Genomic DNA, 113,686 nt, shown 5'->3' with positions numbered 1-113,686 from the left:
GGGTATCCTGAGCAATCCCCAGACCCCCGTTGGCGATTTGTCTCCTGAGCAACGGCAAGCCTTGGCCTATACGGCGGTGTTGTTGGCGGATGACTTGTTGGCGGCTCTCGGCGCTCAGTAGAGGGGTTCTTAAGATTGCAGCGGGGTTATCCTCTCTGGTTGAGGTTTAGGCCGCAGGGGGGGTCACAGATGCTGCTACATAACAAGGATCCCTGCTTGAGCCCATCCATGAACCCCCTCACCCCCGGCCCCTCTCCCACCCTCACCCCCAGCCTCTCTCCCTGAGGGATCCCCTCACCCCCAGCCCCTCTCCCTGAGGGATCCCCTCACCCCCAGCCCCTCTCCCTGAGGGAGAGGGGAGTTAGAGCGGCGCGTTGGCGACAGCGTTGCGGAGCAATAACGAGGTAACCAACCGTTCCATCGCCATTGGACTGGATTGAATGACCATAAAACAGAAAACATGTCAAAGCTTGACGAAATTGTAAGGAGCGGTGAAGTTGTTGTAGCGAATGCGCAGCCGCCCCTGAAAGGTCTGGTCTAGCTCCTCCACTTTTTGGGCAAAAGCCGGCTCATCTTCCCAGTTGATCAAAAATGAGCCGTTGTAGGCCATGTTCTCCGTGAGCAGATCGCCTTCCACGCGGTCGCTGGCCAGGGGGCTGAGGGCCGCCGTGAAGGTTTGGGCGATGCGCTGACGCCGCTGCTCCAAAAGCTGCTCCAGAGCCCGTCCGATCTCGACTACCGCATCCAGACCCAAAGGGGCGCCGACCATCTCGTCCCGCCGGGCTTTCAGGGCGGGGTTTTCCTCCAGCCCCAATTGGAGCTCTTGCTGGGGATCCCAGAAGACCTTTACCCCCACCTCCCGTTTGCCCTCTAGGCGCTGCAGCAGGGTCAGCAGATCGGCCAGGCGCGGTTTGACCAGATCCTGCTCCACCTGATCCCAACTGCTCACCACCAGGCCAAATTGCAACGGCAGCAGGGCGCGGTGTCCCTCGTTCATCACGGTTTCTAGGACGGCTTCGTGGGCCAGCAGATTGGCCCGGCTGGCCAAGTAGCGCTCCTGGCGGGCCTGGGAATAGAGAAAGGCCAAAGATCCCAGCACGTGAACCCCCACCGGCTGCTTGTCCAGACCCACCACATTCAGGTGGCGCGGGCCGGGGGCAGCAACGATCCCGTAGAGATAGAGGGCGCTATTGGGATTTGCCGTTGCCATGGCTGCGGGCATCTCCGATCAACCAGGTGAGGTTGGACTCTTCCGTGTCGATGGCATTGCCATCGGAGGAAATGCAGTAGCGACCCATCACCATCTGGTGGCGCAGCGTCACTCCTGCGGCGATTTGGGTGTAGTTAAAGATGAGGCTGCCATCCAGCGTACACCCTTCGTTCAACACACAGCCGTAGCCAATGGCCGTGGGGCCGATGAGCTTTACCCCATCCGCCAGGTAGGTGCTGGCCCCGATGTACACCGGTGGCTCAATGTGGATGCGATCCCAGTTGGCGCGGATGTTGATCCCTGTCCAGACGCCGGGCCGAATCTGGATCCCGGGCACCTTGACGCCTTTGATCTCGCCGCGCAGCACCTTCTGTACTGCCAGCCAGTAGTCATGGGTACGGCCAATGTCCACCCACTGGAAGTCGGCCTTGAGGCCGTAGAAGGGGGCGCCGGCTTTCACCAAGGCGGGGAAGAGATCGCTGCCGATGTCATAGGGGCAGCCGGGGGGGATGTAGTCCAGGACTTCTGGCTCGAACACGTAGATGCCGGTGTTGATGGTGTTGCTGAGGGCCTCTTCCTGCCTGGGCTTTTCTTGGAAGGCGGTGACCCGGCCCGTCTCATCAGTTACCACCACTCCGTAGCTGGAGACTTGGCTGGGATCCACCTCTCGCAACACCACCGTGGCCAATGCCCCCTTAGATTTGTGAAAGTTGACCACCTGGGTTAGGTTGAGGTCGATTAGCGCATCGCCGCAGAGCACCACGAAGGTGCTGTCAAAAAAGCCGGAGAAATCCTGGATCTTGCGCATGCCACCGGCGGATCCCAGGGGTTCGGCCACCGGCTGGCCGTTCTCGAAGTGGCCCTCGAAGGAAAAGCCGATGTGTACTCCCCATTGCTGGCCATCGCGAAAGTAGTCTTCGATCTGGTGAGCGAGGTGGCTGGTGTTGATCATGATCTGGTCGAAGCCATGTTCCCGCAGCAGCTCCACCAAGAACTCCATGACCGGCTTGTGCAGAATCGGGATCATCGGCTTGGGCATCATGTAGGTGATGGGCCGTACCCGTGTCCCTTTGCCGGCTGCCAGGATCATGGCTTTCATGCCGTCCTCTCTCCTCCGGGTTCATCGTGTTTTTATCATCCCAGGATCTGCGTTCTGGAAAACATCTGCCGAGTCTACCTCGCCGGCAAGAGGTCAGTTCCCTACAATTGAGGACGCAGGATCCCTGGTATCCACTTTCCTTCTTTAACTAAGCAGCATTCCCACTGCCCTTGTCCTTTTGCCAGAAGGGATCCCTAAGTGCCTATGTTGACAGCCACCAGCCCTCGGCCAGCTCCGAAGCCCAATACCCCGACGATCACCGTTGCTCTGGCCAAGGGAGCCTTGTTGGCCGACGCTATCCGCTGCTTGCAACAGGTGGGGATCGATTTCAGTCGCTTTTTGGATCCCGGCAACCGCCTGCTGCGGATTGAATCGCCCACCCAGCTCAACGGGCAACGCTACGAGGCGCTGCTGGTGCGCAACCACGACGTGCCGGTGTACGTGGAATACGGACAGGCCGAACTGGGCATCGTCGGCTACGACATCTTGCGAGAGCGCTATGCCGGCAGCGAAGCGCGGGTGGCCCACCTGCTGGACCTGAAGTTCGGCTACTGTCGCATGTCGGTGGCCCTGCCCCAAGATAGTCCCTACACCTCGGCGGCCCAGTTGCCTCCCCATGCCCGCGTGGCTTCCAAGTTTGTCGGCTGCGCCCGCGAGTATTTTGACCGGTTGGATTTGCCGGTGGAAATTATCTCCCTCTACGGCTCGGTGGAACTGGCTCCCCTCACCGGCATGGCCGATGCCATTGTGGACTTGGTGGCCACCGGACGCACCCTGAGGGAAAACGGCCTGGTGGAACGGGACTGCCTTTTCGAGAGCACCGCCCGCCTGATCGCCCATCCCACCAGCTACCGCGTCAACCAACAGCCCATCGGCGAGCTGGTAAACCAGATTCGGGAGCGCTGGCTGGGATCCCTGGGCCCGTTCTGAGGTGGCCGCGAAAGGGTCTCACCCCTTTCTGGCCATCTGGCCGACTTTCCCTAGAGGGTGGGCAACTGGACTTGACCAAGAAACTTCTGCGGGCTCAGCCAAAGAGGGGATCCCTATTGCGTACAATAGGGGCATTCGGGCTTATTTTCCCCAGCAGCATTGAGATTAAAACAGGTTTTTCGAGGTTGCTTATGCGGTACCGTCCACTACTCGCCATCCTGTTGGCGCTCTGTTTGAGCGTCTTTGCCCTGCCGGCGGCGGCTGCCAAGGCCCCGCTGACCTACGACCAGATCCGCAACACCGGCAAGGCCGCCATTTGCCCTTCCGTCTCCGACAATGCCCGCGGCCGCATCGAGGTGCCCAAGGGGGGATCCCTGAAGCTGACCGATGTCTGCTTCCAGCCGGTGCAGATTGAAATCGAAGAGGAAAAGCGGAACGGGGAAAAAGAGTTTATCAAAGCCAAAAACATCATGATCTCGGCGGCCACGCTGGGGCCGATTAAGGCCGAGGTCACCCCCAAAGACGGCGCGCTGGAGTTCAAAGTGGTGGATGGGATCACCTTTCAGCCGACCACCGGTCAGTTGCCCCGCCGCGAGCGGGTGCCGTTTCTGTTCAGCGTGAAGGACTTGGTCGCCACCGCCCAGGGAGCCGCCATCGACCCTTCGACCGACTTTGAAGGCGAGTTCTTGGTGCCCGGCTACCACAGCAGCACCTTCCTCGACCCGCGTGGGCGCGGCTCCAACGCCGGCTACGACACAGCCGTGGGGCTGCAGGCGGCCAAGGACGACTTCGCCACCAACCGCAAGGTGGACGAGGTTTCGCAGGGGAAAATGTCGCTGCGCATTGCCCGCGTGGATCCCAGCACGGGAGAGATGGCCGGCTCGTTTGTCAGCATTCAGCCTTCCAGTACCGAGCAAGGGGCGATGGAACCCCACACCGTCCGCGTCCAGGGCTTGTTCTACGCCCGTCTGGCGCAGGAGTCTTGAAGAGAGCCAATTTTGGGCTTGAGAGGGGCAGGGATCCGGTCGATTCCTGCCCATTCTTGTTGATACTCTGTCTGTCTCGGTTTGCCCGTTGGGGAAGGGGGCAGTGATGGCGGGATCCCACAGCGTTTGTTTTGATCGGGCTGCCGACTTTTACGATGCCACCCGCAGCTTTCCTCCGGCTGTAGAGGAAGAGATCGCCGATGCCATCTTGGCGGCAGTGGGAGCCACTCCTGAGACCCATTTTCTTGAGGTGGGCATTGGGACGGGACGGATTGCGCTGCCGCTGATTCGGCGCGGCTGCCCTTACACAGGAATCGATATTTCCGAACGCATGCTGGCGGTTTTACGGCGCAAAATTGAACAAAGCCTGGGCCAGATGCCGCCGCAGGTGCATCTGCAGATGGCCGATGCCACCCAGTTGCCTTATGGGGATCGCTGTTTCGATGTGGTGATCACCGTGCATGTGTTGCACCTCATCCGCGAGTGGCAACAGGCAATCGCCGAGATCCGGCGCGTGCTCAAGCCAAGTGGGGTCTATCTCTACGGCTACGGCGAGCGGGTGACGAGTGCCCGCCACTCCTTTGAGCTGCGATGGGCCCAAATTCTGGCGGAGCTGGGATTTGAGCCACAACAGGTGGGGGCCAATGCCGAGCAGGTGGAGGCGTTTTTGTGGGCTCAAGGGGCCCATGGGCAGCAGGTAACGGCGGCAGAGTGGCAGACGACCTTCACTGCCCAAGCCTTGTTTGAGCAATACGCCCAGCGCTGCTACAGCAGCTCCTGGTCGGTCCCAGAAGCGATCTTTCAGGCGGCCATCGCCCGCTTGCAAGCCTGGTTTCAAGATACCTATCCCAACCCCAATGCGGTGCTGCTGGGGGAGAGCCGGTTCCAAATGCTGCTGGCCCGCTATCCCACCGATGGCCACCGATCCTAACCCCAACAGCCCGATCAGATCTCCCAAGCGCAGATCTGGGAAAGCCACCACGCTGGCTGCCAGGATCCCCACCACCCAAGCACCCACTTGGCCGATCTGCACCAGCAACAACTGCAGAGAAGGGCTGGAGATCCACCGATTGGCTGCGGATCCCAGCAGGCGCCGCACGGCCCGAACGCCATAGCGGGTGGCCCAGAGGATCACTGCAGCAATCAAGAAGCCCGGCAACAGCTCGATGCCTCGCCCCACCATCTCCAAAAGACTGCGGTTGATGGTTTGAAGTAGTTCGTTCATATCTTTGCCCTTGCTCCGCTATCGACCACGATGAACGCCAGATCACTCTATAACACCGTTGAACTGCGGCGGGAACACTCAATTAGGACTCAGGGAGGCCCTCTGGGGGTTCCTCCTCAGCTAGTATCCGCCACCGCTGAGGTTCTGCTGCGCTTGCTACCCTGAACAGAGCCACTCTGCCGCAAGATGAAGTTCAGGGTAACGAGGGCAGCATGGCCAACTACGACTGGATTGTCATCGGCGGCGGGATCACCGGAGCGGCCTTGAGCTACGAGCTGGCCCGTCAAGGGGGATCCGTTCTCCTCATAGAGAAGGAAGCGCTGCCGCCCAGTGCCACGCGCTACAGCTACGGTGGCCTGGCCCATTGGGCGGGGAAAACCCCCCTGCTCAAAGCTTTGGGGGAAGAAGGGATCCAACGCTACCGCATCCTGTCAGAGGAGCTGGAGGCGGATATTCACTTTCGCGAGCTGGATCTGCTCCTGCCGATTGCCCCTGGCCACCAGCTAGAAGCTGTCGAAGCAGATCTGGCCGACTGTCGCATCCCACCCCGGCGGATTTCTGTAGAGACGGCCTGTGAGCTGGAGCCCCTCTTGCATCCGGCGGCCCTAGAGGGTGTGCTCTGGGCCCGGCATGGCCACATTCACCCCTGGCTGACGACGCTGGCTTTTCAGAAGGCTTTCCACCGCCTGGGCGGATCCCTGCTCTTGCAAACCGTGACGGGCCTGCGGCGACAGGGGCAGCACATTACGGGCGTGGAGACCGATACAAGCTTCTATGGCGCAGCCCAGGTGGTGGTGTGCGCCGGCGGCTGGACGCGGGCTCTGTTGCGCCAGGCCGGGATCCGGGCCCCTATCTACTTCACCCACGCCGAATCCCTCGAGCTGAAGCCTGCAGAGGTGCGGTTGAGAAGCATCGTCATGAGCGCGCCCGTGCGGCGTTTGGAGCTGGAGCGGCAAGCGGCCCACCCCGACCGGGATCCCTTTTGGGATGAGCCGGGGCAGGAGCTCTGCCCGCCGATTTTGGATGTCGGGATCCTGCAATTTGTGGACGGCAGCATTCGCCTGGGCCAGATCAGCCGGGTGCTGACGGATCCCATGGCCGAGGTGGATGCCGCTGCCAGCGAAGCCCAGATCCGGGAACAGGCCGGTCGCTACCTGCCCCAGGTGGCCCGCCTGCCCGGGCGGTGGTATCACTGCTTGGTGGCCTTCAGCGCCGATCACCAGCCTCTGGTCGGATCCCTGCCCGGCTGGGAAGGCCTGCAACTGTTTTCCGGCTTCAGCAACCCTTTGGCCATCGTGCCAGCCCTGGCCCGTCGTTTCGCCCAACAGGCTTATGGACAAGTGGACGAATGGATCCCTGCTCTGTCTCCGGGGCGGTTTGTCCAGGTTTTGAGTTGAATACCTCACCTGTCGATTGTCAATGGCCATCGCCGAACAGCTCTGAGATACGGCTATCCCATCTGCCGCATAATGGAAGCCGGGGATTTTCCGCGTCGGACATGATGCTCAACAGTGTGCCCAGTGCCATCGATCTCAGCCAAAAGCGCATCTTGCTCACGGGGGGCAGCGGCTTTTTGGGCAAACATGTGCTGCAGCAGTTGCAAGTGCTGGGGGTGAAGCCGGAGCAGGTGCGGATCCCGCGCTCCCGCACCCACGACCTGCGCCGCTGGGAAGTCTGCCAAGAGGTGGTGCAGGGGCAAGATATCGTCATCCATTTGGCGGCCCACGTGGGCGGCATCGGCCTCAACCAGGCCAAGCCGGCGGAGCTTTTCTACGACAACCTGATCATGGGATCCCAGCTCATCCACGCCGCCTATCTAGCTGGGGTGGAGAAGTTTGTCTGCGTGGGCACCATCTGCGCCTATCCCAAGTTCACCCCCGTCCCCTTCAAGGAAGAAGATCTCTGGAACGGCTACCCGGAGGAGACCAACGCCCCCTACGGCATCGCCAAGAAAGCCCTGCTGGTGCAACTGCAGGCCTACCGGCAGCAATATGGCTTCAACGGCATCTACCTCCTGCCGGTGAACCTCTACGGCCCCATGGACAACTTCGATCCGGAAAGCTCCCACGTGATCCCGGCCTTGATCCGCAAGGTCCACGAGGCGCAGCAGCGGGGCCAGAACTACGTCGAGGTGTGGGGAGATGGCAGCCCCACCCGCGAGTTTTTCTACGCCGAAGATGCCGCCCGCGGCATTCTCCTGGCCACCCAGCTCTACAACAGCTCCGAGCCCCTGAACCTGGGCACCGGCGAGGAGATCTCCATCCGAGATCTGATTGCCCTCATCTGCGAGCTGATGGAGTTTCGGGGCGAGATCCGCTGGCAAACGGACAAGCCCAACGGCCAGCCGCGCCGCTGCCTGGACATCTCCAAGGCCCGCGAGAGGATTGGTTTTGTGGCCAAGGTGGGGCTGCGGGAGGGGCTGCAGCGCACCATCGATTGGTACCGCCGCCACGCGCCAGCCGGCTAGGCGACAACCTGGCTCTCCAGACGGCCATCTTCCATGTGCAGCACCCGGTCGGCGATGTCGAGGATGCGGTTGTCGTGGGTCACCATCAGGATGGTGCAGCCCTGCTCCCGCGCCAACTTCTCCATCAGGGTCACCACCTCGCGGCCCGACTTGCTGTCCAGGGCTGCCGTCGGCTCATCCGCCAGCACCAATTTGGGGTGGCTGACCAGGGCCCGCGCGATGGCCACCCGCTGCTTCTGCCCACCCGAAAGTTGTTCGGGGTAGTAGTGGACGCGATCCTCGAGACCCACCGCCGCCAGCATCGCTTCCGCCCGCTCTTGGGCTTCCTGGGCGGAAAGGCCGTTGTGCAGCTCCAGAGCCATACGCACATTTTGGGCTGCCGTCAGGGAGCGCAGCAGGTTGTGGGCCTGGAAGATGTACCCCACCTGGCGGCGGATCTGGATGAGGGTGTTGGGCTGGGCGCCCCGCAGCTCCTGCCCCAACACCCGCAAGCTGCCCTCCTGCACCGAGCGCAAAGCTCCCAGGAGCGTGAGCAGCGTGGTCTTGCCGGAGCCGGAGGGGCCGGTCAACAACACGATCTCCCCCGGCTGCAAAACGAAGTTGATGTCAAAAAGCACTTGCTTGCGCAGGGATCCCTCGCCGAAGTAGTGGTTCACCCCTTCGGCTTTGACCACCGGCTCAACGGCATTTTGGGTGGAGGCGAGGGCGGCTTGATCGAGAAGGGAAGGCAGCATAGAGAGCTCAAAATCTCAAACAACTTGGGTTGACAACTTATCGTGGGCCATCATGGGAACTGCCGCGATTGAACCATCCAGAAACCTTTGGCCGGAGATCATTGAAAGGATCCCAGAAGTTTTTGGGCAGTTGAGTTCAAGCCATTCAACAATCCATTTCCTCTCCCCCATGCAACGCCTTGCCAAAACTTTAGAAAATATCGGCGGGATCGGCTGCCCGCAGGCGCCGCACGGCAATAGCTCCTGAGATAAAGCACATACTCACCGCCAGGAGCAGCACCAGCACCGCCCGGTTGAAGGTCATGGCAATTGGCAGCAACGTGGCATTGGCCGTCAAATCGTAGAGCAAAACCGCCAGGGCAAAAGCGGGAATATATCCCAGACCGGCCAGCAAAATAGCTTCTTGAAACACCACCCCCAGCAAGTAAGTATCCGTGTAGCCCATGGCCTTAAGGGTGGCATATTCCGCCAGGTGATCCGACACATCGGTGTAGAGGATCTGATAGACAATCACAATGCCGACGATGAAACCCATGGCCACCCCCAGGCCGAAAATAAAGCCGATGGCCGTGCCCTCCTCCCAGTAGCTTTGCTCCATATCGATAAACTCTGCCCGCGACAGCACCCGCACATCCTCCGGCAGCAAAGCCCGCATCTGCTGCACCAACGGCTGGGGATCCACCCCCGGCTGCAGTTGCACCACACCGATATCCACGAGGCCGCGCTCCCGCTGGGGAAAAATGCGCAGGAAGTTGAGGTCGCTGGTGAGGATGGTGCCGTCGGCGCCAAAGGTAGCCCCCATCTCAAACAGACCCCCCACCTGGACGCGGCGGTTCCCCACCTCGGTAAAGACCTCTCGACCGGACTCAAACCATTCCGGGATGGGGCCAAACTCGCTGCGGGAGCGGCGGTCGAAGAGCACCACGTCCGCCTTCTTGATCTCCTCCAACTTGTCGGGGGTCAGCTCCGGCAACTCCAGCAGGTCGGCAGAGGGATCCACCCCCACCACAAAGATGCTGCGGGTGCGGCGGGTCTGGGGGTTTTTCCAGAGGGCAAAGCCTACATAGACGGGCGAGATGGCCCGTACCCCCTCAAAGCCCAGTGCCTGGTACAGCCGCCGCTGGGAAAAGGTGTTCATGGCAATGAGGGCGTTGGACTGGGGGCTGACCAGGAAGATCTCCCCCTTGAGGGCGACATGGAAGCGGATGGCGCTCTCCAGCAGGCTGTCTTGGAAGCCCAACTGCATAAACATAAGGATGCAGGCAAAGGCAATGCCCGCCAGGGCCACCAGCAGGCGGATCTTCTCCCGCGTCAACTGCAGCCAGGCCAACGGGATGCGGCGCCCGATAAACGCTACGCTGAACAGGCCGGACATCGTCCCCCCCCTACCCCTCGACCTCGATGGCCACATCCACTTGCAGGTTGGTCAGGCCAGCCACGCGGGCGCTGCTTTCCGGATCCAGGCGGATATACACCTCCACCACACGGGCATCTACATCGGCGGCGGGGTCGGTGTTGAGCACGTCTTTCTTGCCGATTTGCAGGCCCAGGCGCTCGACCCGGCCCTGCAACGTTTCTGGCAGCGCGCGGTTGCTGATGGTGGCCCGTTGTCCGGGCCGCACCCGCAGGATGTCGGTTTCGTAGACCTCCGCCACCACCATCATCTGGTCGGTGTTGCCCAGCTCGAGGATCCCTTTGTCGGCAGCGATAACTTCCCCAGGATGGGTATGGATCTTGAGCACCTGGCCGGCCCGGGGGGCGCGGATGAGGGTGCGCTCCAGGCGGGCTTCGGCCAGCTCCAGGTTGCGGGCCAGGGATCCCAGTTGCACTTGCGCTTGGGCCCGCCTCAGCCCTGCTTCAGCGGCTTGCACCTGGGCTTGGGCGTTGCGCAGATCCCGCTCGCGGGCCAGGCGCAGTTGATCCAGAGTGGCCTCAGCGGCCCGCAAGTCCTCCTGCCGTTGCCGCACCAGCAGAGCCTTCTGGTCGAGCTCCTGCTGGGAGATAGCCCCCTCCTGCCACAGGGTCTGAAAGCGAGCCAGGTTGGCCTCAGCATCGGCCAGCTCCGCCCGAAGGCGCTCCACCACCGCCTCTTGGGATCGGATCTGCAACTGTTGCGGTTCGTCTAGACGGTTGAGGCGGGTGCGCGCCTCTTCAACTTGGGCTTGGCCAAAGCGGGTCTCGGCCTCTAGTCGGGCGCGGGCTTCTTGCAGTTGGGCGGCAGCATACTCCCGCTCCGCCAGGCGCTCGCCATAGTTTTCCAGTCGCGCCAGCACTTGGCCTGCCACCACGCGATCCCCTTCAGCCACCAACATCTCGCCCACCCGCTCCCCAGGGGGGCCGGCCACCTGCACCACTTCTCCTTCCGGCTCCAGGCGCCCCAGGGCGCCAATACGGGGGGGCAGCCGGATTTCCACTGTCGCCTCAGCATTTTCTGAGATGGACTGAGTGGCTGCCTGCCGACTCAGGCCCAGCCAGGCTAGGCTGGCACAGCCCAGCAGCGCAGCTCCCGCCGTCCACCAGAGCACCCGCCGATTCATTAGTTCCCCACTCGCTTTGGTTCCGTAGTTGGGCACCGCAAACGTGCAAACGGTTGCTGTGTCGCCAATTCTTTAATAAATGTAAATTTTGCGAGCTGAGGATGTCCAGGTTTTTCCTGGGTGCTTGCTTTTGTTTTTTTTCCTAAATCTGGGTTGATCTGTCGGCCTTCGGCAGCCCTCAGGGGCAAAAGCTACCTAGCCGTAGGAATTCCTGATATGATCTGCCCTGTTTGGTGCCTCTCTGCAGGTGCCGATTTTTTGGGTGTGGTGGCAAGGAGTGAGGTGGAGTTGCGATGGTGGAGACAATTGGAGGAGGGGATCCCGTCACGCCGTCGCCGGTTCATTCTCAGCCTTTGCTCCCGCATCGGGATCCCTTCAATCCCCTTCTTTCCACTTATCACTTTGTGGGCATCGGTGGGGTGGGGATGTCGGCTCTGGCCTACATTTTGGCCAAGCAGGGGTTTCGCGTTTCCGGCTCAGATATTGCCGCCAATGGCCGTACCCGTCGCCTGGAAGCCTTGGGGGTACGCTTTATTCAGGGCCACACTCTAGAGGGTTTGGCCGGGGATCCCCAGGTGGTCTATTCCAGCGCCATCCGCCCCAGCAACCCGGAATTGGCAGCGGCTCTAGACAAGGGACTAAAGGTTTGGCATCGAGCTGATTTACTGGCCGCCTTGTTTAACCATCGCCCCAGCATCGGCGTGGCGGGCACCCACGGCAAGACCACTACTAGCAGTATGATTGGCTACATGCTGCTGGCGGCGGGCTGGGATCCCACCTTGATTATCGGTGGGGAGATGGATGCCTGGGATGGCAACGCCCGTCTGGGCCAGGGGGAATATTGGGTGGCGGAGGTGGATGAGTCGGATGGATCCCTGGTGCGGCTTTACCCCAAGATTGGCGTGATCACCAACATCGAGCTGGATCACCCCGATCATTACGCCAATCTGGAGCAGGTAATCCGGGCCTTTCAGCAGTACGGGCAGCAGAGCCAAACCCTGGTGGCTTGCCTAGATTGCCCCAACGTGGCCACCCACCTGGCGGTGGACATTGGCTACAGCCTGGCCGGCCATCCCCAAGCCCAGTACCAGGCGCGCGAGATCGTCTATGCCGCGGACTTTACCTCCGCCGAGATCTGGGAGAGGGGATCCCTCCTCGGCCAGCTCCGCCTGCAGGTACTGGGATCCCACAACCTCAGCAACGCTTTGGCCGCCGTTGCCGTCGGGCGGCAGTTGGGCTTGGAGTTCCCCGTGATTGCCTCTGCTCTGGCCCAGTTTCGGGGGGTGCAGCGCCGCTTTGAAGCCAAGGGCGAGGTGGGCGGGGTCACCTTTATCGACGACTATGCCCACCATCCCAGCGAGGTTCGCGCCACGCTGCGGGCGGCCCATCTGCAGCAGCGGCGGGTGGTGGCGGTGTTTCAGCCCCATCGCCACAGCCGCTTGGCCGCCTTGTTCCAAGATTTTGCCCGCTGCTTCGAGAATGCAGATGTGGTGGTGATCGTGCCCACCTATGGGGCCGGAGAAGCGTCCCCTGAGGGCTCCGATAGCTTGCGGTTAGCCGTAGCGGTGGCGGAGCACCATCCCCAGGTGCGCTACGTGTCCTCTTTGCCGCAATTGCCGCAGATGTTGGCCTCTGTTTTGCAGCCTGGAGATCTCGCTATTTTTTTGGGCGCAGGTGATCTCAATCAGCAGATAGCCGCTACGATGCGGGCCTATGCGGCTCGGGTGGGGGAACAGCCTCTGGCAGACTTGGGGGAGAAATTGCCGGGGCAAGCGGAGAATGGGATCGGGGAGATGGGGGCTTCTGAGGTATTGGCATCATGACTACAGCTCCCTGCGTGCCCAATACCTCCAGCGTTGCCCGACTCTCTGGACGGATGCAAGCGGCGATCCCGTTGGCCCCTCTGACCAGCTTCCGGGTGGGCGGCAAGGCGGAGTGGTATTGCGAGCCGCACAACAATCTGGAGCTGCAGCAATGTTTGGCCTGGGCGCGGGCGCAAGGGATCCCTGTCACCCTGTTGGGGGCGGGCAGCAACCTGCTCATCAGCGATGCTGGCCTGCCGGGGCTGGTGATCCACACCCGGCGTTTGCGCGGGATGCAACTGTTGGAGGGGGGGAGGATCTGGGCCGCTGCCGGAGAACCTTTGGTTAACCTGGCGCGGGCAGCCGCCAAGCGGGGCTGGAGCGGCTTGGAATGGGCCATCGGGATCCCGGGCACGCTGGGGGGAGCAGTGGTGATGAATGCCGGCGCCCACGGACGCGCCATGGCGGACGTGTTGGTGGAAGTGCAGATTTTGGATGAAGAGCAGGAGCCCTGCCGCTTAGAACCTGTCGATCTGCAATTTGGCTACCGCCGCTCTCGCCTGCAGGACTTGCCCTGGACGGTGACGGGGGCAACGCTGCAGTTACTCCCAGGCCGGGATCCGGCCCAGGTGCAGTGGGAAACCCAGCGCAACCTCAACCAGCGCCTCAGCTCTCAGCCCTATCATCTGCCCAGTTGTGGCAGCGTCTTTCGCAACCCCGAAACTTATCCTGCCGGCTGGTTAATTGAGCAGACCGGTCTAAAGGGCTACCGGATTGGTGGGGCCCAGATCTCCGAGCGCCATGCCAATTTCATCCTCAACTGTGGCCAGGCCAGCGCCAACGACATCTACCGTCTGATTTGCTTGGCCCAAGAAAAGGTTTATCAACGATGGTCGATACTTCTGGAGCCAGAAGTGCGCATCCTGGGATCTTTTGACGATCCTTTGATGAGCTAATTTGGCCTGCTCCGTTTGTTTCTTTGATGATTTGATGATTCTGGTCTTACACTGTTCTCACCAGTCCTTGATGGATCCTCGTTGATTACTTTGCGTCGGCTTATGAGTCAGGATATGGCTACTTTACGTCGTTTAATTCGACGGCTCAATCAGTCCCACACCACCGCAGAAGAACGCCGCTATTTGGTGGAGATCGGCAGTTTGGCTGCCTTGCTCAGCGGGGAAGAAGCGGCTGCCTTGGCTCAGGATCCCACACAGCTCAGCGCCGAGCAGCACTATCGCATTTGGGATTGGGTGCGTCGCTGGGAACGGGAACACCGCCACGAAGACCTGGACTGGGATCCTACTTCAGACCGGCACAACGACTAAAACTCGAAAGGACTCCGCCCGCTACGGGATCCCGGATAGGATCTTAGGACAGAAGCCATCTCCCCAGTCTTACGTCACATGGCTTTATGAAAACCCAGAGACAATGTCTGGCCCTGCACCTGGGAGAATGGCACGGCCTGTTTTGCGAGTATCGACCCACCGCCCACGGCTGGGAACTCGTGGGCCAAAAGCGCAGCCTCATCACCTTTGAGGCTTTGGATTTGGGTGCGATCCGCCAAACCAATGCCTACTACCCCCTAGAGGGATCCCCTACCCCAGAAAGCCGCCAGAGCTGGGTCTATGAGGATTTCTCGCCCGGCTTGCGCTTTTTTCCCGATGGCTCCTTTTCCAACGGGCGGCTGCAACTGGCGCCATTTGGCGATTTTGCCGTCGAGCAGGGCTTCCTCTGGGGGGATCGCAAGGCGCGGCTGGTGCAACAGTGGGATCCCCAGGGCCGATTGGTGGGGGTGACCGTCATCTTGGAGCGGCGCGGCCAAGCGCTGGATCTTGCTGCCGACTTTCCCTCACTTACCAAAGCGCAACTGGGCCTGGCCCTGCAAGGGCGATGGCGGGGGATCGCCCAGAGCTTTTCTGCAGTTGATAGCCTGCCCAGCGAAACTGAAGTTCAGTTTTGGGGGGAAGAGGAAACAGGGATCCGGGCTCCCTTGCCGGGGGGGCTGTGGATTGGCGGGCCGGATCCCTTGCCCATCCCCACCCTGCATCGGGATCGCCGCTTTTCCGTCAGCCTAGGCTGGTTTCCGGAAGGGCCGGAAGGCCGCCACCTGCTGCGCCTGGTGCGGGACTACGACGAGGGCGGCGCCTGGCAACGGGTTACGCTGATCCGGCTGGAACGGGATCCTGGGTGAGAAAGGTGCAAACCTGGGCAAACACCGTCTCCCGCTCACAGTCCAACGTGAGAATGTGGTCGGAGTGCTCCAGCCAATGCAGGCTCTTCTGGGCGGATCCCAGTTCTTGATAAAGCCACGCTGCTTGTTCAGGATCCACCACCGTATCTTGGCGCGGCTGCAGGATGAGGGTGGGAACCTGGACACTGGCCACCTCCCCCTTGACCCGCTCGATGAGCTCAAGGGCGCTGCGCACTGCCGTCAGATGGAAGCTGCGAAAATAGGCCACTTTTTCTGCCAGCGCGCGGGCATCGCCATCCCGAATCGCTAGGCGGAAGCGAGGGACATCTTCCAAGAGCCAGCCCAGGCTGTTGAGGTACTGCTCTGGGCGAAAGAGATAGTACCAGTGGTGGCGAATGGCAAAAAACGGCGCCAGCAGCACCAATTTGTGGACAGGATGGGCAAAGGCCAGGTGCAGCGCCAACAGGCAGCCGGTGGAAAACCCCACCAGCGAAACACGCGGGTACTCCTGCCGCAGGGCTAGGTAATGTTCCAAAACCCGCCCGTACCAGTCGGTCCAGCGGGAAGGGGGCATGCGGGGTGCTGGACGCTCGTGGCCAGGGTAGTTAAACCCCTGCACCGTCAGGCCGGCTGCCAGCAACCGCTCCGCCAGCCACTGCAACTCGTAGACGCCACCCCCCAACCCATGGAGCAGCAGGCAGGCGTGCTCCCTTGATCCCCGCCACAGAAAAGGCTCGTTGCTCAGCATCAAAACCTCGTGTCAAGACTTGACCCAGGTCAGGACAGGATCCCTTTTTAACCCAGGGCAATGTCCAGCAGCAGCATCACCACAAACCCACTGAGAACGCCAAAGGTGCCCTCCCGCTCCAACCCCCGCCGGTGCGACTCGGGGATGATCTCATCTGAGATCACAAACAACATCGCCCCGGCGGCAAAGGCCATGCCCCAGGGCAGCAGGGACTGCGCCAGAGAAACCACTGTCGCTCCCACGATGCCGCCGATGGGCTCCACCAGCCCGGTCAGCAGAGCGATGGCAAAAGCAAATAGCCGCGAGTACCCCTGGCCTGCCAGCGACAAGGCCACCACCAGCCCTTCCGGCATGTTCTGCAGGCCGATCCCCAGTGCCAGCACCAGCCCATCGCCGACTTGGCCGGTGGCAAACCCCACCCCCACCGCCAGGCCTTCTGGGAAGTTGTGCAGGGCAATGGCGATGATAAAAAGCCAGATCCGCTTTAGATGGGCGCGGTTCTCCCCTTCGATCCCTTTAAAGAAGTGCTCGTGGGGAAGAAACTGGTGGGCACTCTCCAGGAAGATCGCCCCCAGCAACAGGCCCGCCACCATCACCACGGCCGCCCCCAACTGGGAATATCCCAGTGCCAGCGCCGCCTCGGTGCCCGGCACCAGCAGCGAAAACGAGGTGGCGGCCAACATCACCCCACCCCCAAACCCCAGCAGGATCCCTTGCACCCTCTCCGAGAGTGAGGGGAGAAACAGCGCCGGCAAAGCCCCCAGCCCCGTCGCCAAGCCAGCCACCAAGCTGGCCAGGGATCCCGTTGCAATAGGATGCACAAGCCACTCTCCGTCAAGGACAAACGCCTCTCGATTCTCCCCTTTTTCCAGCGGGCTGGGAAATTCCCAAAAGAACTTCCCTTCTACCCGCTTCTTTTTCTCGACAGCGGCTCCGGTTAACGGAAACACCACTCAATTCACTGGAGGAAAGTAGCTGGGGGTGGAGCCTGCACAGTTACTATCCCTGTAAAAACGGCAGTGGCCTTGGCACCAGCCGGCACCTACTCCTACCCCAACTCCCCAGTCACGTTGAACAGCACGCAGGCGGCTCCTGTTCAGGCCGGGCCTGTTACTTGGACAGTGGTGGTGAACTAGTCCTTCAAAAGCAGCTCGGCAATTTGAATGGCGTTGAGGGCTGCTCCTTTGCGGATCTGATCCCCGCACAGCCACAGCTCTAGGGCTTTGGGCTCGGAGATGTCCTGGCGGAGGCGGCCCACGGCCACTTCGTCTTTGCCGGCTACATCAATGGGCATGGGGAAGCGGTTGCGTTCCCAATCTTCGATGAGCACCACCCCAGGAGCCTGGGCCAGAATTTGTCGGGCCTTTTCCACCGGGAAGGGCTGCTCGAACTCCAGGTTGAGGGCCTCGGCATGGGTGCGCAGCACCGGTACCCGCACGCAGGTAGCCGTCAGCCGTAGGTGGGGGGATCCCATAATTTTGCGGGATTCGTTGACCATCTTCATCTCTTCCTGGCAGTAGCCGTTTTCTTGCAGGGGGCTGTTGTGGAGGAAGAGGTTGAAGGCAATGGGATAGGGGAACACCTGCGGCTGCAACGGTTGGCCTTGCAGGTAGGCGCGGGTTTGCTCCTCTAGCTCCACCATGGCGCGGGCCCCGGCCCCGCTAGCGGACTGGTAGGTGGCAGCCACCACGCGGCGCAGCGGGATGTGGCGATGCAGCGGGTAGATGGCCACGCACATTAGGATGGTGGTGCAGTTGGGGTTGGCGAGGATCCCCTGGTGGCGAAAGGCTTCTTGGGGGTTGACCTCCGGCACCACCAGCGGGACATCGGGATCCAGGCGGAAGGCGCTGGAGTTGTCGATTAGCACTGCCCCTGCCTCGACGATGGCCTTGGCCCAAGTTTTGGAAACACTCGCCCCGGCAGAGGCCAACACCAGATCCAGACCCCGAAAGGACGCTTCTGCAACCGGCTCCACCGGGATCCGTTCTCCCTTGAAGGTCAAGTGGGTGCCCGCCGAGCGGGGCGAGGCCAACAGCTTCAGCTCTGCCACCGGAAAGCGGCGCTCTTCCAGCAGCTTTAGCAGCTCCATTCCTACGGCTCCTGTGGCCCCCAAGATGGCTACCCGTTGTTGCCGTCCCATGCTTTCTTGTCCTCAGGTCTTCCTAATTCTAGGGTTCAAGAGGTTCCTGTCATTGCGGCCAGAGCGGCCTGCACATCCGCCAGCTCAACTTGATCGGTCAGCTCCGCTTGGCCAATCCGGCGGGGCAGAACGAAGCGGATCCGCCCTTGCTTGACTTTTTTGTCTGCCTGCAGCGCCTGCAGCACTGCCTCCCAAGGGATCCCGGCGGGCCAGTGGCTGGGCAGCCCTGCCCTTTCGATAAGGCGTCGCTGCCGCTCGGCCTCAGTCGCGCTCCACCACCCCAGGCGACGGGCGATCTCCCCCGCAGCCACCATGCCAATGGCAACCGCCTCCCCGTGCAGGTAGCGGCGGTAGCCGGTAACGGCTTCCAGGGCATGGCCGAGGGTGTGGCCGTAGTTGAGGATGGCCCGCAGGCCCCCCTCTCGTTCGTCCTGTTGTACCACCCAGGCTTTGCACTCGGCACAGCGGCGCAGCAGATAGTGCAGGTCGGCGGGAGCAAAGTCGGCATAGCGGCTCAGCTTGGGCCGGTCTTGCAAAAACTCAAACAGGTCGGCAGCCTGGATGACGCCGTATTTGATCACTTCCGCCAGGGCAGAGGTAAATTCCCGCCGGGGCAAGGTCTGCAACACCGTTGGATCGATCCACACCAGGCGCGGCTGGTAGAAGGCCCCAATTAGGTTTTTCCCGCCGGGATGGTTGACGCCAGTCTTGCCGCCAATGGCCGCATCCACCATGGCCAAAAGCGAGGTGGGCACCTGCACCCAAGGGATCCCGCGCAGCCAGGTGGCGGCAGCAAACCCCACCATATCCCCGATTACCCCGCCTCCCAGGGCCACGAGGGTGGAAGAGCGCTCCAGGCCAAAGCTCAAGGCAGCATCGTAGATCTTGGCCACGGAGCGCAGGGTCTTGTAGCGCTCGCCGGCGGGCAACAGAAAAAGATGAGCGGCAAACCCGGCTTGCTGCAACCCTTGCACCAACTTTTCGGCAAAATGCTTGGCAATACCCGGATGGCTCACCACCAGCACCTTGCCGGCTAGCCCCAAAGCTCGCATCTGGGATCCCAACTGGCTGAGGCTGTGGCCGCCGGAACCTGCGGGGGACTGGATGAGAATGTCGTAGGAGCCGTGGGGAAGCTTGACAGGGATCAGACAGGGATCCATAGGTGCTGCTGTTGGAAGGGTTGGGATCCAGTGTGGCATGGTCTTTCAGGCAGGTGCGGGTTATCCCTACAGTTATCTGCACTACAAAGTTGTATCTCTTGCTACGAAACGAGACCCAGTTCTATGATGGAGATGGCCAGGCAAGTCCAGATTCCTTCTGGCCCTCCGGTGCATCCCATTCATCCCACCTGTAGGTTAAGCCATGCCCACTTTACAAGCCACCCACTATGCGGTTGAGGCTATTCAGGAGGAAGCTCGTCGCCTCATCCGGGAGGGGGTTCTGCGCCGCTCTGAAGCCATTTCCCACCTGCAGCCTTTTTTCCCACAGCGGGAGTGGCAGGCAATTGCCCAGGAGTTGGAGCTGCAAGACTACTGCCCCTCGGATCCCCTCTGCGATTTAATCGGCGATTGCGAGGAATGGGGCGAAGACTAATCTCGCTCTGCTGAGGATAGCCAGCAGGCAGCGTCGGCGGCTTGCCGGCGCTTCGCTTTTTATCCGGTATTTTTTCTCTCTCCAATCTGTTGGCGGTCGAGCTGGATGAACTATAGTCAGTAATTAAACATCCTGTTTCTCCGGGTTCACATGGGTCAGACTGCTGTCCTTGCCACCTCAGATAGAGGTCTTGACCTAAACAGCCTCGACTTTGAGGTGCCGGGATGGCTGCGCGCTTTGCTTTCCGGTGCTGAGGATCCCGGCGATGGGCTGCGGCCCTACACGGCTGAAGAAGCCGATCTGCTGCGCCGTGCCTTTGAGTTTTCCTATTGTTTGCATCAGGGCCAAAAACGCAAATCAGGGGATCCCTACATTGCCCATCCAGTAGCCGTGGCTACGCTCCTGCGAGAGCTGGGGGGAGATGCGGTGACGGTGGCAGCGGGCCTTTTGCACGATGTTGTCGAAGATACAGAGGTCACCCTAGAGGCGCTGGAAGCCGAATTCGGCTCAGAAGTTCGTCTACTGGTAGAGGGAGTTACCAAACTTTCTAAGTTCAATTTCTCCAGCAAAACCGAGCAGCAGGCCGAAAATTTCCGCCGCATGTTTGTGGCCATGGCCAAAGACATTCGAGTCATCGTGGTCAAGCTGGCGGATCGCTTACACAACATGCGCACGCTGCAGTACCTCTCCCCCAGCAAGCAAAGGCAAATTGCGGCCGAAACGATGGAAATTTTTGCCCCTCTGGCCAACCGGCTGGGGATCTGGCATTTCAAGTGGGAGCTGGAAGACTTGGCTTTTAAGTATTTGGATTACGAAGCCTACCGAAAGATCCAGGAATTGGTCAACGCCAAGCGCGCCGAGCGAGAGGCGGAGATCCAAGCTTTTATCGAAGAGCTGCGTCAAAACCTCATCCAAGCGGGGCTGGAACATTTTGAGATCAGCGGGCGGCCCAAACATCTGTACAGCATCTACCGCAAGATGCAGCAGCAGCGCAAAGAATTTCACGAGATTTACGATCTCTCGGCAGTGCGGGTAATCGTGCAGACCAACAGCGAGTGCTATCGGGTGCTGGCGGTCGTTCACAACTGCTTCCGCCCTATCCCTGGGCGCTTCAAAGACTACATTGGCTTGCCCAAGGCCAATCGCTACCAATCTTTGCATACGGCGGTGATCGGCCCGCAGGGAAGACCGGTGGAGGTGCAGATCCGCACCGAAGAGATGCACCGCGTGGCCGAGTACGGGATCGCCGCCCACTGGAAGTACAAGGAGGCTGGCAGCACCACCGTTAGGCCGGACGAGGAGCGCTTTACCTGGCTGCGGCAGCTACTGGAGTGGCAAAACGACCTCAAAGACGACAAAGAGTATCTGGAGACCATTCGCGAGAACTTGTTTGAGAGCGAGGTTTACGTTTTCACGCCCAAAGGGGATTTGCTGGCTTTGCCGCAGGGATCCTGTCCGGTGGACTTCGCCTATCGCATCCACTCCGAAGTTGGGGATCACTGTGCGGGGGCGCGGGTCAACAACAAGATCGTGCCTTTGGATACCCGCCTGCGCAATGGGGATATTGTGCAGATCATCACGCACAAAAATGCCCATCCCAGCTTGGACTGGATCAATTTCGTTGCCACCAGCTCGGCCCGCAATCGCATTCGCCAATGGTTTAAGCGCTCGAATCGCGAGCAAAACATCGCCCGGGGTCGGCATTTGCTGGAGCGGGAGCTGGGCAAAACGGGCTTTGATGCCCTGCTCAAATCCGAGCGGATGCAAAAGGTGGCCGAGAAGCTCAACTACGCCAGCGTAGAGGATTTGTTGGCGGCTCTCGGCTATGGCGAGACAACCCCCACGCTGGTGCTCCATCGGCTACAGGAGGTCAGCAAACCGGCAGTCTCTCCCCCCACAGAGGCAGGAGCGATCGAGGGATCCAAGCTGTTGTTGCCGCGGCCTGGGGTGGCTTCTGGCTCCCGCAAATCCCAGTCCCCCATTTTGGGGGTGGAGGGCCTGAAACACCAGTTGGCCAAGTGTTGTAACCCGCTGCCCGGGGATCCGATCTTGGGCGTGGTCACCCGCTTCAAAGGCATTAGCATCCATCATCGGGACTGCCCGCGGGTGGCCCAGGTTTCGGGAGAACGCTTGGTGCCGGTGCGCTGGAATGAAGAGCAACTGCAGCAAAATGCTCAGATTTACCCGGTAGAACTGCATCTGGAAGTCATCGACCGCGTCGGGGTGTTGCGGGATATCCTGTCCCGCCTGTCGGATCAGAGCATCAATGTTCGCAACGCCAAGGTGCAAACTTTTGCCAACCGCACTGCCCTGATCGATCTCTGTATCGATGTGCGCGACAAAAAGCAACTGACCCAAATTCAGAATCAACTGCGCCAGCTTTCTGACGTGCTCGTGCTGCGCTCCCGCCATTACCAGAATGGATCCCGTTGACCTACACCTGACCCTCCGCTGCTACGGGTTCTTGACGCCATCCCCTCGCAACTGGATCCCCTGCTCTGGGTCAGGTGTTGTCCCGTCCCGATCCCTACCGCCTTTAGTCTTGGCTGTCCTGCCAAGAGTACCTGCAAGCTCACCGGCAGCCAAGCAGAGCCGATCAAGCCAAAAGACAAGATCCAGGCTCTCTTCGCCAGCCTGTGGAAAAGCTGTGGAAATCCAGCGAAGCCTGCCCAAGCTCCGGTGGAGTCCCCAGCCATATTTAGGGGGAGGACTCACTACATTAGGGGATCTCACGCTGATCGTGTGTTAAGTTTTATGAATTTGTCAGGAAATAGCAACATTTGCATCCCTTCAGCCTGTGGAAAACCTGTGGAAAAACCCCAAAAACCTGTGGAAAACCTGTGGAAAAACCCCCCAAGTTATTAACAGGTATAAATACCCTGTGGAAAAACGGCCAAGTTATCCACAGTTTTTCCACAGGTGGGGAATAAGCTCAAAGGCTGATGGCGCAAGGGTTTGGCGATCACTTTCCACAGTTTCCACAGCCCCTACTACTACTAGATCAAAAAATTAAATTAGATAGGGATCGTGGTTTCTAGCTTGATCCCGCGCGCGCGAGAAAATTTTTTTTTGCAAAACTCGTCTTGGCAAGGCAGGATCCGATCGGGGCAGTCGGTGTAGGATGTGCCTGTGCAGCCCTCAAGTGCTCCCCATGGTGCAAGCTCAACGTCCTGTGGATCGAGAACTGGAAACCGAGTCGTTCGCGCTGGCCCGGCGCAGCGGCAAGGCTGGCGGCCCCTATGGTGGGGAGAGCCGCTTTGATGAGGCTGCCGACCTGTCCCAACATGGCTTCAGCTTTACCTGTGAGCAAGCCGATCTCAGCCACCACCTCGCTTCCGTTGGACGAGCGGTTGCCAGCCGCCCTGCCCTGCCGGTTTTGGCCAATGTCTTGGTGGAGGCGAGCGGGGAAACTCAACGGGTTGCCCTGACCGCCTTTGACTTGAACTTGTGTATTCGCAGCGAGTTCGAGGCGCAGGTGAAGGGATCCGGTCGCATCACTCTGCCTGCCAAGTTGCTCGGCGATATCGTCAGCCGTCTGCCCAGCGGCCCGATGAGTCTTAGGGTGAGCAACCAAGCCCAGGAGGGTGCCCCTGTGATTCTCACGTCGGCAGCCGGCCAGTACCAAGTGCGGGGCATGTCGGCTGAAGAATACCCCACCTTGCCGGAGATACCGCTTCGTGCCGCTGCTGCGGATGGCGATCCGGCGGGGCAGGAAGGCGCAGCAGCTCAGGGGCTGGAGCTGCCCATCGAGAGCCTGTTGCAAGGGATCGGCCAAACCCTCTTTGCGGCCTCTGGGGATGAGACCAAGCAGGTGCTTACGGGGGTTCATGTCAAGCTCTTGGCGGGGGATCCCCCTTGCTTAGAGTTTGCGGCCACCGACGGGCATCGTCTGGCCATGGTGCAGGTGGAGGCAGACGGGATCCCGGTGGTGGCCAACCTGGGGTTGGATTTCACCATCCCTGCTCGTACTTTGCGAGAGTTGGAGCGCATCCTCGCCGCACAGACTGCGACATCGACGGTGGAATTGCGGTTTGACCGATCCCAGGTGCAATTTGTTCTGCCCCCTGGCGCCCAGTGCCAACAGCGGATCACCAGCCGCCTGTTGGAAGGCCAATATCCCGACTACAATCGCCTGATCCCGCGGCAGTTTGAGCGGCATGTGACCCTGGAGCGTCGGCCTTTGATCGAGTCCTTGGAGCGGGTGGGGGTGCTGGCTGCCCAGCGGAACGACATCATCAAGTTCAGCCTTTCTGAGGCAACCCAAACCCTACGCATCAGCACCGAGGCGCCCGATGTGGGCAGTGGCGAGGAATCTCTGCCGGTACAGATGTCCGGCCCTGACCTGGAGCTGGCTTTTAATGTGCGCTACCTGCTGGACGCCCTTAAGGTGTTTCAGACCCAGCAGGTGAGCCTGGAGCTGAACGGCGCCACCCAGCCGGCCATCTGGAAGCCGATTGGAGCGACGCGCCTCTGCTATTTGGTCATGCCGGTTCAACTGCGGGCTACCTAGCCCACCCAAGCCCGACCCAAGTCGAAGATTGGCCCCAGCGGCTAAACCAGGTAGATGCCGACACAGCTCAAACAAAGCGGTGGGTAAACTCTTGGATCAAGTCCACCCGCCCTTTGCGCAAAACGGCCGGATCCAGGCGCTCGGTCGTGTTGCAGGTCATCAACACCACCAGCCTCTGCCTGCAGTCGAGATAATCGGGATCGAGCACGCTTTGGTGAAGGGTGCCATCCAGCAGGCTGAGGATGCGTTCGGTTTTGGTGCTCTGCTGGGCCACCTCGCTGGCTCGGTCTTGGGCGAGGTTATCGGCTTCGTTGATGATCAAGCAGACCCGCTCCAGGTAGGGGGGCGCGATGAACTCCTGTACGGCTTCGTGATCCAAGATAAACACCACATAGCCCAGGGGCACCAGCAGCTCGTGGGCCACCGCTTGCGTCCAGGCCGTTTTACCCGTACCTGGGATCCCGTGCACCAAGACCGCCAATCGCTCCTGCTGTAGAATCTGCTGTTGAACTTGATCGGTAAAGGCCTGAATTTCAGCGGGAAAAGAACTGATTGGATAGGGGCTGTAGACTTGCCCGATCCGGCTTTGGTAGCCGCTCACCATCACCGCCAGATTGTAAGTAACCTTGCGAATTAAGGGCCTGAGATCCACGCCCAGCAGGGTGTAGCGGCGACGGTTGTGATAGGCGGTCTGAACTTGCAGCCAAATCTGGTGCTCTGGCCAGAAGGCATAGGTGGTGCCCGGGCTGCTGATTTCCTCCCAACTGCTGAAACGCTCGACCGGATAGTAGAAGTAGCGCTCCATATAGAATTGCACGATCTGCGCCGGTCGCCCCAGATGCGCCAAAACTCTGAGAACGGTCATTTCCTGCAGGCGCCTTAGAACGTAATCGATGGGAATTTGATCCCGGCTCACCTGCTGCCGAATCGGCGTCTCCGTGGAGAGCTGATCTTGAAATACTGTATAGTCGGGGCCGGGCAGAGGTGGGGTGATGCTATTCCAAAACTCTTCGATCTCGTAACGGGTATTCTCTGAAAATAAGTTGAGAAAGTTGGCCAGCGGGCTGTACTCTCTACGTCCTACCGCATTGGCAACATCGCTGCACACATCCAAAAATTTCTCGGCCAACGCCCAGGGATCCTGCATCGCCAGTTGCCAGAAATACTCGGCATCGAAATGGCGGTACAGGGGCTTCCACCCAGATTGCAGTAGGTTGTAGCTGTTGGCCTGCCGGTAGCCGGGGTAATAGTCTTCGTAATCGTTATCCATGCAGGGTTAGGGTCTGAGAAGAGGGAAACCAATAGGAGGTGCTAGGGCGTGGACGCCTGACGCTCTTCAGCCCAGCACTGGGATCCCAAGAAAGAGGGTAAGACGTGTATGCCGGCTTGCGTCCCCGGCCCGGAGACAACAGCCCCACCGTTTTCCGGTGCCGGCTCAGGCCCAAGGGTAGGGATCCCCAGATCCTGTTGGAAAAGGATATCCAAATTAGGTAGAGAGGGCTTCCAAATCGTTGCTGCAGGCTGCAGAGGTGGGATGGGCTCGGAGAGCAGCTTGGGCGTTGCGGCGCAGCCGGTGGGCCTTGAGGCGGCGCAGGGCAGAGGCGGGGAAGCGGCGGTCGAACTCCTCGTCGCCGAGCCGCGCCAGTTCTTGGAGATCGGGGGCAACGTTCCAAGGGTAAGGCTGAAAATCCGGGATCCGGCTGGGGCGGGCAAAGCGCTGGTTCCAAGGGCAGACCTCTTGGCAGATGTCGCAGCCGGCCACCCAATTGTGCAGGTTCTGGGCAATTTCGGCAGGGATCCGCTCAGCATGGCTCTCTAAGGTGTGGTAGGCAATGCAGCGGCGGGAATCCACCACCCCTGGGCTGACGATGGCCTGGGTGGGGCAGGCTGCCAGACAGCGGCTGCAGGTGCCGCAGTGGGCGGTGTGGGGACGGTCGGGGATCAGGGGGAGAGTGGTCAGGATCACCCCCAGGAATACCCAGGAGCCGTATTCGCGGGTGAGCAAGAGGCCGTTTTTGCCGATCCAGCCCAAGCCCGCCCGCATGGCCCAGGGCTTTTCCGCCACCGGGCCGGTATCCACATAGAATCGGCCTCGATAATCCGGGAACTGAGCTTGCATCCAGAGGTGGAGCTGCTTCAGCCGCCGCCCCAGCACGCGGTGGTAGTCCCGCCCCCAGGCATAGCGGGATATCTTGCCTTTGGCTGGATCCCGACTGTGGCAGATGGGGGTGTAGTAGTTGAGGGCCACACAGACCAGAGATTGCACCCCCGGCAGCACCCGCTCTGGATCCATTCGCCGGGGATCGGCCATCCAGGCCATGTCGGCGGCCATGCCCGCCGCCAGCCAGGCCCGCAAGCCCGCCAAGTCAGGGGGATCCGCCGCACTGGCGATGCCGACCTTGTCAAAGCCCAGCGCCAGCGCCTGCTGCTTCACCTGTTCGGTAGCTCTGGCCCAGTCGGCTGTTGCTCCCACGGTCGGCCCCGGCAACTCTAGGGCTATTCTGGCAGACCCATCACCTGGCGGTAGCGGGCCTCCAGTTGTGCTGCCTGCTGCGAGCGACGGAAGGGATCCCAGTGGCTGTGCTCGAACAGCTCCTGCCGCAACTGGGCCACGTCCACCGTCGTTACCTCGCCGTTGGCCACCACCCGTTTCCCTCTAACCCAGACGCTGTGCACCGCCTGGGTGGGCCGGCCCAGCACCAGCAGCCCGATGGGATCGGTACGGGGCAACAGCGACAGTTGGGTGAGATCGTAAAGCACCAGATCCGCCTGCTTGCCCACCTCCAGGGATCCCAGCTTCTCTCCCAGCCCTAGGCCAATGGCCCCACCGCGGGAGGCCATCTCGACGCTCTCCCGGGGCGAGATCCAGTGGCGGTAGTCGGGATCCGTGATGTTGTGCAGGATGGTGCCGATTTTAATGGCCTCCAAGAGATCCTGGGAGTCATTGCTGGCGGATCCATCGCAGCCAAAGGCCACATTCACCCCCGCCCGCCGGTACTTGAGGATGGGGGCGATGCCGCTGCCCAGGCGCAGGTTGCTCAAGGGGTTGTGGACAACCGTAGAGCCGGTGCGGGCCAAGATCTCGATATCGGCATCGGTAAGCCAGACGCAGTGGGCCAGCGAGGTTCTCCGGTCTAGGTAGCCCAAGCGCTCCAGGTGCTCGACTGCGCTGCAGCCGTATTTTTCCTGGGCCAACCTCTGCTGGGCGCGGGTTTCCAGCAGGTGGGCATGGCGGGGGAGGTCATACTTCTGGCTCAACTCCGCGCAGCCCTCAAACAGCTTGTCAGAACAGAGCTGGATGCCGGTGGGGGCCACCATCAGGGTGATGCCCTCTTCCGGGCGGTGGTACTTCTCAACCGCCTCTTCCACCAGGGCCAGCACCTCTGAGGTGCTCAGGGGATAGGCTGCCGCCCCGCCAGCGAAGGATGAACCGCCGGGCAGGCAGGTGGAGAGGGCCTGATCCTGAAGCAGGGGACCGATGAAGGCGCGGATCCCGACTTCTCGGTAGGCCCGCACCGCCGCCTCGAGGGTGGCCAGCTCCTGGCCGGGGATGAGGATGAGATGATCCACTACCGTCGTGCCGCCGCTGAGCAGGGTCTCTACTGCCGTCGCCAGGGCGCTGAGATAGATCTTTTCCGGATCCGGCGGCGCGTACTCGTGCAGTTGTGCCAGCCACAGCTCCAGCGGGTAGGGCGGGATGATCCCTCTTTGCCACAGCTCGGAAGAGTGGGTGTGGGCATTGACAAAGCCCGGCAGCAAGAGTTGGTTGCCGGCCTCCAGTTCTAGGCTGTCTGTGCCCGTTGCGGGTAGCCCTTTATCGATAGCAGCAATCCGTTCCCCCTCGATGCGCACATCTGTGGTTTCGTAGCCTGTGCCGGTGGGGATCAACGCATTGCGTAGGATACAGCTCATGCCCAAGATCCAAAATGACCGCCTGTCACCCTAGCGTGTTGTAGTTGGCCGTGCCAAGGCAAAAAATAGGGAAACTCCATCCAGAAAGCCTCAACCTGCTCAGCCGGCTTGCCATGGTGGGAGAAGCAGAGTGGCACTGCTGCCGCCCACTGGGGTGAATTCAGGGATCCCTCGGCAATAGAGCTATTTTTTCTTCTTGCTGGAGCCTTTTTTGGCTGGCTTGCTCTCGGCAGCCGGTTCAGGAACAACCACCTCAGCAGTAGGCTCGGCAGCAGCTTGGTCAGCGACAGGTTCTGCCCCTTGCGCTGGCTCTGCCGGCTTGAGACCGGCCTGAGCAGCCACTTCAGCGGCAAAATCCGCTTCCTGTTTCTCGATCCCTTCTCCCAAGACAAAGCGCACGAAGCGCCGCACCCGGATGTTTTCCCCTAGCTTGGCAATGTGCTGCTTCACCAGTTCCTCTACGGTAATCGAGGAATCTTTAATAAAGGGCTGATCCAGCAGAGACAACTCCTTCAGGCGCTTCTCGATGCGGCCCTGCACGATCTTCTCGCGTATGTTCTCCGGCTTGTTGGCCAGATCCTCTTTGCCCATTTCGATGGCTTTTTCCCGCTCCACCACCTCGGCAGGGATCTGGTCAACGCTGACGTACTCTACGTTTTGGCAGGCGGCAATTTGCTTGGCGATGTCTTGCACCAGTTTCTTAAAATCTTCGTTGCGGGCCACAAAATCCGTCTCGCAGTTCACCTCCACGAGCACACCAATCCGATTGCCGAAGTGGATGTAGCTATCGACTACTCCCTCTGCCGCGACGCGACCGGCCTTTTTGGCTGCCCCCGCCAACCCTTTCTGTCGCAGCCAGGTGATGGCTTTGTCCATGTCGCCCCCCGACTCTTCCAGGGCTTTTTTGCAGTCCATCATGCCTGCGCCCGTCTTTTCGCGCAGCTCTTTGACCAGCTTGGCGTCAACTTTGGCATCAATACTCATGAGGGTTCCTCGAATGAAAGAACGAGAAGGACGTGGCCGAATGGGAGTGAGAACGAGTAAGCTTGGGCAAAATTGTAAGCCTAGATTCAAGAATACGAGCTTCTGGAGAGAAGACGGGCAGGGAAACGCCCAGAGCGCATGGGATCCCTGCCCCTGCTCTAGTCTTCGTCAGTTTCTCCTTCTTCGTCCTCTGCATCCTCCAGAGTGTCGTCGTCCAGATCCATAGCCCCTTCGTACTCGTACTCATCCTCTTCGACAGTGTCGAGCTGCCCATGCCGCCCTTCGTAGATGGCGTCGGCCAGCTTGCCTACAATCAGCTTAATCGCTCGAATGGCATCGTCGTTAGAGGGGATAAAGATGTCGCTGAGGTCGGGGTCACAGTTGGTGTCCAGCAGAGAGATGATGGGAATGTTAAGCTTGATACACTCCTGAATGGCGTTGGCTTCTCGCCGCTGATCGACAATGATCACCGCATCGGGGAGCTTGCGCATGGTTTTAATGCCGCCCAAGTACTTTTCCAGCCTGGCCAACTCTCGCCGCAGACGGCTGGCCTCTTGTTTGGGCAGGCGATCCAAAAGACCACTGCTTTCCATCTCCTCAATTTCTTTGAGGCGGTCAATGCGGGTTTTGATGGTGGCCCAGTTGGTGAGCATACCCCCCAGCCAGCGCTGGTTGACGTAGTAGCTGCCACAGCGACGAGCTTCTTGAGCGACGATCCCAGCAGCTTGCCGTTTGGTGCCGACGAACAGGAAGCGCCAACCCCTGTCGGCAGCATCCCGCACATACTCGTAGGCTTCGTTCAGATAACGGGCCGTCTGCACCAAATCGATAATGTGGATGCCGTTCCGTTCGGTAAAGATGTAGGGCCGCATCTTCGGGTTCCAACGGCTGGCCTTGTGCCCAAAGTGAACCCCCGCCTCCAACAGTTGAGGCAAACTGACTACGCTCATGAGTTTTTCATCTCCTACGGGTTAGCCTCCGCCCGAACGGATCCCAGCTACGGCCTTCCTGACGGTTCCTGCACATTCACTCCCAGAGCGCTCTGCCCCAATTGGCGAGGAACTCCGGTGCTGTTGCAGCAAACCGCAAAAAGGCTGTAAGGACACCCGGTGGTTCAGGCGTGTGTTTTTTAGCAGCCTAACCAAGCTAGCATGGTTTCCGCAGGATCCCACAGCTTGGGGTTAACTCTGGCCGCGATCCAATGCTAGACTAACTAGACGCTTCCTGAACTTCCACCTGTTCAGTGCGTCGGGGCGTAGCGCAGCTTGGTAGCGCACCACTTTGGGGTAGTGGGGGTCGTGGGTTCAAATCCCGCCGCTCCGATCAGCTGTTGTCGTTCCAGCGGCCCAGACAGTCAGGATCCCTGGACACGTTGGCTCTGAGATAGCCGCTTCACCTCGGCTCCAGAGAGCAGGCGATGGGCTTCTTGCAACAAGGCCGGGATCCGGTCGCGGTGGGGGCTGTGGATGAGACAGGGCCGTAGGGCTTCCGCATCCACTTGGTCTGCCCGTTGGCCGGGGAGCCAACTGCCGGCATTGCCCAACAGGTTGTAACGGCTTTTGGCATAGTCCACCAAGTCATAGGCCAAGGCCAAATTGCGCAACAGCAGAATAAATGGGATATTCACCTGTCCAGGGGTTTGGTCGTAGCGAGGCAGGCCCTGGTGCCAAGTTTTGGCGTAGTGTTCTCCCACCTGCTCGATCAAAGCTTGCTCTAGGCGGGCCAGGATCGGTGGCAACAGCTCATCAGCCCGATCCAACAGCTCCACCGCCCGCAGGTGCTCATCAAAATCGCTGGGTCGAGCTGCTCCAATGCTGAGGGTGTGAACCTGGGGATGGGACAGGCAGAACAGGTCGTTGAAGACCATTGGGCTGAGAGGTTGGCACAACTGCACCAGCTTGGCGGGCGGATCGTAAAGCTTGCCCCCTTTGTCTGAGGGGCTGATGATGAATACCCCCATGTCTTGCCGGGCGGCAGCCTCAATGGCTGGCCAGTTGGTCTGGTTGACAAAATACCAGTGCAGGTTGACGTAATCAAAGCCCCCCGACTGGATGGCTTCCACGATCAACTCCGTCGGCCCATGGGTGGAGAAGCCGACGAAACGCACCCGCCCCTGTCGCACCAGACGCTGACACACCTCCAGGCACCCTCCTGGACGCAGGCTGTGCTCCAAATCTTCCCAGGTGTTCAATCCGTGGATGGCCAGCAGATCCACATGGTCGAGGTTCAGGTAGCTCATCGATTGTTCGAACTTGGCCAGGAACTGCTTCGGATCGGCGCTGGGGCCAATTTTTGTTTGCACGATCAGATCTTGCCGGGGGAAAAGCGGCAAAATGCGGCCCAACTGCATCTCAGAGGTGCCGTAGCCGCGGGCAGTTTCGATGTGGTTGATGCCCACTTCCAGGGCCCGGCGGATCGTCGCTTCCAGGTTCTGCTGGCTTGCTGCTGGGATCCCTGACCAAGGAGTGTCTTGCCAACTGTGCTGATAACGCATGCCGCCACAGCTCAGTACAGGCATAGACAGCTCGGTACGCCCAAATCTGCGATACTGCATGATTTTTCCCTTCGACTGGCCCCATTTTAGTAACCTTCAACGACCGGGCAGGACGGGCGCCGGAACTGGTGGAAGACCCGCCAACTCTCTCAGGCGAAGAGGTGCTACCTTCGCCCTCTAGGGGAGGGAAGAGCGACGGAACGAACCGTTTCATTGCCATTTGAAACGACTGTAGTTCAAATCAAAGGCACGCCATCCATCAACGGCCTGCTCCTGCTGGCGAGATGGGCCTTTCGCGCAATTCTGGCCAAACTGGGCCTCTTGCAAAAGCTGCAAGTAGAAAGTCCGTCGTTCCCAATCCAGATCTCGGAGCCCGCAGCCCGGCTCTCGATCGTGCAGGCAATCGCGAAACTGACAGGTGCCCAAGCGATCCCTGACTTCTGGAAAGCACCGTATCAGTTGCAAAGGATGAACCGGCGGGATCCCTTCGCCGGCATTGAATCCGGGCGAATCGGCGATCCAACCGCCTTCTGGCAAGGGAAACAGCTCCACATGGCGGGTGGTGTGCCGGCCCTGACGCAAGCGCCTGGAGACGGCCTGAGTAGCCAGCCGAACGTCTGGCAACAGCCGATTGAGCAGACTGGATTTGCCCACTCCGGAAGGGCCTACTACCACCGAGATCTGATCTCGACAACACCGTTGCAACTGGGGGATCCCAGCTTGGGTGTGGGCGCTCACCAGCAAAGGCTCATATCCCCACCTCTGCAGGCGATCCACCCAAGTTGCCGCCACCCCCGGATCCACGCGGTCGCATTTGTTCAACACCACTTGAACCCGCAGTTGGCTGGCCTCAGCCTGCACCAGCAGACGGCTGAGGGCGTTGGGCTCGGGATCCGGCTCGGCCAGGGCCACCACCACCAGAACTTGGGTCACATTGGCAATAGCCGGTCGAGGGAGTTGAGTGCGCCGCGGCCAGATCGCCTCGATCACCCCTCGCTCCGGCCAGAGAGAGTCGGCAGCCGGCGGCAAGCCCACCTCTACCCAGTCTCCCACCATCACCGATTGCCCCATTTTTTTGAGCTTGGCCCGAGCTGTGCAGAGGAGCTCCGCCGGCATGGGCTTTTGGGCCGGGAACTGAGCTGGGATCTCGGGAAAAAGGGCGGCCAAGGCCGGATCGATGCGCACACGGTAAAAGTTGGCCTGCGCCGCTCGCACCCAGCCGGTATAGGTGGATCCCTGCTCCCCCTCTTGAGCAGCCTGTCCCGATCCCTTCCGGCTCAGGTGGCTCATGTCAAGTCCCCGCGGCGCACCCAGAGGATGTGATGCCCCTCAGGCGTAGCTTGTTGCCCCTCGATCCGATGCCCGGCCATCGCCAGGCTGTTGGGCACCTGCTCCAGGGGTTCTCCTGCATCCAGCCACAGCTCCAACAGCTCTCCAGGGGCCATGCGTTCCAGCCGCAGCTTCGCCCGTACGTAGTTGAGGGGGCAAGGGATCCCGCGCTGGTCAAGGACGAGCTTGACCTCTTGCAATGAAACAGCCTCTGGCGTCATTCTTCCTCACGCTCCCGGTTGCCGGGCATCTGGGCCAGCCCGCGCAACAACCCGCCCAAGAAACCATCCCGCTTGTTGATGCGTTCTCCGTGCAGCTCAGCCAAGCGCAGCAGCAATTCCCGCTCTTCTGAGCTGATGCGGGTGGGAATTTCCACCACCAGGGTGATTTTGTGGTCGCCCCGCGACATTGGGTTGCCGATGCGAGGCACCCCCTTACCTTCCAGGGTCAGCACCGTGCCCGGCTGGGATCCGGCGGGAATGGTCAGCTCCACCTCTTCCTCCAAGCCGGCCTTTGAGTCCACGGTGGGCACCGAGACTTTGGCCCCCAAAATGGCCTGCAGATAGCTCACCCGCACCTCCGAGAGGATGGTCAGGCCATCGCGCTGAAAGTCCGGATCCGGCTCCACAAACAGGTAGACGTAGAGATCTCCGGGCGGGCCACCGCGCCGACCGGCATCGCCTTCTCCGGAAACCCGCAAGCGGGTGCCACTGTCCACGCCGGCGGGGATGTTGATGCGCAGTTTCTTCGTGGTTTGGGCCAGGCCCTCGCCATTGCAGTTGTAGCAGGGCTCCTCCAACACCTGACCACTGCCACCACAGGTGGGACAAACCGAGACTTGGGTAAAGTTGCCAAACGGGGTGCGGGTGGCCCGCCGCACCTGACCAGCGCCACCACAGGTGGGACAGATTTTGACCTCCGTGCCGGGCTTGGCGCCACTGCCCCCGCAGACATTGCAGACTTCTAGGTGGCTGATGCGAATTTGCTTTTCGCCCCCGAAGATGGCCTCAAGAAACTCCAATTTCAGGTCAAAGCGCAGATCATCCCCCCGTACCGGCCCATTGCGGCTGCGGCCATAGCCGGCTCCCACCCCCGCAAAGTTGGTGAAAAAGCTCTCGAAAATATCGGCAAAGCCACCCATCCCCGCAAAATCCTGGAATCCGCTCGCTGCCGCGGCGGCCCCTCCCAAGCCCGCCTCTCCAAAGCGGTCGTAGCGGGCTTTCAGCTCGCTGTCGGAGAGCACCTCATAGGCACGGTTGATCTCCTTGAAGCGCTCCTCCGCACCTGGCTCTTTGTTGACATCCGGGTGGTACTTGCGAGCCAATCGTCGATAGGCGCGCTTGATCTCCTCTTTGGAGCTGTCGCGGCTAACCCCCAAGATTTCGTAGTAGTCACGAGCCATAGAAGCGCTTCAGAAAAAATTAAAGATGCAAAGATCAAACATGCTTGAGACACAACTTGTCGGGCAACACAACCAAAGCAAGCCTACAAGCCACCGAGGCCAAAGAAGAGCTGTCTCCGAGAATCCCTAGCGAGCTCCGTAGATCTCGCCACCCATCTCCAGAAGAACAGCCCGCAGCTCTTCCATTGCGTTCCGTAAAGTTGCTAAGTCTACGTTATCATTTGCCAGCAATGCCCTCAATGTGCCCGCCACCTGAGCCCCCCGCTGGATTCGAGCTTCGCTGAGGCGATTGCCGTGCTCCTGCAGGGTTTTGTCGTAGTTGTAGAGCAGGCTGTCCGACTGGTTACGGGCTTCCACCAACTGCCGCCGGCGTTGATCTTCTTCGGCATAGGCTTCCGCTTCTCGGCGCATCCGCTCGATCTCGCTGCTGCTCAAGCCGCCGTTGTTGGTGATCTTGACGCTTTGCTCGATTCCCGTCCCCTTTTCACGAGCTGAGACTTTCAAGATCCCGTTGGCATCGATGTCAAACGAGACTTCGATCTGGGGCACCCCACGGGGAGCCGGCGGGATCCCGGTCAGTTGAAAGCGGCCCAAGGTCTTGTTGTCTTTGGCCATGGCCCGCTCCCCCTGCAGGACGTGAATCTCCACCACGCTCTGGCCATCGGTGGCGGTGGAGAAAATTTGGGTTTTGCTGGTGGGGACGGTGGTGTTGCGCTCGATGATGCGGGTGAAGACGCCCCCCAGCGTTTCCACCCCAATCGAGAGGGGGATCACATCCAGCAGCAGCAGATCTTTCACCTCTCCTCCCATCACCCCTGCCTGGATGGCGGCGCCAAGGGCCACTGCCTCGTCCGGGTTGACGGAGCGATCCGGGTTTTTTTTGAAGATCTGCCGAATCTTCTCCTGAACGGCGGGAATGCGAGTAGAGCCACCCACCAGGAGCACACGGTCGATATCCTCAGGGGAGAGGCCAGCATCCCGCAGCGCCTGTTCTGTAGGCTCGACAGTAGCTTCCACCAGATCCCGCACCAACTCCTCGAACTTGGCGCGGGTCAGCTCCACTTCCAGGTGTTTGGGCCCGGAGTCGTCGGCGGTGATAAAGGGCAGGTTGATGAGCGTAACCTGGGTGCTGGACAGCTCAATTTTGGCCTTCTCGGCCGCCTCCCGCATCCGCTGCAAGGCCATACGATCCCGCGAGAGGTCGATCCCTTCCGTCTCCAAAAACTGGCGGGTGAGCCAATCGACAATTCTTTGGTCGAAGTCATCCCCCCCCAGGTGGTTGTTGCCGGCGGTGGCTTGCACCTCGAACACGCCGCTGCCCAGTTGCAGCACCGAGACGTCGAAGGTGCCACCGCCCAAGTCGAAAACCAAGATGCGCAGATCTTGATCTTGTTTGTCCAGCCCGTAGGCCAGGGCGGCTGCCGTCGGCTCGTTAATGATGCGCAGCACCTCCAGCCCGGCAATGGTGCCGGCATCTTTGGTGGCCTGCCGTTGGGCATCGGTAAAGTAGGCAGGAACGGTGATCACGGCCTGGGTCACCGGCTCCCCCAGATAGGCTTCCGCATCGGCCTTCAGCTTCTGCAGGATCATGGCCGAGATCTCCTGGGGAGTGTAGGCGCGGTCTTGCACCGCCACTTCCACCATGTTGTCTCGGCCAGGGATCACTTTGTAGGGAACCCGCTTCCGCTCTTCTTCGGTCTCGGCAAAGGTGCGGCCAATGAAGCGTTTGATGCTGAAGATGGTGTTTTCCGCGTTGGTAACCGCCTGGCGCTTGGCCAGTTGGCCCACCAAGCGGGCGTTGTTTTTGGCAAAGCCGACGATGCTGGGGGTGGTACGCCCTCCCTCGGCGTTGGTGATCACAACGGGCTGGCCGCCTTCCAAAACCGCCACACAACTGTTGGTGGTTCCCAGGTCAATCCCGATGACTTTACCCATAGCCCCCTCTTCCGGTGCCCCAAGTTTTAACCCAAGGACGCAGTTCCACGGATCTTAAAAGCATTCTGCCCAGGATCCCGCAGAAACCTTCAGGCAGTGCTTCTGCATCCGTAGCTTTACTGTAGCCTTTCTGAAGACAGATAGGCTCTACTTGTCAAGGTTCAAGCGAGCAGTTTTGCTAAGAGTTTGCAGCACTTTGGGAAGAGGCAGAGGTATCTTCGGGGCCGGCCCCCTCGCTTTGGGGAGAGGGTGCAGGGTTTGGGCTGCCTGCCGAGACGGCTACCATGGCATGACGGATCACCAAATCCCCCAGCTTATAACCTGGCTGATATTCGACGGCTACCACATCTTCGGGATAGTCGGTGCTGGGTTGACGGGCGATGGCTTCATGTAGGTTGGGGTCGAAGGGATGGCCCACCGACTTCATGCGGGAGACCCCCATCTTTTTGAGAGATTCCACCAGCAGGCGGTAGACGCTCTGGTAGCTGTTGTGCAACTCCCGCTCGCGGTCGGTTTCCAGTTTCAACTGGTGCTGGGCCCGCTCGAAGCTGTCCACAACAGGCAAGATCTCCAGCACAAATTTCTGCCGTTCTTTTTGGCTGAACTCCTCTTTTTCCCGCTGGGTACGCCGCCGGTAGTTTTCAAAATCGGCGTAGAGGCGCAGGTAGGCGTCTTCTTTTTCTTTGAGCTGCTGGCGGACGACTTCCAATTCGTGCTGGAGCTGCTTCAGGGCTTCACCGGGATCTGGAGATGGCTCGGTGCCGGCTTCTGCGGAGGAGGCACCGGCTTCTGCTTCGCTGTCTTCCAAAATCAGCTTCTCCAGTTCTGCCTCCACGTCGATCTCTTCTTCCTGCAGCTCAGGATAGGTATCTTCTGGGGCCATCGGTTGCTTCTCTTCAGCAGTCATGGGTTATGTCGACAAGCGTGAGCAATAAGCAGTAACGTCGGGTGCCCACAGTTTGGCAGTCTCAAAACCATCGCCGCCATTAGCCAAACTGGGCTCTGTGCTGATCGTATTCTACCGACTCCTCTACCAGCCAGTTAAGGTTCCTGTTGTTCTAGCCTACCAGCAAGCTGTCCTGAGGCTGGCCCAAACACTGGGGAAAGTAGATCTCGGCCAAGTTGGGAATGAGGTGCCAGTTGTGGCTGTAGATGGGCTGGATGGGGGAATGGGTGTGAATGTGGCGGGCGAGAAAGTCGCGGATACTGTCGGCGGAGATCCAGAGGGTTTGGGCTTCTTGGAACATGCTGTAGCCCCCCCCACCGCCGGCGCGGTAGTGGTTGATGGCCAGGCGAAAGGTCTGATCCGGCTGCACCGGTTGGCCGCGAAATTGTAAGGTCACCAAGCGCTCGCCTACAGGGCGGGTGAGATCGAAGCAGTAGTCGATGCCGTGGTAAAGGTCGAAAGTGTAGCCTCGTGCTTCGGGGGCCACGACGGCAGCAGGATCGGGGGGAAGATGATCGGGATCCAATTGGCGAAAATACCCAGCCGTCTGCTCAAGAGCGCGTCGCAAGATGTCGCCGGTGATCTCCAAGATGCAGAGGGTGTTGTCGTAAACGGTGAGGCTGTAGGCGTCTTGCAAAAAGATGGGGCCCGCTGCCAGGCCGGCACTGCTGCAGATGTTGACCAGGGAGAGCTCCGCCGAGAGGCTGGCCTCCCGTACCGCCTGCAATTGGGCCTGATGCAGGAGCTCTGCTAGGGGATTGGCCCCCAACCGGGCTGCCAGCCCACCGCGGTAGGCACAACGGGCGTGGCCAATGGGCTGGCGGATGTAGCGCAAGGTGGCCTGATGATAGGGCTCTGTCAGGGCCAGGAGTTCGGGATCAGGATGGATCCCTTCTGCAGCCAGCAACTGGGCGGTTTTCCCGACAACTTGCCAGCGTCCTCCGTGGCGCTCCAGCTCCAAAGACACGTGGGAAAGGTGGCTGCCCCAGTAGCCGGGCTGCACCACCAGGGCCTTGGCCCCCCCCAGGCCGGCGATGGTCTGATGGGTATGGCCGGAGAGGATGACGTCAATGCCCTCCAGCTCTGCCAGGGCCAGCAGCTCGTTTTCCCCCCTCAGGCTTTTGTTGCTGGTCCAGCCGGAGCGATCCGGGTTGTGCCAGTGCTCTGGGGTGCGCAAAGGGGGCAATTGGCTGGGGCCGCTGTGCAGAATCAGCACCAACACGTCCACCTGGGGCCGCAGCAGCGACAGGTAGTGCTGGGCAGTTTCCAGCAGGGGGGCAAAGCGCAGCCCCGCGATGTAGTCGGGCCGCTCCCAGGTGTCGATGCGGGGGGTGGTCAGCCCCAGCAGGCCGACACGGATCCCGGCCACTTCTCGGATTAGATAAGGCCGAAACAGGGGATCCCCATTTTGGCGGAGGATGTTAGCGCACAGGGTGGGACAGCGGAGATCGCTCACAAAATCCTGCAGGACCTGGGGCCCAAAGTTAAAGTCGTGGTTGCCCGGCGTGAAGGCGTCGTAGCCGAGGGCGTTGAGGGTATGGGCCATGGGGTGAGGGGAGACCCGCTCCACCTGAGCATAGTAGGTGCCCAAGGGGGATCCTTGAATGGTGTCGCCGCTGTCGATGAGCAACACCGGATCCGCGCTGGCTGCTCGCACGCGCTTGATCAGAGTGGCCAGCTTGGCCAGGCCGTGCTCTGCGGGGCTCCCGGTAAAGTAGTTCCAGGGATGCAGGTTGGCGTGGAGATCGGAAGTGTGGAGAATTGTTAACCGCATTCTAATATCATAACCGAAGCGAAAACTCCCATCCAAGCTCCCGTTTTCTGGGGAAGGGGGCTGTCACCTCAGCAAAAACAGCACCTGCACACAGCCCACCAAAAAACCCAGCAGCCCCCCCAAGTTGACGATGGCCTGCAGTTCTTGGCGCACAATTTGTTGGATGGCCTGCTCCAGGTCGGCGGGGGAGGTGGCGTTCACTTTGTCGGCAATCACCTGATCCAAGTTCAACACCGGGATCACCTGCATCATCAGGGATTCCAGATCCCGCTCCAGGTAGCGCTCCAGGATCAAAGCCAGGTCGGCGCTGATCTGATCGATGGAGGTGATCAACGCCTTGGAGTTGCGCAGGCGACCCAACACCAGGCTGGCCACTTTTTCCCAATCGATGCTCTCCCCCAGCCCCTTGATAACCTCTGGCCCTTGGCTGCGCAGGTAATCTTGGATCCCATCGCGGAGGGCACGACGCAACTGACGTACGGCGGAAACCGGCAGGTTTTGCAGGGAGAGGTTCTGCAGGATCTCGGTCAGGCGGCGGGGGGCGTTGATGTCTTTGAGCAGATCTTCCAAGATGGCTTCTGCCCCTTCCGGCTCCTCCAGGCAATAGGTGCGCAGGCGCAGTAGGGCGTTTTTGAGGCCAAACAAGTTGGCCACCACCCAGTAGGAGCCGGTGGCCCGCTCGCGAAATTCTTCATCCAGAGATTCGATGTTGCGATCGGTGAGAAAGTCCACTAGGTTCTGCCGCAACACCTTGGGAGGCAGCGCCTGCTTCAGGATCCACTCCGAGAGCTGCCGGGCTTGCTCAGCGTTGAGGCGCAGCTCCAGCAGCACCTGGTCGAACAGTTGGTTAATCGGCCCCTCCAAAAAGGTCTCCTGGCGGGCAAGCACCTTCACCAGGCGGGGCAACGACTCGTTAAACAGATCGGCCAAGATGCGCGCCAGCACCTGCGCCGTTTGCTGCTGTTGCTCGGGGTTTTGCAGCCGATCCAGCGCCACCCCCAGCAGCCAGCGGATCCCTGCCTGCATGCGCTCGGTTTGCAGCAGCTTGCGGGCCAAGTTGTGCAGCTCCTCTGGCGTGAGCAGGGATCCCATGATGGTCTTGGCAATCTGCTTGGCCAGGCGGGGCTGGTTCTGCGGGATCAAGCCGGGGGTGAAGGGGATGCGCCAGCCGAAAACCCGGTAGGGGCGATAGGGCCGGAAGAGCATCTTGATGGCGATGTCGTTGGTGAAATAGCCGATCACCAGCCCAGCTAAGGGGGGCACGAAGTAGGTCCAAAGGGCCATGGAGCAAACTTGGGGGGGGATCTTCTCTACTCTACCGACCCGCCCCTGCTGGCTTCTTGTCAAGGCTATTGGATGATCAGGCTCTCGCTCAGTTCCAGCTCCACCAGCGTATTGGGCTGCAGCGTCACCACCCGGTCGATGTTGGTACTCCCTGCAGCAGCACCCGCCAGGCCGCCGGCCAAGATGGGCAAAAAGCCCCATCCCCCCGTGAGCACTCCCAAGGCCAATCCGCCCGCCGCCCCATAGCCCGCCCCACGGGCGACGGTAGTGCCCACGTCGGCGTTGCGATCCAATCCGACCGGGAGGGGTGCAGACTGGCCTCTAATGAGATAGGTGGAAGAGCCGATGGTGAGGCGGTTGGCCACAAAGCGGCTGCCGACGACCCGCTCTTGGGGATCGGCGCTCTCCGACTCCCGACCAGAAAACTTGAGTTCTCGGTAGATCGGCTCAAGAGTGCCCCACACCACGCTCCCCGCCGGGATCACCACCTGGCCAAAGCGATCCAGCACCGGCTCCGAAACTTCTAGGTTGCCGTTAATGGCCTGGTAGGGCTGGAAGGTGATGGGGCGGTAGACCGTGAGGAGAATACGGGTGCCGGCGGGCAGCTCGCCCCGCGCGGCCCCGGCCAGATTCCCCCCTGGACTGAGGTCGGGCCGCCGTTGGTAGGAGTAGGCCTCACCTGGCGGAGCCTGTCCACCTGGGGCCGCTTGAACGGGCACCACCGGGATTGGGGCCGGGCTCGGATCCCCCGGTGGTGGGATGGGATCCCCGGTGAGCGGCATTTGCGGCACCTGAGGCACCGGCGGCAGGGCTTGCGGAGCCGTGGAGCCGGGCGGGTTGCTGAGCAGAGGCAGGGTGGGGACGGGATTCGGCTGAGGAGCTTGAGGAGTGAACTCGAACTGCTGGGCAACAACTGCAGCCGCCGCCGCAGCCCACCCCACCCCACTCACCAGCCACCCAAAGCCAACCCTTTGCCACGACGGCAAAAACGGCTGCAACGCTGAGCTCATGGATCCCGTCCAGTCACAACTGGCAGTAGCTTAACATCCTGACCAGCTCGTGCCCACTAGATTTAGTAGAGGTTAAGGGGGCGGCGGCCCTTAAAACACTATTGAGACCTGTTGAAGGCCTGGACTGGGTTTTCCCTAGGGGCTAGGGGAAGGAGAGGGGGAAGGCTCCCCGCCAGCCTGTGGACTCGGCGTGGGTGTGGGTTCTGGAGTAGGGGTAGGTGTTGGAGTCAGCGTGGGCGTGGGCGTGGGTTCTGGAGTAGGGGTAGGTGTGGGTGTCGGGGTTGGCGTGGGTGTCGGGGTCGGCGTGGGTGTGGGTGTTGGAGTGGGTGTGGGCTGGGCGGCCCGCACCTGGAAAGACCACTGCTGGATGGCAGTGTTGCCGCTAGTATCGGCAATTTGGACGGCAATCAAGGTCGGTCGATCGGTGGGCAGCGGCTCGGCGGGGGTATAGGCGAAGCCGGTGCGGCTGAGCTGGGCTTGGGCAGTGACATCTACATTGTTCACCAGCAGGGTAAAGCTATTGAGGTCGATCCCCTGCTCATCTTGAAAGCGGGCGGAGATGGCGGGGCGCGGGTTGTCGGTCACCGCTCCGTTGGGCGGGGCCAGGTCGCTGATGGTGGGGAAGGTGGTGTCGGTCACCTGCCCAATGCTGATGGTTTTGTCCGGCAATTGCACCAGGGTCACCAGCCCATTTCGCTCCAGACGGGCGAACACCGGCGCTTCCGAGGCCCGGTCTTGGCTGCGGAAGGTGTAGCTGCCCTCGTATTGGCCAGGGCGGGTTTCCTGCAACGGCAGGTTGTAGGCGATACCGGGGATGGAAAAAGACCCCTGCGCCCCCGGGGATCCCAGCAAATACACCGTCAGGGTGTCCCCCGGATTGACGGATCCCAGCTCCTCGCGGGCCAAGAAAGTTCTCACTTCCGGCGCGGCGGGCAGCGTTTCCACCAGCGGCTCCACAGGGATATCCGGCGTAGCCAGGGGCTCAGGGGTGGGGGTAACCTGGGCGAGGAGCTCGGTGCGGATCCCTGGCCTGGGGATGGCAGCCCCCACCGGCGGGTCTAGGCTGGGCACCCGGCCCACCTTGGCCAGCGCTTGGTAGGTAAGAGCCGCCACTTCCCCCCGCGTGGCCACCGCCTGGGCATTCAAGCGGGTGGGATCAGGGTAGAGCACCAACAGCCCTTCTTGAACCGCTGTCGCGATGGGGGCGCGGGCAAAGTTGGGAACCAAATTGGCATCGCTGAACCCGGCCAGGATGGCATCAATTTGGCTTGGATCCCCGAGGAGCCTGCCGTTGGTGGCAGCGCGGGTCAGGACAGTAATGGCCTGGGCGCGGGTGAGGACATCGTTGGGACGGAACGTGCCGTCGGGAAAGCCGGAAACATACCCTGCTGCTGCCGCCGCGCCAATAGAGGGAGCTGCCCAACTGGGAATGGGATCGGCAAAGGAGCGTACGGGAACGTTGGTATCCAGCCCAAAAGCTTTGGTAACGATAACGGCAAACTGGGCGCGGGTAATCGACTCATTGGGGCGAAAGGTGCCGTCTGGGAAGCCGCCGATGATCTGCCGCTCGTTCAAGCCGGCGATGTACTGGGCGCCCCAGTAGGTGCTGATGTCAGAAAGTTGCGCCCAAGCGGGATCCCCCATCCAAACCAAGCTGCTGCAGCCTACCACCAGAGCTACCGTCTTCCAACCCTGCCAAAGGAAAAGGTTGCGCATTGTTTGTTCACACCTCACGATCTGCTAGGAGAGCCCCTGGGAGGTTTGTGAGTTCAAGAGGGGCCAGCTCGGACCTAGTTATCCAAGCCATAGCCCCAGACGAGGAAAGTTCTCAAAAAGTTCTCCTTGGCGGGCTGTTTTGTCGCCTGCTCAGGGTGCAGGATTGGGGTAGCGCTGGTGCACCGCTTCGATCTCCGCCAAGATCTCAGGCGACAGCTCCAGGCAACTGAGGTTTTCCTTGAGCTGGGCCAGGTTGGTGGCTCCGATGATGGTGCTGGTGACAAACCAGCGGCTGCGCACAAAGGCCAAAGCCAACTGGGCAGGGGTCAGGCCGTGCTGGCGGGCAATGCGTACGTAGGCGGCCACGGCCTCTTCCACATTGGGCTTGCGGTAGCGCTGGCCAAAGCCCTCAAACAGTGCCAAACGGGATCCCGGCGGCTTGGCGCCCCCCAGGTATTTGCCCGTCAGCAGCCCAAAGGCCAGGGGGCTGTAGGCCAGCAACCCCACCTGCTCGTGGTGGCAAACCTCCGCCAGGCCCATCTCAAACGTGCGGTTGAGGAGGCTATAGGCGTTTTGAATCGAGACCACCTTGGGCAGGCCCAACTGCTCGGCCAGGTGGCAGAACTCGCAGACTCCCCAGGGGGTTTCGTTGCTCAAGCCGATGTAGCGCACCAGGCCCTCCTGCACCAGTTCCGCCAAGCCCTGCAGTTGCTCGGCAATGGGAACCGTGGGCCGCTCCTGGCTGGGATCGTAGGCCACCCCCCCAAACAGGGGCACATAGCGATCCGGCCAGTGGATTTGGTAGAGGTCGATGTAGTCGGTCTTCAGGCGTTTGAGGCTGCCGGCCACCGCCTGTTTGAGGTTGTCGCGGCTAATCGAGAGAGACCCGCCGCGGATCCAGTGCCAGGGCCGACCCGGGCCGGTGATCTTGGTGGCGATGATGAGGCGCTCCCGCGGCTGGTGTTGTAGCCACTCGCCGATGTAGCGTTCTGTGGCTCCCTGGGTTTCCGCCCGCGCCGGCACCGGGTACATCTCGGCGGTGTCGATGAAGTTGATCCCGTGCTCCACCGCGTAATCGAGCTGTTCCCAAGCCTCGGCCAAGGTATTCTGCTGTCCAAAGGTCATGCTGCCCAGACAGATTTCCGAGACCTGCAAAGGGCTGTGGCCAAGCTGGCGGTAGCGCATGGGAACTCCCGATCTCCTAACCCGAGACAGCACACCAGTCCCCATTGTGCCCAACACCTGCCAGCCTATGGGATCCCTGCCCCTACTCTTGCTGCAGCATAGGCATGTACTCGCGGTAGATCTGGTTTAGGATTTCCAGGCCAATGCGGGTGCGACTGTCGGGGGGACGGGCCTCGACGGCTGCCTTTACTTGCAAGATGGTGCCCACTGGGTAAGGAGAACGCAGCTCCTCCCGCTTGCCCAAAAACACATCCGTGAAGTAGTCGATCAGCCGCTTGACCTCTCCCATGTCCTTGCGGGAAATGTCCATATCCAAAACGGTGGTCAATTTGGCCCGCATCGCCTGGAAGCTTTGCTGACTGGCGTTGAGGGCCACCCGCTTGGCCAGGCTATCCACCACAATTTGGCCGATCTTCTCTACATTTTGAGTTACAATCTCGCAGTGGCGGGCGGCAAAGCGCAGTTGCACTTCATGCAAAAATTGTTCGCGCTCTAGGATTTGGATGCCCTGCTGCTCCAGATCCACTCCGTAGCTTTGCAACTGCTTGTACTGGTTTAAAACCCACTGGTTGTAGAACGAATCGGCCAAAACCCGCCAATAGCCGATGATTGTTGCCTCGGCAAAGGGGATGCTAAGCAAATAGATCTCGCTGGTGATCCAGTGCAAATGCTGGGTTAGCTTGTCCCGCTCTTTCTCGTCCAAGTAGGAGGTGCGCGGCACCCAAACTGCTCCATACTCGCTTTTCACCTCTCCGGGTAGGGATCCGAAGATGGTGTCAAAAAACTGATGAATGCTGAAAAGAAGAAACTTTCCCGGATCCTGCAGGCGGTTGAGCAGCTCTTGTTTTTTCTCTTCTTGATATTGGGTTACCAACTGCTGCGCCTCGGCGGCCTGGCCGCGCGCCGCCTCCGCATCTTGCCGCAGCTTTTCGATCTCTTCTGCGCTCGGCACCTCGGTAGCAGCAGGTTCCCATTCTCCACTGAAATAGCCGCCCCCCGGCCCCGCGCCACCGATGCCCACCAAGGGAGCGTCGCTGTCGTTATCCAGGGTTAAGAGGCGAGAAAGAGCCTGCAAGCGAGCCCGCCGATCGCCAGAGCACAGGGATCCCACCTCCACCGGATCCCGACTTTCCCACCCCTCTAGCCCACCGATGCGGTAGAGCGTGTAAAAATACTTGCTGAGCAGCAAGGCGAGGAGATGTCGGTTTTTGACGTCGTTGTACTCCAGGTAGGCCCGCAGACACAGTTGGAAAGCGATGTTGGGCAGGCTGCGACACACCTCCTTGATCTGGGAGTACACCCTTTGCAGATGCGGTCGAAAGCGACGCGGGATCGCCTCGGGCCGCAGGCCGCGCAGCAGGAACTCCGGCTGGCGCAGATCTTGAGGAGTAAAGTAAAAGCTTTCTTGCCAGAGCAGCTCGTCCAGGTCGCGGGCAAAAATTGGTTTCAAGTGGTCGATGATCTGCACCACAACCGACTCGGTGAAGGCCGGTATAACCTTCTCGATGTGAAGCTGATCGTAAACCGAGCGCAGCCGCTCGCTGCGGAAGTCTTCGATCGAGATCAGCCCCTTCATGGTTCCAATCCGACCGTCGCTCAGCAGGAACTTATAGACAACTTCGGCAGTGGCGCCTGGGGAGAGAACGGGAGTTCCGGTCAAGTCAGGGCAAATTTGCAGGGGGCGTAGCAAGCGGCTGGTTTCACTGATGCTGAAGCAACTCCAAGCTGCCGGGTTGAGCACCACCGACGATAGGCCGGCCAGCAATTGCTTCTCATCCAACTCCTCCAGCCGGATTTCTCCCCCGGGAGCTTGGCGGGGTGCCGTGGGTGAAGCCGCCTGCGAATCCCGAACGGACGGCGGAGATAAGGATAGAGGAGACGCGCTCATGCAGCAAAGGCCGTTTAACCTCAAAGTTCACTCTAGACCGGCAAAGGATGGATAAGATGTGATCCGTATCTCTGTGTCCAATGGAAGTCTCTAAAGCAAAATCTGCCCAAAAACCCCCCCGCTGTTATCTATTCCCACCAGTATCTTGAAACGGTCAGCTTTTGGGTAGCGTGCAACCACGGTTTTAGGGATCCACTAAGGGATACGCAACTTTAGCTCTGGTGGATGAGGTTGCTGAGGCTTTTCCCCTAACTGCCCTCCAAACCGGCTTTTCTGCCGCAACCCCTGGGCTAGGATAAAGGGTCTGCCTACCAGTACGGGCTAGAGTTGCATTTTGATTCGGGTTGATTCGGGATTGAGGTGCAGTGGTCATGACAGCCATTTTGATTGTGGACGACGATCCCACAATTCGGCTGGTGTTGAAGCGATCCCTGGAGCGGCAGGGCTACACCGTCGAGATGGCCAGCGGTGGCTTGGAAGGGCTGGAGAAAGCTCATCTCCTAACCCCGGGGCTGATTATCTGTGACTGGATGATGCCGGATATGGATGGGCTGGAAGTCTGCCGGCGCATCAAGGCGGATCCCAAGTTTTCCACGACGTTTTTTATTTTGCTCACTGCGCGCACAGAAGTCGAAGACCGTATTCAGGGCCTGGATGCCGGGGCAGACGAGTTCCTCAGCAAGCCCATCGACCCCAACGAGCTGCGGGCGCGCGTGCGGGCTGGGCTGCGCTTGCATCAGCTCAGCTACGACTTGCAACAGCAAACCGCCAGGTTGCGGGCAGAACTGGCCGAGGCGGCCAGCTATGTGCGTTCTCTTTTGCCCAAGCCGGCCTCTTTCCCCGATCACCGAATAGCCATCGAGTGGTGCTTTTTGCCTTCGCAGGAGTTGGGGGGGGATTCATTTAACTACCACTGGCTAGACGAGGATCATCTGGCCATCTACCTGCTAGATGTGTCGGGGCATGGGGTGGGATCCGCTCTACTGTCGGTATCGGTGATGAACCAGTTGCGCTCTCAGGGCTTACCCGACACCGACCCGCGACAGCCGGATGCGGTCTTGCGCGCCCTCAACCACTCTTTCCAGATGGGATCCCACCACGACATGTACTTCACCCTTTGGTATGGGGTCTATCAGCCGCGATCCCGTCTGCTCTCTTTTGCCAGTGCTGGCCATCCGCCTGCTCTGCTCATCCAGGCTCAGGAGTTGCGCCTGCTGAAGACCGCCAACGTGCCCATCGGGGTTTTGCCCGACCAGAATTTTCAAAGGGATCAAGTGCAGATCCCTGAGAACAGCCACCTCTACCTGTTCAGCGACGGAGTTTACGAAGTCATGAACCCGCAGAGAGAAATCTGGGGGCTAGACAATCTGATGGCTCTGCTGAGCAAGAGCGCCGACGGCAGCCTGGATCAGGTGATCCAGCACGCCCAATCTTTCCAGGGGCAAACAGATTTTGAAGATGATTTCTCCTTGCTTCGTGTCAGCTTTCGCTAAACCCCCACGCCGGAAAGCACCACCATCACCACCACCGCTGCAAAGATGATCAAAGCATAAAACTGCGCCTTGCCGTTCTCCAGGTATTTCATCACTTCGCCGCCGACCATTGCCACCAGGCCCGTCAAGTTGACCACCCCATCCACAATGCGGCTGTCCACCTCCAGCGCCTCCCGCGCCACAAAGCGGGTGCCCCGCACAAAGACCCGCTCGTAGAGGTCATCAATGTACCACTTGTTGAGGGAGAAGTAGTACAGGGGTTGCAGGCTTTGGGGGAAGGTGCCGGGATCGATGCGCTTCTGCCAGTAGATCAAGCCGGCCAAGGTGATGCCGATCAGCCCAATGCCCACCGAGCTGCCCGCCATGATCAGAAACTCCCGCCAGTCAAAGTGACCCGCCAGCACCCCTTGCCACTCGGCTGCCACCTGGGCCCAGAGGGAAACGGCCTCTGTAGCCGATTCGCCAGGCGCATGGATGAACGCCTCGAAGAAGTTGGCAAAGGGAGTGCCCACCAAGCCGATCAGCACCGAAGGAACCGCCAGCGCCACCAACGGCATCGTCATCGACAGGGGAGACTCATGCGGCTCGGCGGCGTGGCCATGCCCATCGTGCCCGTCTTCCACAGCTTCGGGATGGCTGCTGGGCTGGGGCCTTTCGTAAAGGTTCATGGCTCCGGGGCCGTAGGCCGCCTCTTTCCCGGCAAACGCATAGGCAAAAGCCGGCACCGGTCGGCCCTGGCTGACGGCCACCTCCTGCCGCAGCTTCAGGTTGGTGCCGCGAAACTCCCCTTCAAAAGTAAGAAAGTAGATGCGGAACATGTAGAAGGCGGTGATCCCCGCGGTGAGGAAGCCCACACCCCAGAGAGCTGGGTTGTGTTCAAACACCGCGGCCAAGATCTCGTCCTTGGACCAGAAGCCGGCAAAGGGCGGGATCCCACAGATGGCCAGCGTGCCAATCAAAAAAGTAATGGCCGTAACCGGCATGTATTTGCGCAGCCCTCCCATCAGGCGCATATCCTGAGCTAAGGCGGGGTCATGGCCAACCACGGCTTCCATGCCATGGATGACCGAGCCGGATCCCAAAAAGAGCAGCGCCTTAAAGTAAGCATGGGTTGTCAGGTGAAACAGGCCGGCCCCATAGGCACCGCACCCCATGGCCATGACCATATAGCCCAGTTGGGAGATGGTGGAGTAGGCCAAGCCCTTTTTGATGTCGTTTTGGGTGATGGCGATGCTGGCCCCCAAAAAAGCCGTACCTGCCCCTGTCCAGGCGATGAGATCCATGACTGCTGGGATCCCTTCCAGCAGCGGGAACATACGCGCCAACAGGAAGACCCCGGCAGCCACCATCGTGGCCGCGTGGATGAGGGCGGAAATGGGCGTGGGACCTTCCATGGCATCCGGCAGCCACACGTGCAGCGGGAACTGGGCCGACTTGGCCACTGGCCCCAAGAACACCAACACCGCAAACAGGGCAACCAAGCTGCTGCTCACCGCGCCGTTGGCCACCATCTGCTCCACATTGCGGGCCAGTTCCTCAAACCCAAAAGTGCCGGAAATCCAGTAGAAGCCCAAAATGCCCAGCAACAGGCCAAAGTCCCCCACACGGTTGACCACAAACGCCTTCTGGGCTGCTTCCGCCGCCGCCTGCCGCTCGTACCAAAAGCCGATCAGCAGGTAGGAGCACATCCCCACCAGCTCCCAGAAGATGTAGATCTGCACCAGGTTGGGGCTGACCACCAGGCCCAGCATCGAGGAGGTGAACAGGCTCAGGTAGGCGTAGAAACGCACATAGCCGGGGTCGTGGGCCATGTAGCCATCGGAGTAGATCTGCACCAGAAAGGCCACCGTGGTTACCACCACCAGCATCATGGCACTCAGGTGATCCACCACAAACCCCATGTCCACCAAGAAAGATCCCGCCTGAGCCCAGGTGATGGTTTTGAGAACGGTCTCATGGCCCTGCACTTGGCTGACCAAAAGGGCAAAGGCGTGAACCATCGCCGTTCCCGTCGCGAACACGCTCAAGAAGGCGGCCAGAGAGCGGTTGGATCTTGTCCAGGCATTGAACACCAAAATGCCCAAGCCGAGTAAAAAAGCCGCCACCAACGGATAAACGGGGATCAACCAGGCGTATGCGTAGATGAATTCCATGGGAAATGGTGCTGAATGCGTCCTCTTGCGGTAGTCAACCCTCCCTGCTGGCCGGTGAAAATCTATCTCCAGGGATCAGGGGTCTGGGCCGGCAGGTGCTCTGGGGCTTCTGACATTGTAAATCTTTGCAACACGATCAGCGCCCCCCTGCAACCACTCAATCCATGAGAGCAGAGATTTTTCTGTCTGAGCAACCGGGATCCCCGCAGGACAATCGGGAGATATTCTAAAGACTCTCCCCGAGCCTCGATCCGCAAGGCCTACGGCCCGCTGACGCGATCAGCCGAGGCCGTCGCCGCGAAGATGACAGGGATCGCTTGCAAGCGCTACAACAAAAGCCTAGGGGCCGTAAACGATCTGGAGAAAACCCATGAGCCTGAACTTGGTGACCTTGGTGGGGCGAGCCGGCATGGATCCGGAGGTGCGCTACTTCGAGTCGGGCAAGGTGGTGTGTACCTTTAGCTTGGCGGTCAACCGCTTCCGCAAAGGCGAAGACAAGCCCGATTGGTTCAACTTGGAGCTGTGGGGGCGCACGGCTGAGGTGGCCGGAGAATACGTGCGCAAGGGCAGCCTCATCGGGGTAACGGGCAGCCTCAAGTTCGATCGCTGGAAAGACAAATCCACGGGTGAGGAGCGCCAGCGGCCTGTCATCGCTGTAGATCGTCTCGAGTTGCTGGGATCCCGTCAAGATCGCGAGCCTGACCTGGCTGCAGAGGAGCGGTTCTAAATCTGCCCCAGCCGACGTTGGCACTCCCGCACCACCTCGGCCAAATCCTGACTACACCAGGGGTAGCTCAAGAGTGGTCGTCGGACTACCCACAGCGGGATCCCCAGGGTTTTGGCCACGGCCTGTTTAACGACCAGCCCACCCGCTTCTCCCGAGTCCTTGCTGATGACTCCCTGAAGATCTAGCCTCTGCCAAAGCCGCAGCTCCTGCTCAAAGCTGAGGGGCAGGCGCATCCCAATCACCCGCTCAGCAGGGATCCCGGCTTGCACCGCTTGGGGAACCGACTGCGGCAGTACCCGCGCGTACAACTGGCAGCGATCCTGCCAGGGTACAAACAAGGGCAACGCCTTCACCCCCACCGTCAAGAGCAGCCGCCGCCCCGCCAGCACGGCCTCGGTGAGCACCCCCTGCCAGTCCGGCACCACCTGCACCCAGGGATCCAACGCCACCGGGGGGCGCTCGTAGCGCAGGTAGGGGATCCCCAGTTGGGCCGACACCTGCATAGCCAATTGTGAGATCTCCTGGGCAAAGGGATGGGAGGCATCCACTACCACGCGGATCTGGCGCTCCTGCAGGAACTGTTCCAAAGAGGGCAGCGAAAATCGCGTCACCACCACCTGGCCGGGCAGATCCCGATACAGGCTTCTGCCGCCCTCGCTGGTGACGCTGGCTATCCAAGGGATCCCCTGGCGGCTGAGGGCCTTGGCCAAGCTGCGGCTCTCGCTGGTGCCCCCGATCAAGACCACTTCCGCCAGATCACCGACTGAGCTCATGGTGTGTTGCCAAACTTTGGCACCCGTAGATACGATCAAGATCACCGGCTGGAGGCAGTTGCTCATGATCGAGATGCATGTGGCTGGGATCGCGGTCGATGCCGTTAACCAGAACCCCATCGTCATCCTGCGCGATAGCAGTGAGCGGCGTGCCCTGCCCATTTGGGTGGGGAAAGCAGAGGCCAATGCCATTTTGCAGGCGCTGGACGACCAAAAGCCACTGCGCCCCATGACCCATGATCTAATCCTCAACTCCTGGAAGACGTGGGGGATCCGGCTGGAGCGAGTTATCATTCACGCCCTGCTGGACAACACCTTCTACGCGGTGCTCGTCACCTTCTGCGGCGATAAAAAGCAAGAGATCGACTGCCGCCCCAGCGATGCCATTGCCCTTGCCCTGCGAGCCCACGTTCCCATCTGGACGGTGGAAGAGGTGATCGCGGAAGCCTCGATCCCGATGAACCAGGATGCCGACGAAGCGGAGCGGGAAGCCTTTCGCAAGTTTGTGGAAAACGTGACGCCCAAAGACTTTATTCGCAGCCGCCCCTTCACCGACCACCCCACGGAAGCAGACAGTTGAAGTTGCTGCCCTGCTGAGCTATCCGCTGCTAGAGGATTCGAGTGATTGACCAGTCTCTGCCCCCTGTGGCCGTCTAAGGCTCTGCTCATTTTCTCGATAAGTGTCCCATCCTGAGTTAATCAGGAGGCGGGGATCGCGCCCGGCTGCCGGAGGGTGAGCCCCTCAGTACCTACCCTGAGCTCCCGGTCTTGCCGGCATTTCAGCCTACAATCAAGCTAGAGTAGCCCTCTCAGCTTAACCAAGCTATGATGCAAACCCTAGATCGGCCCAGCGCCCCCCCTCAGCAGCCCTACCCAGAACCGGTCTATCCTCGTCGCCCCACCCGCACCGTGGCCGTAGCCGACGTGTTGATCGGCAGCCAGCACCCGGTGGTGGTGCAGTCGATGATTAACGAAGACACCCTCGACATCGAGGCGGCGGTGGCGGCCATCCGTCGTCTGCACGAGGCGGGCTCGGAAATTGTGCGCGTCACCGTTCCCAGCATGGCCCACGCCAAGGCGATGGAGGCGATTCGGGACAAGCTGATCCAAACCTACAGGCCGGTGCCCCTGGTGGCCGATGTGCACCACAACGGCATCAAGATCGCCCTGGAAGTGGCCCAATACGTGGATAAGGTACGCATTAACCCAGGGTTGTTTGTCTTTGAAAAACCCCAGCCCGGTCGTACCGAATATACCCAAGCGGAATTTGAGGCCATCCGCAACAAAATCCGGGAAACCTTCACCCCCCTTGTCCAGACCCTCAAAGCCCAGAACAAAGCCCTGCGCATTGGGGTCAACCACGGATCCCTGGCAGAGCGGATGCTCTTCACCTACGGGGATACGCCTGAGGGCATGGTGGAGTCGGCCCTGGAATTTGCCCAAATTTGCGCCGAGCAGGATTTCCACAATGTGGTTCTCTCCTTCAAGGCTTCCCGTCCTCAGGTGATGTTGGCGGCCTACCGGCTGGCGGCCCGCCGCTTCGATGCCTTGGGCCTGAATTATCCCTTTCACTTGGGCGTAACCGAGGCCGGCGATGGAGAATATGGCCGCATCAAGTCGGCCGTCGGGATCGGGACGCTGCTGGCCGAAGGGATCGGCGACACCATTCGGGTGTCTCTCACGGAAGCGCCGGAAAAGGAGATCCCGGTGGCCTACGGCATCTTGCAGGCCCTCAACCTGCGCAAGACCATGGTGGAATATGTGGCCTGTCCTTCCTGTGGCCGTACCCTCTTCAACTTGGAGGAAGTGCTGCAGAAGGTGCGCGCCGCAACTCAGCACCTGGTGGGCCTCGACATTGCCGTCATGGGCTGCATCGTCAATGGGCCAGGAGAAATGGCCGACGCCGATTACGGCTATGTGGGTAAGACGCCAGGGGTGATCTCCCTCTACCGCGGCAAAGAAGAAGTGAAAAAGGTGCCGGAATCCGAGGGCGTCCAAGCGCTGATCGATCTGATCAAAGCCGATGGCCGTTGGGTGGATCCGCCTTCTTCCCCCGGGACCCCAGCCTGAGTTGAAATCACTACGTCCAGAGCAACTGTAGATTTCAACGGCCATTTATAGTCGTTAGATCAAGACACTTTGCCGCCGGCCCGCCCAAGCGCTCCGCGCCGCTAGCGCGACCACCCCCGGCCCCTCTCCCTCAGGGAGAGCCCTCACCCCCGACCCCTCTCCCTGAGGGAGAGGGGAGTTAGAGCGCTGCGTAGCCATAACGACGTAGCGAGCCGTTTCATTGCTATTTGATTCGAAATGACTATAGAAACCGGCTAGCGGCGTTTGCTACGCAGGGCTTTGGCGCGGTTGTTGACCTGCCTCACAAACAGAGGCAGCAGGTGCTCCTGGATGTAGGCAAAGGCCGCTTGTAGACCTTCTTTTTCGTAAAGCAGGCCGATTTCTGCCTCCACCTGTGTGGGATCCCTGAGGGCCGACAAAAATTGATTGGAGGTCAGCCAGGTGAACAGTTCTGCCCGATTCAAATCACAACGGGGAGGGGAAGGCACCTGCCAGTCCTGAGGTGGGCCCAGCAGCCACTGCCGGGCAAACAAGCCTAACACGGCATCCCCCAACCAGGCCTTGTCTCGACGGGATCCCTCGTCCAACTGGGCCACTTGCTGTCTGAGGGTCTGGCCGGTCGGGGAGAAGTGGGATCCTGTCGGCATGGAGATAGAAAGCGAGCAAGGACTGGCAGCGAAGCGCCTCTGCCTCATTCTAAGATAGGGTCTGGCCCCCAGCAGACAGATTGTGGCATTGTGAGGATCCCTGAGCATGTTGTTGGAGCTCACCCCAGAAGAATGCGAATTGGTGATTCCGGTGGTGCCCACACGCCTTCAGTATGCAGCTTACTGGAGCGATGCCCTCAAGAGCACGGGCCGCATCATCACGGCCATCCTGGTGGGTGTGGCGCTGCTGGTGCTTTCTCGTGCCTTTGGCGAGGGATCCTTTCTGGGGGCGCTCTCCTTTTTGGCCGGGTTTCTCGCGTTGCTCTATCCCTTCCTGTGGGGGCCCCTGTACACCATCTCCCGGCGCCAGATAGCCTTTCGCGAGATTCCCTATGGGGGATTGTTTTTTGGGCAGGTGTTGCGCACCCGCCGCTTCGAGGTGGTGGTGGAAGAACGGGAAAAGCTGGACGAAGAGGGTGAGCTCTATATCGAAGAGGTGCGAGAGCGCCAGTTTGAGATGGAGATCGGCGATGAGACCGGAGTCGTCTATCGTGTCCGCGCCAAGGACGATCCCCGCTACCGGCGAATTGTTAAAAAGCAATCGGTGCTGGCGTTGGTGAAAGCCTACTCGCGGGATTTGCAGCGCCGCCCCACCTTGAGCGAGGTCTACGTGGTCAAGCTGGGGGAATGGGTGGGAGATGTCTCTTACCTGGATCGGGAGGCTTTTTTGGAGATGGCAGACGAGTTGTTGGAGCTGCAAGCCCAAGGACGAGCCTGAGCTGCTGGATCCCTGATTTTCTGCTTATCTTAGGTGCGCCGGGTAATTTACTCTAAACTGAGAGCTAAGAGCAAAAAACGACTGCCATGGCCGATCCCCTCACCCCAGAAGTCAGCGAGCGCATCTGCAAGCATATGAACGAAGATCACGCCGATGCAGTGGCGCTCTACGCCAGGGTCTTTGGCCGCCTGGAAGGCGTCACCCAAGCCCGTATGCAGGCCATCGATCCAGAAGGGATGGACTTGCAGGTGCAGGTGGATGGGAGGGCACAAACGCTGCGGATTGGCTTCGACCACCCCCTGCGGGACTCCGAGGACGCCCATCACACCCTAATTGCCATGTTGAAGCAGGCCCGCGCTCAGCTTAAACAAGCGGCAGAGTGACCCCCAGACGGTGAGGCTTAGCTGGCCTGTTGCAGGAGCGGATCCAACTGACCGCGGGCCTCGAGCGCGTAAAGATCGTCGCAGCCGCCAATGTGCTGGTTGTTGATGAAAATTTGCGGCACCGAACGGCGACCATTGGCCCGCTTGGCCATTTCCGCCCGCGCCACCTCGTCTCCATCAATCGCGTATTCGATGTATTGCACGCCTTTGCGCTCCAGCAGTTGCTTGGCCCGGATGCAGAAAGGACAAAAACGCCAGGTGTAAATCTCGACGGCCATAGGAAAACAACAAACACTTTTACAAAGTTTAACATTTCCACAGGGCTGGGATCCCTGGTCTGTCCCACGGTCTAGTTGGCTTCCTTCCAGTTGTGGCCGATTTGGATATCCACCACCAGGGGTATGGAAAGGGGCACCGCTCCTTCCATTTCTGTTTGGATCAGGGGTTGTAGGGCCTGCCATTCCGAGGGATCCACCTCAAACACCAGCTCGTCATGGACTTGCAGGAGCAAGCGGGAGCGAAAGTTCTGCAGCTTTTGCTGCAGGCGTACCATCGCCACTTTGATGATGTCTGAGGCGGATCCCTGGATGGGGGCATTTACAGCCGCCCGCAACTCGGCCAGTTTGCGATGGCCTGTCAGGCGGGACAGGTTGGGGAAATAGCGACGGCGGCCCAAGATCGTTTCTACGTAGCCGTGTTCTTCCACAAAGGCTTCGGTGGAGCGCAAATAGGCGAAAATGCCGGCGTAGCGCTCGTTAAATCGCTGCAAAAATTGCTTGGCCTCGGATAAAGAAACCCCCGCGGTGCGGGCAAAGCGCTGCGCTCCCATGCCGTAGATCACCCCATAGTTGATCGTCTTGGCTAGGCGGCGTTCTTCGCTGGTGATGTCTTGTTTTTCAAAGAGCAAACGAGCTGTAAGAGTATGCACATCTTCTCCTGAGCGAAAGCCCTCCACCAACGTGGGCTCCTGGCTGAGGTGAGCCAAAATGCGCAGCTCAATTTGGGAGTAGTCAGCCGAGGCCAATAGCCACCCCTCTTGGGGAATAAAAGCCTGGCGAATGCGGCGGCTGAACTCGGTGCGAATGGGGATATTCTGTAGGTTGGGGTTTGAGGAGCTGAGCCTGCCGGTGGCGGTGACGGTTTGGTTGAAGTCGGTGTGGACTCTGCCGGTGTCGCTTCTCACCAGGGCAGGCAGAGCATCCACATAGGTCGATTTCAGCTTGGCCAAAGTGCGGTAGCGCAGAATAGTCTCGATGAGGGGATGATCCCCCTCTAGCTTTTCTAAAACAGAGGCGTCGGTGGAATATCCGGTGGCCGTTTTGCGGGTTTTGCGAATATCCAGTTTTAGCTTCTCAAAGAGCAGGGATCCCAGTTGTTTGGGAGAATTGAGGTTGAAGGTCTCGCCGGCTTGGGCATAGGCTTGTTGTTCCAAACTTTGCAATTCTTGTTCCAGCTCTTGGGAGAATTGCCTCAAAAATTCGGTATCAATGCGAATGCCGACCCACTCCATTTCTTCCAAAACTTGGGCCAAGGGCAGCTCCACCTGAATGAAAAGATCCCACAGGCGCGGATCGGTCTGTTGGAGTTTTTCGGTGAGGATGGGCACCAAGCGATAGGCGCAGTAGGCATCGGTTCCGCAGTATTCTGCAACTTGAGGAATTGGAATATCGGCGATGGATTGTGCTTTGCCCAGCAACTTTTCGTAGCTGGTGGTCGGCAAATTCAAGTGGGTGGCTGCCAAATCGGCCAAGTTGTGGCCGGCTTCTGGATCCAAGACATAGCTGGCCAACATGGGATCAAATTGGATCCCTTGCAGGTGGATGCCGTGGGCGCGGAAAATGCTCAGGTCATACTTGCAGTTTTGTAGGCTTTTGGGTCGGTTGGGATCTTCCCAAAGGGGCTGCAGGTTTCGTTTCACCAGCTCCCAATCCAGGTTGGCTCCCTGGCGGTGGCCGATGGGCAGGTAGGCAATGTCCTGCTCTGACCAACAACAGCCGATCCCCACCAATTGGGCATCTCGGGGCTCCAAACTAGTGGTTTCGGTGTCCCAAGCTATGATCCCTGGACAGGCCAGCAGGTCTTGTCGCAAACGCTCCAATTGCTCCGGCGTATCGACGATGCGCACTGTCGGCAGAGAAGGGGCGGGATCCAGGGCAAAATCAAACCAAAGGGCTTCGTCCTTCTCTTGAGCATCTGGGGAATCGGCGGTGGCTGGGATCCCGCCCAAAATGGCTTGAATATTGCGTACTTGGGCGATGAGACTGTGAAACTCCAATCTTTCCAGCAGCGGCAGCAGTTCTTCTTGGTTAAACCCGGTTAATTTCATGCTTTCCCAGTCGGGGGAGAGGGGGACAGCGCAGTTGATCCGGGCCATAAATTGTGAGTGTCGGGCTGCCGGGATCCCTTCTTTGAGGTATTGTTGAACTTTTCCTTTGATCTCATCAAGGTGATTAAAAATCTCCTCCAAACTGCCGTAGCGTTCCAACAGCTCCGCCGCTCGCTTAGGTCCGATCCCTTTGACTCCGGGAATGTTATCGGAAGTGTCGCCGCAGAGGGCCTTGTAGTCCACCACTTGCCAAGGCCAAATGCCCAATTTTTCTTTAACCTGTTCGGGGCCGAATTCGCTGATGCGATCTTTGCTGTTGAGGTGCAAAACCCGGACTCTCCCATCGGCGTCGATCAACTGAAACAGATCTTGATCCCCGCTTAAAATCTGCACCCGGTAATCTGGGGGGGCCATCCTGCTGAGGGTACCCAAAATGTCATCGGCCTCAAAGCCAGGCACCACCAAAATGGGGATGCGCAGCGCCGTCAACACCTGCTTGAGGTTCTCCACGTCTTCGATAAACTCCGGCGGGGTTTCCGGTCGGCCTGATTTGTAGGTTTCGTCGGCCTCGTGGCGAAAAGTGGGCTGCCGGGTATCGAAGGCAACGGCTACGTGGGTGGGCGGGTATTTCTCTAGGACGTCCAGCAGCGATCTCAAAAAGCCAAAGCTGACGCTGGTGGGGATCCCGGTGGAAGTGCGCAACCCCCCCTCACGGCTGTAAGCAAAGGCGTAGAAGGAGCGGTAGGCCAGAGAGTGCCCGTCCACCAGCAGCAGTGTTGGAGTTTGCCAAGCCATCGCCCAGTACCACGAAGGTGAATCCAGCCTATCGGATCTGGGCTGGGCGCAAAAGGGATCCCCCATCCCTCAGGGCCGCCAAGACTCAGCCGGCTGCTGACAGGCCGGGCGCCCGAGAGTTGGGGTGGAATGACAACCAATGACAACTTCTGAACCCGACTGCCGTTTTGCTGGCTCCACTGCTTAGGTTGTTTTCTCAACCCCTGGTGGCGCGGTTTACAATTCCTGCCGGGCTTCTAGGGCACGGGCCAGGGTGACCTCGTCGGCATACTCCAGCTCGGATCCCATGGGTAGGCCGAAGGCCAGGCGGGTCATGCGCAAGGTGGGGGCAATCGGCTTCAGGTAATCCTTGACCACATGCATGGTCACCTCTCCCTCCACGCTGGGGCTGATGGCGAAGATCAGCTCCTGCGGCTTTTCCTGCGCCACCCGGGCCACCAGCTCGCGGATGTGCAGTTGATCCGCCCCGATCCCGTTCATGGGGGAGATCAGGCCCCCCAAAACGTGGTAAAGCCCCTTGAACTCGCGGGTGCGTTCCATGGCGATGAGATCCTTGACATCGGCCACCACGCACCACAGCGAGCGGTCTCGCTGCGGCGAACGGCAGATCTCACAGGGATCTTCCGCCGACCAGTTGAAGCAGATGGAGCAATGCTTGACGGTTTGCTTGGCCTCCAACAGGGCCTGGGCCAGGGCCTCGATCTCGCCGGCAGGCCGGTTGATCAGATGCAGGGCCAGGCGCTGAGCCGTTTTGGAGCCAATGCCGGGCAACCGCTGCAGCTCCTCGATCAGGCGAGCCAAAGGGCGAGTGTACATAGAAAAGAGCGGCTCAGCCCAACCCCAGCCCCGGCAGATTGATGTTTCCGGTCAGCTCCTCCATGCGTTTGCGCATCGTCTCGGCAGACTGGGTGTAGGCGTTCACCATCGCCGTCAAGAGCAAGTCCTCTACCACATCCGCGGATTCTTTGAGAACCTCGGGATCCAAAGACACCTTGAGGGGTTCTTGGTTGCCGTTCACCGTCACTTTCACCAGCCCATTGCCGGCTTCGCCGACGATCTCCATCTCTTCCAGCTCTTTTTGCAGCCTTTGAGCGCCATCCCGCACCTCTTGGGCCTTCTTGAGGGCTTCCTGAATTTTGCCGAAGGGACCAAAGCCTCGGGTCATGGGATCCTCTCCTTAGTTATCCAGACACTGCTGTTCTACTCTACCCGTTTCCTCTTGCCGGTAAAAGCACCCGAAAATGGAGCCAGACCTGCCTTCCTTAGGTTGCCCTTAACTCTGGCGGATTATCCTCACAACAGAACCAGCAGAAGAGAAACCCCAAAGCCCGTCTGCTCGTCGGTGTTCGCCGTTTGGAGGTGCCATGGCTCAACTGTTGCAGGATCCGCAATCGCCCTTAGCCCAGCCCATACCCTTATCCCAGAAGCCCTCTCCCCTGCCCTGGGGGCGCTGGATCCCGGAGCGTTGGTACGTGCATTTGGGCCTGGTGCTGGCCTGTTTGGCGTTGGGGTTTCCGGTGTTGTATGCCCTGATCGTGAGCACCCAAAACAACGCCGAGGTGTTCCGCTACCAATTGACCTTTGGCTCTTCGTTGGCCTTCAACTGGCAGCAGGTGATGGTGGCGCGCCACTTGGGCCACTACATGGTCAACAGCGCCATCGTGGCGACGGCCATCACGGTGGGCAAGACGGTTTTGTCCCTGCTGGCGGGGCTGGCCTTTGTCTACTTTCGCTTTCCGGGCAAGGGGCTGGCCTTTGGCTTTGTGCTCATGACCTTGATGATGCCCACAGAAATCTTGATCATCGCCCTGCTGCGGCTGGTCACCAACTTGGGCTGGGGATCCACCTACTACGCCTTGATCGTGCCCTTTTTGGCCAGCGCCACGGCCACGTTTTTGTTTCGCCAGCATTTTTCCAACATCCCCCGCGAGTTGGCGGAGGCGGCCCAACTGGACGGGGCAAACCCCTTGCAGTTTCTCACCCAAGTGCTGATCCCCCTGAGCTGGAATGCCATCGGGGCGCAGGCGGTGATTCACTTCGTCTACGCTTGGAATATGTACCTGTGGCCCCGCTTGATCGTGCAAGGCCGGGAGCGGCAGGTGGTGCAGGTGGGGCTGCAATCCTTGCTGAACTTGGATAGCTCCGCCTCCTATGGCCCCATGATGCTGGGGGCGATCATCGCCAGCATTCCGCCGCTGGTGGTGTTTATTGCCCTGCAAAAGCCTTTCATGAGCGGCCTAGCCCTCAGCCGCGACAAATAAATCAAATAAGTTAAGTTAGCGAGACCCTCACCCTGCGAGTACTCCCTTCATGCCCAGAGATCTGCGCCGTTTCGTTGCCCTGCTGGAGTCCCGTGGCCAGCTTCGCCGCGTTTCAGCCGAAGTGGATCCCGACTTAGAAATTGCCGAGATCGCCGATCGCCTTTTGGCTTGTGGGGGGCCGGCGCTGCTGTTTGAACGGGTGAAGGGATCCGCGATGCCGCTGCTGATCAACGTTTTGGGCACGCTGGAGCGCATCTGCTGGGCCTTGGGGATGGAGGAGCCGCGGGAGCTGGAGGAGCTGGGGAAAAAATTGGCCTTGCTCTACCAGCCGCGCCCGCCAAAAAGTTTTGCCCAGGCGGTGGAGCTGGGGCAGGCGCTGTTCAGCGTCTTCAAGGCTAGGCCCAGCCGGGATCTGCTCCCCCCCTGTCAGCAGGTGGTGCTGCGGGGAGAGGAGGTGGATCTCACCCAATTGCCCCTGCTGCGGGTCTATCCCGGCGATGCCGGGCGGGTGCTGACGTTGGGCCTGATGGTTACCAAAGACCCGGAAAATGGGATCCCCAATGTGGGGGTGTACCGCCTGCAACTGCAAAGCCGCAACACCATGACGGTGCAATGGCTGTCGGTGCGGGGGGCCACCCGGCATCTGCGCAAGGCGGCGGCCCTGGGGCGGAAGTTGGAAGTGGCAGTGGCCATCGGGGTGGATCCCGCCGTGATCCTGGCAGCGGCCACGCCCCTGCCGGTGGATCTCTCGGAGTGGCTGTTTGCCGGCCTCTACAGCGGCGAAGGGTTACACCTGGCCCGCTGTAAGACGGTGGATCTGGAGGTGCCGGCCCAGGCCGAGATCGTCTTGGAGGGCACCATCACCCCTGGGGAGGTGGCCCCCGACGGCCCCGCCGGGGATCACATCGGCTACTACGGCCCCCGCAACGAGCAGGCTCCTCTCATCCGCTTCCACTGCCTCAGCCACCGCCGCGATCCCCTCTACCTCACCACCTTCAGCGGCAAGCCCCCCAAAGAAAACGACCTGATGGCGCTGGCCCTCAACCGCATCTATACCCCCATCCTCAGGCAGCAGGTGCCGGAGATCGTGGATTTCTTTTTGCCCATGGAGGCCCTGGGCTACAAGGCGGCCATCTTGTCCATCGACAAAGCCTATCCCGGCCAAGCGCGGCGGGCGGCCTTGGCTTTTTGGAGCGCCCTGCCCCAGTTCAGCTACACCAAGTTCGTTATTGTGGTGGATAAAGATATCAACGTGCGGGATCCACGGCAGGTGCTCTGGTGCCTGTGTTCCCGAGTAGACCCGCAGCGGGATGTGTTTATTTTGCCGGACAATCCCTTCGACGCCCTGGACTTTGCCACCGAAAAACGGGGTCTGGGGGGCAAGATGGGGATCGATGCCACCACCAAGATCCCCCCGGAAACCGATGCTCCCTGGCGGGCTCCCCTTGCCCCGGATCCGCAAGTGGCCCGCCTAGTGGATCGCCGTTGGGCCGAATACGGCCTGGCGGATCTGGACTTACAGCCGGCGGATCCCCGTCTGTTTGGCTACGAGCTCTAAGCCCGTAGGGCCTCGATGGGATCCAGTTGCGCCGCTTTGCGGGCCGGGAAAATGCCGAAGACCAGCCCAATCCCCGTCGAAAGCGTGAAGGAAACCGCCACCGCCACCAGATCGATCCGGGTGGCCAAGGGGGTGAATACCTGCACAATCACCAAAACCCCGCTGCTGAAGAGGATCCCGAGCACCCCCCCGGTCACGGCAATGAAGATCGCCTCGGCGGCAAACTGTTGTAAGATCTGCCGGCTATCGGCTCCGATCGCCTTGCGCAGCCCGATCTCCGGGGTGCGTTCTGCCACCGAGATCAGCATCACATTCATGATCCCCACCCCGCCCACCAGCAGGGAGAGAGCCGCCGTACCCGTCAGCAGCACCCGCAGCAACGTCAAAATCCTGGCCGAGCCATCCAGGAGCACCTTCTGGTTGCGGATGATGAAGTCGTCTTCTCCCACCAGTTGGTGCCGCTGCCGCAGCAGGTTGCGGATCTGGAACTCGGCAGCCGGCAGATCGGCTTCGGAGCGGGCGGAGACAAAAATGGCTGTCAGCTCCAGGCCATAAGGGGATCGCCGCCCGACAAAGCGGTTGGCCACCACATCCACCGGCAAAAACAGCCCGGCATCGCTGTTGCCAAACACCGTCGGCTTGGAGCGCAAGGTGCCGATGACCTCGAAGGGCAAGTTGTTCAACAGGACGGTCTCCCCGATGGCAGCAGCAGGATCCAGGCCGAACAACTGGCCAGCGGCCTCGCTCCCCAGCACCACCACCGGTCGCTGTTCCTCGATATCCGCCGGCAAGAGGAAGCGGCCCTGCTCGATCTCCAAATTGAGCACCGACAAATACTCCGGCCAGGTGCCGGTGGCTTCATAGCGGCGATCCACCCCGCCCCGCACGGCCCGCACGTTGGTTCCAAGGCTGGGGACGGCTGCCGATACGGCAGGCACTTCCGCAACAATCGCCCGCAGATCTTCGAGGGTAATGGGGCGGGTGTTGCTCGCATCCGCCAGGCCCAAGCTGGAAGAAAAGACAATGAGCAAATTGGTGCCCAAAGAGCGAAACTGATCCACTGCCAGCTCCTGGGCAGCATGGCCAAACCCGGCAATGGCCACCACGGCGGCGTTGCCGATGAGGATCCCCAGCATGCTCAGCCCGGTGCGCAAGCGATGCCGTCGCACCATTTGCCAGGCCATTTTGGCCGCAGTTGCCAGGCTCATGGCTGTTGCTCCACTTCCTTGATCAGGGTTCCTATGCTCACTCCTGGCGGCAGGGCCGTAAAGACTCGATCCCCTGCCTGCAGACCGGAGCGGATCTGGGTAACGCCACCCTGGGTGATGCCCGTTTCCACGCGGCGATAGACAGGTCGCCGGGTTCGCGGATCCAGTAGGATCACGCCTTCCTGGCCTTCCTCGCGCAGGATGGCCACCGAGGGCACCGTCAAAGCCTGCGGCTGGGGATCCCCGATGAAATCCACCGAAACATTCATGCCGGTGCGCAAAAAGTCGGCTCCGGGCTCCGGCTCGACGAAGACCCGAAAGGCCGTTACCTCCCGCACCACCACCGTAGCGGGGGCAATTCGCTTCACCCGACCCTGTACCACGCGGTCGGGATAGGCCAGAGACCGGATCTCCACTGGCTGGCCCAGCCGCACTTGGGCAATTTGGGCTTCCGGCACTTCTGCTCGCACCTCAATTCCCTGGGCCAGCGCCAAAATCGAGCTGGAAGAAGCGGCAGTGGCATCGGAAGCGGCGGTTGTCGGGGCTACAAAGGATCCCACTTCGGCAAAGCGCTGCACCACCACACCGGAAAAGGGGGCACGGACTTCGGCCTCGGCCAGCCGGGATTGCCGTTGGGCCAGCTCGGCTTGCGCCTGAGCAATCTGAGCTTGAATTTGCTGCAGGGTTTCCGGGCGGCTCCCCAGTTGCAATCGCTGCAGCTCCTGCTGGGCCGCCCGCAAATCCGCCTGCGCCTGTTCCAGGCGGGCCAGACGTTGATCCAGCTCGCTGCGGGCTACTACCCCCGCCTGTGCCAGGGCCTGAATGCGCTCCAGCTCTTTTTGGGCCAGACCCACCTGCGACCGGGCTGCATCCACCCTAGCCTGGGCCGCCGCGATCACTGGGGGGCGCTCGCCGGCCTGTTGCTCCGCTAGACGGGCTTGCAGCTCTTGGATGCGGGCCTGCGCTTGCCGAATGCCGCTGGCCAGATCCCCGTAGTCCATCCGGGCCAACAACTGCCCTGCCACCACTTCATCCCCCTGATCCACCAACAGTTCTGCCAGGCGACCCGACTCGCGGGGGCTAACATTCACCTGTCGGATCGGCTGCACCTGGCCGCTTACCCGCAGACGTTGGGTGAGATCCACCACCTGAACCGGTACCGTTAATCGTTCCAGCCGTTCTGCCCGCTGCTGCTGAAGCTGACGCTGGATCAGGAGACCGCTGCCCCCTAAGCCAGCCAACAGCAGGCCCAAAAGCATCCAGCCAAAGGGAAATCGCTTGCGGCTGCTCTGTGGCAGGGGCTGATCTACAGGCTTGGGAGAAGACAGGGATCCCGTCTCAGTCTTGTCCGTGTGCAGGATCACAGAAAATCTCCCATTCTTAAAAAAGCTTTGTCTTTGTCTAGACTATTGGAAAAAGGCGGGGGGCGTAAACACGGTTTCCCGCATCCCTCGGCCAGCTCTGTACAGAAAACAGGAACGATTGCTACCATAGTTAACTGCCGGTAGCGCGGGAAGGCCATGAACGTTCGCATCAACGCTGAAGAGATCATCCGCTCCATCGAGGCGGCGCACCTGAAAAGGGATCTGCCTGAGATCCGGGTTGGCGATCAGGTACGGGTGGGAGTTCGCATTCAAGAGGGGGGCAAGGAGCGGGTGCAGGCTTTTGAGGGCACGGTCATTGCCATGCGCCACTCCGGCATCAACCGCACCATTACGGTACGCAAGGTTTTCCAGGGGATCGGCGTGGAGCGAGTTTTTCTCATTCATTCCCCGCGCATTGAGTCGATCCAGGTGCTGCGGCGGGGTAAAGTGCGCCGGGCCAAGCTGTTCTACTTGCGGGATCGGGTGGGCAAAGCCACTCGCATCAAGGCCAAGACAGAGAATATGGATAATCGGGAACAGCCCCTCTGAGGTTTGGGTCGTACCTGCTACACTGAGTAAGCGGGTGTGTCCCTGCCAATGCGTCCTTAGTTCAGTTGGTAGAACGTCGGTCTCCAAAACCGGATGTCGGGGGTTCGAGTCCTCCAGGGCGCGTTGATGTCAGACCCCTTGCGGTGACGGCTTGGGACCCCCACCCAAGGGAACTGTTGAAGCCATGAAGTTCGTTCCTGTACCCAACCTACTCTCTGCCCTCTTGCTGGGGTTGCTGCTTTGGCTAGGGATCCCTATCTGGCCCCCAGTTACGGCGGCAAACGCCAAGATAGATCCCGAGATCGATCGGCTGTTTGAGGAGGCTTTTGCTGCTACCGGGCGGGGGGATCTTGCCCAGGCGGAAGCCTTGTGGACTCAACTGTTGCAGATCCAGCCGCACAATCCGGCCTTGTGGAGCAATCGGGGCAATGCTCGTGTTGGCCAGCACCAATTCCAGGCAGCTCTGGAGGACTACGCTGAGGCCATTCGTTTGGCTCCTGAGGCGCCGGATCCCTATCTGAATCGAGGGGCTGCTTTGGAGGGATTGGGGCGGTGGCAGGAGGCGATTGCGGATTACGAACGGGTGTTGCAGTTGGATCCCAACGATGCGGCGGCCTACAACAACCGCGGCAATGCTGAAGCGGGGCTGGGCAACTGGCAGCAGGCTTTGGCCGACTACCGCCGCGCCACGGAGCTGGCTCCCGATTACGCTTTTGCCCAGGCCAACTATGCCCTCAGCCTCTACCAGATGGGCGAAACAGAGGCTGCGCTGCGCTTGATGCGGGCTTTGGTGCGCAAGTACCCGAGGTTTCCAGATATGCGGGCCGCTCTCAGTGCCATTCTCTGGGTGCAGGGTCGCCAGGGAGAAGCCGAAAGTCACTGGGTAGCCGTGCAAGGGCTGGATCCCCGCTACGCCGACCTGGAATGGGTGAGATCTGTCCGCCGTTGGCCACCGGCGATGGTGGCAGCTCTGGAGCGTTTCCTTGCTCTCAAATAGTCTCTCAAGCTTCAGTAGTAATAAATAGTGGGAAGGATCGCCTAGAAAATACCTGCAGACCCACCTCTGCGCATTGGCGAAACAGTTGCTGGGGATCCCCGCAGCCAGAGCCTCAGGTTACATCCTGTCTGGGGGGATGGGGGTTGCTAGATTGGGATCAAGCCGAGAGAGGATGCTGGCAGCAGGCTCAGCTCAGAGCCAAAGGAGGGATCCTGAGTGCTGCCGGCAGACTGCGAAAAAGACTGTGTAAAGGACTGCTTCATTTTTTGTCTGTTTTAGACTTATCGCGACGTGTGGTATCAACGTGGGTGCAATGGCTTTTTTCTCTCGCTCTTCTTTCTTCCTCTCTGATGGGAGAGGGGGACGGCGAAGCCACCGGAGCTGGGCAGGGCTGTTGCTCGTGGTTTTGCAGCTTGGGCAGCCCGCTGTGGCCCAGACAGAAACCCGGGTTTGGAGCGGAACCGGCCAAATTTTGAGTGGCCAGGGGCAGGGGGCAACGGTGCAATTGGTCTTGGAAACGGGTGGAGGACGTATCTGGACCCAATCGGGGCCGGTTTTGGATGCACCGTTTTCCGGCGGCCATATTTCGGTCAATAGCGGCGATGGCACTTGGCAAATCCAGTCGCAGGGGGATCAGTTGCTGGTTACTTTTTACCGCGGCGATCAGATCATCCGCTGGCAACTGCGGCCCATTGGCGAGCTCCCAAGCTCTTCCCCTGCGGTGCCATCCAGTTCTCTGAGCAGCGACTCCGCTCAGCCTGTGGCCCTGCCCGTCCAAGAGCTGGTCATCCCAGTACTGAAGAATTTGCCCGGCACCCCCTGAGGGATCCCTGCCCCGCCGGTTTTCAACTCCCCTCTCCCAGAGGGAGAGGGGCCGGGGGTGAGGGGCTGGGGGTGAGGGAAGCGCTTGAGGAGTGGCTTAATCGCGTTTAGCCAACCCGCCCTCTGTCGGCAGGACGGCCGCGGCAGCAAGGGCCGGGAGTTTCTGTGCTGGAACCGAGGTGGTTGCACAAAACGGCGTTGCCGGAATCTGGACGCGGTGGGGTTCCCACAATCGCTCCCTGTTGAAACGAGCAGCTTGCCCTCTATGCGTCAGCATGAGGGCGGGGGTACGTCACCTGAGCAGCGCGACGGCTGGGAGGGGCAGTTGAGCTGCCGCCGCCGCATCCAGCAACCAGAGCAGCCGTCCGTTGGGGTTGACGCGCTGGCAGGGTAGGTGGGCCTCGGTGGTCAGCGCCTCTTTCACAATGGCAGCTTTGTTCGCTCCGGTTACCAAGAACACCACCTGGGCTGCCCGATTGAGGACAGGGTAGGTCAAGGTTAGACGCGGCTCCGGCCCTTTCTGCCCCACTGTTACCCAGCGGTGTTGCACCTGCAGGGCGGCGGTGTCGGGAAATAAAGAGGCTGTGTGGCCGTCCTCCCCTACCCCCAGCCAGATCAGGTCGAGAGAAGGGCACTCCGCGCCGAAAAGCCGCCGCAGGGTCGCCTCATAGTCGGCAGCATCGCGAAGCGGATCCCCCACTTGGGTGGGCATGGGAAACACCTGATCGGCCGGGATCCCGATCCACTTCAGCAGGGTTTCTTGCACCATGCGGTAGTTGCTCTCGGGATGCTCCGGGGGGACGTAGCGCTCATCTCCCCAGAACAGCCAGGTTTGTTGCCAAGGGATCCCTTGGGTTTGGGCGAGAGCAGCATACAACTGCTTGGGGGTGCTTCCCCCCGCCAGGACCACGGTAAAACGTCCCCGCTCCCGGATGGCAGCCGCTGCCCGGCTTTGCCAAACCTCGATGGCCCGCTGAATGAGGACGGATCCCTCTGGAAAGATCTCCAACTGGAATCCCTGCATAGACCCAAACCTTGACGCTGACTCCCACCGGGTCAGCCTACCTGCAGCAACACCCTACCGGCAATCCCTCCTGAGCCGCTTGGGCGGGCAAAGGTTATGAAGCCACCGCCAACTCTTTGGCTTCGGCCTGGATTTGCTCGTAAAGGGCGCGCAGCTTTAGGCCCACGATAACCTGAATCAGGCCAGAGCCATTGCGGGATCCCGGATATTCTGGGTGCTTGCGCAACAGTTCCGTCAGCTCGCCGTAGTAGCGGGTGGACAGGTTGCTCAAGTGGTTCTCGATGTAGACGACTTCCTCCAGTTTTTCAAAGGTGCCGTCGATCTCCAAAATCGAAACCGGGTGATCGAAGTAGGTGGAAGGGCCGTAGTGGAGGCGGATCCCAGGATAGGAACAGGTCAGCTTTTTGCCGCAAGGGATCCAATCGATGGTGGAGCCTTCATCGAAGAGGTAAACAGGGTTGAAGTACTTGACCCCTTCCCGCTGAATCAGCCGTACCCGCAACACCTTGTGCTCCGGATCCAGCTCTGGCAGCAACTGGGTGGGCAGAACCTCGATGACGGCATCGGCATACTGCTTCTGCACATCGACATAAGCCTCAAAATCGGGACGGCGAGCCTCGATCGAGCGCAACACATCTTCGTAAGTGTGGCCCCGCTCGGCCATGTCCCGCTTCACCTTCCAGGCAATCTTGATCTCCGGCGCCAAATCCAAGTACACCTTGAAGTCCAGCAGCTCGCGCACCCGCTCGTCGTACATGGGATGCAGCCCTTCCAGGACGATGATGCGGTTGGGATCCACCCGCTCCGGCGGGTCGATGAGGCCGGTCTCGTGGTTGTAAATCGGCTTCATCACGCTTTGGCCATTCTTGAGCGCCTTGGCCTGCTCGTACATCAGGTCGAAGTTGTTGGCGCGGGGATCCAGTGCCGTGATGCCCTTCTCTTTGCGCTGGTAGCGATCCAAGGAGTGATAGTCGTCCAGACAAATGGTGGTGATCAGATCCCGGCCAAACAGATCCCCCAGCCGACGTAAAAACGTGGATTTGCCACAGCCAGAATCTCCGGCGACACCAATCATCACAATACGATCAGGACTGCTTGCCATGGGAACTCCTTGGGGACGGGCAGGGCAAAACTGAGAAAAAGCTGCTAGGAAAGTTACCAACTGTTACGGCTCTGCATGATACCACAACAGAGCCACTACCTCACAACCCGCTTGCAGGCCAGAGATATCAGCACCTTAAGGAACAATTTAACAAAAAATGCATATTCTTGGCCGCTGAGCTCGGCTGGGAGCAGTTTTTTGGGGGTGTCGCTCTCGGCATCAGCTCGAAAGGGCTGCCGGCTTCTCTGCTGGCAAGTTCCATTTGGCCAGCCGGGCTGCTATGGTGTTTGCTATCCATTTTCTCTCCAGTGCCAGGAGCAGATCGCAGTTATGGTTGCCAGCGCAGAAAAGCGAGAGGTTGTCGTCAATCTGTATCGTCCCAACGCGCCTCTGATCGGACAATGTGTGGAGACCTACTCCATTGTCGGCGAGGGGGCGCCCGGGCTGACCAAGCACATCGTGCTCAGCTTGCCGGATCCCAACTACCGCTACCTAGAAGGGCAAAGCGTTGGCATTATCCCCCCTGGCGAAGATGCCAAAGGCAAGCCCCACAAGCCCCGCCTCTACTCCATTGCGTCCACCCGCTACGGCGATGATGGCGAGGGGCGCACCGTTTCGTTGAGCGTGAAGCGGGCCGAATACGTGGATAAAGAGACGGGCCAGCCGGGGGTGGGGGTCTGCTCCGGCTTCCTCACCGATCTCAAACCCGGCGACGAGGTGATGATCACCGGGCCCTCGGGGAAAACCTTCCTACTGCCCGAAGATGAGAACGCCAACCTGATTTTGATCGCCACCGGCACCGGCATCGCCCCTTTTCGCGCCTTCATCAAGCATCTGTTTGAGGAGGATCCCAACTATCAGGGCAGGATCTGGCTGTTTTTTGGGGTACCTACCACTTCCACCTTGCTCTACCACGGGGATCTAGAGGCCTGGAAAGCCCAGTACGGGGATCGCTTCCGCGTCGATTACGCCATCAGCCGCGAACAGCAAACCCCCGACGGCAAAAAGATGTACGTGCAAAACCGCATGGCGGAGTACGGCGCTGAGCTGTGGGAGATGCTGCAAAAGCCCAACACCTACACCTACATCTGCGGCCTCAAGGGGATGGAAGACGGGATCAACAACGTCATGGGGCCCTTGGCCGAACAAGCCGGTCAGGATTGGAGCAAGTTCCAGAAGGAGCTGAAGAAAGCAGATAGGTGGCACGAAGAAACCTACTGATTTTAAAACTTGCGTAGCATGTAAAGGGTGAGCGCTTTTTCCCCAGGAGCATCAAACCGTGGACGCGCGCTACAATCCCCGGGCCATCGAGAGCAAGTGGCAGGCCCACTGGCGTGAAATGGGGCTGGATCGCACCCCAGAGTTGAAGGACGGGATCCGCAAGTTTTATGCTTTGTCGATGTTCCCCTACCCCAGCGGCAACCTGCACATGGGGCATGTCCGCAACTACACCATCACCGATGTGATTGCCCGCCACAAGCGCATGCAAGGGTACGCGGTGCTGCACCCGATGGGCTGGGATGCCTTTGGTCTGCCGGCGGAGAATGCCGCCATCGACCGGGGGATCCCGCCGGCCAAGTGGACCTACCAGAACATCGCCCAGATGCGGGATCAACTGCAACGGCTGGGGCTTTCCTACGACTGGGAGCGGGAGATAGCCAGTTGTTCGCCAGACTACTACAAATGGACGCAGTGGATCTTCCTGCAATTTTTGAAGGCGGGCCTGGCCTACCAAAAAGAGGCGGCGGTGAACTGGGATCCCGTGGATCAGACGGTGCTGGCCAACGAGCAGGTGGATGCGGAGGGGCGCTCCTGGCGATCCGGCGCTCTGGTGGAAAAGCGCCTGCTCAAGCAGTGGTTTTTCAAAATCACCGCCTATGCTGACCAACTGCTGGCCGACCTAGAACAGCTCTCCGGCTGGCCGGAGCGGGTGCGCATTATGCAGGAGAACTGGATCGGCCGGTCGGTGGGGGCTAGGGTTGTCTTCAAAGCGGAGACAGGGGAGGAGCTGCCGGTGTTCACCACGCGGCCCGATACCCTCTGGGGGGCCACCTTCATGGTCATGTCGCCGGAGCACCCCTTGGTGGACAAGCTCACCACCCCTGAGCAACAGCCCGTCGTCAAGGCTTACCAGGCCGAGGCTGCCGCCCGCAGCGAGATCGAGCGCAGCGCCGAAGACCGGGAAAAAACGGGCGTCTGGACGGGATCCTACGCCATCAACCCCGTCAACCAAGAGCGGATCCCCATCTGGATTGCCGACTATGTGCTGATGGGCTACGGTACGGGGGCCATCATGGCCGTGCCCGCCCACGACCAGCGGGACTTCGAGTTTGCCCGCAAGTTTGGCCTGCCCATCAAGCAGGTGGTGCAGCCGCCCGGCGAGGCAGGGGAGACGGCTGCAGATCTGCAGTCGGCCTGGACAGGGGAAGGGGTGATGATCAACTCCGGCCCCTTGGACGGGATCCCGGTGGGCAAAGGCCCAGGGCAGAGCGTAGAAAGAGCCATCGCCTGGTTAGAGAGTCAGGGCTTGGGGGAACGGCAGGTGAACTACCGCCTGCGGGATTGGCTCATCTCGCGGCAGCGCTACTGGGGCTGCCCCATCCCCGTAATTCATTGCCCCCACTGCGGGATTGTGCCGGTGCCGGAGGAGGATCTGCCGGTGCTGTTGCCGGAGGATGTGGAGCTGAGCGGACGAGGTGGCTCTCCCTTGGCCCACTTGGAGGACTGGGTGAAGGTAAAATGCCCCACCTGTGGCGCCGATGCCCGCCGCGAGACCGACACGATGGACACCTTCATCTGCTCGTCCTGGTATTTCCTGCGCTTCAGCGATCCCCGCAACGACCGCGAGATCTTCCGCAGAGACCTGGTCAACGCCTGGCTGCCGGTAGATCAGTACGTGGGCGGTATCGAGCACGCCATCTTGCACCTGCTCTATTCCCGCTTTTTCACCAAGGTGCTGCGAGATCAGGGGCTGCTGAATTTTGACGAGCCGTTCTTGCGTCTGCTCACCCAGGGGATGGTGCAGGGGCGCACCTACTACAACCCCAACAAGTCCGGCAAGGATCGCTGGATCCCGGCGGCTCTGGTCAAGGATCCCAACAACCCCACAGATCCAGAGACCGGCGAGCCCCTGCAAGTTATCTACGCCACCATGTCCAAATCCAAAGGCAACGGCGTGGATCCGGAGGAAGTGCTGGCCCACTACGGAGCGGACACAGCCCGCATGTTTATCCTCTTCAAGGCGCCCCCCGAGAAAGATCTGGAGTGGGACGATGCCGATGTGGAAGGCCAGTTTCGCTTTCTCAACCGCGTCTGGCGGCAAGTGTACGAGTTTGTCGTTCGCGATAGCGGGACGGAGTCCTTGCGGGGCAAAGCCGCCGAGCTGCTGCAGGCCCAGGTCGAGGCGGGATCCCTGACCAAGGCCGAAAAAGATCTGCGCCGCGCCGTCCACACGGCCATCCAGGCAGTCAGTGAGGATCTGGAGGAATACCAGCTCAACACCGCCATCGCCGAGCTGATGAAGCTGAGCAACGCCCTGGCCGAGGCCGGGATCCCGGATTCGCCGGTCTATGCGGAGGGGATGCGCACCCTGGTGTTGCTCTTGGCCCCCTTTGCCCCCCACATTGCCGAGGAGTTGTGGCAGGCGCTGGGCGGCCAGGACTCAGTCCATCGTCAATCTTGGCCCAGCCATGATCCGGCGGCTCTGGTGGCCGACACGGTAACCATTGTGATTCAGGTGAACGGCAAATTGCGCGGCTCATTTGAGGCACCGGCGGACGTGACGCCAGAGGAGCAGGAACGCTTGGCCCTTCAGTCTGAGGCGGCGCAAAAGTATCTGGAAGGGGCGACGCCCAAAAAAGTGGTGGTGGTGCCGAAAAAGCTGGTTAACTTGGTTCTCTAGCTGCGTCTGGCCATCGGGTTTGGGGTCGGCATGGCAGCCCTACCGGCTTTCCGTAACCGAACCATGTCGTTGTAGCTTTCGCGCCGCTCTAACTCCCCTCTCCCTCAGGGAGAGGGGCTGGGGGTGAGAGCTGGGAGAGACGATTAAACTGGGCTTCGTCAATGCGGCCGGCGCGGAAAAGAGTGGTTTTGATTTCCGAGAGGGTGAGAACGGCATGGCCGCGGTACCCCTGCTCTTGCAAACGCTCTCGCGCCCCCTGCTCGTGATCGATCAGCACCACAATGTCTTCCACCTTTAGCCCTGCCGAGCGCAGTTTCTCGGCTCCTTCCATGGCGCTGCGCCCTGTAATCAAAACGTCATCCACTACAACCACCGTTTCCCCCGGTTGGTAGGATCCCTCGATTTGCCGGCGAGTTCCGTGGGCTTTTACCTCTTTGCGGGGATAGATCATCGGCTTATTTAAGCGCAGGGATAATCCGGTTGCCGTCGGCAGAGATCCATAGGGGATCCCGGCAATCCGCTCGAAGGAAAGGGTTTCTAAAATCTCTGCGTAAGCCTTGAGAACGCGATGGAAGATTTGCGGCTTGGAAATAATGGTACGCAGATCAATGTAATAGGGCAAAGTTTGCCCAGAAGCCTGGACATAATCTCCAAATAGAATACAGCCGATGTCGTACAGCTCTAGGATCAAATCCGTATGAGGATTGGGCTGCAACAGACAGACATCCGGCACCCACAAGGTGCAAGCCGGCCCAGATCCCGACTGTCCCTTCTGAGAGCGAGCTGTTTCCGCGGTTTCTCGCAACTGGCTTACAGCCTCTTTCAAATCCTGGCGAGCCAACCAGTCCTGGGGTACCGGCAGCAACAGGCCCTCTCCATGGGCGTTCAACCCCGCCTGCAGACAAGCCTGCCAGTCCACGCCCTCTCCCCAGAGGCTGCGGGCCAAGATCAGCCGTTCGGGAGCAGCGGCGCGGATGCGACCCATCACTGAGGGATGCGCGGATCCCACTTCCAGCGCTACCTGTTCGGGTGTGCCCCAATGGCGGCACTGTTTCACCAGATTTAGGTGAAGGGGTTCCACGCTCTCTATTCCTTCCTGCTGCCCGGCGATGGCTTCGGCAGGGTAGTCCTGGATGGCGTTGGCCCCCGGATTGCTGGTACGGCAGAGCAGAAACACAGCTTTGTGAGGATAGAGCAAAAACGGAGCCACCAGATCCTGGCCTGCATAAGGATTGAGGGTGAGGGCATCCACATTCCAAACTTCAAAAGCCTGCCGAGCCAGAACAGAGGCGCTGTTCAAATCGGCGTACTTGGCATCGAGAATGACCGGGATCCCTGTGGGCACTCGGTGCAGCACCGCTTCCAGCAACTCCAGGCCGCCAGATCCCAGGGCCAAATAAAACCCCAGCGTCGGCTTGTAGGCGCACACGTGATCCTGCGTCTGCTCGATCACCCAGCCCAGCCAGTCCAGCAAGGCGGCCATCATTTGCGGTGTTGCAGAGGCAACCAGGTTGGAATCGGGCTCTCCCTTTGGCCTGAGGTGGGCAGGTAACAGCTCTGGATTGGGATCCAAGCCCAGCCAGAGACAGCTTTGGTTCTGCCGGCTTGCAGCCACCCACTTGTCGCTGAAACTCACCCCATATCTTTTCACCTGCAACGGTCGGCTCCTTGGCTTTTCTCATTGTGCGTCGTTCTCCATCCTCTCCTTTGGGATCCCTTCCCGTCAGGCCAAGGTTCGACCCCGATTAAGCCCACAATGAGGCTATGCTGAATTGAGCACCGCATCTATCCCCCTGTTGCCATGCGAGACCTTCTGCGCGACATCCTTCGAGATTGCTCTGGCTTTGTGGAACTGCGCTACCACAGCAAGGTGTTTCGCAGTGTCACCGCCGAGAAAGGCCGCCTTGAGCGCACCGCGGTTCGCCGCCGTTCCGGCGTGGGGGTGCGGGTGCTAGAGGCCGGCACCTGGGGCTTTGCCGCCACCGGGGATCCCTCGCCGGCTGCCATTCGAGAGGCCATTGCCGAGGCGCAGCAGGCTGCCCGCGCCAGCGCCGACTACCGCAAACACAAGTTGCAGGCTTTGCCCAGCGTGCGGTTGGCCCAAGGGGAGTTTTGCGAGCCCGGCGTGGGAGAGGTGCTCAACAAGCCTCTAGAGGCGAAGATCCAGTTGGTTTTGGAAACGGAAGCCCAAGCCCAGAAGTCTTCCGCTCGTATTAGCTCCGCCAGTTGCACCTACAACGAGATCTACGAGGAAAAAGCCATTGTCACCACCGATGGGGCGGATGTGGCCTTTCGCCTGGTGCGCCCCGAATTGCGGGTACAAGCGGTGGCCGAGGCCGATGGCCAACTGAGCAGCGGCGCCGAGTCCATCGGGGTAACGGGGGGGTGGGACTGTCTGTTCCGCTCGGATCCCTTGCAGATGGCGGAAAAGGCGGCTGCTACTGCGGTCGATCTCCTCTCCGCAGGCTACGCCGAGGGAGGATGGGCCACGGTCATTTTGTCTCCTTCCATCGTGGGTCTGCTGGTGCACGAGGCCATTGGCCACACCGTCGAGGCGGATTTTGTCTTGGCCGGCTCGGTGGCTGCCGGCAAGCTGGGCCAGCGGGTGGCCAGCGAACTGGTTACGCTCAAGGATTCAGGCCGCTCCGAATTTATGCCGGGGGCAGGGGGGACGCTGCCGGTGGACGACGAAGGCGTTCCCACCCAAACCACCACCATCATCCAAAACGGCATTTTGGTGAGCTACCTGCACAACCGCGAAACGGCTGCCCACTTCGGCGTCGAGCCTACCGGCAACGCCCGCGCCTGGGAATATGCCGATGAGCCCCTCATCCGCATGCGCAACACCTACCTCGAGCCGGGATCCCAGACTTTGGAGGAGATCATCGCCAGCACTCCCGACGGCTACTTCCTGGATGGGGCCAGAAACGGGCAAGCCGACTCCACCGGCGAGTTTATGTTTGGCGTGGAGCGGGCCTACCGCATTCGCAACGGCAAGCTGGCGGAGCTGCTGCGAGGGGTCACCATCACGGGCAATGCCTTTGAAGTGTTGCAATCGGTGGATGCCGTCTCGCGGGATTTTCTCTGGGACCTGGGATCTGGCCATTGCGGCAAGGGGCAGCCGGCCAAGGTGGATGCAGGCGGTCCCTACATTCGCTGCCGGGCCATTGTAGGCGGACAACAGACTGCTTAGCTGCTTCGGCGGGACTCTACCCGTAGGGTCGTTGCCACTCCCACCACTTAAGTCGGGGGATCCTTACGCAGCCCATGGACAGGCTCGTAAAGGGGTTGTCAATGCGCCCCTAGACAGTTCCCTATAGCCAAGCCGCAAAGTTCTGCTTACTTAGTCATCATCAAATAGCAATGAAACGTTATTGCCACGTAACGCTGTCACGAACGCGCTGGCCGCGCGGAGCCCTATCCCTAACTCCCCTCTCCCTCTGGGAGAGGGGCCGGGGGTGAGGGAGCGCTCCCTCTGGGAGAGGGGCCGGGGGTGAGGGAGTACTCCCTCTGGGAGAGGGGCCGGGGGTGAGGGCAGCGGCGCGGAGCGCTTATAAGCCCAGTTTTTTGCTCATCAAGCAAACACCACCGTTTTGTTGTGGTAGACCAGCACGCGATTTTCCAGGTGATAGCGCACGGCCCGAGCCAGGACTAGGCGTTCCATGTCGCGGCCTTTGCGGATCAGGTCGGCAACGGTATCGCGGTGGCTGACCCGCACCACATCCTGCTCGATGATCGGCCCCTCATCCAGATCTTCGGTGGCGTAGTGGGCAGTTGCGCCGATGATCTTGACGCCCCGTTGGTGGGCGCGCTGGTAGGGGTTGGCGCCGGCAAAGGCGGGCAGGGTGGAATGGTGAATGTTGATCACCGGCGGCGCCTGGCGGAGCAGCCACCCGCTCAGCACCTGCATGTACTTGGCCAACACCACCAGGTCGATGCGATACTCCTGCAGCAAGGCAAGCTGGCGGGTTTCTGCCTCTGCTTTGCTCTCTGGAGAAATCGGGATGTGATGGTAGTCGATGCCGAAGGAGCGGGCCAGCGGCTCCAAGTCGGGGTGGTTGCTGATGATCAAAGGGATCTCCGCCGGCAGTTCCCCAGCCCTCTGCCGCCAGATGAGATCCAACAGACAGTGGGGCTGCTTGCTGGCCCACACGGCAAGGCGACGGCGCGTGTCGGAAAAATGCAGTTCCCAGTTGGCCTGGATCCCACGGGCAATGCCCGAGAAGGCGGGGACAATTTCCGCCCGCTCCAGTTGGAAGCCCTCTAAGTCCCACTCGATGCGGCTTAGGAACAGCCCTGCCTCGGGATCCGTGTGGTGGTCGGCATGCAGGATGTTGCCGTCGTAGCTGTAGATAAAATTGGAGAGCTTGGCTACCAGCCCTTTTTGATCGGGGCAAGACACCAACAAAGTGGCCGTGGGCATAGAGGGTGCGAAGAGCTCGCCTCTTTACCCTAGGGCCTGGATCGGCCCCAGAGCAAGGCTGTCAATCGACCCGGTTGATCTCTGCCAACAGCCAGGGATCCACCGGCTGGCCATCCCAACGCTTCAGGTCGATGCGAATCCAGATGGTTGCCGAGGAGCCGGCAGGGGGCAGCTCCTGGTGAAACGAGATCTCGTAGTCGGAGGGGTTTTGGCCGTGCTGCCGCAGCCAGGTTTCCACCTTCGCCGGGGCAAAATAGGACTGCCCTTGCTCGAACAGGCGCGCGATCTCCAGGCCAAAGCAAAGCGGGTTGAAGCGGGCCATCGACTAGGCGGCGTCTGCGGTTGGCGAGTTGTCGGCTGTGGCGGCTACGGGTTCTGCCCCATTGGCGGGTTTGCCAGGCGGATTGGCTATGGCGACCGACTCGGCTTGGGTTCGGGCCGCTGCTGGGCGGACAGCTTTTTCCAGCTCCTGTGCCTCTCGGTTCAACTGCGCCTCAAACTCTCTGGAGGCATCTTGCAAGCTGCGCAGGGTTTTGGCCAACGTGCGACCGATCTCCGGCAATTTGCGCGGCCCAAAGACCAAAAGGGCCACCGCAAAGATGACCAACATTTCCGGCAATCCAACACCCAAAAAGTTCATAAGCCCTGGGATCCCTTCGCTTCCCTAGACTGACATTTTCTCGCCGCAGACCGCAAGTCACCGCAGGCCCTCTTCAGCCATTCCCACAGCTTAGGTGTTTTGTGCTCAGCTCGCCCAGGCCAACTTCTCCCTGGCCAGCCAAATCAAAATGGTAAAATTGCGTCATCAGTCAACTTCTTTATCGGCCCAGGCTTGCCCATGCTCCAAACCCTACAAAAGCTCCTTGGGGATCCCAACGATCGCAAGATCCGCCAGTACCGTCCTGTTGTCAAGCTGATCAACTCGCTGGAGATCGAGATCGCCTCTCTTTCCGATGCGGAGCTCAGGGCCAAGACCACCGAGTTTCGCCAGCGCCTGGATAGAGGGGAGTCCCTCGACGACCTCCTGCCCGAGGCGTTTGCGGTGGTGCGGGAAGCGGCCAAGCGGGTTCTCAACTTGCGCCACTACGACGTGCAGCTCATCGGCGGCATGGTGCTGCACGAGGGCCAGATTGCCGAGATGAAAACCGGCGAGGGGAAAACACTGGTCGCCACCCTGCCTGCCTATCTCAACGGCCTGACCGGCAAGGGGGTTCACATCGTTACCGTCAACGGCTACTTGGCCCGGCGGGACTCGGAGTGGATGGGGCAGGTGCACCGTTTCTTGGGCCTGACGGTTGGCCTGGTGCAAGAGGGTATGTCCACCGAAGAGAAGCGGCGCAGCTACAACTGCGACATCACCTACTGCACCAATAGCGAGCTGGGCTTCGACTACCTGCGGGACAACATGGCCACCGACATCAAAGAGGTGATGCAGCGGCCCTTCAACTACTGCATCATCGACGAGGTGGACTCCATCCTCATCGACGAGGCCCGCACCCCCCTGATCATCTCCGGCCAGATGGCCCGCCCCTCCGAAAAGTACCTCAAGGCGGCCCAGGTGGCGCGGGAGCTGATCCGGGACGAGCACTACGAAGTGGACGAAAAAGCCCGCAACGTCATCCTCACCGACGAAGGGTTTGAAGCCGCCGAGCGGTTGCTGGGGGTCTCCGATCTGTTTGACCCCAAGGATCCCTGGGCCCACTTTGTCTTTAATGCGGTGAAGGCCAAGGAGCTCTTCATCAAGGATGTCCACTACATCGTCCGCAACCAAGAGGTGGTGATCGTGGACGAGTTCACCGGGCGGGTGCTCCCCGGTCGCCGCTGGTCGGATGGGCTGCACCAGGCGGTGGAAGCCAAGGAGGGGGTGCCGATCCAAAACGAGAGCCAAACCCTGGCCACCATCACCTACCAAAACCTCTTCCTGCTCTATCCCAAGCTCTCCGGCATGACGGGCACCGCCCGCACCGAGGAAGCCGAGTTCGGCAAAACCTACAACCTGGAAGTGACGGTGATCCCCACCAACCGGCCCATCCGCCGTAAAGATGCTCCCGACTTGGTCTACAAGACCGAAAACGCCAAGTGGAAAGCGGTCGCCGAGGAAATTGCCCACATGCACGAGCGGGGCCGGCCGGTACTGGTGGGGACGACCAGCGTGGAAAAATCTGAGCGCCTCTCGGCCATGCTCAAGGAGATGGGGATCCCGCACAACCTCCTCAACGCCAAGCCGGAGAACGTGGAGCGGGAAGCGGAGATCATCGCCCAGGCGGGGCGCAAAGGTGCCGTAACCATTGCTACCAACATGGCCGGGCGCGGCACGGACATTATCTTGGGCGGCAATGCCGAGTACATGGCCCGCCTCAAGCTGCGGGAACGGCTGATGCCCAAGCTGGTGCAACTGGACGCCGACAACCCGCTGGGATCCGTTCCCATGCTAGGGCGGGGTGGGGGCCAGGGATTTGGAGGATCCTCACCTAAGCCGAAAAAATCCTGGACGGTGGTCTCTCCCAACTTTTACCCCTGTGAGCTGTCGGCCCGCACCAGCCAAGCGCTGGAGGAGGTGGTGGCGGCGGCGGTGACCAAATATGGGTTGAACCGCCTGCCGGAGCTGGTGGTGGAAGATCTCATCGCGGTGGCCTCGGAGAAAGCGCCGGTGCAGGATCCGCTGATCTTGCAACTGCGGGAGGTCTACAACAGCATCAAGGCCGAGTACGAAAAGGTAACCGAGGCCGAGCACGAGGAAGTGGTGCGGCTGGGCGGCCTGCACGTGATCGGCACGGAGCGCCACGAGTCCCGTCGCATCGACAACCAGTTGCGGGGCCGCGCCGGACGGCAAGGGGATCCCGGCTCCTCGCGGTTTTTCCTCAGCCTGGAAGATAACCTGCTCAAGATCTTCGGTGGCGAGCGGGTGGCCAAACTGATGGACATGTTCCGGGTGGATGAGGACATGCCCATCGAGCACCCGCTGCTTTCCAGCAGCCTGGAGAACGCGCAGCGCAAGGTGGAAGTGTATTACTTCGACCTGCGCAAACAGGTGTTTGAGTACGACGAGGTGATGAACAACCAGCGGCGGGCCATCTACTCAGAGCGGCGACGCATCTTGGAAGGGGAGAACCTCAAAACCAAAATCCTCGACTATGTGCGCAAGACTGTCGAGGAGATCGTGCGGGCCCACGTCAACCCGGAGCTGCCGCCGGAAGAGTGGGAAATCGACAAGCTGACCGCCAAGATGCAGGAGTTTGTGCCCCTGCTCAAAGAGAACCTCAAGGCGGACGACTTGCGGGATCTCTCCTACGAACAGATCTTGAACCACCTGCTCAAGCAAGCAGAGCTGGCCTACGAGGCCAAAGAGGCTTTTCTGGATACTTTTGAGCCAGGCTTGATGCGCAAGGCGGAGCGCTTCTTCCTGTTGCAGCAGGTGGACACCCTCTGGCGGGAGCATCTGCAGCAGATGGAGGCGCTGCGGGAGGCAGTGGGCCTGCGCGGCTATGGCCAGAAGGATCCTCTGATCGAGTATAAGAACGAGGGCTACGAGCTGTTCTTGGAGATGATGGACAACATCCGCCGCAACACGGTGTACAACCTGTTCATCTTCACACCCCAGATCGTGCAGGTGCCCCAGGCGGTTCCGGCGCAAGCGGTGGCTGCCAGCCCTGAGCCTGGTGCTGCTTCAGGGGTGGTGGAGGCCGATTTCACCGAAGAGTAAGCGCCGGTCTTGGTCAAGGGGGGAGGAGAATCTGTCGCAGTGCCTCTTTCAACTGTGGGTATTGGAAGGTAAAGCCCATCTGCAAAGCCGCTTGAGGGATCACTTTTTGCCCTGTCAGCACCACTTGAGCTGCCTCGCCCAACAGCAGTTCCAGAGCCAGCTCCGGCACGGGCAACCAGGAGGGGCGACCCAAGACCTGGCCCAAGGTGCGGCAAAACTCCTCCATTTGCACCGGGTTGGGAGCGGTGGCGTTGAACACCCCGGATCCCTGTTGTAGGAGGAAGCAGACCAAACTCACCCAATCCTCGCGGTGGATCCAGGAGAGCCATTGTTTGCCGGAGCCGATCGTTCCGCCGATGAAGAACTGGAAGGGGGCCAACATCTGTGCCAGTGCTCCTCCATCTGGCCCCAACACAATCCCTGTGCGCACGATGGCCAGGCGGATCCCCAATTCCTCAGCGGGCCGGGCGGCAGCTTCCCAGGCTTGACAGACTTCTGCCAGAAAATCTTGGGCCGGGGGATCCGCCTCTGTCAGGGGCTCTCCCTGCGGGTGGGAGCCGTAGTAGCCCACCGCCGAGCTGCTGATCATCACCTGGGGCTTCTGGTCGAGGGAGGCGAGGGCTTGGACAAGGGCTTGAGTGGTCTCCACGCGGCTGCGGCGGATTTCTTTTTTCTTGGCTTCTGTCCAGCGAGAAGAGGCCAAAGGCTCTCCGGCCAAGTTGACAATGCCCTCGTACCCTTCCAGGGCGGTGGCCCAGGTTTGCGGTTGATAGGGATCGTAGGGCAGCAGCTTGAGGTTGGGGGATTCCCCCAACAGGCGGCGGGCCTGGTCGGGGCGGCGGCTCAAGACCAAAACCTGATCCCCTTGCTCCAGCAGACGGGCCACCAAGCGACGCCCGATAAAACCACTCCCACCCGTGATGACAATGCGCATATGGGGATCCGACTGACCTCTACATAACTGCCCTCGTTCTTGGATCGGTGCGGGGCCTTTTGACAAGGGGAACCTCTAGCCTAGCGCGTTTTCTTGCCGACGTTGGCGATGGCTTGGGATCCCGTAATCGGTTTGCCGAGCTTGGCCAAGTGGCAGCGTCCGAAAGCGAAAATGTTTTGGGACAAAGCCTGACACACCGGGGAAAATCGGCTTCAATAAGCCCTAGCTGCGCTTCTTGGCAGCAGAGGCGGCTCATCGTCCCCCTATTTTCTTCCCTTCACCCGTGGCACCTCAGTCTTCCTCCCGTACTCCGGCTGGCCGCATGTCTGTGCGCGTAGAGCAGGTTGCTGGATCGCAGCTAGACATCTCCGTTGCTCCACGAGCCCATCGCTCGCAGGGATCCCTGGTTCGGGCAAGTGGGCAAGGGGATCCCGCCGCTCTCCCGGTTGCCCGCTCCTCGACTCGCTCCCGCCGGCCTGCCCACGAGCCGCAAGCCTGGGAGGTGGCCTGCCACATCGGGGTGAATGTCTTGTTTACGGCGGCTGCCCTCAGTGGTTTGTGTCGCCTCTTGCCGGTGCAGTTGGCCCAGCACCATCGGCTCCAAGTTCTGGAGCAGCACATCGAGGTCTTGTCCAACCGGATTTCTCGGCTGCAGGAGGGGGTGGATCGCGGCATGGATCCCTTGCAACGAGAGGCCCTGATCAAGGAACGTCTGAATCGGGTGCCGCCCAATCAAATTCAGGTGCGCTTGGTGGATCCCAGTACTTTGGTAGCCGACGAGGAGAAGAACATCCCTCCTTCCTGGATCGGGCAGTTCCGTCAGCCGCCTGCCAGGCCATAGACTGCCGCTGGCTAGAATTACCTAGGATTGTTTGAGAAGCAAGGCCAACTCTTTGGCAAAGTAGGTGAGGATGATGTCGGCACCGGCCCGCTTCATGGCCAAGAGCGATTCCATCATCACTTTTTTGCCGTCGATCCAGCCCTTTTGTTCGGCAGCCTTGATCATGGCGTACTCGCCGCTGACGTTGTAGGCGGCCACGGGCAGATCCGTTGCTTCCTTGACCCGATAGATGATGTCTAAGTAGGCCAAGGCCGGCTTTACCATCACCATGTCTGCCCCCTCGGCTTCGTCCAGCTCCACCTCTTTAATGGCTTCGCGGGCGTTGGCGGGATCCATTTGATAGGTTTTTTTGTCTCCCGACTTGGGCGCGGATCCCAGGGCATCGCGAAAAGGGCCGTAGAAGGCAGAGGCATATTTGGCGGAGTAGGCCAGAATGGCTACGTCGGTGTAGCCTTGGCTATCCAGAGCCTCCCGAATGGCGCCGACACGGCCGTCCATCATGTCGGAGGGGGCCACGATATCGGTTCCCGCTTCCGCCTGGGAGAGAGCCTGCTTAATCAGAACTTCTACCGTCTCATCGTTGAGGATCACCCCGTCCCGCACAATGCCATCGTGGCCGTCGCTGTTGTAGGGATCCAGAGCCACATCCGTCACCACCAAGATCTGGGGGATCTCCTGCTTGATCCGCCGCACCGCCCGCTGGATCAAGCCTTCCGGGTTGAAGCACTCCCGCCCGGTGGGATCCTTTTTCTCTTCCGGCACCACCGGGAACAAAGCCACCGCCAGGATCCCCAAGTTGGCTGCTTCCTCCACCTCCTTGAGGAGCAGATCCAGGGTGTAGCGGTAGCAGCCGGGCATCGACTCTACTTCCTGCCGCTGGTTCTCCCCTTCCATGACAAACAGGGGATAGATCAAATCCTGCACCCGCAGGTGGGTTTCCTGAACCATCTGGCGCAGGGCTTCGGTGCGCCGCAGCCGACGGGGACGGTAGATCAAGTCTTGGCTCATGAGAGCAGCAAAGAAAAAGAGGGCGTCTCTATTTTGCCATGAGGTCGGCGGGGGCCGAGGTGCTCGTCGGGGGAGAGAGGCGATAGCCAGGGCAAGGGGGGAAATGGCGGGCCAGCCAGCAGCGGAGAGTCTCCTTGACAGCTTCGGCTTGGCAGTCGTGCAAAAGGTCGTGGCGCGATTGGGGAAAATCGTGGATCTCACCGTTGGGGAGCCGACAGGCAAAATCCACAGCGCCGGCAGGATTGACGACAATGTCGGCAGAGGTGTAGAGCAGCAAAACCGGCAGCTCCAGCCGATGGGCTTGCTCGAGGCAGCGCCGCCCGCTGCGCACCAGTTCGGCTGTAAATCTGGCCCGCGTTACCCCACACACATAGGGATCTGCCGCAAAGGCGGCCTGCTGCGCTGGCAAGGAAGTCACCCGTGCCGGATCGTAAAGGCCGGTCAAGGCCAACTGGGGAACAACCCTGTCCAACACCTGCAGAAGGGCGTAGGTCAAGGGGGTGAAATAGTGGTCGATGCGGAAGGCCGGAGAGATCAAGATCAAGCCCTGCACCTGCTCAGGATGGGCAAGGGCATATTCCGTAACCCAATTGGCCCCCGCGCTGTACCCACACCAGATCTGCGGGATCCTCTTCTGCGGCCAGACCTGCTGAGTGATCTCCTCCAGATCCGCCTGGTATTGGCCGAAGCGGTCGATCCAGCAGCGGATGCCGCCGGAGCGGCCAAATCCCCGCATATCCGGGGCCAAAACCTCCCATCCCTGGGCAGCTAATTCCTCCGCCAAGGGTTCAAACCCGCCGCCGTGATCCCCTTTGCCGTGCAACAGCAACACCCGCCCACAAGGGGATCCCTGCGGCCAGTGGCGCAAAAAGGCCGGCATCCCGTCCGCCAGCAACACCTCCTGAGATCGACAGATCCCCGGCGAAGGTTGCGGCTGACCCCCATCCAGAGCTCCTAAGTTGCCCAACCGATCAGAAGGCATGGTTAAATCCAATACACATCCGGCAAGACCTGGCAAAGCCGCAGACCTTGTCCTTCTATATTCCGGTCGCCCACGGGCGCCGCAATCTTTCTTTCCAGTCTCAAATATTTCTTAACAATCTTTGCTCTTGCCGGGGATCCCTGTCAGGCCAGGCTGCGTGGCCTTTGGCGGGGGCGTAATGGGAGGATCTTTCGGGGCAAAGCGGGGCCAATGGCGGGAAAGGGAACCGCCGGGAGGTATGATGTTGTGAAGAAGTTTTGCAAAGCCTCAGGTTGGACGGGATCCCGTCGCTGTGGCTATTTGCCCTTGCCTTACCATTGCCTTATCGCTTCCTCGGTTCATTCAGTCGGAAACAGGTTGCTGAAACTATGCTGTTACTGAAAATCTCTGTTTACGCGGTTGTCATCTTTTTTGTTGGGCTTTTTGTGTTTGGCTTTTTGAGCAACGACCCCGCCCGTAACCCCAACCGGCGGGACATGGAGTGAGGGATCCGGGCAGCTTGCGAGCTGCGAAAATAAAATAGCCATCTCCTGAGGGGGGTGCTCGGTATTGGGCATTCCCCCTCAGATTCATAAAGTTCCCAACCCAACCTGGCAGCCGGAATTGTTTACTGGAAGGCGGTAATCAGCAGCGTTTGGGAGCCGGAGCGGTTTTGCTGGTCATAGGCGGTGATCCGGAACTGCCAAATGCCCACAGGATCCCCGGCGGCGACGCGGAAGTCGGTGATGAAGCTACAAAAGGTGGCTCCGGGAGCGCAGTTAGCCTGTTGCGGGCTGAAGAACTCCCGCTGCACGCGCACGCCATTGGGGTTAAACGTTTCCAGCTCAACAAATTGCGTTGGGCGGGCGCCGCCGGGCACACTCACCTGCACCGTAAAAGCCGGTGTGGAGGTGCCCACCCGCACAGAAGTGGGCGCATTGATCAACGAAACCGTTGGGCTTTGGGGGGGAGTGATGATCGTGCCCCCGGAGCTGCCGCCATCTCCACAGGCAGCCAGCCCAGTCGCCAAAAGGCCAGTGGCCAAAAGGGTCAGAGCAGTCCGTTGCATTCCTCTGTTCTCCTCACAAAAATCTGATCGATCCTCGCCGGTTGGATAAGCATCTACCCGCCTCAGGAATTGCCGTTGGGAGCAGCACCACTCTAGGCTACTTTCTGTTGCCGTAGCCTGGGGAAAGATGCGCTTCCACCCAAATCTGCATGGGCTTTTGTGCACAGTTGGCTCCCCTGCTTCAGAGCAGCAGTAAGCGCCGCAGCAGCACCGCCATCACCGCGGCAAAGCTGGCCACAATGAGCTGTCCCGGCAGGGTATAGCCTGAGTAAAGCCTGATCAACCTCAGCAACTCCTGGTTCCAGGGTTGCGTGGCCAAAAGATAGACAATCCCGGTCAGGTGAATCAAGGCCAAAGCCACCAAGCTGCCGGATCCCAGCTCCTGGAGGCCCACCGGGGGGGCTGCCAGCCTCTTGACAGCGGCAGTGCGTTGGCGGACAGAGGAAGAAGGAAGCGAATGGGGATCCCGTTGCCGAAACGCAATCGTCCCGCAGGCCCAGGCAGCCGGCAAAAAACCCAACAAGTAGCCAAAGGTGGGCTGGTGCAGGTACTGCCACCCTCCCCCCTGGGCAAACACCTGCAACCCCGCCAGCCCCAGCCCCAAGTAGACGATCTGGGCGCACACCGCCGCCACCGGCCCCGCCAAACAAGCCGTCAGCAGCACGCCCCCGATTTGCAGCGAGAAGCTATATCCCCCCAGCCCAGGCAGCTCCGGCGGAAAACTCAGATGGGTCAGGGTGCCCAAAATGGTCAGGATCACCCCAATCGCCGTCCAGAGCCATTCCAGAGGAGTCAAAAGCAGGCCAGACCGCATAACCGGGGAGAAATCTTTCCTTATGCTAAAAGAGGAAACGCGCAGGTGCGGTGGGCAAAAGGTGGTCAAAACAGAATGGATTGAACTGGCACAGGCCCTGGCCGATGCTGCCGGAGCAGTGATCCGCCCCTTGTTTCGCGGAGAGCTGCAAGCGGAATACAAAGAAGCCCGCTCCCCCATTGTGACGGTGGCTGACCGGGAGGCAGAACAGGCGATGCGGGCTTTGCTCATGGCCCAGGTGCCGCAACACAGCATCCTTGGCGAGGAGTTTGGCTTTCACCAGACGGGATCCCCTTACACCTGGGTTCTGGATCCCTTGGATGGCACCATTGCCTTTTCCACCGGCAAGCCCACCTTTGCCACCCTGATCGCCCTCTTGGAAGAGGATCGCCCCGTTCTGGGCATCATCGATCAACCGGTGTTGCGCGAGCGCTGGCTGGGGGTGCAGGGAGAACCCACCCAGTGGATTACTCCCTCTTGCCGACGACCCGCCCAGACCAAAACCAACAGCGACCTCAGCCGCGCCTACTTGAGCTGTACCACCCCTGATTTGTTCGCCCACCCCGACCAACAACGGCGTTTCCAGCAGCTCAGTCGAGCAGTACACATCACCTCCTATGGCGGCGACGGCTACCAGTACGGCCTGTTGGCCAGCGGCTGTGTGGATCTGGTGCTGGAGTGTGGCCTCGCCCTCTACGATTTTGCCGCCCTTGTGCCGGTGATCGAGGGATCCGGCGGCGTGATTACTGATTGGTCGGGGGAGCCCCTAACCCGCACCTCTAGGGGAGAAGTGCTGGCGGCGGCCAACCCCAGCTTGCATCGCCAGGCCCTGGCCGCAATTCAAAAAAACGGGAGCTACCCACCAAAATAAGCAGGCTCATTGCCGGGCTTCCACTTGATGTTGCAGCCGAGGCTGGGCTTTTGGTCAGGATCGATGGGCTTGCCCGCCAGCAGGTTATCCAGCGCCGCCCGCAAGTCTTTGCCCGTCACCGGCACATCCGTCAGGCTGGGGCGGCTGTCGTCCAGTTGGCCGCGGTAGACCAGCTTGCGCTCCGCATCGAACAGGAAAAAGTCGGGGGTGCAGGCAGCGCTAAAGGCTTTGGCCACTTCTTGGCTTTCGTCGTAGCAGAAGGGAAAGGTAAAGCCCAAGGTCTCGGCCATCTTCTTCAAGTTCTCGGGGCTGTCGTCGGGGTATTTCTCCACATCGTTGGCGCTGATGGCTACAATGCCGACGCCGCGATCCTTGTAATCTCTGCCAATGCGGGCCAGCTCTTCTTGCACGTGCTTCACATAGGGGCAGTGCTGGCAGATGAACATCACCAGCAAAGCGGGCTTGTCGGCAAAAGTAGAGAGGGAAATGGTTTGGCCGCTCACCACATCCGGCAGGCTGAAGTCAGGGGCCGGGGTGCCCAAAGGCAGCATGGTCGAGGGAGTACGGGCCATAGCAAGCCTCCAACTGTGAACTTTCTGGATCATCCTCATGCTCCCATAGGAATGGGCGGAACGGGATCCCTGCGCTCCAAACCAGCCGGGAACCGCTTTTACAATTGGATAGAGTCTGCAACACTATTTTGTTCGGGAGCTGAGCCTTGAGCACCGCCGTCTTGCCCGCTGCCCCTCTGGTGGACACCCACGTCCACTTGAACTATCCCGACTTTACAGACGATCTACCGCAGGTGGCCGAGCGCTGGCGCCAGGCCGGGATCCGGCAACTGGTGCACTCCTGTGTAACGCCAGCAGAGTTTCCCCAGTTGCAGGCCATTGCCGACCAGTACGCCGAAGTCTTCTTGTCGGTGGGGCTGCATCCTCTGGAGGCGCGCCAGTGGCAGCCGGATCTGGCCGAAAAGATCGCCCAGTTGGCCGCCAGCGACACGCGGGTGGTGGCCGTCGGGGAGACGGGCTTAGATTTTTACAAATCCGACCCGGCGGACATCGAGCGGCAACAAGAATCCTTCCGCGCCCACATTGCCATTGCCCAGGAGCAGGATTTGGCCCTGATCGTCCATTGCCGCGAGGCGGCAGCAGCCACCTATGAGATTCTCCAAGAGGCCCTGGCCACAGGGGGGCCGCTGCGGGTGGTGATGCACTGCTGGAGCGGATCCCCGGAGGAGACGCGGCTGTTTGTGGAGATGGGCTGCTTCATCAGCTTTAGCGGCATCGTGACCTTCAAGAACGCCGAGACCGTGCGCCGGTCGGCCTTGGAGGTGCCCTTGTCCCAGCTTTTGGTGGAAACCGATTGCCCTTTTTTGGCCCCCACCCCTTTCCGCGGCAAGCGCAACGAGCCGGCCTACGTGCAGCGGGTGGCCCAAACCCTGGCGGAGCTGTTGCGGATCCCCTTGGAAGACCTGGCCCAACAGACCAGCCAAAATGCCGCCCGCCTCTTCCGCCTGCCCCAGCCCCCTTTGTGAAGGAGAGTGGAGAACTTTTGAATTCCTTAAGCTTTTCCCTTGCGGCTCTGTAACTTCCCGGCAGGGGGCGTTATCGTGAAAGAGGGAGTGTAGCTTTCAATACTTCTGCGCTTCCTTATGTAGAGATGGCTATGGAGAACTTGGCCCCTGCAGCCTGTACCAGCCGGGATGCCCTCATCAACCGCATTACCCACCAGATCCGGCAATCTTTGGAGCTGGATCAGATCCTGAGGGCAACGGTGGAGGAGGTGCGCGCCTTTTTGGGCACGGATCGGGTCAAGGTGTACCGCTTCGACCCGGAAGGTCATGGAACGGTGGTGGCGGAAGCTCGACAAGCTGAGCGGCTGCCCTCTCTCCTGGGTTTGACTTTTCCGGCGGGGGATATTCCTGAGCAAGCGCGGCAGCTGTTTCGCCTGGCCCAGGTGCGGGTCATCGTGGATGTGGAGGGCCAGACCCGCTCCCTCAGCCAGCCGGAGCCACTGGGCCGCTTTGCCCAGGCCCAGCCTTTGCCTCTAGGAGAGGTGCCGCAGCGGCCGGTGGATCCCTGCCATGCCCATTACCTCAAGTGTATGGGGGTGGCCTCTTCCCTGGTGGTGCCCCTCCTGCATCACCAGCAATTGTGGGGGCTCTTGGTCTCCCACCACACCGAGCCGCGCTCCTACTCTGCTGAGGAGCTGCAGGTGGTGCAGTTGGTGGCGGATCAGGTGTCGATTGCCATTGCCCAGGCGGAATTGCTGGAGCAGGCGCGGCGGAAGGCGCAGCAGGAACGCTTGATTAACCAAATTGCGGCGCTGGTGTACTCGCCGCTTCACCCCGAAACCACCCTGAGCACCGTCCTGGAGCAGCTTACCGCCCAGCTCCAAGGGATCGGGGCGCGGCTGCGCATCCAGTTCATGGGCTTGGAGACTCTCCACTGCTATGGGAGCCAGCCGCCGGCAGGATACGACGCCTGGCTGCAGGAGCAGGTGGGAAGAGGCAAGTCGGCAGGGGACGGGGTGAGAACCTGGTCGCTTTCGCAATTGGAGAAGTGGCCAGAACTGCGGTCGCAGGTGCAGCAGACGCCCATCCGCGGGCTGCTGGCGGTGCCGCTGCTTTGGAACGAGCAGGTGGTGGGCTGGCTGAGCGTGTTTCGTGGCGCCATCTGCCAAGAGACCCACTGGGCCGGCTACCGCTGGCCCGCCCAAGGGGAAGGTTGGGAGGATCCCCGTCAACAACTGCCCTTGATCTCTTTTGCCGCCTGGCGGGAGCTGAAAATTGACGAGCCCAAGGCTTGGTCGGCCCCAGAGCTGGAGCTCGTCAGCCGCGCTGCCGTGCACCTGGCCCTCTCGATCACGCAAAACCAGCTCTACCGGCAGTTGCAAGATCTCAACGCCCGTCTGGAGCAGGAGGTGCAGGAGCGGACGGCGGCCCTGCAGCGCTCTCTAGCAATGGATGCCCTCTTGCAGCGGGTCACCGACCAGGTGCGCACCACCCTGGACGAAGCCCAGATCCTGCGGGCAGTGGTGCAGGAGTTGGCTCTGGGGCTGCCCATCCAAGGCTGCGATCTCTGTCTCTACGATCCGGAAGCCGGCCAGGCCACGGTGCGCTACGAATACACCGCCGCCCTGCCGCCCGCCGGCGGGATCGCTCTAACCCTAGCCGACTACCCGGATCTCTACCGGCAACTGCAAAGGGGGCAAGCGGCGCAACTGTGCCATTTGTCGGGGCAAAGCTGGATCCCGCGGCGGGAAGGGCTGACCCTGCTGGTATGTCCGCTGCGGGAGGATCAGGCCGTGTTGGGCGATCTGTGGTTGGCCAAGCCGGCAGACGAGTGCTTCTCTGAGCTGGAGGTGCGGGTGGTGCAGCAGGTGGCGGATCACTGTGCCATCGCCATCCGCCAGGCCCGTCTCTACCAGGCCTCGGTGCAGCAAATCAGCGAGCTGGAACGCCTCAACCGCCTCAAAGATGATTTCTTGAGCACCGTCTCCCACGAGCTGCGCACCCCCATCACCAACATGAAAATGGCCATCCAACTGCTGAAAATGGCCCGCACCCCGCAAAAACGGGAGCAATACTTGCAAATCCTGGAGCAGGAGTGCGAGCGCGAGGCGGAATTGGTCAGCGATCTGCTGGATCTGCAGCGGCTGGAGCAGGGATCCAAGCCCCTTCATCTCGAAGAAGTGTCCCTGGCCGCCTGGCTGCCCACTGTGCTCCAGCCCTTTGTGCAGCGGGCCCAGGCCAATCAGCAACAGTTGCGGTGGCAGATTGACCCAGCGGTGGGCAAGGTGGTGACGGATCAGGTGGGTCTGGAGCGGGTGGTGCAGGAGCTGGTCAACAACGCCTGCAAGTACACCCCGCCTCACCACCGCATCACGGTGACGGCGCGCCGCCTCAGCCCTGAACAAGTGCAAATTCGGGTTATCAACGAGGGGGTGGAGATCCCCCGCAGCGAGTGGGAGCGCATTTTTGAGAAGTTCTACCGCATCCCCAGCGGGGATCCCTGGAAGCGGGGCGGCACCGGCCTGGGGCTGGCTTTGGTTAAGCAGTGGATGCAGCGGCTGGGGGGCAGCGTCTCTATAGAAAGCGGCCAGGGCAAGACCTGCTTTACCCTGGTGTTGCCGCAGGGATCCCTGCAGCAGCCGCCCCTGAGTCGCAACTGTGCCTAGACCCATGAGTAATTGCCACCCAGAAGCGCTGCAACGGGCGGTTGAGCAATTCAACCGGGGGGAATTCTACGCCTGCCACGACACTCTGGAGGCGCTGTGGATGGAAGCGGTGGATCCGGAGCGGCGCTTCTACCAGGGGCTGTTGCAAACCGCCGTGGCCTACTACCACCTGCAAAACGGCAACCGCCGCGGCTGCATGATCCTGCTGGGGGAGGCCAACCGCAAGCTGGCCGATTTTCTGCCCACCTACGCCGGCTACAACCTGCAAGCTCTCTGGGAAGCCAACCAGAGTCTCCTGCAAGAGCTCTTTTGCCTCCAGCCTGAGGATCCCTTGCCCTGGGTGGCCCCTCCTGTCCTGAGAACCGTTGACGACAGGCCCGATCGCGAGGCTTCTTGGAATCTCCCAGAACCCCAGTAGCTACCGACGCTTGGAGCGACGAGCTTGCCGTTCTGCCTCGCTGCGCCGCCGCCGATCCCGCCAGTCGATAAAGGTGATGTAGCCAACGCCCACAGTGACAGCCGTCAAGAGCAAAAAGATGCTGCCGTAGGCGAGGCGGACAACCCAGGGCAAGTCAATTTCCATAGAGCAGGACGAAGTCTTTTAGCAACAACAGGGCCAGGCGGGATCCACTACATGCCGTTACGGCCCCAGACCACAAAGGCAATGGAAAGGGCAAAGAAAGCAGCAACGGCAACCCAGCCAAAGGTGATGATGTCCATAGATCTAGCCAAGCAAAGAAGGCTCATCGGGGTGATCCCATTTTACGGGATGGGATCCCTTGTCAACGGACATTTGCGAGCACCTTATTCTCAGTTCAAACTGGCTACAGTGGGGTCAAATCCAAAACATCTGAGCCAAACGAGGGGGGATCCGATGGTACTGGAGACATTGCCGCTGGTGGCCGCGGTGGCCATCGCCATTTTTGTGCTGGTTTTCTGGGTGCGGGTGGTTCGGGAGGCCATCTGGACGGCGGTGGGGATCGTAGTCCTCCTGGCCGTGCTGTACGTGGTCTTTAGGATTGGCCCGCGGCAGGTGCTGCAAGAGCTGCGGGATCCCTTTGCTCTTCTGGATCAAGTGTGGCAGGTAATCGTCGCCTGGTTCCAGGCCCTTTTCCCCTAGTGCGCTATCTGATGCACAATTACAATGGACTGGGCCTGGGTTGGGGCTGCTGGCCCTTCTCCTTTGCTCTGCAAGTCTGACGCGCTCCGATTGCTGGCCATGCCTTCCGACTCCCCACAGGATCCCCAACAAGGGCACCTAGACCCTGCCCTGGAAGACGGGATCCCAGTTCCCGAAGACATCCAGGTGGAGGTGGAGGACTTGGGGGAGCGCTGCCGCCATGTGCAGGGCCGCGTCCTCATCCCGGTGGAGCGGCAGTGGGTTTGGCAGGTTTTAACCGATTACGACCATCTGGCGGAGTTCATTCCCAACTTGGTGGAAAGCCGCCTCCTCGGCAGCGAGAATGGCCGCAAACTGGTGCGCCAGGTGGGATCCCAGAAGGTTTTATTTGCCCGCTTTTCGGCGGCAGTGGTGCTGGCCATTGAAGAAATCTTTCCCCACCAGCTTCGCTTCCAGGAGGTGGAAGGGGATTTTCTCCTTTTCGAGGGGTTTTGGGAACTGGCCGAGTGGCTAAACCATCAAACTTTGCTCACCTACCACTTGCAGGTGAAGCCGCCGCGTCGCATGCCGGTCGGCCTGGTGGAACGGCGCCTCCGCCGGGACTTGGCCTTTAACCTCCAGGCGATTCGGGAGCGCTGCCTGAGTCTATGTTCCCAATAGGGTGTGCCATCCCTCACCCCCAGCCCCTCTCCCAAAGGGAGAGGGGAGCTACGGATCTAGGCCAGAGCTTTGCGGCAGCCTGATTTGTTGGATATTGGCAGTTTACATTTGCCGGCTGGGATCCCAGGTTAGCGCAGCAGACCTTCACTTCTTAGGGTTCAGGCGGCCATCGAGGGTTGTCTTTGGGTTTGTGGGTTGGCTATCGGCAGGGTGAAGTGGAAGGCACTGCCCTGGTTGATCCCTCCCGATTCGGCCCAGATGCGCCCCCCCATCGCCTCGATGATCAGCCGGCAGATGGCCAGCCCCAAGCCCGTCCCGCCCACAGAACGGCGCAGGGATCCCTCTGCCTGGTAAAACCGCTCGAAAATGACCTGTAAGCGCTCCGGTTCAATGCCGCGTCCACTGTCGGCCACAGTAAATCTCACCATCGCTTCTCCAGGTTCGCCGGCTGATGGCTCCACCTCTGCCCGGATCCAGATCCGCCCGCTGGGAGGAGTAAACTTGCAGGCATTGTCCAACAGCTTGCGCAAGACCTCCACCAGCCATTCCCCATCCGCCTTGACCATCGGCAGCCGTCTGGGCAGCGCCTGCTCGATGGTGGGTAACTCCTCGTGCCGCCGTCGCGCTTTGACGTTGCTCAGGGCCAGCTCCACGCATTCTTGGGCAGACAACGGCTCGATATGCCAGCGAACGCGACCGCTTTCCAGCTTGGAGAGGGTGAGAAAATCCTGCACCAACTCCCGCAGCCGACCGGCATCTTGCAGAGCCGCATTCAACATCTCCTGGCGCATCTCCAAGGGCATATGAGGATCGCTGGCCAACGACTCCAGACACACTTGAATGGTGGACAAAGGGGTGCGCAGCTCGTGCCCGATCACAGCGATCAGCTCCGACTTGGCCCGATCCAGATCCTGCAATTGGCGATTCAGCTCTTCCAGGTGCTGGTAGGCTTCTGCCTGTAAGAGGGCCACCCCCACTTGATTGGCAATGGCTTCTGCCAACTCCAGAGTGGCCGGCTGCCAGCGGCGAGGGTGTTCGTGGTGCAGCTCCAATAGGCCCAGCAACCGCCCCTGATAGAGAATCGGCAGAGCCACCCAAGCGCGAATTTGGGCCGGCTGCCACAGCTCCGGCAGGCAATGCAGACGCGGATCCTTCTGGCTGTCCTCGCAACACACCAGGTGTGCTGAGGCCATTGCCTCCTGCAGAAAAGGGTTGCTTTGCACGGGCCAGAGGGATCCCTTGAGGCTGCCCATTCTCAGGGTGTGATACTCGTGCTCGATCTGGACAGCAGGAACCTGGCCATCGTAGCGGTAGATCAAACAGCGCCCCACTCCTGCCGCTTGCCCCAGTTCCTGCACCGCAATGGTCAGGATATCGCCGGGATGCAAAGACTGGCGAATGGCGCTGCTGATGCGGTTGATCAAGCGTTCCTTGCGCTCTTGAGCCTGAATGGTGCGATAGGCCCGCTGCAGCTTGTATTGCCCTGCCTGAAGATAGGTGATCAGCCGCTCGGTGAAGGGCCCTGGATTCAGTTGACTGGCAGAGTTTTGCAGGGATCCCTCCAGATGCTGGCGGATCGGCTCCAAGCGAGGGGCCAGATCTGGACGGTAACCGAGGATCTTGGGCAGCAGTGCCAAAGCCGCCTGGGCGGCGACCAGGCGATCAAACGACCAGACGCCATCGAACTGTCGGGCTGCGTCCATATCGCTGCCTTGCCAGGGCCGCTCCCGACACACTAAGCAGGTGGTGTAGTGGGCATCGATGACGATCAAATGCCACTCCTGGGCCAGCGGATCCTCGAGATTCACAGGAATAAAGTGAGGGAGCAGGTCGGCCTGAGTCCAATCGGTCTCGGGACTGGCCAGCACAAACACATCTTGGGCAACCGCGCTGATGCGACGGTAGCGCCGCGCCTCCTGGCGGTAGTAGCGCTCTTTTTGAAAATTGGCGAACACCCACGGGGATCCCTGACCTTGCAACACCTGATCCTCGATGGCACGGCTAAGGGCAACCAGAGAAGACTTGAAATAAAGCTGCGGGCGCAGATGGGGCACGGCCTGTAGCAGATCGCTCAATAGGGAAGTCCGACTCTGACGGCTCTGGCGGGATCTAGGGCGGGTAGAAGTCATAGCCCTATTGGCAAGTTCGGTTGGCAAGGAGTAACTTAGCCGTGGAGAAAGCGCCTGGGGGGCTGGCCTAGGTTTAGTCTAGCGGTTGGCTTCTGCAGCAAGGCGAACTTAACGAGCTGCAAGATCTGGCTAACTTGGACTAAGAATTGTAAAGTTGCGTGTAGACTCAATGTCGGGATCCCGGTACAGCCAAGAAGACGTGCAGCAGATCCTCCAGCGGGCCATTGCCCGCCAGCCGCGCCTGGGCGAGTTTACCCGCGCCCAGTTGCAGGAGATGGCCGCCGAACTGGGGATCTCACCCCAAGAGCTGGACCTAGCCGAACAGGAATGGAAGGCTTGGCAAGAGCTGAACAACCAGCATCGCGAGTTCCAGCGCTACCGCCGTCGGCAGTTTTACCAGTTGCTGGGCCGATATGCAATTGTCAACAGCTTTCTGCTGGGCTTGGACTGGCTTTCCGGCGGGGGGCTATCTTGGTCGCTGTTTATACTCATGGGCTGGGGCTTGACAGTTTCTCTTAAGGGCTGGAACGCCTACCAGACGGAGGGGGAACGCTACGAGAAAGAGTTTCGCCAGTGGCAGAAGAAACGTAAGAAGCAGCTCCAGCGTCGATGAGAAACATCTCGTCTCTCTGCTTTGAGCAGAGGTGGTCTTAGAAAGAGGCTAGCGGCAAATGCTAGTATAGGTACTTGGCAGAGGCAGATGCCTGTGCGGGCGTAGTTTAATGGTAAAACCGCAGTCTTCCAAACTGCTGTTGTCGGTTCGATTCCGTCCGCCCGCTTCCCACCACCCAAAGCCATAAACCCGCTCCAGATAAGCACTTCCAGTCTCGACCCTCAGTCGAGAGTGGGTGGAGTTTGGGGTAAAAGGGGGTAAATTGGGTGCGTAGGGTGATCGCAACTTGATCGCAACTTAACCAGCATGGAGAAGGACATCATTCACTTCGGTACGGATAAAGGTAAGATCCGCTTGCTCTGGACGTACCGAGGCAAACGCTACGGCTTGTCCACCGGCATTCCCGACAGTGCGGCAGGGCGGCGGGTGAAGTCGGAAGCTGGTTGTCTTGGTTGAGCTTCTCGATGAGGAGTTGGATGAAGAAGCTGCTTTCAGATCCCTGCGGCCGAAGTATAAAGACAGCATAGCTGTTGAACCAAAATGCGCTCCTTCCTCCCACAATCTGACCGGCAACTTTTTGTTAATCAAAGCTTAATCCCAAAATAACTTGCAGATAACTTTTGGATCATTGTTGTTGAGGTATAGATATTCTGAGCTGTACTCCACCCCGGAAATAAGGGAAAATCCGATGTGCCAGATCGGCAGTAAAGTGAGAGTGAACACAAGACCCAATTTCGGAGTGGTTAGGAGAATCGCCGTGCGTCCTCTATCTCTGTTGGCGGTGCTTTGCAGCGTGGCTTTTGCCCAGCCTTTTGCGTGGGGATCCCTGAACCCAGCCTGGGCCAAGCCTTCCGGGACATTGCGCTTGTACACTTCCCAACCCGATGCAGACGCTCAGAAAACCGTGGCTGCGTTTCGAGAAGTTTATCCAGAAGTTTCCGTGGAGATCTTTCGCTCCGGCACCGAGGAGGTGATCAGCCGCTTTTTGCTGGAAGCAGAAAAGGGCAGTTCCCAAGCCGATGTGTTGCTGGTGGCCGATGCGCCTACTTTTGAGTTGCTGAAATCCCGCAATTTGCTGGAGTCCTACTGCAGCCCTGAAGCCAAGGCCATCGCCGCCACCTACTACGATCCAGACTGCCGCTACTTCGGCACCAAGATCCTGGCCACGGTGATCGTTTACAACACGGCCAAAGCCCAGCCTGTCGATAGCTGGGCAGCCCTAGCCCAGGTTCCGGAAGGCCAGCTGGTGATGCCCAGCCCCACCTATTCGGGTGCTGCCGCCTACAATTTGGGGGTGATCACCCGTACCCCCGGCCTGGGCTGGGAGTGGTACGAAGCGCTGAAAAAGAACAAAACTGTGCTGGTGCAGGGCAATGGCGCTGTCGCCCGCAACGTCGCCGGTGGCGAACAAAGCTACGGCATGGTGGTGGACTTTCTTGCCATTCGCAGCCGCAACGAGGGATCCCCGGTGGAGGTAGTTTATCCCAAGGAGGGCGTGCCGGTGATTACCGAGCCGGTGGGAATTGTAAAAGGAACGCCCAACCTGGAAGCTGCCCAGGCTTTTGTGGACTTCTTGCTGTCTCAGAAGGGGCAGGAGGTCGCTGCTGAGATGGGCTACATGCCGCTGCGGCAGGGTGTGACGCCGCCAAAAGGTTTCCCCGCTTTGAGCGAGCTGAAGATCTTGAGCGCCCCGGCAGCGGAGTTGGCCAAAAGCCGCGAAGCCGACAAGGCCCGCTTTGCCAAGTTGTTTGAGGAATAGGTGGGATCTAAGGGCGTGGTCTAACGTTTCTGGGGGAGGGCTTGAGCAAAGGGTTAAGGCACCCCATCATTCCCTGGCTGGTGGCTGTAGCGGGCCTTTTGGTTTTGACCCATGCCTATCCCCTCTGGAAGCTGTTGCAGCGAGCCTTGAGCAGCGAAGGGGAAGGGCTTTCCTTTGAGAACATCCGCTGGTTGCTGGAAACGCCCCGCGTCCATCTGGCGCTGGTTCACAGCCTTTGGGTGTCGACGGTCTCAGCCACATTGGCGCTGGTCGGCGGCCTGGTGCTGGCGGTACTCACCACCCAGACAGATTTGCCGGGCCGCGGCATCCTGCGGGTGCTCTTTTTATCTCCCCTCGTGGTTCCGCCCCAGGTTTTGGCCTTGGCCTGGATCCAATGGGCCGGGCCGGTGGGCTATTTGCAGCAGGGACTGCGCTGGATTTTGGGGAAGCAGGGATCCCTGTGGAGCTTCTACACGCCGGGGGGGATCATTCTGCTGCTGGCTCTTTTTGTGCTGCCAATTGCCTACCTGACGCTGGTGGCGGGCTTGAGCCGGCTCTCCAGGCAAGCTCAGGAGGCGGCCCAACTGGATGGGGCAAACCTGCTGCAGGTTTGGCTCTTCATCACCCTGCCCCTGTTGCGGTCCTCTGTGGCGGCAGCGGCGGCGCTGGCCTTCCTGGGGGCCTGGGGCAATTTCGGGATCCCGGCCTTGCTGGGGATCCCAGGACGCTACCTGACTTTGCCCACCCTGCTGTACCAAGAGGTGATCAACTTCGGCGGGGATGGGTTTGGGCGCAGCGCGGCGCTGGCGTTGCTCTTTGGCCTGCCGGCCCTCTTCTTTTTGGCCTGGTCACAGCAGCCTCAGGAGGGGCTGGATCCAGGCGAGGCCCCTCCGGATCCCTATCGCTTGGGCTGGCTGGGTTGGCTGCTCAGCGGGATCCTCTTCGCCGCAGCCTTGCTGCTCATTCTCGGGCCTTTGCTGGCCATGGCTGCAACTGCCCTGCTGCGGGCCTATGGCCTGCCCTTAGTCTGGTCTAACCTGACGCTGGAGCATTTCCGCATGGTTCTCTTTGAGCTGGAGCGGGCCCGCCGCGCCACGCTGCACAGTTTGGGCTTGGCGGGAGGAGCAGCGCTGCTCTGCAGCGGGATGGCGACGATCTTGGGCTATGCTCTGACTCGGTTGAAAGTACGGCTGCTGGCGCTGCTCAGCTTCCTCGTGGACTTGCCCTATGCCCTGCCGGGCCTGATTTTTGCGTTGTCCCTCATTTTGGTGTGGTTGCCCCCGCCCCTGCCGGGGCTGAGCCTCTACGGCACCCTAGGGCTGATCCTGATGGCCTATCTGGGACGGTTCTTGGCCCTGGCGCTACAGCCACTGCAAGCTGCTTGGTGCAGCCTGGACACCAGCCTAGAGGAGGCAGCCAGCCTGGATGGGGCATCTCTGCTGCAAACCTTTCGCCACATTCTGCTGCCCCTGCTGGCACCGGCCTTAACGGCAGCGGTGTTGCTGGTGTTTTTGCAATCTTTTGCCGAGCTGACCCTCTCTGCCCTCTTGGTAACCTCCCGCTCGGAAACCTTTGGGTGGCTCATCTTTGGCTTGCAACAAGGGGGCTACACCCACCAGGCGGCGGCCCTGAGCACCCTGCTGCTGATCGTCCTGTTGGGTCTAGCCGCAGGGATCCAGGCGCTGCGGCGGCAGGTCGGGCAGCCTTGAGCAGGGGATCCCACCAGATCCTTCACGGATGGGGGTCGATGGTGGTGGTGCGACGGATGGGTTGCCCCTTCAGGGTATTGCCTTCTACTGTTTTCACCCAGCCTTGCCCTGGCACAAATCGGTACTGCACATCCGCCTCAGACCCACCGAGCAGATCCCCTTCGACATTGAAGACACGGGTTTCCCGCTGCCAGCCTCCTGGCCCGGTCGGTGTGCCGCTCGACTCGGTGGAGTAGGTTTGGCCGCGAGAGTTGCTGAATTGGCCGCTGCGTTGCCAGCCTTGTCCCGCTTGGCCCTCGATCAGGCCCGAGCTGCTGCCCACCGTCTCGCCCTCGGCGTTCTGCACTGTGGTGTTGCCCTGCCGTTGCCAACCCTCACTTGTGCGAGTCGTGGTGTGCCGATGGTTCAGGTTCCAGGTCTGGCCTTGTTGGGTGGTCACTTGGCCGGAATAGTCCCCTTCCACCCCTTGACCGGGGGATCCCTGGCCGGAATAGGTGCCACTACCGGCTCTGCCGCTTGGCCCGCTGCGAGTGTAGGTGCCGGAGTGGGTAAAGGTGCGTTCGCCGCTTGGGGTTAGGGATCCACCCGTTGGCGGGGGAGCGGTGCGGGCGCGTTGACGGGGGCGAGCCTGCGCAAAGGGAGCAAGCGTCATCAGGAGGGCAGTAGCTAATAATAGGCAAAAGCTTGCATTTTTCATCATTTTCATGTTCGAGACCCCTTGAGAAGTTGCCAATCATAACCTGGGCTGGGCGCTCATTTCATCTGACTCTGACTGCGGCCTGAGGGTTCACTTTCTGAGGGGATCCCGGCCAGATATAACCTGCTCTTAATGTCGGTGCAGTATTCTCGGATGTGCCTTTAGCGAGTGCAACTGCCTTTTTCTATGAACACCCGTCGTACTTTCCTGGCTTTCGCCGCTGGCTTGGTGGCTGCCTTCCTGGCTGCCGACAGCTTTGCCCAGTCTCCTGCCAACGTCAAAGTTTGGATTGCCTTTACCGATAACCGTCTCGATTGGGCCCGCGCAAAAGCGGCAGAGTTTAACAAGCAATTTCCTCAGTACAACGTAACTGTTGAGGGCTACGGCAACTACGAAGAAATTCAACAGGCCACCGACCTGGCCATTCAACAAAATGCAGCTCCTTCGGTGGTGCAGTGGTTTGAGGTGGGCACCCAACGGGCACGGGATTTCGGCTATTTCAAGTCCATCGCCGATGCGCTGGGCAACCGCACCGAGGTGAACGGGATCCCGGTGAACTTCGACGATTTTATCGAGCCGGTGGTGAGCTACTACACCCTGGACGGCAAGTTCACCTCCATGCCCTGGAACAGCTCCAGCCCCATCCTCTACTCCAACACCGCCATTTTGAAGAAAGCCGGGATCGAGAAGCCGCCGGCCACCTGGCAGGAGCTGGAAGCCGCCTGCGAGAAGATCATGGCGCTTCCCGACGCTCCTCAGGGCTGCGTCACCTGGCCCAACCACGGCTGGTTCTACGAGCAGTGGATGGCGCAGCAAGATGCTCTCTTGGCCAACAACGAAAATGGCCGTGCCGCCCGGGCCACCCAGGTCTTTTTGGACTCGGAGCCTTCAGTAGCCATTGCTACTTGGTGGAAAGGGATGTACGACAAACGCTACTACATCTACAGCGGCAAGCAGCGGGATTGGGCGGCCACGGAGCAGGCCATCCAAACCGGCACCGTTGCCATGGCCATCACCAGCAGCGCCGACGCGGCCAACATCACCAACGCCGCCAAGCAGAACAACATCGAGCTGGTCACCACCCGCATGCCCTACAACGCCGACAAGGGTTGGACGGGGAACTTGATTGGGGGCGCCAGCCTTTGGTTGGTGAAAGATCTGCCCAAAGAGGTGGAAGAGGGGGCGCTGACCTTCATGTTGTGGCTGAATAACACCGAAAATGCTGCCGAATGGCACAAGGTAACCGGCTATCTGCCCATTCGCAAAAGCTCGGTAGCCTTGCTGGAGTCGCAGGGCTGGTTCAAGGAAAACCCCAACTTCTTCACCGCCAGCGACCAAATCAACAACTCCAAGGTCACTCCTGCCACCCGTGGGGCGCTGTTGGGGGCTTTTCCCGAGATTCGCAATGTGGTCACCCAAACCATGGAGGATCTCATGCTCAAAGGCGGGGAGCCGGCCCAAGCCATGGCCAAGGCCAACGAGACTGCCAACCGCCTGCTGGCCGAGTACAACTCCCTCTATCAGTAATTGGTTAGGAGCTAGGATGCCGCCAGATTGACGGCGAAATCGAGGATAGGGGGTGGGCGGCGGCCTGCCCCTTTCCTGGCTTTTGCAAGGTTAGAGGGGAGAGAGAACATGGGGCAATGGATCCAAGTGCTGGTGCCGCTGTTGGCGGGGTTGATAGGGGCCCTCTGGGTGGGATCCCGTTTTCGGCGCATCGAGCGGCCTGTGCTGCTGGGGGCGGCTCTGGGGGGGCTGGCAGGAGGGCTGGGATCCCTGATCTTCATGGTGCCGCTGGATTTTTGCACCTTTGCGCCGGAGCGCAAGGTCATCGACCTGGTTTTTGGTGTGGGGCTGGTGCTGGCGGGCATGGCCATCCCTCTCTGGCCGCTGCTGGCGTGGATCCGCAAGGAACAGGAGCGCCGCCTGGGGATCCAAAGAGCAACTCCCCAAGAGAGGGGTATCTTCAAGCAGGGGTGGCTGGCCTGGCTGCTTCTGTTGCCCACCTTCACGATCTTGGTGGTGTTTCTCTACTACCCAGGGCTGGATACCCTGCGCCTTTCCACCCTGCTCACCTTTGTGGGGGCGCCGCGCAGCCGCTTCGTTTGTGTGGATAACTTTACTGCCTTGCTGACGGATGCCGCCTATCTGCGCAGCCTGGGGATTACCTTTGCCATTTCGGCGGCCATCGTGGTGCTGGGACTGAGCGGATCCCTGTTGATCGCCACGTTGGCCTACCAGCCCATTCGCGGAGCGGCGATCTATCGCATCTTGCTGATCTGGCCCTACGCCATTTCGCCGGCGGTGGCCGGGATCATCTTCTTCATCCTGTTCAACCCTTTGGGCGGCGTAGCTAACTATTTACTGGGGCTGGTAGGGATCCCACGTTTGAACTGGCTGAGCGATCCCAACTTGGCCCCTTGGGTGGTGATCTTTGCCAGCGTTTGGAAGCAGATGGGCTACAACATTTTGTTTTACCTGGCCGGTCTACAAAATCTGCCCAAAGATCTGCTGGAGGCGGCTGCCATTGACGGAGCCGGCGCTCTTCGTCGCTTTTTTGCCATTACCCTACCCCTGCTTTCCCCCATCACCTTCTTTTTGGTGATTACCAACATGACCTATGCATTTTTCGATATCTTTGGCACCATTGATTTGCTGACTGCCGGCGGCCCTTCGGGATCCACCTCGGTGTTGATCTACGAGATCTACAAAATTGGAGTGTCTTCGGGAAATTTGGGCAGGGCTGCTGCGCAATCCATTGTGCTGTTTCTCATTGTGGTGGGGCTGACGATCCTGCAATTTCGCACCACCGAGCGGAATGTGACCTACGGCGGATAATCTCTGCTGCAAGGGGAGGTGCATCGAAGTTTGCAGCAGCCCCTGTGTGATGAGCGAGAAGAAAATCGGCAAGAATGGTGGCCGAGCAATCTAGGGATCCCCAATGGCTGCAAAATCCAACCCCTCGACCTGCCGGCGCAACTTCGGGAAGCTGGGCATCTTGCTGGCGGCCATTCTGTTGCTGTGGCTCCTCTGGGGAGCCCCGGCAGGCAGCCAAACCCGTCTCAATTTCAGCAATGCCGATCTGCAGGGTCAGGATTTGTCCGGCCAAGATTGTCGGGGCAGCAGCTTTGTCGGGGCCAACTTGCAGGGCGCCGATCTGCATGGGGCCAACCTTGCGGGGGCGGCATTTACCAAAGCCAATCTGGCAGAGGCCAATCTGTCGGGCGCCGACTTGAGCAATAGCCTCTTGGATCTGGCCAATTTGGCCGGAGCCGATCTCAGGGGGGCCAACCTTACAGGGGCGATTGCCGCGCGAGCGGCTTGGCAGGGGGCGCAGATTGCCGGCGCCGATTTCAGCGAGGCCTACGTGGATCGGGCGGCTCTGCGGCAGTTGTGCGAGCGAGCCGAGGGATCCCACCCCGTGACAGGCGTTGCCACTTGCGAGAGTTTGGGCTGCCCTCAGTGCAAAAAGTGACGCCTGCCGGTGCAGACCATGGCAATACCGGCAGCGTTAGCGGCAGCGATGGAATCGGCATCCCGAATGCTGCCTCCCGGCTGAATGATGGCGCGGATCCCGGCCCGGACGGCTGCCTCCACACTGTCGGCAAACGGGAAAAAGCCGTCGCTGGCCAAAACCGCTCCCGCCGCCCGCGCGCCGGCCTGCCTGAGGGCGATCTCCACGGCCCCCACCCGGTTCATTTGGCCGGCCCCAATGCCCATCGTCTGTCCCTGCCGGGCGACAACAATGGCGTTGGATTTCACGTGCTTGCAAACGATCCAGGCAAACTCCAGATCTGACCACTCTGCCGGGGTGGGCTGGCGCTCGGTCACCACCCGCCAGGACTGTTGGCGGTCGGATCCCTGGAGCCGGTCCGCCTCTTGCACCAGGAAGCCCCCGGCCAGGGTGCGAAGGGTCTGGGCCGGCCCCACACAAAAGTCCGGCAAGACCAAGACCCGCAGGTTTTTTTTAGCCGCCAGCTGCTCAGCCGCCTCTGGGGTGCAAGCGGGGGCAACTACACATTCCAAAAAAGGCTCCGCCAGGCGCTGGGCGGTCTCCCGATCCAAGGTTTGGGTAAGGGCGACGATGCCCCCAAAGGCCGAAACCGGGTCGGCAGCCAGCGCCGCCTCCAGGGCAGCAGCCAGCGATGGGCGCACAGCCACGCCACAGGGGTTGTTGTGCTTCACCACCACCGCCACCGCCTGTCCGGGGTCGTGCTCGCCGGCCAGACACAGGCTCAATTCCGCCGCCAGAGCGCGGGCCGCCTCCAGATCCAGCAGGTTGTTGTAGCTTAGCTCCTTCCCTTGCAATTGTTGGGCCCGATGCCAGCCGGGGGCAGCCGGATCCACCACGTACCAAGTGGCAGCTTGGTGGGGGTTCTCCCCATAGCGCAGGCGCTGCCAGGGGATCCCTCGCAGTTGAAAAACAGGTTCGGGAGCGGTCGGGGGAGCTTGAGACTGCCGGGCCAGGTAGTTGACGATGGCGCGGTCGTAGGCCAGCACCTGCTCAAAAGCCCGACGGGCACACTGAAAGCGAAACGCCAACTGCTCCGTTTCCCCATCCCCGCCGGATAACAGTTGTAAATACCGGGGATATTGGCTGGGATCCGTCAGCACCGTAACGTAGGGATAATTTTTGGCTGCCGCCCGCGCCAAAGTGGGCCCGCCGATATCGATTTGCTCAAAAGCTTCCGCCAGAGACACCTCTGCCTGCGCTACCGTCTGCTCAAAAGGGTAGAAATTGACCACCACCAGTTGGATGGGAGGGATCCCCAGCGCCTCCAGATCCGCTTGGTCTGCGGGATGATCCAGACGGGCCAAAATGCCGGCGTGAATGCGGGGGTGCAGCGTCTTCACCCGTCCCCCCAGGATCTCTGGCGCGCCGGTGTGGGCCGAAACAGGCGTGACCGGGATCCCGGCTTCTGAGAGCACCCTGGCCGTGCCCCCGCTGCTGAGCAGTTGAAAGCCGTGCTCCTGGACAAGGGCCTGGGCCAGCGGGATGAGCCCGGTCTTGTCGGAAACACTCAACAAAGCTACAGGATTCTGAAGCAGCATCGGACGGCGTGATCAGTCAAAAACAGCTCAGCGCCCCCACAGCATACCGCGTCAGCCGCCCCATCTTCCGAGTGACTTGGATTTTTACAGACCAACACCTCTCTTGCTAAGAATATTCTGAGCCGCCGCCAACCTCATCCTGCCGAGCTTTTTCCCGCTCTTGGTTGAGACGGGCTACTTGGGCTTCTAGGTCTTGGATACGGTGCAGCAACTGCTCGATAGCGCGCCCCACCGGGTCGGGCATGAGATGGTGGTCTAAGTCGATGCCATGGGCAGGGATGCGGCGTTGATGGGGTGGGATGACCGCCCGCCCTGGGATCCCGACCACCGTCATGCCGGGAGCCACATCCTGAATCACGACCGCGTTGGCCCCGATCCGGGCTTTTTCGCCAATGCGAACCGGCCCCAAAATCTTTGCCCCCGTGCCGACAATCACTCCGTTTTCCAGGGTGGGGTGCCGCTTGCCCTTGCTCCAAGAGGTACCTCCCAGAGTGACCCCGTGGTAAAGGGTAACATCGTCGCCAATCTCCGCCGTCTCGCCGATCACCACCCCACAGCCGTGGTCGATGAAAAAGCGCCGCCCAATCTGGGCTGCCGGGTGAATTTCGATTAAGGTGAAAGAACGAGCGAAGAAACTGATCACCCGCGCCAGAAAAAACCAGCGCCGTTTCCATAGCCAGTGGGCGATGCGGTGCAGAAACAAAGCATGCACGCCAGGATAGGTGAAAATCACCTCCCAGCGATTGCGCGCCGCCGGATCCCGCTCGAAGACGCAATCAACATCTTCCCAAAATTGCTGCCAAAACCCCAGCTTTGGCTCCGGCTTGCCGGAAGGGAGAGCATCGCTCGCCTCTGTTTGGGGGCTTTCCACCGCCGGCTGCGAGGACTCCGTCTCGCTGACGCGATTGGCCTTTGTCAGCATGAATGGTCTCCGTTGAGGAACCTCCACTGCTTCCCCTTCTAGCATTTTTTGCCAGCAGCCAGAAGCGATCTCCCGCGCAAGGGGGATCTCTGCCGGATTAAGCTCAAACAAAGCTTCCTTCTACCTCAAGCCTCTACCCAACTGCTGAGCCACCAGTTGCCCAATCGCCTGCGCGGCTCCCGGCCTTCCCCCCAGCCGCTGCAATTCCGTCTGCATCTGCTGGCGTCGTTGGGGATCCTCCAACAGAACTCGCAGTTGTTCGGCCACGGCCAGCGGGCGCAAATGGCCCCGCAACTCCGGCACCACCTCTTGCCCGGCCCAGATGTTCGGCCAAGCCAAGTGGTTTAGCCACCGCAGGGCAATCCTGTTGATAAGGCGAGCCAACCCCGTACCCAGGCCAGGCAGGCGGGCCAGCAGGCCGAGGATCCCATCCCAGGCGCGCATTGCCTCCAGCTTGTTGGTGGGGATCACCACTACCATCGGCACCCCCAAATAGGCCAGCTCGGCGGTGTTGGCACCAACAGTGGTCAGACAGAGATCGCAGTTGGCCAGCACAGAATAGGCAGGAAAGCTTGTCCACAATTGCACAATGCTGCCAAAGGGGGTGACAAATTGGGAGCCCAGATTGGTTTGCTCCAGGATGGCCGAGGTGCCATAGATTACAGCCATGTCGGGGTTGAGCTTAGGATGGGCATAGCCGGCCAGCGACTGAGGCGTTTGTCCTGGGGCCACCGGGATCACGAAGCGGACATTGGGCAGCATCTGTCGCAGCTCATCGGCTACGGCCAACACCAGCGGTACCCCCAGAGAAAGCTTGGCCGGTTTGGAGCCGGGGAGCAATCCCACCTGATAGTGGGTGCGGTTGCCATCGCTCAGGCGCTGCCAGCCACGCGGTAGCCATTCTCCATCGCTGCAGCGGTGCTCCACCCGTTCCAGCGCGGTCTTGGCAGGCTCCATCCCACTGACAGGGCTGGGAGATGCCTCTTGGAGCGGGCCGAAAACTTGAGTTAGGGAAGAAAAACCCGCCGTCGGTTTGGCGGCAGGCGGCTGTGGGGATCTGCTGCCAAGCCAGCCGGGAAGGGGCACCCCCGGCAAATAGACGGCGCTGGCCACGCCATCCGCCATCAAATCCCCGACCACGTGCATCTTCTGGGCCCAGCGGTGGCCCAGGAGGCGTCCCCCGTCGTAGCGGCGTTTGATCGCCTCTGTTCGCAGGGCAAAAGCGTCTACCCAAGGTCGCCAACGGGGCCGATGCTCAGCATAGACCACCAGTCGATAGCGCAAGCGGCGAGCGATCCAGACGGCAAAAAACTGATCCCCCCCCAAAAACAGCACCACCCCTCGCCTGGCCCAATCCCAGGCTTCTTCGGTTTGGCCGGTGAGCAAAAAAGCCAGAAAAAAATCGGGATCCTGTACCCGATCCACGTCGATAAACGCTTGGGCTATGCTCATCTCTTGCCCGGAAGCATGGGGGCAAGGGGCAAGCACCAGAGAGAGGCGCGCCTGAGGCAATTGCTGTCGCAATTCCATCACGACTGGACGCACCCAGGTGGTCAGCTCTCCAGGGCCGTTTGAGAGGATGAGAATGTCATAGGGAGGCTCGCTGCCGCTCAGGGGGGCCATCGGGGGCTGAGATCCTTGGAGTTGTCGTCATTGTACAGTTTGCTTGTGGACACGGGCCGCCTCCGTCTGGTTGGCAGGCTGCCGGGATCTAGGGCCTGCAAATTCAGGTTCCCCAATAATCCCAATCCAACGAGCTTGAAAAAGGATCCCTTAGGCCAATAAGGATCCCCCGATCATCCCCGCCAGCAGGATAAACCCTTGCACCACATTTTGGCCGAAGATGGCCGGGTACAGAGTGGGAGGGGGATTGACCTGGTAAAGCTGCCAGGTTTGCCGGGCCCAGAGGAGGGCAGCAATGGCCAGGCTGAGGAAATAAACCCAGTGCAACCTCAGGCTGATCCCCACCCCCAACAGAGCGATGGCGGCACCCAAAAAAAACAGTCCCACCGCCGTCGGCGTCTGTCGCCCGAAAAAACGGGCGCTGGAGTGGATCCCGGCCCGTTCATCGTCTTCCCGATCCGAGAGGGCGTAGACCGTATCAAACCCCAACGTCCACAACACCGTGGCCAGCCACAGCCAGCCCAACCCTTCCTCCCATAGGGGCGTGTTCGGGTCTTGACCGCTCACCGCCGTCCAACTGATGAGCACGGCAAATCCCCAGGCCAGGGACAGCACCAGTTGGGGCACCGGAAACACCCGCTTGGCCGCCGGATAGAGCAGAATCACCGGCACTGCCGCCACACAAAGGGCAAAACTGACCGGGTTGAGAAACAGCGCCAGCCCTGCCGCGCAGGCCAAACTCAGCAGGGCCATCAGGATCCCGACGCCAACCGTCAGCTCCCGGCTGGCCAAGGGGCGGTTGCGGGTGCGCTCCACCAGTGGATCCAAATCCCGATCCCAAAGATCGTTAATGACACAGCCCGCCCCACTGGTGGCCAAGCTGCCCAAAATCAGGATCCCGATCAACGGCCAGGGGGGCGTTCCCCGCCCGGCCAAAAAGGCCCCCCACAGGGCCGGGATCATCAAAATCAATCGCCCTGCCGGCTTGTGCCAGCGCAGCAGCCGCAGAATGGCCCCGCCGGTGGCCCAGAGTGGGGCAGCCATAGCCAGTTTCCGGCCCAAAAGCGTGAGTTGCCGAGGGGTGTGGGCTTGACATCCTCTCCCGCTAGGCCCCGACGAGCCGTAGAGGGGAGATTCCCAGACTTCACGATCTGGGTTTCCGCTTCCTTCCCCTGCGAGTTTTTCGTAGTTGCCCTCTAGACTCATGTCTATCAGGTCTTACACTCACTCCACAGACTGTCACCGACTGTCCAGCAGCCAAAAGGTTGATGGCAGCATTGATATCCCGGTCATGGTGTGTCCTACATTGAGGTCACTCCCCTTACACAGCCCAGGGTTTCTTGCTCAGCAGTTGGGAAGAAGCGGTAGCGGAAGGCTCGTTCAGCCACACCTCACACTATAGCGCAGCCGATGTGAGGCTATCCTACTATTTGCTGGGTTCAGGGATATTGTTCGCGTTAGCGATGTGTAGCACTAACCCAAGACAAGAAGCCTCAAACTTACAGACTCGAGCCTAGGCCTACATAGGAACCGTAGAAGAAAAGCCCGACCACAGTGAGCACTCCCAAACCGGCAATCACGGCTACTATCCACAGAGGAATCCTTGCTTGACTGGTCATAGCAACTGGTCTCCAATAGAAAAAGACAAAACTGGCAGAAATTGCAGCCTCAAGTAAAAGAAATAAGGGCCAGCCAGAAGCCAACGTTGCTCCTTCTTGCCCTCTCTCAACCCCAAGAGCAGAATAATGTAACTCTGGCCTCAGTTGAGAAAGTAGCTAGAGAACAACAGCCCAACCACGAACACCAACAACAAACCCAGGTACAGGGAAGTGCGGTTTAGCTCCACCGGTTGGGTGTTGGGATTCTTTTCGGGTTGATCAGCCATTGGGTTCACCGTTGAATAAACTGCATCGCAGCAATAGCTCCCAAAAAGAAAACAGTTGGGATCGCCAAAGTGTGCACCGCCAGCCAACGGACGGTAAAAACAGGGTAGAAAACAGGTTCGTCAGATTTGTTGGCCATAGGTCTCATCCTACGCAAAAAAACGATTTATTTACAAATTGAAACAACAAGTGGCTTGCCTGCCCGCAGCCCCTCCTAGCGAGCTAGCCTCTCCAACTGCTCCAGAGCATTGAAGCGGTCGCTGACAATCGGCAGCTCCTGCCGCTCTGCCGTGAAATACTCATTGGGACGCGGGGTACCGAAAATATCATAAGCCAGGCCCGTGCTCACAAAAAGCCAGCCTGCCAAAAACAAAGCGGGAATGGTCAGTGCGTGAATGACCCAGTAGCGGACACTGGTAATGATGTCGGCAAAAGGTCGCTCTCCGGTGCTGCCAGCCATGAAACTCCTCCCTGGGGTAAGGGCAAAAGTGCTTTCTGAACTTTCCGAGTCTATAACACAATGATAAGGATTTGGATGCACAACTACAAGTTATGAGGCAATTGCTCAGGCCCTTTGCCGCCAGGCCAGATCTCATCCCGCATAGGTAAAATCTCTTAGTGGCTCCCTGCGGCGAGCTTTTGCACTCGAGTTTTGAGAATCCCGCTGCCAAAGGGCGCAATCCCAACTGGTATCGAAGGCTTGAGGACACGGCGGAAGTTTGAGATAAGCTGGCCCTGAGGGGATGTCAACGGAACAGGAGTAACAGCTATGCGGTGCTCGTGGCCCCTAGCTCTGAGTTTGTGTTGGACGCTGGGCTGGTCGAGCGTCAACCTGCCGGCTTGGTCTCAAGGGGTGGAGCAGCAAGCCTCGCTGGCCTGGGCCGATGCCTACGTGGCGGCGCTGGAGCGTCAGACGGATCTGGTGCTCACCCAGGAGCCGCTGTCGGCCACTCTCACCCGACTAGAATTGGCCCAGTGGCTGACGGAGTTTTTCGGCTACATCCCCAACCCCAACCAGGTGCAAGAAATTCGCGATCTCGAGCCCAATACCCCCGACTATTGGACGGCCCAGGCGGTGTTGCAGGCGGGGGCGATGCGCCTGTACGAAGGCAACGAGTTTCGTCCCCAAGGAGATCTCACCCACCTGGAAGCCCTGGCCATTTTGGTGCGGGCCCTGCAACTGCCTGCTCCCAACCAGGCCGATATTGAGCGCTGGATGGCTCTCTACAGCGATGCTGCTGAGGTGCCGGAGGTAGGGCGGGCTTTTGTGGCCATGGCGGGTGAAGCGGGGCTATTGGTGAATGTGCCGGATCCCGCCCGGCTGCGGCCCAATCGGGTGCTGAGCCGAGCTGAGGGGGCGGTGCTGTTACATCAGGCGTTGGTGTATCGCGGTCAGCTTCCACCCTTGCCGCCTCCGGTGGTGCAGTTGCGACCTTCTCCCGCTGCGGTGGCCGAGACCATCCAACCCGAAATCTTGCAAACGCGGGTTATCCCTGAGTCGGGAGTGGTGCCGGCAGGGAAAGCCTTGACCGTTGAGGCCCAGGGCACTCCCAACGGCAGGGCCACGGTGGATATTGGCGACCTGGTGCGGGGTTTGCCCATGGAAGAAGTGCAGCCCGGCTATTACCGCGCCGTTTACACCCTTGGCCCTCAAGACAGTGCCTTTGGCCCCGACATCCGCATCCAACTGAGCCTCAATGGAGTCAGTACCCGCGTTCAGCGGCGGCTCCCTCAACTGGCCCTGGGCAATGTCGCTCCCCCGTCGGTAGAACCGGTGTTTCCTCCCCCCGCCCCTTTGCCGCAGCCGGCTACCCCCGCTCCTCTGACCGCAGCCGGCAACCGCTCTCCACGTATTGAGGCGATTCGACTGGATCCCCAGCGCGACCTAGTGGAAGGGGATATCCTCACCATTGCCATCTGGGGTGACTCGGGAGGGATCGCCCAGTTTGATTTGGGGAATCTGGCCCTGAACCAGCCGATGCGGGAGGTGCGACCCAACCACTACGAGGGCACCTACGTGGTGGCCCCCACCCACCAAGCCAGCAACCCTGTTTTGCGAATTGTGCTCAGCAAAGACGGCCTCAGCCAGGAGTATCGCGAGATCTTCCCTTTTGCAATCGATGGATCCAAGGGAACCCGCTCCACCATTCAGCCAGCTTCTCGGCCTGTCGCTGCTGGGCCGCCTCAGATTTTTAGCATTACCACCAACAGCACCAGCCTGCGCATGGGCGAGATCCTCAAAGTCACGATGCGAGGGGATCCAGGGGGGCGGGCAGCTTTTCGCATCGTCGGGGTGACGCCAGAGGTGGAGATGCGGGAGGTGGCGCCCGGACTCTATGAAACCCAGCAACAACTGCCCTTCAACATGCAGCCGGTCAACAACGGCCTCATCGAGGTGATCCTGGAGCGGGGCGGGCAAAGAGCTACCCAAACCAGCCCCTCGCCGATCACCATCGCTCCCTGAGCAAAACTTGCCGCGCAGCATCGTGAAAACTTTATCCCGCTGGCGCAAGCCGTAGATGAACTACCCCACCGCGCAGGCGGGTGGGGTTTCCCCATCCGCTTGACAGCAGAGCTTTTGTCTCTTCTTCTGCCCCAGTTGCTTCATGGATCCCGTGTACCGGGTCTGTGAAGTAGAGCTGAAGCATCCAAGACTCACGAGGCTGGTTCCCAGCCCCGGTTGCTGTTCGCGGCAGCGGGACGGAGTCCAATTAGTAGCAACGTTGTACAGTACCATCACCGTTCCCCTGTCTCGCGGTATCGCAAACCCACAAGCAGAACAGACATGGTAACGGTTAATCAGGTCTGCCCACTCCTTGTGAACAGCACCGCACCGCGGGCAGCGCTGAGACGGCTTGAGGGTTTGTGTAGGAAGAAACAAGACCAGACCACCTCTCTGCTCAATTTTGTAGGTCAGCAGCCGGTTGAGGGTTGCAAAACCTACCGACAAAATAGACTTGTTTAGTCCGGCCTTGCGCTTCTTCCCTTTACCCTTAGCTTTACGGGTCATGTTCTTGACGTTGAGCTTTAAGGACTCCGTCCCGCTAACGCGACCAGTTACCCCGATGTCATAACGACGCGCAATCTCTGAGGTAACCTTGTGTTGCCAGTCTTTACGCTGACGGGCAACCTTGGCTTGGAGCTTAGCCTCTAGTCGGTTGATTTTCTTCCATCTCCTGGAAGCCTTCACTCCCTTCCTGGGTGCACGCTTTCGCCGCTTAAGTTTGGCGGTCTTGCGAACCTTCTCCTCACTCCTCTGCGTAAACCGAGGATTGGCAACCTCATGGAACTCACTCCCGTCGTATAGGGTTATGGCGGTCTCGGTGCCCAAGTCGTAGGCAACGATGGACTCATACTTCAAGTCTGACTGGGAACCAAACTTAGGCTGAGGCACTTCCACTTCTACAGTGAAGGAAGCATACCACTGCCGTAAAGTTGGCTTGTAGACAATAGTTAGTGTGGTAGGTTTCCCCCAGTCCTTGGCTTTGCCCCGCATCCTCAGGGTGAGGCCCAGGTCATTGAGGGTAACGCTACCGTGCTTACCGTTGCTGGCTACTTTCCACCCCGAACTGCTGGGATATGTCCAGCCGGAGTACCGCTTGATTGACTTGAACTTAGGCTTTTTACTCAGCCCTTGAAAGAAGCGCTGATAGGCAAAATCTACCCGCTTGACCGTAGCTTGCAGAGAATGGGAGTTGAGTTGAGCAAACTCCGGCCACGCCTGCTTGAACTCCGGCAGAAGGTTCTGCTG

General features: G+C 60.2%; 102 protein-coding genes, 3 tRNA genes and 1 pseudogene (1 of these 106 cut by a window edge). 46 read left to right on the top strand and 60 right to left on the bottom strand.

Annotation, left to right across the window (positions count from 1 at the left end):
* On the top strand, positions 1–121 hold the end of the coding sequence (locus tag NW851_RS00530; protein WP_414336143.1) for a hypothetical protein. The gene continues 122 nt to the left of window position 1, outside the view; the window shows 121 of its 243 coding nt (coding positions 123–243); the start codon falls outside the window, past its left edge; its stop codon occupies positions 119–121.
* Between the two features lie 342 nt (positions 122–463).
* Here NW851_RS00530 and NW851_RS00525 read toward each other — a convergent pair whose 3' ends face one another.
* Both NW851_RS00525 and NW851_RS00520 read right to left on the bottom strand, forming a co-directional pair.
* Positions 464–1,210: a GvpL/GvpF family gas vesicle protein gene (locus NW851_RS00525; protein WP_414336049.1), complete on the bottom strand. Its 747-nt coding sequence runs from the start codon at positions 1,208–1,210 to the stop codon at positions 464–466.
* Positions 1,188–2,309 carry a sugar phosphate nucleotidyltransferase gene (locus tag NW851_RS00520; protein ID WP_414336050.1) on the bottom strand — a complete coding sequence of 374 codons (1,122 nt, stop codon included), beginning with the start codon at positions 2,307–2,309 and terminating at the stop codon, positions 1,188–1,190. Before NW851_RS00520 ends, NW851_RS00525 begins: the two co-directional genes overlap by 23 nt.
* Positions 2,310–2,513: 204 nt before the next feature.
* Between NW851_RS00520 and hisG the strand changes: the two genes are divergently transcribed.
* From hisG to NW851_RS00495, 5 genes are all read left to right on the top strand, one after another.
* Positions 2,514–3,239, top strand: a complete 726-nt coding sequence (gene hisG / locus NW851_RS00515) for an ATP phosphoribosyltransferase (protein WP_414336052.1) — start codon at positions 2,514–2,516, stop codon at positions 3,237–3,239.
* 191 nt (positions 3,240–3,430) lie between these two features.
* Positions 3,431–4,225 (top strand): photosystem II manganese-stabilizing polypeptide, encoded by a 795-nt coding sequence (locus NW851_RS00510; RefSeq protein WP_414336054.1) that lies wholly within the window; start codon positions 3,431–3,433, stop codon positions 4,223–4,225.
* A 106-nt stretch (positions 4,226–4,331) separates the two neighbouring features.
* Complete coding sequence (locus NW851_RS00505; protein ID WP_414336525.1) at positions 4,332–5,156, top strand: class I SAM-dependent methyltransferase; 825 nt, start codon at positions 4,332–4,334, stop codon at positions 5,154–5,156.
* A gap of 506 nt (positions 5,157–5,662) precedes the next feature.
* Positions 5,663–6,847 carry an NAD(P)/FAD-dependent oxidoreductase gene (locus NW851_RS00500; RefSeq protein WP_414335396.1) on the top strand — a complete coding sequence of 395 codons (1,185 nt, stop codon included), beginning with the start codon at positions 5,663–5,665 and terminating at the stop codon, positions 6,845–6,847.
* A 101-nt stretch (positions 6,848–6,948) separates the two neighbouring features.
* Positions 6,949–7,917: a GDP-L-fucose synthase family protein gene (locus NW851_RS00495; protein WP_414335395.1), complete on the top strand. Its 969-nt coding sequence runs from the start codon at positions 6,949–6,951 to the stop codon at positions 7,915–7,917.
* Here NW851_RS00495 and NW851_RS00490 read toward each other — a convergent pair.
* The 3 genes from NW851_RS00490 to NW851_RS00480 form a co-directional block, all read right to left on the bottom strand.
* The gene (locus tag NW851_RS00490) at positions 7,914–8,651 is read right to left on the bottom strand and encodes a DevA family ABC transporter ATP-binding protein (RefSeq protein WP_414335393.1); all 738 of its coding nucleotides are present in this window, start codon (positions 8,649–8,651) and stop codon (positions 7,914–7,916) included. The two genes, NW851_RS00495 and NW851_RS00490, sit on opposite strands and share 4 nt — an antisense overlap.
* A gap of 190 nt (positions 8,652–8,841) precedes the next feature.
* Complete coding sequence (gene devC / locus NW851_RS00485) at positions 8,842–10,026, bottom strand: ABC transporter permease DevC (RefSeq protein WP_414335391.1); 1,185 nt, start codon at positions 10,024–10,026, stop codon at positions 8,842–8,844.
* Positions 10,027–10,036: 10 nt separating this feature from the next.
* Positions 10,037–11,188, bottom strand: a complete 1,152-nt coding sequence (locus NW851_RS00480) for an ABC exporter membrane fusion protein (RefSeq protein ID WP_414335389.1) — start codon at positions 11,186–11,188, stop codon at positions 10,037–10,039.
* A gap of 293 nt (positions 11,189–11,481) precedes the next feature.
* Here NW851_RS00480 and murC point away from each other — a divergent pair, with 293 nt between their 5' ends.
* The 4 genes from murC (at position 11,482) to NW851_RS00460 (ending at position 15,181) form a co-directional block, all read left to right on the top strand.
* On the top strand, positions 11,482–13,011 hold the full coding sequence (gene murC, locus NW851_RS00475; protein ID WP_414336523.1) for a UDP-N-acetylmuramate--L-alanine ligase: 1,530 nt from the start codon (positions 11,482–11,484) through the stop codon (positions 13,009–13,011).
* The gene (gene murB, locus NW851_RS00470) at positions 13,008–13,946 is read left to right on the top strand and encodes a UDP-N-acetylmuramate dehydrogenase (RefSeq protein ID WP_414336521.1); all 939 of its coding nucleotides are present in this window, start codon (positions 13,008–13,010) and stop codon (positions 13,944–13,946) included. Before murC ends, murB begins: the two co-directional genes overlap by 4 nt.
* Positions 13,947–14,060: 114 nt before the next feature.
* Positions 14,061–14,315, top strand: a complete 255-nt coding sequence (locus NW851_RS00465) for a hypothetical protein (protein ID WP_414335383.1) — start codon at positions 14,061–14,063, stop codon at positions 14,313–14,315.
* An 86-nt stretch (positions 14,316–14,401) separates the two neighbouring features.
* The gene (locus tag NW851_RS00460; protein WP_414336519.1) at positions 14,402–15,181 is read left to right on the top strand and encodes a DUF3598 family protein; all 780 of its coding nucleotides are present in this window, start codon (positions 14,402–14,404) and stop codon (positions 15,179–15,181) included.
* Here the strand turns inward: NW851_RS00460 and NW851_RS00455 are convergent.
* The 4 genes from NW851_RS00455 to aroB all read right to left on the bottom strand — a co-directional run bounded on the left by NW851_RS00455 (position 15,147) and on the right by aroB (position 19,229).
* Positions 15,147–15,929 carry an alpha/beta hydrolase gene (locus tag NW851_RS00455; RefSeq protein ID WP_414336517.1) on the bottom strand — a complete coding sequence of 261 codons (783 nt, stop codon included), beginning with the start codon at positions 15,927–15,929 and terminating at the stop codon, positions 15,147–15,149. The genes NW851_RS00460 and NW851_RS00455 overlap by 35 nt on opposite strands.
* Before the next feature lie 47 nt (positions 15,930–15,976).
* Positions 15,977–16,879 carry a ZIP family metal transporter gene (locus NW851_RS00450; RefSeq protein WP_414336515.1) on the bottom strand — a complete coding sequence of 301 codons (903 nt, stop codon included), beginning with the start codon at positions 16,877–16,879 and terminating at the stop codon, positions 15,977–15,979.
* Positions 16,880–17,061: 182 nt separating this feature from the next.
* Positions 17,062–18,069, bottom strand: coding sequence for an aspartate-semialdehyde dehydrogenase (locus tag NW851_RS00445; protein WP_414334194.1), 1,008 nt, complete (start codon positions 18,067–18,069; stop codon positions 17,062–17,064).
* Positions 18,070–18,104: 35 nt separating this feature from the next.
* Positions 18,105–19,229 (bottom strand): 3-dehydroquinate synthase, encoded by a 1,125-nt coding sequence (gene aroB / locus NW851_RS00440; RefSeq protein WP_414334192.1) that lies wholly within the window; start codon positions 19,227–19,229, stop codon positions 18,105–18,107.
* A gap of 202 nt (positions 19,230–19,431) precedes the next feature.
* Here aroB and NW851_RS00435 point away from each other — a divergent pair, with 202 nt between their 5' ends.
* The 3 genes from NW851_RS00435 (at position 19,432) to dnaN (ending at position 24,172) form a co-directional block, all read left to right on the top strand.
* Positions 19,432–19,662: a DUF4327 family protein gene (locus NW851_RS00435; RefSeq protein ID WP_414334190.1), complete on the top strand. Its 231-nt coding sequence runs from the start codon at positions 19,432–19,434 to the stop codon at positions 19,660–19,662.
* 150 nt (positions 19,663–19,812) lie between these two features.
* Entirely contained in the window at positions 19,813–22,095 is a 2,283-nt protein-coding gene (locus tag NW851_RS00430; RefSeq protein WP_414336512.1) for a RelA/SpoT family protein, read from the top strand.
* A gap of 718 nt (positions 22,096–22,813) precedes the next feature.
* A complete protein-coding gene (dnaN, locus tag NW851_RS00425) occupies positions 22,814–24,172 on the top strand; it encodes a DNA polymerase III subunit beta (RefSeq protein ID WP_414336511.1) in 1,359 nt (452 codons plus the stop codon).
* A gap of 67 nt (positions 24,173–24,239) precedes the next feature.
* Here the strand turns inward: dnaN and NW851_RS00420 are convergent, their stop codons facing one another.
* The 5 genes and pseudogenes from NW851_RS00420 to rpsB form a co-directional block, all read right to left on the bottom strand.
* Complete coding sequence (locus NW851_RS00420) at positions 24,240–25,442, bottom strand: AAA family ATPase (protein WP_414334185.1); 1,203 nt, start codon at positions 25,440–25,442, stop codon at positions 24,240–24,242.
* A 216-nt stretch (positions 25,443–25,658) separates the two neighbouring features.
* Entirely contained in the window at positions 25,659–26,660 is a 1,002-nt protein-coding gene (queG, locus tag NW851_RS00415; protein ID WP_414336509.1) for a tRNA epoxyqueuosine(34) reductase QueG, read from the bottom strand.
* A gap of 8 nt (positions 26,661–26,668) precedes the next feature.
* Entirely contained in the window at positions 26,669–28,084 is a 1,416-nt protein-coding gene (locus tag NW851_RS00410; RefSeq protein ID WP_414334181.1) for an amidohydrolase, read from the bottom strand.
* A gap of 327 nt (positions 28,085–28,411) precedes the next feature.
* Positions 28,412–29,068 (bottom strand): annotated as a pseudogene (tsf, locus tag NW851_RS00405) (translation elongation factor Ts); the annotation flags it as partial.
* A gap of 158 nt (positions 29,069–29,226) precedes the next feature.
* Positions 29,227–30,018, bottom strand: coding sequence for a 30S ribosomal protein S2 (gene rpsB, locus NW851_RS00400; RefSeq protein WP_414334179.1), 792 nt, complete (start codon positions 30,016–30,018; stop codon positions 29,227–29,229).
* Positions 30,019–30,317: 299 nt separating this feature from the next.
* Between rpsB and NW851_RS00395 the strand changes: the two genes are divergently transcribed.
* Positions 30,318–30,391 (top strand) — tRNA-Pro (locus NW851_RS00395).
* Between the two features lie 31 nt (positions 30,392–30,422).
* Here the strand turns inward: NW851_RS00395 and NW851_RS00390 are convergent.
* The 12 genes from NW851_RS00390 to NW851_RS00335 form a co-directional block, all read right to left on the bottom strand.
* Entirely contained in the window at positions 30,423–31,622 is a 1,200-nt protein-coding gene (locus NW851_RS00390) for an aldo/keto reductase (RefSeq protein WP_414334178.1), read from the bottom strand.
* A 150-nt stretch (positions 31,623–31,772) separates the two neighbouring features.
* Positions 31,773–32,852, bottom strand: coding sequence for a ribosome small subunit-dependent GTPase A (gene rsgA, locus NW851_RS00385; protein ID WP_414334177.1), 1,080 nt, complete (start codon positions 32,850–32,852; stop codon positions 31,773–31,775).
* A complete protein-coding gene (locus NW851_RS00380) occupies positions 32,849–33,112 on the bottom strand; it encodes a sulfurtransferase TusA family protein (protein WP_414334176.1) in 264 nt (87 codons plus the stop codon). Before NW851_RS00380 ends, rsgA begins: the two co-directional genes overlap by 4 nt.
* Positions 33,109–34,293 (bottom strand): molecular chaperone DnaJ, encoded by a 1,185-nt coding sequence (gene dnaJ, locus NW851_RS00375; RefSeq protein ID WP_414334175.1) that lies wholly within the window; start codon positions 34,291–34,293, stop codon positions 33,109–33,111. The genes NW851_RS00380 and dnaJ overlap by 4 nt, the downstream gene beginning before the upstream one ends.
* A 126-nt stretch (positions 34,294–34,419) precedes the next feature.
* Complete coding sequence (gene dnaK, locus NW851_RS00370; RefSeq protein WP_414336505.1) at positions 34,420–36,228, bottom strand: molecular chaperone DnaK; 1,809 nt, start codon at positions 36,226–36,228, stop codon at positions 34,420–34,422.
* Positions 36,229–36,406: 178 nt separating this feature from the next.
* A complete protein-coding gene (grpE, locus tag NW851_RS00365) occupies positions 36,407–37,135 on the bottom strand; it encodes a nucleotide exchange factor GrpE (protein WP_414334171.1) in 729 nt (242 codons plus the stop codon).
* Positions 37,136–37,286: 151 nt separating this feature from the next.
* A complete protein-coding gene (locus NW851_RS00360) occupies positions 37,287–38,948 on the bottom strand; it encodes a bifunctional metallophosphatase/5'-nucleotidase (protein ID WP_414336502.1) in 1,662 nt (553 codons plus the stop codon).
* A 63-nt stretch (positions 38,949–39,011) separates the two neighbouring features.
* Positions 39,012–40,232, bottom strand: a complete 1,221-nt coding sequence (locus tag NW851_RS00355) for a DUF445 domain-containing protein (RefSeq protein ID WP_414334169.1) — start codon at positions 40,230–40,232, stop codon at positions 39,012–39,014.
* A gap of 65 nt (positions 40,233–40,297) precedes the next feature.
* Complete coding sequence (locus tag NW851_RS00350; protein WP_414336500.1) at positions 40,298–41,242, bottom strand: hypothetical protein; 945 nt, start codon at positions 41,240–41,242, stop codon at positions 40,298–40,300.
* 135 nt (positions 41,243–41,377) lie between these two features.
* Positions 41,378–42,958 (bottom strand): S-layer homology domain-containing protein, encoded by a 1,581-nt coding sequence (locus tag NW851_RS00345; RefSeq protein WP_414336498.1) that lies wholly within the window; start codon positions 42,956–42,958, stop codon positions 41,378–41,380.
* 150 nt (positions 42,959–43,108) lie between these two features.
* A complete protein-coding gene (locus NW851_RS00340; protein ID WP_414336496.1) occupies positions 43,109–44,143 on the bottom strand; it encodes an NADP(H)-dependent aldo-keto reductase in 1,035 nt (344 codons plus the stop codon).
* An 82-nt stretch (positions 44,144–44,225) separates the two neighbouring features.
* Complete coding sequence (locus tag NW851_RS00335; RefSeq protein ID WP_414336495.1) at positions 44,226–46,031, bottom strand: hypothetical protein; 1,806 nt, start codon at positions 46,029–46,031, stop codon at positions 44,226–44,228.
* Positions 46,032–46,402: 371 nt separating this feature from the next.
* On the opposite strand from NW851_RS00335, the gene NW851_RS00330 reads away from it, so the two are divergent.
* On the top strand, positions 46,403–47,524 hold the full coding sequence (locus NW851_RS00330; RefSeq protein ID WP_414336493.1) for a PP2C family protein-serine/threonine phosphatase: 1,122 nt from the start codon (positions 46,403–46,405) through the stop codon (positions 47,522–47,524).
* Here NW851_RS00330 and NW851_RS00325 read toward each other — a convergent pair.
* Positions 47,521–49,677 carry an NAD(P)H-quinone oxidoreductase subunit 5 gene (locus NW851_RS00325; RefSeq protein ID WP_414332811.1) on the bottom strand — a complete coding sequence of 719 codons (2,157 nt, stop codon included), beginning with the start codon at positions 49,675–49,677 and terminating at the stop codon, positions 47,521–47,523. The two genes, NW851_RS00330 and NW851_RS00325, sit on opposite strands and share 4 nt — an antisense overlap.
* Before the next feature lie 370 nt (positions 49,678–50,047).
* On the opposite strand from NW851_RS00325, the gene NW851_RS00320 reads away from it, so the two are divergent.
* Complete coding sequence (locus NW851_RS00320; RefSeq protein ID WP_414332812.1) at positions 50,048–50,404, top strand: single-stranded DNA-binding protein; 357 nt, start codon at positions 50,048–50,050, stop codon at positions 50,402–50,404.
* On the opposite strand, the gene NW851_RS00315 is transcribed toward NW851_RS00320, so the two are convergent.
* Positions 50,401–51,177, bottom strand: a complete 777-nt coding sequence (locus NW851_RS00315) for a cobalt-precorrin-6A reductase (protein ID WP_414336491.1) — start codon at positions 51,175–51,177, stop codon at positions 50,401–50,403. The two genes, NW851_RS00320 and NW851_RS00315, sit on opposite strands and share 4 nt — an antisense overlap.
* A gap of 64 nt (positions 51,178–51,241) precedes the next feature.
* Here NW851_RS00315 and NW851_RS00310 point away from each other — a divergent pair, with 64 nt between their 5' ends.
* Both NW851_RS00310 and ispG read left to right on the top strand, forming a co-directional pair.
* Positions 51,242–51,757, top strand: a complete 516-nt coding sequence (locus tag NW851_RS00310) for a bifunctional nuclease family protein (RefSeq protein ID WP_414332815.1) — start codon at positions 51,242–51,244, stop codon at positions 51,755–51,757.
* Positions 51,758–52,005: 248 nt separating this feature from the next.
* On the top strand, positions 52,006–53,247 hold the full coding sequence (ispG, locus tag NW851_RS00305) for a (E)-4-hydroxy-3-methylbut-2-enyl-diphosphate synthase (protein WP_414332881.1): 1,242 nt from the start codon (positions 52,006–52,008) through the stop codon (positions 53,245–53,247).
* Positions 53,248–53,501: 254 nt separating this feature from the next.
* Here ispG and NW851_RS00300 read toward each other — a convergent pair whose 3' ends face one another.
* The gene (locus NW851_RS00300; protein WP_414336490.1) at positions 53,502–53,894 is read right to left on the bottom strand and encodes a hypothetical protein; all 393 of its coding nucleotides are present in this window, start codon (positions 53,892–53,894) and stop codon (positions 53,502–53,504) included.
* 106 nt (positions 53,895–54,000) lie between these two features.
* On the opposite strand from NW851_RS00300, the gene NW851_RS00295 reads away from it, so the two are divergent.
* Complete coding sequence (locus NW851_RS00295; protein WP_414332817.1) at positions 54,001–54,672, top strand: hypothetical protein; 672 nt, start codon at positions 54,001–54,003, stop codon at positions 54,670–54,672.
* 86 nt (positions 54,673–54,758) lie between these two features.
* Positions 54,759–55,055, top strand: a complete 297-nt coding sequence (locus tag NW851_RS00290; RefSeq protein ID WP_414336488.1) for a DUF2470 domain-containing protein — start codon at positions 54,759–54,761, stop codon at positions 55,053–55,055.
* Between the two features lie 17 nt (positions 55,056–55,072).
* On the opposite strand, the gene grxC is transcribed toward NW851_RS00290, so the two are convergent.
* The 4 genes from grxC to NW851_RS00270 all read right to left on the bottom strand — a co-directional run bounded on the left by grxC (position 55,073) and on the right by NW851_RS00270 (position 59,341).
* Entirely contained in the window at positions 55,073–55,333 is a 261-nt protein-coding gene (grxC, locus tag NW851_RS00285; RefSeq protein WP_414332820.1) for a glutaredoxin 3, read from the bottom strand.
* Positions 55,334–55,404: 71 nt separating this feature from the next.
* Complete coding sequence (gene polA / locus NW851_RS00280; protein WP_414336486.1) at positions 55,405–58,176, bottom strand: DNA polymerase I; 2,772 nt, start codon at positions 58,174–58,176, stop codon at positions 55,405–55,407.
* Positions 58,177–58,392: 216 nt separating this feature from the next.
* The gene (gene recR / locus NW851_RS00275; protein WP_414332824.1) at positions 58,393–58,992 is read right to left on the bottom strand and encodes a recombination mediator RecR; all 600 of its coding nucleotides are present in this window, start codon (positions 58,990–58,992) and stop codon (positions 58,393–58,395) included.
* Between the two features lie 13 nt (positions 58,993–59,005).
* Complete coding sequence (locus NW851_RS00270; RefSeq protein ID WP_414332825.1) at positions 59,006–59,341, bottom strand: YbaB/EbfC family nucleoid-associated protein; 336 nt, start codon at positions 59,339–59,341, stop codon at positions 59,006–59,008.
* Between the two features lie 199 nt (positions 59,342–59,540).
* Between NW851_RS00270 and NW851_RS00265 the strand changes: the two genes are divergently transcribed.
* Positions 59,541–60,437, top strand: a complete 897-nt coding sequence (locus tag NW851_RS00265; protein ID WP_414336483.1) for a carbohydrate ABC transporter permease — start codon at positions 59,541–59,543, stop codon at positions 60,435–60,437.
* A 49-nt stretch (positions 60,438–60,486) separates the two neighbouring features.
* Positions 60,487–61,995 carry a UbiD family decarboxylase gene (locus NW851_RS00260; protein ID WP_414332828.1) on the top strand — a complete coding sequence of 503 codons (1,509 nt, stop codon included), beginning with the start codon at positions 60,487–60,489 and terminating at the stop codon, positions 61,993–61,995.
* On the opposite strand, the gene NW851_RS00255 is transcribed toward NW851_RS00260, so the two are convergent.
* Both NW851_RS00255 and NW851_RS00250 read right to left on the bottom strand, forming a co-directional pair.
* On the bottom strand, positions 61,992–63,203 hold the full coding sequence (locus NW851_RS00255) for an ABC transporter permease (protein ID WP_414332830.1): 1,212 nt from the start codon (positions 63,201–63,203) through the stop codon (positions 61,992–61,994). The genes NW851_RS00260 and NW851_RS00255 overlap by 4 nt on opposite strands.
* Positions 63,200–64,567 carry an efflux RND transporter periplasmic adaptor subunit gene (locus NW851_RS00250; protein ID WP_414336480.1) on the bottom strand — a complete coding sequence of 456 codons (1,368 nt, stop codon included), beginning with the start codon at positions 64,565–64,567 and terminating at the stop codon, positions 63,200–63,202. Before NW851_RS00250 ends, NW851_RS00255 begins: the two co-directional genes overlap by 4 nt.
* A 156-nt stretch (positions 64,568–64,723) precedes the next feature.
* On the opposite strand from NW851_RS00250, the gene rplS reads away from it, so the two are divergent.
* The 4 genes from rplS (at position 64,724) to NW851_RS00230 (ending at position 66,936) form a co-directional block, all read left to right on the top strand.
* Entirely contained in the window at positions 64,724–65,116 is a 393-nt protein-coding gene (rplS, locus tag NW851_RS00245) for a 50S ribosomal protein L19 (RefSeq protein ID WP_414332833.1), read from the top strand.
* A gap of 50 nt (positions 65,117–65,166) precedes the next feature.
* Positions 65,167–65,239, top strand: a tRNA-Trp gene (locus NW851_RS00240).
* Positions 65,240–65,300: 61 nt separating this feature from the next.
* On the top strand, positions 65,301–66,113 hold the full coding sequence (locus NW851_RS00235) for a tetratricopeptide repeat protein (RefSeq protein ID WP_414332834.1): 813 nt from the start codon (positions 65,301–65,303) through the stop codon (positions 66,111–66,113).
* 400 nt (positions 66,114–66,513) lie between these two features.
* Positions 66,514–66,936: a hypothetical protein gene (locus NW851_RS00230; RefSeq protein WP_414336477.1), complete on the top strand. Its 423-nt coding sequence runs from the start codon at positions 66,514–66,516 to the stop codon at positions 66,934–66,936.
* Positions 66,937–67,227: 291 nt separating this feature from the next.
* On the opposite strand, the gene pgl is transcribed toward NW851_RS00230, so the two are convergent.
* Together pgl and NW851_RS00220 are read right to left on the bottom strand one after the other, a co-directional pair.
* Positions 67,228–67,959: a 6-phosphogluconolactonase gene (gene pgl, locus NW851_RS00225; protein WP_414336475.1), complete on the bottom strand. Its 732-nt coding sequence runs from the start codon at positions 67,957–67,959 to the stop codon at positions 67,228–67,230.
* Between the two features lie 94 nt (positions 67,960–68,053).
* Positions 68,054–69,061, bottom strand: a complete 1,008-nt coding sequence (locus NW851_RS00220) for a phosphoribulokinase (protein ID WP_414332839.1) — start codon at positions 69,059–69,061, stop codon at positions 68,054–68,056.
* 330 nt (positions 69,062–69,391) lie between these two features.
* Between NW851_RS00220 and NW851_RS00215 the strand changes: the two genes are divergently transcribed.
* Positions 69,392–70,282, top strand: coding sequence for a ferredoxin--NADP(+) reductase (locus tag NW851_RS00215; RefSeq protein ID WP_414332840.1), 891 nt, complete (start codon positions 69,392–69,394; stop codon positions 70,280–70,282).
* A 58-nt stretch (positions 70,283–70,340) separates the two neighbouring features.
* A complete protein-coding gene (leuS, locus tag NW851_RS00210; RefSeq protein ID WP_414336472.1) occupies positions 70,341–72,962 on the top strand; it encodes a leucine--tRNA ligase in 2,622 nt (873 codons plus the stop codon).
* Between the two features lie 88 nt (positions 72,963–73,050).
* Here the strand turns inward: leuS and NW851_RS00205 are convergent, their stop codons facing one another.
* The gene (locus NW851_RS00205; protein WP_414336609.1) at positions 73,051–74,613 is read right to left on the bottom strand and encodes a bifunctional orotidine-5'-phosphate decarboxylase/orotate phosphoribosyltransferase; all 1,563 of its coding nucleotides are present in this window, start codon (positions 74,611–74,613) and stop codon (positions 73,051–73,053) included.
* A 150-nt stretch (positions 74,614–74,763) separates the two neighbouring features.
* Here NW851_RS00205 and NW851_RS00200 point away from each other — a divergent pair, with 150 nt between their 5' ends.
* Positions 74,764–76,155, top strand: coding sequence for a TldD/PmbA family protein (locus NW851_RS00200; RefSeq protein WP_414332844.1), 1,392 nt, complete (start codon positions 74,764–74,766; stop codon positions 76,153–76,155).
* Between the two features lie 381 nt (positions 76,156–76,536).
* Here the strand turns inward: NW851_RS00200 and purU are convergent, their stop codons facing one another.
* The 3 genes from purU to NW851_RS00185 all read right to left on the bottom strand — a co-directional run bounded on the left by purU (position 76,537) and on the right by NW851_RS00185 (position 78,025).
* Positions 76,537–77,385: a formyltetrahydrofolate deformylase gene (gene purU / locus NW851_RS00195; RefSeq protein WP_414332845.1), complete on the bottom strand. Its 849-nt coding sequence runs from the start codon at positions 77,383–77,385 to the stop codon at positions 76,537–76,539.
* Between the two features lie 61 nt (positions 77,386–77,446).
* A complete protein-coding gene (locus NW851_RS00190; protein WP_414332847.1) occupies positions 77,447–77,707 on the bottom strand; it encodes a hypothetical protein in 261 nt (86 codons plus the stop codon).
* Positions 77,708–77,710: 3 nt separating this feature from the next.
* Positions 77,711–78,025 carry a TatA/E family twin arginine-targeting protein translocase gene (locus NW851_RS00185; protein WP_414332849.1) on the bottom strand — a complete coding sequence of 105 codons (315 nt, stop codon included), beginning with the start codon at positions 78,023–78,025 and terminating at the stop codon, positions 77,711–77,713.
* Positions 78,026–78,223: 198 nt separating this feature from the next.
* On the opposite strand from NW851_RS00185, the gene secA reads away from it, so the two are divergent.
* A complete protein-coding gene (gene secA / locus NW851_RS00180) occupies positions 78,224–81,088 on the top strand; it encodes a preprotein translocase subunit SecA (protein ID WP_414336469.1) in 2,865 nt (954 codons plus the stop codon).
* Positions 81,089–81,101: 13 nt separating this feature from the next.
* Here secA and NW851_RS00175 read toward each other — a convergent pair whose 3' ends face one another.
* Positions 81,102–82,022, bottom strand: a complete 921-nt coding sequence (locus tag NW851_RS00175) for a TIGR01777 family oxidoreductase (RefSeq protein ID WP_414332854.1) — start codon at positions 82,020–82,022, stop codon at positions 81,102–81,104.
* A gap of 322 nt (positions 82,023–82,344) precedes the next feature.
* Here NW851_RS00175 and NW851_RS00170 point away from each other — a divergent pair, with 322 nt between their 5' ends.
* The gene (locus NW851_RS00170) at positions 82,345–82,863 is read left to right on the top strand and encodes a hypothetical protein (RefSeq protein ID WP_414332855.1); all 519 of its coding nucleotides are present in this window, start codon (positions 82,345–82,347) and stop codon (positions 82,861–82,863) included.
* 21 nt (positions 82,864–82,884) lie between these two features.
* On the opposite strand, the gene hemB is transcribed toward NW851_RS00170, so the two are convergent.
* Positions 82,885–83,871 (bottom strand): porphobilinogen synthase, encoded by a 987-nt coding sequence (gene hemB, locus NW851_RS00165; protein WP_414336468.1) that lies wholly within the window; start codon positions 83,869–83,871, stop codon positions 82,885–82,887.
* Between the two features lie 28 nt (positions 83,872–83,899).
* Entirely contained in the window at positions 83,900–84,853 is a 954-nt protein-coding gene (locus NW851_RS00160) for a lysophospholipase (protein ID WP_414332859.1), read from the bottom strand.
* A 368-nt stretch (positions 84,854–85,221) separates the two neighbouring features.
* Between NW851_RS00160 and NW851_RS00155 the strand changes: the two genes are divergently transcribed.
* Complete coding sequence (locus NW851_RS00155; RefSeq protein ID WP_011431538.1) at positions 85,222–85,338, top strand: photosystem II reaction center protein I; 117 nt, start codon at positions 85,222–85,224, stop codon at positions 85,336–85,338.
* 122 nt (positions 85,339–85,460) lie between these two features.
* Here the strand turns inward: NW851_RS00155 and NW851_RS00150 are convergent, their stop codons facing one another.
* Positions 85,461–85,901: a hypothetical protein gene (locus tag NW851_RS00150; RefSeq protein ID WP_414336466.1), complete on the bottom strand. Its 441-nt coding sequence runs from the start codon at positions 85,899–85,901 to the stop codon at positions 85,461–85,463.
* A gap of 181 nt (positions 85,902–86,082) precedes the next feature.
* Positions 86,083–86,715 carry a biotin transporter BioY gene (locus tag NW851_RS00145; protein ID WP_414332863.1) on the bottom strand — a complete coding sequence of 211 codons (633 nt, stop codon included), beginning with the start codon at positions 86,713–86,715 and terminating at the stop codon, positions 86,083–86,085.
* 22 nt (positions 86,716–86,737) lie between these two features.
* On the opposite strand from NW851_RS00145, the gene hisN reads away from it, so the two are divergent.
* Entirely contained in the window at positions 86,738–87,586 is an 849-nt protein-coding gene (gene hisN / locus NW851_RS00140; protein WP_414336464.1) for a histidinol-phosphatase, read from the top strand.
* Here the strand turns inward: hisN and NW851_RS00135 are convergent.
* A complete protein-coding gene (locus tag NW851_RS00135) occupies positions 87,571–88,158 on the bottom strand; it encodes a thioredoxin family protein (RefSeq protein ID WP_414332867.1) in 588 nt (195 codons plus the stop codon). The two genes, hisN and NW851_RS00135, sit on opposite strands and share 16 nt — an antisense overlap.
* A 146-nt stretch (positions 88,159–88,304) precedes the next feature.
* Between NW851_RS00135 and NW851_RS00130 the strand changes: the two genes are divergently transcribed.
* From NW851_RS00130 to NW851_RS00120, 3 genes are all read left to right on the top strand, one after another.
* On the top strand, positions 88,305–89,123 hold the full coding sequence (locus NW851_RS00130) for a TatD family hydrolase (protein ID WP_414336462.1): 819 nt from the start codon (positions 88,305–88,307) through the stop codon (positions 89,121–89,123).
* A 125-nt stretch (positions 89,124–89,248) separates the two neighbouring features.
* Positions 89,249–91,768 (top strand): GAF domain-containing protein, encoded by a 2,520-nt coding sequence (locus NW851_RS00125; protein WP_414336461.1) that lies wholly within the window; start codon positions 89,249–89,251, stop codon positions 91,766–91,768.
* A gap of 4 nt (positions 91,769–91,772) precedes the next feature.
* Positions 91,773–92,186 (top strand): DUF309 domain-containing protein, encoded by a 414-nt coding sequence (locus NW851_RS00120; protein ID WP_414336460.1) that lies wholly within the window; start codon positions 91,773–91,775, stop codon positions 92,184–92,186.
* Here NW851_RS00120 and NW851_RS00115 read toward each other — a convergent pair whose 3' ends face one another.
* Both NW851_RS00115 and NW851_RS00110 read right to left on the bottom strand, forming a co-directional pair.
* Complete coding sequence (locus tag NW851_RS00115) at positions 92,187–92,351, bottom strand: hypothetical protein (protein ID WP_414336459.1); 165 nt, start codon at positions 92,349–92,351, stop codon at positions 92,187–92,189.
* 47 nt (positions 92,352–92,398) lie between these two features.
* A complete protein-coding gene (locus NW851_RS00110) occupies positions 92,399–92,515 on the bottom strand; it encodes a cytochrome b6-f complex subunit PetN (RefSeq protein ID WP_414336457.1) in 117 nt (38 codons plus the stop codon).
* Between the two features lie 127 nt (positions 92,516–92,642).
* On the opposite strand from NW851_RS00110, the gene NW851_RS00105 reads away from it, so the two are divergent.
* Together NW851_RS00105 and NW851_RS00100 are read left to right on the top strand one after the other, a co-directional pair.
* Complete coding sequence (locus tag NW851_RS00105) at positions 92,643–92,888, top strand: hypothetical protein (RefSeq protein WP_414332876.1); 246 nt, start codon at positions 92,643–92,645, stop codon at positions 92,886–92,888.
* 99 nt (positions 92,889–92,987) lie between these two features.
* A complete protein-coding gene (locus tag NW851_RS00100; RefSeq protein ID WP_414332878.1) occupies positions 92,988–93,548 on the top strand; it encodes an SRPBCC family protein in 561 nt (186 codons plus the stop codon).
* A gap of 158 nt (positions 93,549–93,706) precedes the next feature.
* Here NW851_RS00100 and NW851_RS00095 read toward each other — a convergent pair whose 3' ends face one another.
* Entirely contained in the window at positions 93,707–95,677 is a 1,971-nt protein-coding gene (locus NW851_RS00095; protein WP_414336455.1) for a DICT sensory domain-containing protein, read from the bottom strand.
* A 169-nt stretch (positions 95,678–95,846) separates the two neighbouring features.
* Between NW851_RS00095 and NW851_RS00090 the strand changes: the two genes are divergently transcribed.
* The 4 genes from NW851_RS00090 to NW851_RS00075 all read left to right on the top strand — a co-directional run bounded on the left by NW851_RS00090 (position 95,847) and on the right by NW851_RS00075 (position 99,758).
* On the top strand, positions 95,847–96,290 hold the full coding sequence (locus tag NW851_RS00090; protein WP_414336453.1) for a 2TM domain-containing protein: 444 nt from the start codon (positions 95,847–95,849) through the stop codon (positions 96,288–96,290).
* Between the two features lie 95 nt (positions 96,291–96,385).
* Positions 96,386–96,456, top strand: a tRNA-Gly gene (locus tag NW851_RS00085).
* 591 nt (positions 96,457–97,047) lie between these two features.
* Positions 97,048–98,049, top strand: coding sequence for an ABC transporter substrate-binding protein (locus tag NW851_RS00080; protein ID WP_414336451.1), 1,002 nt, complete (start codon positions 97,048–97,050; stop codon positions 98,047–98,049).
* Between the two features lie 41 nt (positions 98,050–98,090).
* A complete protein-coding gene (locus NW851_RS00075) occupies positions 98,091–99,758 on the top strand; it encodes an ABC transporter permease (RefSeq protein ID WP_414336449.1) in 1,668 nt (555 codons plus the stop codon).
* Positions 99,759–99,780: 22 nt separating this feature from the next.
* Here the strand turns inward: NW851_RS00075 and NW851_RS00070 are convergent, their stop codons facing one another.
* A complete protein-coding gene (locus tag NW851_RS00070) occupies positions 99,781–100,410 on the bottom strand; it encodes a hypothetical protein (RefSeq protein ID WP_414336447.1) in 630 nt (209 codons plus the stop codon).
* A gap of 231 nt (positions 100,411–100,641) precedes the next feature.
* Between NW851_RS00070 and NW851_RS00065 the strand changes: the two genes are divergently transcribed.
* The 3 genes from NW851_RS00065 to NW851_RS00055 all read left to right on the top strand — a co-directional run bounded on the left by NW851_RS00065 (position 100,642) and on the right by NW851_RS00055 (position 103,930).
* On the top strand, positions 100,642–101,982 hold the full coding sequence (locus NW851_RS00065; RefSeq protein WP_414336445.1) for an ABC transporter substrate-binding protein: 1,341 nt from the start codon (positions 100,642–100,644) through the stop codon (positions 101,980–101,982).
* Positions 101,983–102,090: 108 nt separating this feature from the next.
* A complete protein-coding gene (locus tag NW851_RS00060) occupies positions 102,091–103,293 on the top strand; it encodes a carbohydrate ABC transporter permease (protein ID WP_414336443.1) in 1,203 nt (400 codons plus the stop codon).
* Between the two features lie 103 nt (positions 103,294–103,396).
* Complete coding sequence (locus tag NW851_RS00055) at positions 103,397–103,930, top strand: pentapeptide repeat-containing protein (protein WP_414336441.1); 534 nt, start codon at positions 103,397–103,399, stop codon at positions 103,928–103,930.
* On the opposite strand, the gene purH is transcribed toward NW851_RS00055, so the two are convergent.
* From purH to psbE, 8 genes are all read right to left on the bottom strand, one after another.
* The gene (gene purH, locus NW851_RS00050) at positions 103,915–105,507 is read right to left on the bottom strand and encodes a bifunctional phosphoribosylaminoimidazolecarboxamide formyltransferase/IMP cyclohydrolase (RefSeq protein ID WP_414336439.1); all 1,593 of its coding nucleotides are present in this window, start codon (positions 105,505–105,507) and stop codon (positions 103,915–103,917) included. The genes NW851_RS00055 and purH overlap by 16 nt on opposite strands.
* A 106-nt stretch (positions 105,508–105,613) precedes the next feature.
* The gene (gene cysE / locus NW851_RS00045; protein WP_414336438.1) at positions 105,614–106,429 is read right to left on the bottom strand and encodes a serine O-acetyltransferase; all 816 of its coding nucleotides are present in this window, start codon (positions 106,427–106,429) and stop codon (positions 105,614–105,616) included.
* 120 nt (positions 106,430–106,549) lie between these two features.
* On the bottom strand, positions 106,550–108,052 hold the full coding sequence (locus NW851_RS00040) for a hypothetical protein (protein WP_414336436.1): 1,503 nt from the start codon (positions 108,050–108,052) through the stop codon (positions 106,550–106,552).
* Between the two features lie 150 nt (positions 108,053–108,202).
* Positions 108,203–109,096 carry a 4-hydroxybenzoate solanesyltransferase gene (locus tag NW851_RS00035; RefSeq protein ID WP_414335123.1) on the bottom strand — a complete coding sequence of 298 codons (894 nt, stop codon included), beginning with the start codon at positions 109,094–109,096 and terminating at the stop codon, positions 108,203–108,205.
* Between the two features lie 455 nt (positions 109,097–109,551).
* Complete coding sequence (locus NW851_RS00030) at positions 109,552–109,671, bottom strand: photosystem II reaction center protein J (protein WP_414335132.1); 120 nt, start codon at positions 109,669–109,671, stop codon at positions 109,552–109,554.
* 140 nt (positions 109,672–109,811) lie between these two features.
* Complete coding sequence (locus NW851_RS00025; RefSeq protein ID WP_011431223.1) at positions 109,812–109,937, bottom strand: photosystem II reaction center protein L; 126 nt, start codon at positions 109,935–109,937, stop codon at positions 109,812–109,814.
* Between the two features lie 5 nt (positions 109,938–109,942).
* The gene (gene psbF / locus NW851_RS00020) at positions 109,943–110,074 is read right to left on the bottom strand and encodes a cytochrome b559 subunit beta (RefSeq protein WP_414335122.1); all 132 of its coding nucleotides are present in this window, start codon (positions 110,072–110,074) and stop codon (positions 109,943–109,945) included.
* Positions 110,075–110,149: 75 nt separating this feature from the next.
* Complete coding sequence (gene psbE / locus NW851_RS00015; protein WP_414335121.1) at positions 110,150–110,395, bottom strand: cytochrome b559 subunit alpha; 246 nt, start codon at positions 110,393–110,395, stop codon at positions 110,150–110,152.
* Between the two features lie 309 nt (positions 110,396–110,704).
* On the opposite strand from psbE, the gene NW851_RS00010 reads away from it, so the two are divergent.
* Complete coding sequence (locus NW851_RS00010) at positions 110,705–112,399, top strand: S-layer protein (RefSeq protein WP_414336434.1); 1,695 nt, start codon at positions 110,705–110,707, stop codon at positions 112,397–112,399.
* A 60-nt stretch (positions 112,400–112,459) separates the two neighbouring features.
* On the opposite strand, the gene NW851_RS00005 is transcribed toward NW851_RS00010, so the two are convergent.
* A partial coding sequence (locus NW851_RS00005; protein ID WP_414336432.1) for an RNA-guided endonuclease InsQ/TnpB family protein occupies positions 112,460–113,686 on the bottom strand: 1,227 nt, incomplete at its 5' end.

This window comes from Synechococcus sp. H55.7, from assembly GCF_047462395.1.
GTDB lineage: Bacteria > Cyanobacteriota > Cyanobacteriia > Thermostichales > Thermostichaceae > Thermostichus.
This window is presented reverse-complemented; position numbering and strand designations above follow the sequence as displayed.

Bases quoted from the DNA above. Each gene is read 5' to 3' on its own strand.
- NW851_RS00115 (WP_414336459.1), bottom strand. From the start codon at position 92,351: ATGGAAATTGACTTGCCCTGGGTTGTCCGCCTCGCCTACGGCAGCATC.
- murC (WP_414336523.1), top strand. From the start codon at position 11,482: ATGGTGGAGACAATTGGAGGAGGGGATCCCGTCACGCCGTCGCCGGTT.
- NW851_RS00150 (WP_414336466.1), bottom strand. From the start codon at position 85,901: ATGCAACGGACTGCTCTGACCCTTTTGGCCACTGGCCTTTTGGCGACT.
- grxC (WP_414332820.1), bottom strand. From the start codon at position 55,333: ATGGCCGTCGAGATTTACACCTGGCGTTTTTGTCCTTTCTGCATCCGG.
- NW851_RS00090 (WP_414336453.1), top strand. From the start codon at position 95,847: ATGTCGGGATCCCGGTACAGCCAAGAAGACGTGCAGCAGATCCTCCAG.
- NW851_RS00200 (WP_414332844.1), top strand. From the start codon at position 74,764: ATGCGAGACCTTCTGCGCGACATCCTTCGAGATTGCTCTGGCTTTGTG.
- hisG (WP_414336052.1), top strand. From the start codon at position 2,514: ATGTTGACAGCCACCAGCCCTCGGCCAGCTCCGAAGCCCAATACCCCG.
- NW851_RS00040 (WP_414336436.1), bottom strand. From the start codon at position 108,052: ATGGCCCCCCTGAGCGGCAGCGAGCCTCCCTATGACATTCTCATCCTC.
- recR (WP_414332824.1), bottom strand. From the start codon at position 58,992: ATGTACACTCGCCCTTTGGCTCGCCTGATCGAGGAGCTGCAGCGGTTG.
- NW851_RS00135 (WP_414332867.1), bottom strand. From the start codon at position 88,158: ATGGCCCGTACTCCCTCGACCATGCTGCCTTTGGGCACCCCGGCCCCT.
- hisN (WP_414336464.1), top strand. From the start codon at position 86,738: ATGCTAAAAGAGGAAACGCGCAGGTGCGGTGGGCAAAAGGTGGTCAAA.
- devC (WP_414335391.1), bottom strand. From the start codon at position 10,026: ATGTCCGGCCTGTTCAGCGTAGCGTTTATCGGGCGCCGCATCCCGTTG.
- NW851_RS00065 (WP_414336445.1), top strand. From the start codon at position 100,642: ATGAACACCCGTCGTACTTTCCTGGCTTTCGCCGCTGGCTTGGTGGCT.
- NW851_RS00110 (WP_414336457.1), bottom strand. From the start codon at position 92,515: ATGAGCCTTCTTTGCTTGGCTAGATCTATGGACATCATCACCTTTGGC.
- murB (WP_414336521.1), top strand. From the start codon at position 13,008: ATGACTACAGCTCCCTGCGTGCCCAATACCTCCAGCGTTGCCCGACTC.
- rpsB (WP_414334179.1), bottom strand. From the start codon at position 30,018: ATGAGCGTAGTCAGTTTGCCTCAACTGTTGGAGGCGGGGGTTCACTTT.
- secA (WP_414336469.1), top strand. From the start codon at position 78,224: ATGCTCCAAACCCTACAAAAGCTCCTTGGGGATCCCAACGATCGCAAG.
- NW851_RS00340 (WP_414336496.1), bottom strand. From the start codon at position 44,143: ATGCGCTACCGCCAGCTTGGCCACAGCCCTTTGCAGGTCTCGGAAATC.
- NW851_RS00070 (WP_414336447.1), bottom strand. From the start codon at position 100,410: ATGACGCTTGCTCCCTTTGCGCAGGCTCGCCCCCGTCAACGCGCCCGC.
- NW851_RS00520 (WP_414336050.1), bottom strand. From the start codon at position 2,309: ATGAAAGCCATGATCCTGGCAGCCGGCAAAGGGACACGGGTACGGCCC.
- NW851_RS00500 (WP_414335396.1), top strand. From the start codon at position 5,663: ATGGCCAACTACGACTGGATTGTCATCGGCGGCGGGATCACCGGAGCG.
- NW851_RS00295 (WP_414332817.1), top strand. From the start codon at position 54,001: ATGTTGTTGGAGCTCACCCCAGAAGAATGCGAATTGGTGATTCCGGTG.
- NW851_RS00430 (WP_414336512.1), top strand. From the start codon at position 19,813: ATGGGTCAGACTGCTGTCCTTGCCACCTCAGATAGAGGTCTTGACCTA.
- purU (WP_414332845.1), bottom strand. From the start codon at position 77,385: ATGCCCACGGCCACTTTGTTGGTGTCTTGCCCCGATCAAAAAGGGCTG.
- NW851_RS00315 (WP_414336491.1), bottom strand. From the start codon at position 51,177: ATGAGCTCAGTCGGTGATCTGGCGGAAGTGGTCTTGATCGGGGGCACC.
- NW851_RS00345 (WP_414336498.1), bottom strand. From the start codon at position 42,958: ATGCGCAACCTTTTCCTTTGGCAGGGTTGGAAGACGGTAGCTCTGGTG.
- dnaK (WP_414336505.1), bottom strand. From the start codon at position 36,228: ATGGGTAAAGTCATCGGGATTGACCTGGGAACCACCAACAGTTGTGTG.
- NW851_RS00410 (WP_414334181.1), bottom strand. From the start codon at position 28,084: ATGAGCTGTATCCTACGCAATGCGTTGATCCCCACCGGCACAGGCTAC.
- NW851_RS00190 (WP_414332847.1), bottom strand. From the start codon at position 77,707: ATGGCCCGCTTCAACCCGCTTTGCTTTGGCCTGGAGATCGCGCGCCTG.
- dnaJ (WP_414334175.1), bottom strand. From the start codon at position 34,293: ATGGCTCGTGACTACTACGAAATCTTGGGGGTTAGCCGCGACAGCTCC.
- NW851_RS00455 (WP_414336517.1), bottom strand. From the start codon at position 15,929: ATGCTGAGCAACGAGCCTTTTCTGTGGCGGGGATCAAGGGAGCACGCC.
- NW851_RS00215 (WP_414332840.1), top strand. From the start codon at position 69,392: ATGGTTGCCAGCGCAGAAAAGCGAGAGGTTGTCGTCAATCTGTATCGT.
- NW851_RS00170 (WP_414332855.1), top strand. From the start codon at position 82,345: ATGTCTGTGCGCGTAGAGCAGGTTGCTGGATCGCAGCTAGACATCTCC.
- grpE (WP_414334171.1), bottom strand. From the start codon at position 37,135: ATGACTGCTGAAGAGAAGCAACCGATGGCCCCAGAAGATACCTATCCT.
- NW851_RS00330 (WP_414336493.1), top strand. From the start codon at position 46,403: ATGACAGCCATTTTGATTGTGGACGACGATCCCACAATTCGGCTGGTG.
- NW851_RS00505 (WP_414336525.1), top strand. From the start codon at position 4,332: ATGGCGGGATCCCACAGCGTTTGTTTTGATCGGGCTGCCGACTTTTAC.
- NW851_RS00120 (WP_414336460.1), top strand. From the start codon at position 91,773: ATGAGTAATTGCCACCCAGAAGCGCTGCAACGGGCGGTTGAGCAATTC.
- NW851_RS00265 (WP_414336483.1), top strand. From the start codon at position 59,541: ATGGCTCAACTGTTGCAGGATCCGCAATCGCCCTTAGCCCAGCCCATA.
- NW851_RS00445 (WP_414334194.1), bottom strand. From the start codon at position 18,069: ATGGGACGGCAACAACGGGTAGCCATCTTGGGGGCCACAGGAGCCGTA.
- NW851_RS00095 (WP_414336455.1), bottom strand. From the start codon at position 95,677: ATGACTTCTACCCGCCCTAGATCCCGCCAGAGCCGTCAGAGTCGGACT.
- NW851_RS00465 (WP_414335383.1), top strand. From the start codon at position 14,061: ATGGCTACTTTACGTCGTTTAATTCGACGGCTCAATCAGTCCCACACC.
- NW851_RS00160 (WP_414332859.1), bottom strand. From the start codon at position 84,853: ATGCCTTCTGATCGGTTGGGCAACTTAGGAGCTCTGGATGGGGGTCAG.
- NW851_RS00490 (WP_414335393.1), bottom strand. From the start codon at position 8,651: ATGCTGCCTTCCCTTCTCGATCAAGCCGCCCTCGCCTCCACCCAAAAT.
- pgl (WP_414336475.1), bottom strand. From the start codon at position 67,959: ATGCAGGGATTCCAGTTGGAGATCTTTCCAGAGGGATCCGTCCTCATT.
- NW851_RS00290 (WP_414336488.1), top strand. From the start codon at position 54,759: ATGGCCGATCCCCTCACCCCAGAAGTCAGCGAGCGCATCTGCAAGCAT.
- rplS (WP_414332833.1), top strand. From the start codon at position 64,724: ATGAACGTTCGCATCAACGCTGAAGAGATCATCCGCTCCATCGAGGCG.
- NW851_RS00025 (WP_011431223.1), bottom strand. From the start codon at position 109,937: ATGGCTGATCAACCCGAAAAGAATCCCAACACCCAACCGGTGGAGCTA.
- NW851_RS00460 (WP_414336519.1), top strand. From the start codon at position 14,402: ATGAAAACCCAGAGACAATGTCTGGCCCTGCACCTGGGAGAATGGCAC.
- NW851_RS00325 (WP_414332811.1), bottom strand. From the start codon at position 49,677: ATGGAATTCATCTACGCATACGCCTGGTTGATCCCCGTTTATCCGTTG.
- NW851_RS00255 (WP_414332830.1), bottom strand. From the start codon at position 63,203: ATGAGCCTGGCAACTGCGGCCAAAATGGCCTGGCAAATGGTGCGACGG.
- NW851_RS00320 (WP_414332812.1), top strand. From the start codon at position 50,048: ATGAGCCTGAACTTGGTGACCTTGGTGGGGCGAGCCGGCATGGATCCG.
- NW851_RS00390 (WP_414334178.1), bottom strand. From the start codon at position 31,622: ATGCAGTATCGCAGATTTGGGCGTACCGAGCTGTCTATGCCTGTACTG.
- NW851_RS00495 (WP_414335395.1), top strand. From the start codon at position 6,949: ATGATGCTCAACAGTGTGCCCAGTGCCATCGATCTCAGCCAAAAGCGC.
- NW851_RS00420 (WP_414334185.1), bottom strand. From the start codon at position 25,442: ATGGATAACGATTACGAAGACTATTACCCCGGCTACCGGCAGGCCAAC.
- NW851_RS00030 (WP_414335132.1), bottom strand. From the start codon at position 109,671: ATGACCAGTCAAGCAAGGATTCCTCTGTGGATAGTAGCCGTGATTGCC.
- NW851_RS00480 (WP_414335389.1), bottom strand. From the start codon at position 11,188: ATGAATCGGCGGGTGCTCTGGTGGACGGCGGGAGCTGCGCTGCTGGGC.
- polA (WP_414336486.1), bottom strand. From the start codon at position 58,176: ATGGCTTGGCAAACTCCAACACTGCTGCTGGTGGACGGGCACTCTCTG.
- NW851_RS00220 (WP_414332839.1), bottom strand. From the start codon at position 69,061: ATGGCAAGCAGTCCTGATCGTATTGTGATGATTGGTGTCGCCGGAGAT.
- NW851_RS00300 (WP_414336490.1), bottom strand. From the start codon at position 53,894: ATGCCGACAGGATCCCACTTCTCCCCGACCGGCCAGACCCTCAGACAG.
- ispG (WP_414332881.1), top strand. From the start codon at position 52,006: ATGCAAACCCTAGATCGGCCCAGCGCCCCCCCTCAGCAGCCCTACCCA.
- NW851_RS00360 (WP_414336502.1), bottom strand. From the start codon at position 38,948: ATGCGGTTAACAATTCTCCACACTTCCGATCTCCACGCCAACCTGCAT.
- cysE (WP_414336438.1), bottom strand. From the start codon at position 106,429: ATGCTGACAAAGGCCAATCGCGTCAGCGAGACGGAGTCCTCGCAGCCG.
- NW851_RS00155 (WP_011431538.1), top strand. From the start codon at position 85,222: ATGCTGTTACTGAAAATCTCTGTTTACGCGGTTGTCATCTTTTTTGTT.
- NW851_RS00510 (WP_414336054.1), top strand. From the start codon at position 3,431: ATGCGGTACCGTCCACTACTCGCCATCCTGTTGGCGCTCTGTTTGAGC.
- NW851_RS00335 (WP_414336495.1), bottom strand. From the start codon at position 46,031: ATGAGCGCGTCTCCTCTATCCTTATCTCCGCCGTCCGTTCGGGATTCG.
- dnaN (WP_414336511.1), top strand. From the start codon at position 22,814: ATGGTGCAAGCTCAACGTCCTGTGGATCGAGAACTGGAAACCGAGTCG.
- NW851_RS00350 (WP_414336500.1), bottom strand. From the start codon at position 41,242: ATGAGCTCAGCGTTGCAGCCGTTTTTGCCGTCGTGGCAAAGGGTTGGC.
- NW851_RS00010 (WP_414336434.1), top strand. From the start codon at position 110,705: ATGCGGTGCTCGTGGCCCCTAGCTCTGAGTTTGTGTTGGACGCTGGGC.
- NW851_RS00035 (WP_414335123.1), bottom strand. From the start codon at position 109,096: ATGGCTGCCCCACTCTGGGCCACCGGCGGGGCCATTCTGCGGCTGCTG.
- NW851_RS00185 (WP_414332849.1), bottom strand. From the start codon at position 78,025: ATGAACTTTTTGGGTGTTGGATTGCCGGAAATGTTGGTCATCTTTGCG.
- NW851_RS00055 (WP_414336441.1), top strand. From the start codon at position 103,397: ATGGCTGCAAAATCCAACCCCTCGACCTGCCGGCGCAACTTCGGGAAG.
- NW851_RS00525 (WP_414336049.1), bottom strand. From the start codon at position 1,210: ATGGCAACGGCAAATCCCAATAGCGCCCTCTATCTCTACGGGATCGTT.
- NW851_RS00175 (WP_414332854.1), bottom strand. From the start codon at position 82,022: ATGCGCATTGTCATCACGGGTGGGAGTGGTTTTATCGGGCGTCGCTTG.
- NW851_RS00105 (WP_414332876.1), top strand. From the start codon at position 92,643: ATGGTACTGGAGACATTGCCGCTGGTGGCCGCGGTGGCCATCGCCATT.
- NW851_RS00100 (WP_414332878.1), top strand. From the start codon at position 92,988: ATGCCTTCCGACTCCCCACAGGATCCCCAACAAGGGCACCTAGACCCT.
- NW851_RS00145 (WP_414332863.1), bottom strand. From the start codon at position 86,715: ATGCGGTCTGGCCTGCTTTTGACTCCTCTGGAATGGCTCTGGACGGCG.
- purH (WP_414336439.1), bottom strand. From the start codon at position 105,507: ATGCTGCTTCAGAATCCTGTAGCTTTGTTGAGTGTTTCCGACAAGACC.
- hemB (WP_414336468.1), bottom strand. From the start codon at position 83,871: ATGAGCCAAGACTTGATCTACCGTCCCCGTCGGCTGCGGCGCACCGAA.
- rsgA (WP_414334177.1), bottom strand. From the start codon at position 32,852: ATGAGCCACCTGAGCCGGAAGGGATCGGGACAGGCTGCTCAAGAGGGG.
- psbF (WP_414335122.1), bottom strand. From the start codon at position 110,074: ATGGCCAACAAATCTGACGAACCTGTTTTCTACCCTGTTTTTACCGTC.
- NW851_RS00060 (WP_414336443.1), top strand. From the start codon at position 102,091: ATGGGGCAATGGATCCAAGTGCTGGTGCCGCTGTTGGCGGGGTTGATA.
- NW851_RS00270 (WP_414332825.1), bottom strand. From the start codon at position 59,341: ATGACCCGAGGCTTTGGTCCCTTCGGCAAAATTCAGGAAGCCCTCAAG.
- NW851_RS00310 (WP_414332815.1), top strand. From the start codon at position 51,242: ATGATCGAGATGCATGTGGCTGGGATCGCGGTCGATGCCGTTAACCAG.
- psbE (WP_414335121.1), bottom strand. From the start codon at position 110,395: ATGGCTGGCAGCACCGGAGAGCGACCTTTTGCCGACATCATTACCAGT.
- NW851_RS00235 (WP_414332834.1), top strand. From the start codon at position 65,301: ATGAAGTTCGTTCCTGTACCCAACCTACTCTCTGCCCTCTTGCTGGGG.
- NW851_RS00355 (WP_414334169.1), bottom strand. From the start codon at position 40,232: ATGGCCCTTTGGACCTACTTCGTGCCCCCCTTAGCTGGGCTGGTGATC.
- NW851_RS00435 (WP_414334190.1), top strand. From the start codon at position 19,432: ATGCCCACTTTACAAGCCACCCACTATGCGGTTGAGGCTATTCAGGAG.
- NW851_RS00380 (WP_414334176.1), bottom strand. From the start codon at position 33,112: ATGACGCCAGAGGCTGTTTCATTGCAAGAGGTCAAGCTCGTCCTTGAC.
- aroB (WP_414334192.1), bottom strand. From the start codon at position 19,229: ATGGATCCCTGTCTGATCCCTGTCAAGCTTCCCCACGGCTCCTACGAC.
- NW851_RS00125 (WP_414336461.1), top strand. From the start codon at position 89,249: ATGGCTATGGAGAACTTGGCCCCTGCAGCCTGTACCAGCCGGGATGCC.
- NW851_RS00260 (WP_414332828.1), top strand. From the start codon at position 60,487: ATGCCCAGAGATCTGCGCCGTTTCGTTGCCCTGCTGGAGTCCCGTGGC.